At 45.0% G+C, this 115,343-nt stretch carries 108 protein-coding genes, 1 tRNA gene and 2 pseudogenes (2 of these 111 cut by a window edge); 94 read left to right on the top strand and 17 right to left on the bottom strand.

What is annotated here, in order from left to right; all coding sequences use genetic code 11:
* The 9 genes from ruvA to xerD form a co-directional block, all read left to right on the top strand.
* Nucleotides 1–154, top strand: the final stretch of a protein-coding gene (gene ruvA / locus WF803_RS01190; protein WP_489611311.1) for a Holliday junction branch migration protein RuvA. Its footprint begins 452 nt before the window's first position; only the last 154 of its 606 coding nucleotides appear in the window; the start codon falls outside the window, past its left edge; it ends in the stop codon at nt 152–154.
* A gap of 27 nt (nt 155–181) precedes the next feature.
* Nucleotides 182–1,198 carry a Holliday junction branch migration DNA helicase RuvB gene (ruvB, locus tag WF803_RS01185; protein WP_489611310.1) on the top strand — a complete coding sequence of 339 codons (1,017 nt, stop codon included), beginning with the start codon at nt 182–184 and terminating at the stop codon, nt 1,196–1,198.
* Nucleotide 1,199: 1 nt separating this feature from the next.
* Nucleotides 1,200–2,252, top strand: a complete 1,053-nt coding sequence (gene queA, locus WF803_RS01180) for a tRNA preQ1(34) S-adenosylmethionine ribosyltransferase-isomerase QueA (RefSeq protein WP_489611309.1) — start codon at nt 1,200–1,202, stop codon at nt 2,250–2,252.
* 41 nt (nt 2,253–2,293) lie between these two features.
* A complete protein-coding gene (locus tag WF803_RS01175) occupies nt 2,294–5,689 on the top strand; it encodes a DNA polymerase III subunit alpha (RefSeq protein ID WP_489611308.1) in 3,396 nt (1,131 codons plus the stop codon).
* Between the two features lie 68 nt (nt 5,690–5,757).
* On the top strand, nt 5,758–6,720 hold the full coding sequence (pfkA, locus tag WF803_RS01170) for a 6-phosphofructokinase (RefSeq protein ID WP_489611307.1): 963 nt from the start codon (nt 5,758–5,760) through the stop codon (nt 6,718–6,720).
* A gap of 10 nt (nt 6,721–6,730) precedes the next feature.
* The gene (gene pyk / locus WF803_RS01165; RefSeq protein WP_489611306.1) at nt 6,731–8,503 is read left to right on the top strand and encodes a pyruvate kinase; all 1,773 of its coding nucleotides are present in this window, start codon (nt 6,731–6,733) and stop codon (nt 8,501–8,503) included.
* Between the two features lie 31 nt (nt 8,504–8,534).
* Nucleotides 8,535–9,404, top strand: a complete 870-nt coding sequence (locus tag WF803_RS01160) for a CvfB family protein (protein WP_489611305.1) — start codon at nt 8,535–8,537, stop codon at nt 9,402–9,404.
* A gap of 19 nt (nt 9,405–9,423) precedes the next feature.
* Entirely contained in the window at nt 9,424–9,876 is a 453-nt protein-coding gene (locus WF803_RS01155; protein WP_489611304.1) for a Fur family transcriptional regulator, read from the top strand.
* 19 nt (nt 9,877–9,895) lie between these two features.
* Nucleotides 9,896–10,774 carry a site-specific tyrosine recombinase XerD gene (xerD, locus tag WF803_RS01150; RefSeq protein ID WP_489611938.1) on the top strand — a complete coding sequence of 293 codons (879 nt, stop codon included), beginning with the start codon at nt 9,896–9,898 and terminating at the stop codon, nt 10,772–10,774.
* Nucleotides 10,775–10,834: 60 nt separating this feature from the next.
* Here xerD and WF803_RS01145 read toward each other — a convergent pair whose 3' ends face one another.
* Entirely contained in the window at nt 10,835–11,626 is a 792-nt protein-coding gene (locus WF803_RS01145) for an FxLYD domain-containing protein (protein ID WP_489611303.1), read from the bottom strand.
* A 107-nt stretch (nt 11,627–11,733) separates the two neighbouring features.
* Between WF803_RS01145 and WF803_RS01140 the strand changes: the two genes are divergently transcribed.
* The 7 genes from WF803_RS01140 (at nt 11,734) to WF803_RS01110 (ending at nt 17,228) form a co-directional block, all read left to right on the top strand.
* A complete protein-coding gene (locus tag WF803_RS01140) occupies nt 11,734–12,471 on the top strand; it encodes an NAD-dependent protein deacylase (protein WP_489611302.1) in 738 nt (245 codons plus the stop codon).
* Nucleotides 12,472–12,476: 5 nt separating this feature from the next.
* Complete coding sequence (locus WF803_RS01135; RefSeq protein ID WP_489611301.1) at nt 12,477–14,126, top strand: hypothetical protein; 1,650 nt, start codon at nt 12,477–12,479, stop codon at nt 14,124–14,126.
* 70 nt (nt 14,127–14,196) lie between these two features.
* Nucleotides 14,197–14,595, top strand: coding sequence for a GNAT family N-acetyltransferase (locus WF803_RS01130; protein WP_489611300.1), 399 nt, complete (start codon nt 14,197–14,199; stop codon nt 14,593–14,595).
* Nucleotides 14,582–15,355 carry a segregation and condensation protein A gene (locus tag WF803_RS01125; RefSeq protein ID WP_489611299.1) on the top strand — a complete coding sequence of 258 codons (774 nt, stop codon included), beginning with the start codon at nt 14,582–14,584 and terminating at the stop codon, nt 15,353–15,355. Before WF803_RS01130 ends, WF803_RS01125 begins: the two co-directional genes overlap by 14 nt.
* Nucleotides 15,352–15,897, top strand: coding sequence for an SMC-Scp complex subunit ScpB (gene scpB / locus WF803_RS01120; RefSeq protein WP_489611298.1), 546 nt, complete (start codon nt 15,352–15,354; stop codon nt 15,895–15,897). The genes WF803_RS01125 and scpB overlap by 4 nt, the downstream gene beginning before the upstream one ends.
* 6 nt (nt 15,898–15,903) lie before the next feature.
* Nucleotides 15,904–16,635 carry a pseudouridine synthase gene (locus WF803_RS01115; RefSeq protein WP_489611297.1) on the top strand — a complete coding sequence of 244 codons (732 nt, stop codon included), beginning with the start codon at nt 15,904–15,906 and terminating at the stop codon, nt 16,633–16,635.
* The gene (locus tag WF803_RS01110; RefSeq protein ID WP_489611296.1) at nt 16,632–17,228 is read left to right on the top strand and encodes an ECF transporter S component; all 597 of its coding nucleotides are present in this window, start codon (nt 16,632–16,634) and stop codon (nt 17,226–17,228) included. Before WF803_RS01115 ends, WF803_RS01110 begins: the two co-directional genes overlap by 4 nt.
* Before the next feature lie 19 nt (nt 17,229–17,247).
* On the opposite strand, the gene WF803_RS01105 is transcribed toward WF803_RS01110, so the two are convergent.
* Entirely contained in the window at nt 17,248–17,472 is a 225-nt protein-coding gene (locus WF803_RS01105) for a ferredoxin (protein ID WP_489611295.1), read from the bottom strand.
* Between the two features lie 23 nt (nt 17,473–17,495).
* Between WF803_RS01105 and WF803_RS01100 the strand changes: the two genes are divergently transcribed.
* The 21 genes from WF803_RS01100 to WF803_RS01000 all read left to right on the top strand — a co-directional run bounded on the left by WF803_RS01100 (nt 17,496) and on the right by WF803_RS01000 (nt 38,433).
* The gene (locus WF803_RS01100) at nt 17,496–18,470 is read left to right on the top strand and encodes a helix-turn-helix domain-containing protein (RefSeq protein WP_489611294.1); all 975 of its coding nucleotides are present in this window, start codon (nt 17,496–17,498) and stop codon (nt 18,468–18,470) included.
* A gap of 4 nt (nt 18,471–18,474) precedes the next feature.
* Nucleotides 18,475–19,920 (top strand): RecQ family ATP-dependent DNA helicase, encoded by a 1,446-nt coding sequence (locus WF803_RS01095; RefSeq protein ID WP_489611293.1) that lies wholly within the window; start codon nt 18,475–18,477, stop codon nt 19,918–19,920.
* Between the two features lie 105 nt (nt 19,921–20,025).
* Nucleotides 20,026–20,814, top strand: coding sequence for a LysM peptidoglycan-binding domain-containing protein (locus tag WF803_RS01090; RefSeq protein WP_489611292.1), 789 nt, complete (start codon nt 20,026–20,028; stop codon nt 20,812–20,814).
* Between the two features lie 14 nt (nt 20,815–20,828).
* On the top strand, nt 20,829–21,506 hold the full coding sequence (gene cmk, locus WF803_RS01085) for a (d)CMP kinase (RefSeq protein WP_489611291.1): 678 nt from the start codon (nt 20,829–20,831) through the stop codon (nt 21,504–21,506).
* A 125-nt stretch (nt 21,507–21,631) separates the two neighbouring features.
* On the top strand, nt 21,632–22,915 hold the full coding sequence (rpsA, locus tag WF803_RS01080) for a 30S ribosomal protein S1 (RefSeq protein ID WP_489611290.1): 1,284 nt from the start codon (nt 21,632–21,634) through the stop codon (nt 22,913–22,915).
* Between the two features lie 99 nt (nt 22,916–23,014).
* Nucleotides 23,015–24,325: a ribosome biogenesis GTPase Der gene (der, locus tag WF803_RS01075; protein WP_489611289.1), complete on the top strand. Its 1,311-nt coding sequence runs from the start codon at nt 23,015–23,017 to the stop codon at nt 24,323–24,325.
* Nucleotides 24,326–24,455: 130 nt separating this feature from the next.
* The gene (locus tag WF803_RS01070) at nt 24,456–24,737 is read left to right on the top strand and encodes an HU family DNA-binding protein (protein ID WP_489611288.1); all 282 of its coding nucleotides are present in this window, start codon (nt 24,456–24,458) and stop codon (nt 24,735–24,737) included.
* A 57-nt stretch (nt 24,738–24,794) separates the two neighbouring features.
* The gene (locus WF803_RS01065) at nt 24,795–26,072 is read left to right on the top strand and encodes a tetratricopeptide repeat protein (RefSeq protein ID WP_489611287.1); all 1,278 of its coding nucleotides are present in this window, start codon (nt 24,795–24,797) and stop codon (nt 26,070–26,072) included.
* 15 nt (nt 26,073–26,087) lie between these two features.
* Complete coding sequence (locus tag WF803_RS01060; RefSeq protein WP_489611286.1) at nt 26,088–27,344, top strand: CCA tRNA nucleotidyltransferase; 1,257 nt, start codon at nt 26,088–26,090, stop codon at nt 27,342–27,344.
* 17 nt (nt 27,345–27,361) lie between these two features.
* Entirely contained in the window at nt 27,362–30,019 is a 2,658-nt protein-coding gene (locus WF803_RS01055) for an exonuclease domain-containing protein (RefSeq protein WP_489611285.1), read from the top strand.
* A gap of 47 nt (nt 30,020–30,066) precedes the next feature.
* Nucleotides 30,067–30,540, top strand: coding sequence for a cell wall elongation regulator TseB-like domain-containing protein (locus WF803_RS01050; protein ID WP_489611284.1), 474 nt, complete (start codon nt 30,067–30,069; stop codon nt 30,538–30,540).
* Nucleotides 30,541–30,559: 19 nt separating this feature from the next.
* The gene (locus WF803_RS01045) at nt 30,560–31,774 is read left to right on the top strand and encodes a pyridoxal phosphate-dependent aminotransferase (protein ID WP_489611283.1); all 1,215 of its coding nucleotides are present in this window, start codon (nt 30,560–30,562) and stop codon (nt 31,772–31,774) included.
* Nucleotides 31,774–32,424: a DnaD domain protein gene (locus tag WF803_RS01040; RefSeq protein WP_489611282.1), complete on the top strand. Its 651-nt coding sequence runs from the start codon at nt 31,774–31,776 to the stop codon at nt 32,422–32,424. The genes WF803_RS01045 and WF803_RS01040 overlap by 1 nt, the downstream gene beginning before the upstream one ends.
* Nucleotides 32,425–32,451: 27 nt before the next feature.
* Nucleotides 32,452–32,910 (top strand): MarR family winged helix-turn-helix transcriptional regulator, encoded by a 459-nt coding sequence (locus WF803_RS01035; protein WP_489611281.1) that lies wholly within the window; start codon nt 32,452–32,454, stop codon nt 32,908–32,910.
* 4 nt (nt 32,911–32,914) lie between these two features.
* Nucleotides 32,915–33,520: a YutD family protein gene (locus WF803_RS01030; protein ID WP_489611280.1), complete on the top strand. Its 606-nt coding sequence runs from the start codon at nt 32,915–32,917 to the stop codon at nt 33,518–33,520.
* Nucleotide 33,521: 1 nt separating this feature from the next.
* Complete coding sequence (locus tag WF803_RS01025) at nt 33,522–34,130, top strand: TIGR01906 family membrane protein (RefSeq protein WP_489611279.1); 609 nt, start codon at nt 33,522–33,524, stop codon at nt 34,128–34,130.
* 272 nt (nt 34,131–34,402) lie between these two features.
* Complete coding sequence (locus WF803_RS01020; protein ID WP_489611278.1) at nt 34,403–34,588, top strand: hypothetical protein; 186 nt, start codon at nt 34,403–34,405, stop codon at nt 34,586–34,588.
* A 45-nt stretch (nt 34,589–34,633) separates the two neighbouring features.
* Nucleotides 34,634–35,500, top strand: coding sequence for a DUF6895 family protein (locus WF803_RS01015; RefSeq protein WP_489611277.1), 867 nt, complete (start codon nt 34,634–34,636; stop codon nt 35,498–35,500).
* On the top strand, nt 35,464–36,033 hold the full coding sequence (locus WF803_RS01010; protein WP_489611276.1) for a hypothetical protein: 570 nt from the start codon (nt 35,464–35,466) through the stop codon (nt 36,031–36,033). Before WF803_RS01015 ends, WF803_RS01010 begins: the two co-directional genes overlap by 37 nt.
* A 25-nt stretch (nt 36,034–36,058) precedes the next feature.
* Nucleotides 36,059–36,751 (top strand): hypothetical protein, encoded by a 693-nt coding sequence (locus WF803_RS01005; RefSeq protein WP_489611275.1) that lies wholly within the window; start codon nt 36,059–36,061, stop codon nt 36,749–36,751.
* 17 nt (nt 36,752–36,768) lie between these two features.
* The gene (locus WF803_RS01000; protein WP_489611274.1) at nt 36,769–38,433 is read left to right on the top strand and encodes an ABC transporter ATP-binding protein; all 1,665 of its coding nucleotides are present in this window, start codon (nt 36,769–36,771) and stop codon (nt 38,431–38,433) included.
* 15 nt (nt 38,434–38,448) lie between these two features.
* Here WF803_RS01000 and WF803_RS00995 read toward each other — a convergent pair whose 3' ends face one another.
* Together WF803_RS00995 and WF803_RS00990 are read right to left on the bottom strand one after the other, a co-directional pair.
* A complete protein-coding gene (locus tag WF803_RS00995) occupies nt 38,449–38,868 on the bottom strand; it encodes a hypothetical protein (RefSeq protein ID WP_489611273.1) in 420 nt (139 codons plus the stop codon).
* Between the two features lie 19 nt (nt 38,869–38,887).
* Nucleotides 38,888–40,492, bottom strand: coding sequence for an ABC transporter transmembrane domain-containing protein (locus tag WF803_RS00990; RefSeq protein WP_489611272.1), 1,605 nt, complete (start codon nt 40,490–40,492; stop codon nt 38,888–38,890).
* 383 nt (nt 40,493–40,875) lie between these two features.
* Between WF803_RS00990 and WF803_RS00985 the strand changes: the two genes are divergently transcribed.
* Genes WF803_RS00985 through WF803_RS00965 form a run of 5 tightly spaced genes read left to right on the top strand, consistent with a single transcriptional unit; the run spans nt 40,876 to nt 45,141 of the window.
* Entirely contained in the window at nt 40,876–41,577 is a 702-nt protein-coding gene (locus tag WF803_RS00985) for a lantibiotic protection ABC transporter ATP-binding protein (RefSeq protein ID WP_489611271.1), read from the top strand.
* Nucleotides 41,578–41,579: 2 nt separating this feature from the next.
* Entirely contained in the window at nt 41,580–42,323 is a 744-nt protein-coding gene (locus WF803_RS00980) for a lantibiotic immunity ABC transporter MutE/EpiE family permease subunit (protein WP_489611270.1), read from the top strand.
* Nucleotides 42,320–43,069, top strand: coding sequence for a lantibiotic immunity ABC transporter MutG family permease subunit (locus WF803_RS00975; RefSeq protein WP_489611269.1), 750 nt, complete (start codon nt 42,320–42,322; stop codon nt 43,067–43,069). Before WF803_RS00980 ends, WF803_RS00975 begins: the two co-directional genes overlap by 4 nt.
* Nucleotides 43,070–43,117: 48 nt before the next feature.
* On the top strand, nt 43,118–43,777 hold the full coding sequence (locus tag WF803_RS00970; protein WP_489611937.1) for a response regulator transcription factor: 660 nt from the start codon (nt 43,118–43,120) through the stop codon (nt 43,775–43,777).
* On the top strand, nt 43,768–45,141 hold the full coding sequence (locus tag WF803_RS00965; RefSeq protein WP_489611268.1) for a sensor histidine kinase: 1,374 nt from the start codon (nt 43,768–43,770) through the stop codon (nt 45,139–45,141). Before WF803_RS00970 ends, WF803_RS00965 begins: the two co-directional genes overlap by 10 nt.
* Nucleotides 45,142–45,726: 585 nt before the next feature.
* On the opposite strand, the gene WF803_RS00960 is transcribed toward WF803_RS00965, so the two are convergent.
* From WF803_RS00960 to WF803_RS00945, 4 genes are all read right to left on the bottom strand, one after another.
* Nucleotides 45,727–46,869, bottom strand: coding sequence for an ArgE/DapE family deacylase (locus WF803_RS00960; RefSeq protein WP_489611267.1), 1,143 nt, complete (start codon nt 46,867–46,869; stop codon nt 45,727–45,729).
* A gap of 331 nt (nt 46,870–47,200) precedes the next feature.
* Nucleotides 47,201–47,479: an acyl-CoA thioester hydrolase/BAAT C-terminal domain-containing protein gene (locus WF803_RS00955; RefSeq protein WP_489611936.1), complete on the bottom strand. Its 279-nt coding sequence runs from the start codon at nt 47,477–47,479 to the stop codon at nt 47,201–47,203.
* 273 nt (nt 47,480–47,752) lie between these two features.
* A complete protein-coding gene (locus WF803_RS00950; RefSeq protein ID WP_489611266.1) occupies nt 47,753–47,896 on the bottom strand; it encodes a hypothetical protein in 144 nt (47 codons plus the stop codon).
* A 2-nt stretch (nt 47,897–47,898) separates the two neighbouring features.
* Nucleotides 47,899–48,153, bottom strand: a complete 255-nt coding sequence (locus WF803_RS00945; protein ID WP_489611265.1) for a hypothetical protein — start codon at nt 48,151–48,153, stop codon at nt 47,899–47,901.
* Between the two features lie 510 nt (nt 48,154–48,663).
* On the opposite strand from WF803_RS00945, the gene WF803_RS00940 reads away from it, so the two are divergent.
* The 6 genes and pseudogenes from WF803_RS00940 (at nt 48,664) to WF803_RS00915 (ending at nt 56,828) form a co-directional block, all read left to right on the top strand.
* On the top strand, nt 48,664–49,182 hold the full coding sequence (locus WF803_RS00940; protein ID WP_489611264.1) for a ClbS/DfsB family four-helix bundle protein: 519 nt from the start codon (nt 48,664–48,666) through the stop codon (nt 49,180–49,182).
* Between the two features lie 124 nt (nt 49,183–49,306).
* Nucleotides 49,307–50,254: a prolyl aminopeptidase gene (gene pip, locus WF803_RS00935; RefSeq protein ID WP_489611263.1), complete on the top strand. Its 948-nt coding sequence runs from the start codon at nt 49,307–49,309 to the stop codon at nt 50,252–50,254.
* 749 nt (nt 50,255–51,003) lie between these two features.
* Complete coding sequence (locus WF803_RS00930) at nt 51,004–52,620, top strand: ATP-binding cassette domain-containing protein (protein WP_489611262.1); 1,617 nt, start codon at nt 51,004–51,006, stop codon at nt 52,618–52,620.
* Nucleotides 52,621–52,947: 327 nt separating this feature from the next.
* Nucleotides 52,948–54,477, top strand: a complete 1,530-nt coding sequence (locus WF803_RS00925; protein ID WP_489611261.1) for an ATP-binding cassette domain-containing protein — start codon at nt 52,948–52,950, stop codon at nt 54,475–54,477.
* 792 nt (nt 54,478–55,269) lie between these two features.
* Nucleotides 55,270–55,863, top strand: a pseudogene (locus WF803_RS00920) (transposase); the annotation flags it as partial.
* 32 nt (nt 55,864–55,895) lie between these two features.
* Nucleotides 55,896–56,828 carry an IS3 family transposase gene (locus tag WF803_RS00915; protein WP_489611886.1) on the top strand — a complete coding sequence of 311 codons (933 nt, stop codon included), beginning with the start codon at nt 55,896–55,898 and terminating at the stop codon, nt 56,826–56,828.
* A gap of 105 nt (nt 56,829–56,933) precedes the next feature.
* Here the strand turns inward: WF803_RS00915 and WF803_RS00910 are convergent, their stop codons facing one another.
* Together WF803_RS00910 and WF803_RS00905 are read right to left on the bottom strand one after the other, a co-directional pair.
* Nucleotides 56,934–57,308 carry a phospholipase A2 family protein gene (locus WF803_RS00910; RefSeq protein WP_489611260.1) on the bottom strand — a complete coding sequence of 125 codons (375 nt, stop codon included), beginning with the start codon at nt 57,306–57,308 and terminating at the stop codon, nt 56,934–56,936.
* Between the two features lie 729 nt (nt 57,309–58,037).
* The gene (locus WF803_RS00905; protein WP_489611259.1) at nt 58,038–58,904 is read right to left on the bottom strand and encodes a helix-turn-helix domain-containing protein; all 867 of its coding nucleotides are present in this window, start codon (nt 58,902–58,904) and stop codon (nt 58,038–58,040) included.
* An 89-nt stretch (nt 58,905–58,993) separates the two neighbouring features.
* On the opposite strand from WF803_RS00905, the gene WF803_RS00900 reads away from it, so the two are divergent.
* Nucleotides 58,994–61,135: a class III lanthionine synthetase LanKC N-terminal domain-containing protein gene (locus tag WF803_RS00900; protein WP_489611258.1), complete on the top strand. Its 2,142-nt coding sequence runs from the start codon at nt 58,994–58,996 to the stop codon at nt 61,133–61,135.
* A 13-nt stretch (nt 61,136–61,148) separates the two neighbouring features.
* A complete protein-coding gene (locus WF803_RS00895; RefSeq protein ID WP_489611257.1) occupies nt 61,149–62,723 on the top strand; it encodes an ATP-binding cassette domain-containing protein in 1,575 nt (524 codons plus the stop codon).
* 234 nt (nt 62,724–62,957) lie between these two features.
* On the opposite strand, the gene WF803_RS00890 is transcribed toward WF803_RS00895, so the two are convergent.
* Complete coding sequence (locus tag WF803_RS00890; protein ID WP_489611256.1) at nt 62,958–63,944, bottom strand: NAD(P)/FAD-dependent oxidoreductase; 987 nt, start codon at nt 63,942–63,944, stop codon at nt 62,958–62,960.
* A 14-nt stretch (nt 63,945–63,958) separates the two neighbouring features.
* Nucleotides 63,959–64,459, bottom strand: coding sequence for a divergent PAP2 family protein (locus tag WF803_RS00885; RefSeq protein WP_489611255.1), 501 nt, complete (start codon nt 64,457–64,459; stop codon nt 63,959–63,961).
* A gap of 119 nt (nt 64,460–64,578) precedes the next feature.
* Between WF803_RS00885 and WF803_RS00880 the strand changes: the two genes are divergently transcribed.
* Genes WF803_RS00880 through WF803_RS00870 form a run of 3 tightly spaced genes read left to right on the top strand, consistent with a single transcriptional unit; the run spans nt 64,579 to nt 66,956 of the window.
* Nucleotides 64,579–65,178 carry a peptidylprolyl isomerase gene (locus tag WF803_RS00880; protein WP_489611254.1) on the top strand — a complete coding sequence of 200 codons (600 nt, stop codon included), beginning with the start codon at nt 64,579–64,581 and terminating at the stop codon, nt 65,176–65,178.
* Complete coding sequence (locus WF803_RS00875; RefSeq protein WP_489611253.1) at nt 65,171–65,581, top strand: CvfD/Ygs/GSP13 family RNA-binding post-transcriptional regulator; 411 nt, start codon at nt 65,171–65,173, stop codon at nt 65,579–65,581. Before WF803_RS00880 ends, WF803_RS00875 begins: the two co-directional genes overlap by 8 nt.
* Nucleotides 65,574–66,956 carry a glucose-6-phosphate isomerase gene (locus WF803_RS00870; RefSeq protein WP_489611252.1) on the top strand — a complete coding sequence of 461 codons (1,383 nt, stop codon included), beginning with the start codon at nt 65,574–65,576 and terminating at the stop codon, nt 66,954–66,956. Before WF803_RS00875 ends, WF803_RS00870 begins: the two co-directional genes overlap by 8 nt.
* Before the next feature lie 17 nt (nt 66,957–66,973).
* On the opposite strand, the gene WF803_RS00865 is transcribed toward WF803_RS00870, so the two are convergent.
* Nucleotides 66,974–67,046: transfer RNA gene (locus WF803_RS00865), tRNA-Val, on the bottom strand.
* A gap of 84 nt (nt 67,047–67,130) precedes the next feature.
* Between WF803_RS00865 and rsmD the strand changes: the two are divergent.
* The 6 genes and pseudogenes from rsmD to holA all read left to right on the top strand — a co-directional run.
* Nucleotides 67,131–67,715: pseudogene (gene rsmD, locus WF803_RS00860) on the top strand (16S rRNA (guanine(966)-N(2))-methyltransferase RsmD); the annotation flags it as partial.
* Nucleotides 67,705–69,018 carry a M18 family aminopeptidase gene (locus tag WF803_RS00855; protein ID WP_489611251.1) on the top strand — a complete coding sequence of 438 codons (1,314 nt, stop codon included), beginning with the start codon at nt 67,705–67,707 and terminating at the stop codon, nt 69,016–69,018. The pseudogene rsmD and the gene WF803_RS00855, both read left to right, overlap by 11 nt.
* A 51-nt stretch (nt 69,019–69,069) precedes the next feature.
* Complete coding sequence (locus WF803_RS00850; protein WP_489611250.1) at nt 69,070–69,783, top strand: helix-hairpin-helix domain-containing protein; 714 nt, start codon at nt 69,070–69,072, stop codon at nt 69,781–69,783.
* The gene (locus WF803_RS00845) at nt 69,780–71,408 is read left to right on the top strand and encodes a ComEC/Rec2 family competence protein (protein ID WP_489611249.1); all 1,629 of its coding nucleotides are present in this window, start codon (nt 69,780–69,782) and stop codon (nt 71,406–71,408) included. Before WF803_RS00850 ends, WF803_RS00845 begins: the two co-directional genes overlap by 4 nt.
* A gap of 24 nt (nt 71,409–71,432) precedes the next feature.
* Entirely contained in the window at nt 71,433–72,110 is a 678-nt protein-coding gene (locus tag WF803_RS00840; protein WP_489611935.1) for a ComEC/Rec2 family competence protein, read from the top strand.
* A 23-nt stretch (nt 72,111–72,133) separates the two neighbouring features.
* A complete protein-coding gene (gene holA / locus WF803_RS00835; protein ID WP_489611248.1) occupies nt 72,134–73,162 on the top strand; it encodes a DNA polymerase III subunit delta in 1,029 nt (342 codons plus the stop codon).
* A 49-nt stretch (nt 73,163–73,211) separates the two neighbouring features.
* On the opposite strand, the gene rpsT is transcribed toward holA, so the two are convergent.
* A complete protein-coding gene (gene rpsT, locus WF803_RS00830; protein WP_489611247.1) occupies nt 73,212–73,466 on the bottom strand; it encodes a 30S ribosomal protein S20 in 255 nt (84 codons plus the stop codon).
* A 219-nt stretch (nt 73,467–73,685) separates the two neighbouring features.
* Between rpsT and uvrB the strand changes: the two genes are divergently transcribed.
* Nucleotides 73,686–75,680 (top strand): excinuclease ABC subunit UvrB, encoded by a 1,995-nt coding sequence (gene uvrB, locus WF803_RS00825; RefSeq protein ID WP_489611934.1) that lies wholly within the window; start codon nt 73,686–73,688, stop codon nt 75,678–75,680.
* A gap of 32 nt (nt 75,681–75,712) precedes the next feature.
* Here uvrB and WF803_RS00820 read toward each other — a convergent pair whose 3' ends face one another.
* Nucleotides 75,713–76,336 carry a phosphatase PAP2 family protein gene (locus WF803_RS00820; RefSeq protein ID WP_489611246.1) on the bottom strand — a complete coding sequence of 208 codons (624 nt, stop codon included), beginning with the start codon at nt 76,334–76,336 and terminating at the stop codon, nt 75,713–75,715.
* A 132-nt stretch (nt 76,337–76,468) separates the two neighbouring features.
* Here WF803_RS00820 and WF803_RS00815 point away from each other — a divergent pair, with 132 nt between their 5' ends.
* From WF803_RS00815 to pnp, 3 genes are all read left to right on the top strand, one after another.
* A complete protein-coding gene (locus WF803_RS00815; protein ID WP_489611245.1) occupies nt 76,469–77,347 on the top strand; it encodes a DegV family protein in 879 nt (292 codons plus the stop codon).
* A 172-nt stretch (nt 77,348–77,519) separates the two neighbouring features.
* Entirely contained in the window at nt 77,520–77,789 is a 270-nt protein-coding gene (rpsO, locus tag WF803_RS00810; RefSeq protein ID WP_489611244.1) for a 30S ribosomal protein S15, read from the top strand.
* A gap of 172 nt (nt 77,790–77,961) precedes the next feature.
* Nucleotides 77,962–80,079, top strand: a complete 2,118-nt coding sequence (gene pnp / locus WF803_RS00805) for a polyribonucleotide nucleotidyltransferase (RefSeq protein ID WP_489611243.1) — start codon at nt 77,962–77,964, stop codon at nt 80,077–80,079.
* A gap of 77 nt (nt 80,080–80,156) precedes the next feature.
* Here pnp and mprF read toward each other — a convergent pair whose 3' ends face one another.
* Nucleotides 80,157–82,649, bottom strand: coding sequence for a bifunctional lysylphosphatidylglycerol flippase/synthetase MprF (mprF, locus tag WF803_RS00800; protein WP_489611242.1), 2,493 nt, complete (start codon nt 82,647–82,649; stop codon nt 80,157–80,159).
* Between the two features lie 403 nt (nt 82,650–83,052).
* On the opposite strand from mprF, the gene WF803_RS00795 reads away from it, so the two are divergent.
* The 30 genes from WF803_RS00795 (at nt 83,053) to WF803_RS00650 (ending at nt 114,154) form a co-directional block, all read left to right on the top strand.
* Nucleotides 83,053–84,753 (top strand): ribonuclease J, encoded by a 1,701-nt coding sequence (locus tag WF803_RS00795; RefSeq protein WP_489611241.1) that lies wholly within the window; start codon nt 83,053–83,055, stop codon nt 84,751–84,753.
* The gene (locus WF803_RS00790) at nt 84,750–85,349 is read left to right on the top strand and encodes an energy-coupled thiamine transporter ThiT (protein WP_489611240.1); all 600 of its coding nucleotides are present in this window, start codon (nt 84,750–84,752) and stop codon (nt 85,347–85,349) included. The genes WF803_RS00795 and WF803_RS00790 overlap by 4 nt, the downstream gene beginning before the upstream one ends.
* Before the next feature lie 73 nt (nt 85,350–85,422).
* Nucleotides 85,423–86,883 carry a cardiolipin synthase gene (cls, locus tag WF803_RS00785; RefSeq protein ID WP_489611239.1) on the top strand — a complete coding sequence of 487 codons (1,461 nt, stop codon included), beginning with the start codon at nt 85,423–85,425 and terminating at the stop codon, nt 86,881–86,883.
* A 100-nt stretch (nt 86,884–86,983) separates the two neighbouring features.
* Complete coding sequence (gene gmk, locus WF803_RS00780) at nt 86,984–87,622, top strand: guanylate kinase (RefSeq protein WP_489611933.1); 639 nt, start codon at nt 86,984–86,986, stop codon at nt 87,620–87,622.
* Nucleotides 87,622–87,828: a DNA-directed RNA polymerase subunit omega gene (rpoZ, locus tag WF803_RS00775; protein ID WP_489611932.1), complete on the top strand. Its 207-nt coding sequence runs from the start codon at nt 87,622–87,624 to the stop codon at nt 87,826–87,828. Before gmk ends, rpoZ begins: the two co-directional genes overlap by 1 nt.
* A 54-nt stretch (nt 87,829–87,882) precedes the next feature.
* Nucleotides 87,883–90,288, top strand: a complete 2,406-nt coding sequence (priA, locus tag WF803_RS00770) for a primosomal protein N' (protein ID WP_489611237.1) — start codon at nt 87,883–87,885, stop codon at nt 90,286–90,288.
* A 21-nt stretch (nt 90,289–90,309) separates the two neighbouring features.
* Complete coding sequence (fmt, locus tag WF803_RS00765) at nt 90,310–91,260, top strand: methionyl-tRNA formyltransferase (protein ID WP_489611931.1); 951 nt, start codon at nt 90,310–90,312, stop codon at nt 91,258–91,260.
* Nucleotides 91,253–92,626 carry a 16S rRNA (cytosine(967)-C(5))-methyltransferase RsmB gene (gene rsmB / locus WF803_RS00760; protein ID WP_489611236.1) on the top strand — a complete coding sequence of 458 codons (1,374 nt, stop codon included), beginning with the start codon at nt 91,253–91,255 and terminating at the stop codon, nt 92,624–92,626. Before fmt ends, rsmB begins: the two co-directional genes overlap by 8 nt.
* Before the next feature lie 18 nt (nt 92,627–92,644).
* Nucleotides 92,645–93,382: a Stp1/IreP family PP2C-type Ser/Thr phosphatase gene (locus WF803_RS00755; RefSeq protein WP_489611235.1), complete on the top strand. Its 738-nt coding sequence runs from the start codon at nt 92,645–92,647 to the stop codon at nt 93,380–93,382.
* A 1-nt stretch (nt 93,383) separates the two neighbouring features.
* Nucleotides 93,384–95,420 (top strand): Stk1 family PASTA domain-containing Ser/Thr kinase, encoded by a 2,037-nt coding sequence (gene pknB, locus WF803_RS00750; RefSeq protein ID WP_489611234.1) that lies wholly within the window; start codon nt 93,384–93,386, stop codon nt 95,418–95,420.
* A gap of 2 nt (nt 95,421–95,422) precedes the next feature.
* A complete protein-coding gene (rsgA, locus tag WF803_RS00745; RefSeq protein ID WP_489611233.1) occupies nt 95,423–96,301 on the top strand; it encodes a ribosome small subunit-dependent GTPase A in 879 nt (292 codons plus the stop codon).
* 18 nt (nt 96,302–96,319) lie between these two features.
* Nucleotides 96,320–96,976 (top strand): ribulose-phosphate 3-epimerase, encoded by a 657-nt coding sequence (gene rpe / locus WF803_RS00740; protein ID WP_489611232.1) that lies wholly within the window; start codon nt 96,320–96,322, stop codon nt 96,974–96,976.
* Nucleotides 96,969–97,625, top strand: coding sequence for a thiamine diphosphokinase (locus WF803_RS00735; protein WP_489611231.1), 657 nt, complete (start codon nt 96,969–96,971; stop codon nt 97,623–97,625). Before rpe ends, WF803_RS00735 begins: the two co-directional genes overlap by 8 nt.
* 79 nt (nt 97,626–97,704) lie before the next feature.
* Nucleotides 97,705–97,893 (top strand): 50S ribosomal protein L28, encoded by a 189-nt coding sequence (gene rpmB / locus WF803_RS00730; RefSeq protein WP_489611230.1) that lies wholly within the window; start codon nt 97,705–97,707, stop codon nt 97,891–97,893.
* 187 nt (nt 97,894–98,080) lie between these two features.
* Nucleotides 98,081–98,443, top strand: a complete 363-nt coding sequence (locus WF803_RS00725) for an Asp23/Gls24 family envelope stress response protein (protein ID WP_489611229.1) — start codon at nt 98,081–98,083, stop codon at nt 98,441–98,443.
* Between the two features lie 55 nt (nt 98,444–98,498).
* Nucleotides 98,499–100,124, top strand: a complete 1,626-nt coding sequence (locus WF803_RS00720; protein WP_489611930.1) for a DAK2 domain-containing protein — start codon at nt 98,499–98,501, stop codon at nt 100,122–100,124.
* A gap of 113 nt (nt 100,125–100,237) precedes the next feature.
* Nucleotides 100,238–101,251, top strand: a complete 1,014-nt coding sequence (locus WF803_RS00715) for an MsnO8 family LLM class oxidoreductase (RefSeq protein ID WP_489611228.1) — start codon at nt 100,238–100,240, stop codon at nt 101,249–101,251.
* Nucleotides 101,252–101,268: 17 nt separating this feature from the next.
* Nucleotides 101,269–103,317, top strand: a complete 2,049-nt coding sequence (recG, locus tag WF803_RS00710) for an ATP-dependent DNA helicase RecG (RefSeq protein WP_489611227.1) — start codon at nt 101,269–101,271, stop codon at nt 103,315–103,317.
* Nucleotides 103,298–104,335: a phosphate acyltransferase PlsX gene (gene plsX / locus WF803_RS00705; protein ID WP_489611226.1), complete on the top strand. Its 1,038-nt coding sequence runs from the start codon at nt 103,298–103,300 to the stop codon at nt 104,333–104,335. Before recG ends, plsX begins: the two co-directional genes overlap by 20 nt.
* Nucleotides 104,336–104,566: an acyl carrier protein gene (gene acpP / locus WF803_RS00700; RefSeq protein WP_489611225.1), complete on the top strand. Its 231-nt coding sequence runs from the start codon at nt 104,336–104,338 to the stop codon at nt 104,564–104,566. It begins immediately after the preceding gene.
* Nucleotides 104,567–104,635: 69 nt separating this feature from the next.
* Complete coding sequence (gene rnc / locus WF803_RS00695; protein WP_489611224.1) at nt 104,636–105,352, top strand: ribonuclease III; 717 nt, start codon at nt 104,636–104,638, stop codon at nt 105,350–105,352.
* A gap of 1 nt (nt 105,353) precedes the next feature.
* On the top strand, nt 105,354–108,920 hold the full coding sequence (gene smc / locus WF803_RS00690) for a chromosome segregation protein SMC (protein ID WP_489611223.1): 3,567 nt from the start codon (nt 105,354–105,356) through the stop codon (nt 108,918–108,920).
* A 50-nt stretch (nt 108,921–108,970) separates the two neighbouring features.
* The gene (gene ftsY / locus WF803_RS00685) at nt 108,971–109,993 is read left to right on the top strand and encodes a signal recognition particle-docking protein FtsY (protein ID WP_489611222.1); all 1,023 of its coding nucleotides are present in this window, start codon (nt 108,971–108,973) and stop codon (nt 109,991–109,993) included.
* Nucleotides 109,994–110,079: 86 nt separating this feature from the next.
* Nucleotides 110,080–110,412 (top strand): putative DNA-binding protein, encoded by a 333-nt coding sequence (locus tag WF803_RS00680; protein ID WP_489611221.1) that lies wholly within the window; start codon nt 110,080–110,082, stop codon nt 110,410–110,412.
* A gap of 16 nt (nt 110,413–110,428) precedes the next feature.
* On the top strand, nt 110,429–111,865 hold the full coding sequence (ffh, locus tag WF803_RS00675; protein WP_489611220.1) for a signal recognition particle protein: 1,437 nt from the start codon (nt 110,429–110,431) through the stop codon (nt 111,863–111,865).
* A gap of 94 nt (nt 111,866–111,959) precedes the next feature.
* Nucleotides 111,960–112,232: a 30S ribosomal protein S16 gene (rpsP, locus tag WF803_RS00670; RefSeq protein ID WP_489611219.1), complete on the top strand. Its 273-nt coding sequence runs from the start codon at nt 111,960–111,962 to the stop codon at nt 112,230–112,232.
* Between the two features lie 20 nt (nt 112,233–112,252).
* Nucleotides 112,253–112,504, top strand: coding sequence for a KH domain-containing protein (locus WF803_RS00665; protein WP_489611218.1), 252 nt, complete (start codon nt 112,253–112,255; stop codon nt 112,502–112,504).
* A 66-nt stretch (nt 112,505–112,570) separates the two neighbouring features.
* A complete protein-coding gene (rimM, locus tag WF803_RS00660) occupies nt 112,571–113,092 on the top strand; it encodes a ribosome maturation factor RimM (protein ID WP_489611217.1) in 522 nt (173 codons plus the stop codon).
* A complete protein-coding gene (gene trmD / locus WF803_RS00655) occupies nt 113,092–113,841 on the top strand; it encodes a tRNA (guanosine(37)-N1)-methyltransferase TrmD (protein WP_489611216.1) in 750 nt (249 codons plus the stop codon). The genes rimM and trmD overlap by 1 nt, the downstream gene beginning before the upstream one ends.
* Before the next feature lie 121 nt (nt 113,842–113,962).
* Entirely contained in the window at nt 113,963–114,154 is a 192-nt protein-coding gene (locus WF803_RS00650) for a PspC domain-containing protein (RefSeq protein WP_489611215.1), read from the top strand.
* A 59-nt stretch (nt 114,155–114,213) separates the two neighbouring features.
* Here the strand turns inward: WF803_RS00650 and tpiA are convergent, their stop codons facing one another.
* On the bottom strand, nt 114,214–114,969 hold the full coding sequence (gene tpiA / locus WF803_RS00645; protein WP_489611214.1) for a triose-phosphate isomerase: 756 nt from the start codon (nt 114,967–114,969) through the stop codon (nt 114,214–114,216).
* 249 nt (nt 114,970–115,218) lie between these two features.
* Here tpiA and rplS point away from each other — a divergent pair, with 249 nt between their 5' ends.
* Nucleotides 115,219–115,343 carry the start of a 50S ribosomal protein L19 gene (gene rplS, locus WF803_RS00640; RefSeq protein WP_489611213.1) on the top strand. 220 nt of this gene lie beyond the right edge of the window, so 125 of the gene's 345 nt are visible here — the first part of the coding sequence; the start codon lies at nt 115,219–115,221; its stop codon lies off the right edge, out of view.

Below are 115,343 nucleotides of genomic sequence, written 5' to 3'. Positions count from 1 at the left end.
TGAGCAAATGCTGGAGGAATTATCGCTGGCCCTGGAAACTTTGGGCTATTCTAAGCGAACCATTGACCGGGCCATTAAAGTTAGTGACCTCGATGAGGTGACCGATACAGCGGCTGCGATCCGTATCGCCCTAAAAGCTTTAACCAACCTGTAACCATAATTGGAAGAAAGGAGGGATAGTATGGCCAAGCCTAATGAAGAATCAGCTCTCGATCCCTTAGCGGCTGAGGAAGAAAAATATGAAGAGGAGAGCTTGCGCCCCCAACGTTTAGCGAGCTATATTGGCCAGGAAGCTATGAAGCAGGAGCTTTTAGTCTATATTACCGCCAGTCGGGCCCGGGATGAAGCTTTGGATCATGTTCTCCTCTACGGGCCACCAGGCTTAGGGAAAACGACCCTGGCCCATGTGCTCGCCAATGAGATGGGGGTGGGAGTACAAACCACGAGTGGTCCAGCCATTGAAAAAACGGGTGATTTACTCATTCTTTTGAATGAATTGGCACCAGGAGATGTTTTATTTATTGATGAAATCCATCGGCTGCCCCGGGTCGTGGAGGAGATGCTCTACGGGGCCATGGAAGACTTTCAGGTTGATATTGTGCTGGGGCAAAATGAGGAAGCCCGTCCCGTACAATTTACCTTGCCCCCTTTCACCTTAATTGGCGCAACCACGCGGGCGGGGGTTTTATCGGCCCCCCTGCGAGACCGTTTTGGCATTGTGAAAGCCCTCCGCTACTACGAGCATGATGAACTGCAAAAGATTGTCTGGCGGACTGCTAACGTGCTAAATACGAGAATCGAGTCTTCGGCAAGCTTAGAAATTGCCCGCCGCTCGCGGGGCACCCCTCGGATCGCCAATCGTCTCTTTAAACGGGTACGCGATTTCGCCCAAGTCTATGAGCCAGAAGGAGTCATTACTCTCGCCATCACCCAACGTGCCCTTAGCGTGTTGGGGGTGGATCATTTAGGTCTGGATGAATTGGACCGGAAGATTTTACGGACCATGATTGAGTTTTATGGCGGCGGACCTGTTGGCTTGGGGACTATTGCTGCGAATATTTCGGAAGACAAAACAACCATTGAAGATATGTATGAGCCCTATCTCATTCAACAAGGCTTATTGCAGCGAACACCGCGCGGGCGGGTCGTTAGCCAGCGGGCCTATGAGCATTTGGGCCTTAAAATGAAGGAGGACTGAAATGGCCTTAAAGACCAGTGACTATGATTATGCTTTACCCGAGGAGCTGATTGCTCAAACGCCGACGAAGGATCGCCTGGCTTGCCGGCTGCTGGCGCTTAATGCTAGGACGGGAGCCTACCAAGACGATATTTTTGCCCATTTGGATACTTATTTAGAGGCTGGGGATGTTCTCGTTCTAAACGATACTCGGGTTTTGCCGGCGCGCTTATACGGAGTGAAGGAGGAAACGGGCGGGCATTGTGAAGTTCTCCTCCTAAAGCCTGTGCCAGGTGCCGAAACGCGCTATGAAACACTGGTCAAGCCAGGCCGACGTATTCACGAAGGCCAACGTCTTTCCTTTGGGGAGGGGCGTTTAATTGGAACCGTGGAAAAGGAATTAGCACATGGTGGCCGTATTATTCGCTTCGACTATGATGGTATTTTTATGGAAATTTTAGAAGCATTGGGTGAGATGCCCTTGCCCCCTTATATTAAGGAAAAGCTAGCGGATTCCGAGCGCTATCAAACGGTCTATGCACGGGAAAATGGCTCTGCAGCTGCGCCCACTGCCGGCCTTCATTTTACCGATGAGTACTTAGAAAAATTACAGCAAAAGGGCATTAAAATTGCCATGCTCACCCTGCATGTCGGCTTGGGAACTTTTCGCCCGGTCTCCGCTGAGGATTTAACGGACCATCAAATGCATGCTGAGTATTATCATATTGAAGAAGAGGCCTGTCGCTTAATTAATGAAGCCAAGGCCAATGGCCACCGGGTCGTGGCTTGTGGCACCACGGTGGTCCGGACTTTGGAGACGATTGGCCAAAATATGACTGCAGCGGGGCAGGTGGAGCCCGAACGCGGCTGGACCGATATTTTTATCTATCCTGGTTTCACGTTTAAGGTGGTTGATGCGATAATTACTAACTTTCACTTACCCCAATCGACGCTAGTCATGTTGGTTTCAGCTTTTGCCGGCCGAGAAAATATTTTACGGGCCTACCAGCATGCGGTAGAAGAGCAGTATCGTTTCTTTAGCTTTGGTGATGCCATGTTCATGTATCGGGCTTAAAACGTATTTAACAGCTTAATTTTTTAGAGTGAGGCTTTGCTATGTTTCTTCCCCTACAAGTTCAATCAGCTTATTCTCTTTTGGAGACCCCCATGGCCCTACCTGCTTATGTGAAAAAGGCGAAATTATTGGGGTATACAGCGATCGGCTTGGCCGATGTCAATGTGCTGTACGGGGCTTTAGAGTTTCACCGGGCCTGCCGGGCAGAGGGCTTGCAGGCTTTTTTTGGCTTGACCTTGCGTTTACCGAGTTTGGTGGCCGGCCAGGCTTATGATGAATTGCTTCTCTATGCAAAAAATCAAGCCGGCTATAAGGCCTTACTGCTTCTGAGTTCGCTCGTGAAGCTTCAAGAGGAGGTGGACAGAGAAGAAATTTTAGAGACCCTGTTTGCAGAAGCTAGGAACTTGCTGGTCATTTTACCGATGGAGCGCGGCACACATATGGCTTACTTGAAGGAACGAAACGCTGAGGGAGCTCTCCATTGGCTGGCACACTTTAAGAAGCAGTTTGCTAAGCCCATATACCTCGGGGTAACTTCGGCCCCCTATTGGTCTTATTATTGGAAGGATATTGAGCGCTTAGGGAAAACCTTGGATCTCCCCCGTATTCCTCTACCAAGTATCCAATATTTAGAGCCGGGAGAAGCTTTTACCCAGCGTGTTCTAGAGGCTATTCAAACTCGGGAAATTTTAAGAGAACCAGCAACAGAAGCAAAATTGCCAGGCCAGGCTTATTTACGTTCCCCCGCTTATTATGAGGAAAGCTTTGCCGCTTTACCGGTGACTTTGACTTGGCCTTTTGAAAACTGGCAAAAGCAATATCAAGTCGTATTAAAGGAACACCAAGAATTGCTGCCCGGCTACCCAGTCCCTCATGAAGAGAGTGCCGCAGACTATCTAACAAATTTAGCTAAAGAAGGCTTAGCTGAAAGGGGCTTGGCCAATGAGAAAGCCTATAATGAACGATTGACCTATGAATTAAAGGTTATTATTCAAATGGGTTTTGCGGATTACTTCCTTTTGGTTTGGGACGTGATGCGTTATGCGCGTGAAGCAGGCATTATGACGGGTCCAGGCCGGGGTTCGGCAGCGGGGTCTTTAGTGGCTTATGCCTTGCAGATTACCCAGATCGATCCGGTTCACTATGGCCTGCTTTTCGAGCGTTTCTTAAATCCAGAGCGGCAAAATATGCCTGATATTGATCTGGATTTTCCTGATAATCGGCGTAATGATATTTTAAATTATGTCTATCAAAAATATGGGGCTCGCCATGTGGCCCAAATCGCAACCTTTGGAACTTTTGCGGCACGGATGGCCTTGCGTGATGTGGGGAGTGTCCTTGGCCAGACTCAACGCCAGCTTAAGGCTTGGTCAAATACAGTTGGTTTGAATCAGACACTGACTGAAGTTTGGGAAACCTCCGGCAAGCTTCAAAGCTATGTCCATGAAAATAAACTGGGCCGGCTTTGGTTAAAAACGGCTGAGGCAATTGAAGGTTTGCCCCGCCATGTTTCGACCCATGCGGCTGGCGTGATCATTGCTGATCAAGATTTGCTGCAATTTCTCCCCCTGCAAAAGAGTAGCCATGGGCCGATTCCTTTGTCGCAATTTACGATGGGGGATGTGGAGGCTCTAGGACTGTTGAAGGTCGACTTCCTAAGCTTAAGCAATTTAACCATTCTAGCCCGGGCGCAAGCAGCGGTTGATCACTTAGAAAAACGACATGTGTCCATCACTCGGGGGGACGCTGCTACTTTTAAAATTTTCCAAGCAGCGGATACTTTAGGGGTCTTTCAATTCGAATCAGCTGGCATTCGGCAAGTCCTTGAGCAGGTGGCGCCTAAAAATTTAGAAGAATTAGCGGCGGTTAATGCTTTGTACCGGCCGGGACCGATGAAGCAAATTCCGCATTATGTGAACCGTAAATTCCAGCGCGAGCCCATTACCTACCCCCATGCGGATTTGCAGCCCATCCTTGAAGAAACTTATGGCATTATGGTCTACCAAGAACAGGTCATGCGGGTGGCCCAACGCTTTGCTGGTTTTACCTTGGGCGAGGCCGATATTTTACGCCGGGCCATTAGTAAGAAACAGCAGGACCTGCTCCAGCGTATGCGCGAGAAATTTTACCAAGGGGCAAAGGACCGCGGCTATTCTAAAGCCAGTGCCGAGGAAATCTTCCGCTATATTGAAGCCTTTGCTGACTATGGCTTTAACAAATCGCACGCCTTTGCCTATGCAGCGCTAGCTTATGACCTTGCCTGGTATAAGGCCCATTATCCTGCTGCCTTTTACTTGGCTAACCTCAGGCAGGTGAAGCTCTACGATAAAAAGGGTCAAGAATTACTGAGTGAAGCGCGCCAGCGGCAGGTGGAAGTTTTGCCACCGGATATTAATACGTCCTACCAAAACATGCATTTGGTTGGGCCTCAGACGATTCGCCTGGGCTTAAGTGATATTAAGGGGCTGCCCCAATTTGTGTTTGCCGATATTTTACATGCCCGCGAGCAAATTGGGCGCTTTAAGGATATTTATGCCTTAATTCAACAGCTTGGTTCCAAAAGCCAACGCCAGGAAATTCTGGAAGCCCTGGCTTGGAGTGGTGCCTTAGATACCTTGGGAGAAACTCGGCGTACCTTGATTGAAGAAGCGATCCCTAAATATTTAGCCCATGTGTCTTTATTTGGCCAGGAGACCAATGCCCAAACAAAACTCGCCCTGTCTGGGCTCGACGAGCAGGCCGAGCTTTTTCAACCGGTGATTATAGAAAAGCCCGAATATGATGATCAAAAATTACTGGCTGGCGAAATGGAAACTTTGGGCCAGGGCCTAACGGTCACCCTCTATAAGGATTACCAGCCTTATTATGAGACGGGGCAACTGACACCCAGCACCGGCATTAAGGCCAAGAAAACTTATGCCCTCCTTGGAAAAATCATCGAAGTGAAGACGATTCTAACCAAGAGAAATCAAGACATGGCTTTTATTGTTTTGCAGGACCAATACGGCCAGCTGGATGTGACGGTTTTTCCCGAAATCTTTATTCGCTATAGCTATTTGCTTCGGGAAGGGGAGCAGGTCTTTGTCCGCGGGCAAAGCCAATGGCGGGATGGCCGCTGGCAATTGATCGCTAAGGTGATCGTGCCTTTAAATGAGCAGGTGCGGGAAAACTTAGAAAAAACAAGGTCCAAAAAAGCTACTAAGCCTCAGGCCATTTACATTCAAGTGAAAAATAAAAATTTTGCCGCCCAACAGTGGCCGGCCCTCAAAAAACTTTGCCAGCGAGCGCCTGGTTCAGTCCGTCTGTATTTTTCTTTTCGGGAAGAAGAGGCCTTAATGCCTCTACCTCAGGCTTATCAGCTCGCCTGGTCCGACCAGGTGGGGCAAAGCTTGCGGGAACTTTTTGGCGAAAAGAATGTCATCTACCAAAAAGACTAGGAAAGTAATAAATTTAGCATTCCTCGTTACGGGCATGTTAAAATAAGGAAAAGGACGGAGGAATAAACATGCAAAGGCTCGGCGTATTGACCAGTGGTGGTGATGCTCCTGGTATGAATGCCGCTATTCGTGCCATCGTGCGGAAGGCAATTTATGATCATTATGATATTTACGGCATTCGTTATGGCTTTAAAGGTCTAGCAGAAGGGGAACTTGGGCAGATGACTATTGATGATGTGGGGGATTTGCTGGCCAAAGGGGGCACGGTACTGGGGACCATGCGCTATCCAGAATTTAAAGATGTAGCCGGTCAGAAATTAGCCCTAGAAAATCTGCAAAGAAGTCAATTGGATGCCCTAATTGTGATTGGGGGCAATGGGTCCTTAAAAGGAGCTCACGCCTTAGCTGCCTGGGATTTTCCAACCGTTGCTATTCCAGCGACCATTGATAATGATGTGCCAGGGACGGATATTGCGATTGGCTTTGACACAGCGGTGAACACGGCGATAGCCGCCTTGGATAAGATTCGCGATACTGCTTCGAGCCACGAACGAACTTTCATTGTTGAAGTTATGGGACGGCATGCTGGAGACATTGCGCTTTGGACGGGGATTGGTTCAGGTGCAGAACAGGTGATTATTCCTGAGCAGGCTTTTAATATGGAAGAAGTGGTCCAAGAGATTCATTCGGGTCGCTCTCGTGGGAAGAAGCACATTATTATTATTTTAGCTGAAGGGGTAATGGCGGCTCATGAATTTAAAGCCCAATTAGAAGCCTATGGTAACTTCCATACCCGTGTTTCGGTTCTTGGCCACACGCAAAGGGGCGGTTCGCCTTCAGCCAGGGATCGGGTGTTGGCGAGTGTCTTTGGCTATAAGGCGGTGGAACTTTTGTCCCAGGGGAAGAGCAATGTCTGCCTGGGCCTTCGTCAAGGTGAAGTCGTCTACCAGCCTTTAACTGAAGCCTTAGCCCAAGCAGAGCGTGAACCTTGGATAAATTTGTACGACATTAATAACGAGATTTCCTTTTAGGGGGGAGAATATGGATAAGAAGACAAAAATCGTTTGTACGATTGGCCCAGCGTCTGAAGAAGTCAGTACTTTGGTGCAAATGGCGGAGGCCGGAATGAATATCGCCCGCTTGAATTTTTCCCATGGGACTCATGAGGAGCATCTCGAGCGTTTTAAACGCATTCGCCAAGCCGAAGAAAAAACAGGCCAGCGCCTAGGGATTTTGGCGGATACGAAAGGCCCAGAAATTCGGACGCATTACATGAAAGACCATCAGCCCGTCTACTTAGAGAAGGGGCAGACGGTAAGAATTTACATGGAAGAGCGGGCCGGCACTGCAGAAGGTTTTTCCGTCACCTACGCTAATCTCGTCCATGATGTGGAGATTGGCGGCCATATTCTCATTGACGATGGCTTAGTTGATTTAAAAGTCAAGGACATTAAGCCGAAAGCAGGTGAAATTATTACCGTTGCCGAAAATAGTGGCGTGATTGCTGACCAGAAGGGGATTAATGTCCCTGGCGTCATTATTAATCTCCCCTCGGTGACGGAACAAGATAAGAAAGATATCTGCTTTGCCCTAGAAAATGGCGTGGATTACATTGCAGCTTCCTTTGTCCGCAAGCCTGAAGATGTTTTGGCCATCCGGGAAATTTTGGAAGAAGCAGGGCATATGGATGTCCAAATTATTCCCAAAATTGAAAATCAAGAAGGTTTGGACAATCTCAAGGACATTATGGATGTTTCGGACGGCTTATTAGTGGCACGCGGCGATTTGGGGGTAGAGATCCCCACGGAAATGGTGCCCATTATGCAGAAGAAGATGATCCAGTGTTGCAATCAGTGCGGCAAGCCCGTGATCACAGCCACGCAAATGCTGGATTCCATGCAAAGGAACCCACGGCCAACGCGGGCGGAAGCTTCGGACGTGGCCAATGCTATTTATGATGGCACGGATGCCATTATGCTCTCCGGAGAAACGGCGGCTGGCCCTTATCCTGTTGAGGCCGTCCAAACCATGAATCGCTTAGCAGTAGCGACCGAAAAGCAAATTGCCCTCAGCCAAAACTCGCTGATCCCCGAGTACTTGAAACTGAATATGCGGCCGAGTGATATTTCGGAAGCCATTAGCCAATCCGTGGCCTATACGGCGCGCAATTTGCATATTCGCACGATTGTGGCCGTTACGGAATCAGGCTTTACGGCTCGTATGATTGCCAAATATCGGCCGAATGCCGTGATTTTAGCCCTTACCTTTTCCAAAAGTCAGGCGCGTAAAATTATGCTGTCGCGCGGCGTAGAACCCCAAGTGATTAAACGGCCCAAAACGACTGATGATCTCATGCTGGTGGCGGCTGATTTGACCCGGCGCTTGGGTTATAACACGCCTGGCGATAGAATTTTGGTGACCGCTGGGGTGCCGGTGGGGGAACGTGGCACCACTAATATGATGAAAATTCAGCAAATTGGTGAAACCTTAGCGCGCGGCCAAGGGATCGGCGTGGGCTTAGCGATTGGCCATGTGGTCAAGGCCCACTCGCCCGAGGAGGCCTTAGCGAAGGTTGACGAGCAAAGTATTCTTGTTTTAGAATATTCCGATGGCCGTTACACAGAAGCCATGGAGCAGGCCTTAGGCGTTATTGTGGCCGACGGAGGGATTACGAGCCATGCCGCAATTGTCGGGGTAAATAGCAGCCTGCCGGTCATTGTCGGTGCGGACCATATTATGGAAAAAGTGAATGATGGTGAGTTGATCACCTTAGATTGTGCGCGTGGAGCCGTGTATGAGGGCTCGAGCTTGTAGTGGATTCTGGAAGTAGAATTGAGGATAGGAAATGAAAGAAGCCCAAGATATTGGACATGTGATTAATGCTTTTGTGACGGAAAGCCATGAGCAGGGGACTTATGCCCAAAAAAATGGGGTAACTTATCGCCTCCTCCCCCAGCCCAAAGACCTCGTTTTGGGTGAGGTTGTACAGGGCTTTGCCTATGAAAATCGCCAGGGCCAACGCATTTTAGAAAGCCAATTACCGGCCGCACGCCTACACCGCTATGCTTTTTGTGAAGTGGTGGAAGTGCGCCGTGATTTAGGCGTTTTTGTTGATATTGGCCTAGCTGAAAAGGAAATTGCGGTGTCTTATGACGATTTACCGAGCGAAACCTCCTTATGGCCTAAGGTTGGTGACCGCCTGTTAGTTAAATTGATGAAGGATAATAAAGACCGCCTTTGGGCCAGTTTAGCTAGCGATGATATTTTCATGCAAATCGGTAAGACTTTGCCACCACATCGACGTTTATTCCAAAATCAAGAGAAGAAAGCTTTAGTTTATCGCCCTAAATTGGTGGGCTCTTATGTTTTGACAGAGGATTTCTATTTAGGTTTTATTCATCATGAGGAGTTTTCTATCGAGCCACGCCTTGGCGAAGAGGTGACTGGTCGGGTGATTGGTGTGGGTGAATTTGGGGCTTTAAACCTGTCCCTCTTGCCCATGGCTCATGAAGTTTTAGATGATGATGCGCGGATGATTCTAGAAATCTTAAAACGTGAGCCAGGACAGCGCTTGCCTTTCCATGACAAAAGCCCGGCGGAAGAGATTCGTCAATTCTTCGGCATTAGTAAGGCACAATTTAAGCGGGCGATCGGACGTTTATACAAAGCAAAGAAAATCGTCATCCAAGCCGATGGTATTGAGTTAGTTAAGTAAAGAATAAAGAGGGGTCAATGTGCAAGAAGAAGAGCTGCAAGCAAAAATAAAAGAGGCAGGTTTTAAGCTGACACCACAGCGACAAACCACGATTCAAGTTTTAGAAGCCCATCAAGGGGAGGCTTTAAGTGCCGAAGAGATTTATATTCTAGCCCGGAAAAAGAATGCTTCTATTGGGCTAGCGACGGTTTATCGCTTTTTAGAAATTCTCACCGAGCACCAGCTGCTAGTGAAAGGCCTGCATCCCTCGGGCATGGCCCAGTATCGCCTGCGTGATACGGCTAGCACCCGTCCGCCCGTGCGTTTTATTTGCCGCTCTTGCGGGAAGATTTTGACCTTCCCCGCTGAATACTTAGATAACACTTTGGCCATGGTCAGCCAGCAGAGCCAAGCCCAAGTGGAAGATTATGTGGCGGTTTTACACGGCCTCTGCCAGGAATGCCAGGAGAAGGGTGACTCAGACCTTGACTGAAGCTTGGTTCAAGGAAGCGATGGAAGAATTTTTGCTACGCCTGCGGCTTGAGCAAGGTTTAGCAGAGAATACGATAAAAAGTTATCGATTTGATTTGGAACGCTTGGGGCGTTTTTTAGAGGCCGAAAAAGTTGAGAGCCTGGCAGCTATTGACCAAGAACTCTTGTTGAAGCAGCGGGAGGCCTTAATTGCTAAGGGCTTAAAGCGTACAACCCTAGCGCGCTACCTGTCGACTTTGCGAAAATTTTTCGCAGACTTACATCAGGAGGGGAAAGTTGCCGTGAATCCAACTGATGCCATGCGTCTACCCAAGCAGGAGAAACGCTTACCGCGAGCGCTAACCTTAGAAGAGGTCGAAGCGCTGATCCAAACGCCTGATACGACTAAGCCGGCCGGTATACGGGACCGGGCCATGTTAGAAGTGCTCTATGCTTCGGGCATACGTATTAGTGAGCTCTTAGGCATGGCTTTAAATGATATTCATGCTGATTTGGGCTTTATGAAAATTTTTGGTAAGGGCCAAAAGGAGCGGATCATTCCCCTGGGAGACTATGCTTGGGAATGGCTGGAGCGTTATTTAGCAGAGGGGCGTCCCCATTTTACAGCGGGCAAAAAAGCGACCAGTCAAGTTTTCTTAAACCAACGCGGCCGGCCGTTAAGCCGCCAGGGGGCATGGAAAATTATTAAGCAATATGCCCAGTTAGCAGGCCTTAAAACCCCGATGAGCCCCCATACGTTACGGCATAGCTTTGCCACGCATATGCTGGAAAATGGAGCGGATTTGCGGGTTGTTCAGGAGCTTTTAGGCCACGCCGATATCAGCACCACGCAAATTTACACGCATGTTAATCGCCAGCATATCCGGAAGCTTTACCAAAAAACTTTCCCAAGGGCTTAACAGGGCAAAGAAAAACCTTCCGAGCAGTGCTTGTGATGACTGCTGGGAAGGTTTTTCAATTTATTCACCATTAATTTTAAGTTCATCGATATCAATTTTAGAAGCCACCGATTCAAAAACTTTGCTGGTTTTAAAGGTTAAGGTTTTTTCTTCATCGGGGGCAATTTTATCAATTTTAGCCGTGTCTTCATCTAATTTCTTTTCCTCAGCGTCTTGGAAGGTCAAGGTTAAGGCGAAATTTTCCAAGGTCGCTCCCGTGGTGTTTTTTAAGTCACCAGCAATGGTATACTGGCCATTATTAGCGTTTGAGGCTTGCTCGACCACCGTGAATTCTATCTTATTTAAATCCTCTTCAAATTTTTTCAGTATTTGCTGGCGTTCCTCCAGCTTTTTCTGGTCCTTTGCCAACTGTTTTTCATCGAGGGCCAAGTCATCCGTCGCACCTTCGGGTAAAACATAGCGCTCATCTTGGCTAAGTGCGTCCAGATGTTTCACTCTTGACTTATAATGCTTTAAATATTCATTCATATCGTCATAGGTGAGTTCTTTTTTGTCTAGGCTTTTAATCATGCCTTCTAAAGCATTTAAATAGCCATGAACTTCCTCGCCCAATTTTTTATCCTTAAAGGTTTTATCCTGATAAGCTTTCATATGGTCAAATTCCAATTGGGAAATTTCCTTAAAAGCTTTCGGAACATTTTTTTCGTCTTTTAATTTAACCATCTTGTCGCTGCGGTCTTGCCAGGTTTGGAAAAGGTCGGAGAAAAATTCATCGTCCACTTGCTTAGCCGAAGCACAACCGGTGGCGAATATCAAGAGCGTTGTCATTAAGATGAGTAGTTTTTTAAGCATGTTTCACCCTCCATTTAGGCGTATTATAGCATAAAGTTATAGGCAGCTGAAGGCTTTCATGTTCAAGTTCGTTAAGGTTTGGTAAACTAGGGGTGAGGAGGATGGTCATGAAGCAGATTGAAGCTTTAAAAAAAGCCCTAGAAAAAAGTCAACGTATTGTATTTTTTGGTGGTGCGGGTGTTTCAACAGAGAGTGGAATTCCTGATTTTCGTTCCGGTGAAGGCTTGTATGTCAAGGGCCGGCATGATGAAGTGCGGCCTGAGGAATGTATTTCCCACCATTTCTTCGTCGAGGAGCCGGCCTATTTCTTCAACTATTACTTCAAAAATTTGGTTTACCCCGATGCAGAACCAAATATCACCCACCGTTACTTGCATGAATTGGAAGAAGCGGGTAAAGATGTGACAGTTGTCACGCAAAATATTGACGGTCTCCATCAAAAAGCGGGGAGCTCCCAAGTTATTGAATTGCATGGGACCACGCTTGATTATTATTGTATTACTTGCGGGAAAAGGTATACTCTTGTGGACTTACAATTGGATGAGCAGGGGATTCCACGTTGTGAATATGATCAAGGTATCGTCCGTCCAGATATTGTTCTCTACGAAGAAGCCTTGGATTCTGAAGCCATTGCGGGAGCCATTCAAGCCATTGCCGCCGCCGACTTATTGATCGTGGCTGGCACCTCGCTAGTGGTCTATCCTGCAGCGGGCTTGGTGCAATACTTCCAAGGTGAGCAATTAGTGGTCATTAATAAAACGCCTTTAGCCCTACAGGCACCAGCGGGAAGTTTAATTTTTCAAGAAAGCTTAGGTCATGTTTTTAAAGCTTTAAAGGAGAAATAGAAATAATGAAAGATGTAACGAATTCAGCACGCCCCAAAAATAAGAAAAAATATCGGGTGGGGGGCTATGCCCTCCTGGCTTTCTTAGCTTTTCTTTACTATTATTTTATGCTGCCCCCGCTGCACTATGCCGCTTGGGAATTTTGGCTTTTCCTAGGCTTGCTTACTTTAGGTGTTTTAGTGGTTGAAGGTCTATCATTGGAAGCCAAGGAAAACTCAGACAATAAAGCTTTGCGCTTGTTTCCGAAGTTTTCTGTGAGCCGAAAGTTTCGGCTTTTGCTGGGCTTTTGGGCGCTCGTGGCAGTATTTTGGCTAGGGAGTTATGTGATCTTTTCTCCTGTCTTTATGGCGAAAAATTACAGTCAATTGCTGACGGTTGCCGAGAAGGATTTCAAAAAAGATTTTCCCGAAACCGATATTAAGCAAATTCCCCTCCTAGACCGTGATAGTGCCGAACGGCTAGGAAATCGCCATCTGGGGGCCTTGTCGGCTTTGGTTTCCCAGTTTGGCGTGGCTGCAGACTATACGCAAATTAATATTAAAAGTCATCCCTATCGGGTCAGTCCGCTCAACTATGCAGGCTTCTTCCGCTGGCTTAATCATTTTAAAACAGGCTTGCCTTATTACATGCAGGTAGACATGGTGACGGGTGATGCGGAATTAATCAAGCCTCAAGCCCCCATCAAATATAGCCGAGCCGATAAATTTTTCCGGCAAATTGATCGTTACTTGCGCTTCCGATATCCTTTTCGAATTTTTGGGGAGCCCACTTTTGAAGTGGATGACCAAGGCCAGCCTTACTACGTGGCCACCACTTACGAACGTTATTTTGTAACGCGCGAACCTAAACCCAGCCGGGTGATCTTAGTGAATGCCTCGACGGGGGAGTGCCAGGACTATGAGATGGACCAAGTACCTAGCTGGGTAGACCGTGTGCAGAGTTCGGACTTAATTTTGCACCAATTGACCTTAAACGGCCATTACCAAAATGGTTTTTGGAATTCTCTTTTTAGTAAAGTGGGTGTGACTGAGCCTACGGAAGGCTATAATTACTTGCCCATCGATGATGATATTTACCTCTATACGGGGCTGACTTCGGTGACTTCTGACGCTTCTAATATTGGCTTTGTTCTCGTGAATATGCGTACTCGGGAAGCTCGCCGCTATCCCTTAACTGCTGCTGCTGAATTTTCGGCGATGGAATCTGCGGAAGGGAGCGTGCAAGAGAAGGGCTATCATGCCACCTTCCCGCTCTTAATTAATGTTAAGGGCCGGCCTTTGTATATTTTATCCTTAAAAGATGGGGCAGGCTTGATTAAGCAATATGCCTTGGTGGATGTTTTAAATTACCAGCAAGTGATGACCAGCCCCAGTATTAAGCAATTAATGGCTGACTACTTAGCCAAGCAAGATCTTGAATTAGCAGAAGGAGAAGAGGACAGTCCGCTGGAAGAAATTAGCGGGCAAATTGACCAAATTAAAGCTACGGTCGTGGATGGCAATAGTGTTTTCTACTTGCGACTCGGGGGTAAAATTTACCGGGCTCCCTTGGCCATCAGTGATCAATTACCCTTCGTAGAAGCGGGTGACCGCGTTAAAATGGGGGTGCAAGCGAACGGCCAAGTCCGGGAATTCGCCCTTGAAGAACGTCCCTAGCTTGCTTGCGCCAGCTTGGCTAACATGGTAAGATGACTTAAAAATGCTTTAGAGAAATGAAGGGGGATTTATGCTCTCACCATATGTCGCTAATTTAGAAAAAGTCGCTATGGGCCTTTTGAGTTTTATTAAGGACTTTAAGGCTTTTCCAGAATTGGAAGCTGAAATGGCGCGAATTAAGGCCCAGGAGCGCTCCTTATATCTCTATCGGCCGGAAAATGAGGATAATTATATTGGTTTAATTGGTTTTGATCAAGATCAAGATAGAAAGACGCTCATCTTACGCTACATTGCGATTCAACCGTCCTACCGGGGGGAAGGTTTGACGGTCACGATGATTCAAGAATTAAGTGAGCAATTCCCCGCCTATAATCTATCCGGCTCCGTAGATATGGCTTGCTTCCTCAAAAAATGGGGGCAAACGAAGGATGCCAAACGCTGGAAAGCCATGAATAGTGAGGAATTATAAGGCGATGAAGGAAGCTATTAAAAAGCCGGAACAAGAGGAACTTACCATTGATCTAGCGGCCTTTTCGGGGCCGCTCGATTTATTACTGCACTTAATTAAAGATTTTAAAGTGGATATTTTTGATATTCCTGTTCAGTTGATTACCGAAAAATTTTTGCAAGTGCTGGAAGATTCGGCCGCTCGTGATTTGGAAATCTACAGTGATTACTTGGTCATGGCGGCTACCCTTATTGAAATGAAAACGAAATACCTGCTCCCCAAACCGCCTGCCCAGGAAAAGGCGGAAGACCCCAGAAAGCCCTTGGTCAATCGCTTATTTCTTTACGAACAATACCAAGCTTTAGGTGCGACTTTAGAAGAGAAGCACGAAAAGCGCCAGCGCTTTTACAGTAAACCGATGGCCAATCTAGAAAACTACCAGGAAGAAGTGCCTTTGCCGGCCGATGCCTTTGATATCAATGATTTATATCGGGCCTTTCGGCGGACTCTGAAGCGCTTCGCTGCTAGCCAGGCCCAGCCATTGAAAATAACTTATGACCCTTTTAGTGTTCAAGAGGCCACCCTAAGCCTTAGGCATTACTTGCAGCAGGCGCCGGGCCCCGCTTCTTTTTTGCATTTTTTACAAGCCCAGCCGCTTAATCGCGACCGTTTCGTGCTCTTGTTTTTTGCTATTTTAGAACTCGTGAGGGCGGGGGAATTGCGAATTCAGCAATTTGCGCGCGCAGACATTATTTTAGAATACCAGGGGGAAGCCAAATGAAGGCCTTGAGTCAATTAGAAAGCTTGCTTTTTGTGGCCGGAGAGCAGGGCTTGCGTTTAGAAGAAATCATGAGCTTACTGGGAGTTTATGAGAGTCGGGCCCAATACCTGCTAGCCTTATTGAAGGATAAATATGCGAGCGATGAGAATTCCGGCCTCTGCCTGGTGAAGCAGGGGGAACATTATTTGCTTTTAACGAAGGCAGAAAATGAATGCCTCGTGAGAGCTTACGCCCAGTCGCCCTTCTCCAGCCAACTCTCCAAGGCGGCTTTAGAAACCTTGGCGATTATTGCCTATGAACAGCCTATCACGCGGCTGAAAATTGAGGACATTCGGGGGGTGCAAACGCAAGGTTTATTGCAAAAACTACAACTCCATGATTTAATTGAAGAGGTGGGACGCGAGGAATCACCCGGACGCCCCATCCTATACGGGGTGACGGCTTATTTCTATAATTATTTTGGTCTCGCTTCCTTGGAAGAATTGCCAGAGATTAAGCGGGAGGAATTGGGCATAGACACCTCTCCCAAAGAGAAAAGGTGAGTGAACTTGGAAAGATTGCAAAAAGTGCTTGCCCACGCTGGAGTAGCTTCACGCCGGCAGGCAGAAAAAATGATAGCTGCTGGGCGAGTGCGCGTTAATGGGGAGTTGATCACGGAGCAGGGCGTTAAGGTCGGACCTAAGGATGCGGTGGAAGTCGATGGCCAGCCGATTTACAAGGAGGCCCCGCAGTACTTCTTATTCAATAAGCCGACGGGCGTCATCTCTGCGGTTCGCGATGACCGCAATCGACCGGTTGTTTGCGATTATTTTCCGGAAGTAGAAGAGAGAATTTACCCAGTGGGACGTCTCGACTATAACACGAGTGGTGCCTTAATCATGACGAATGATGGTGAATTTGCCCACTTGCTCATGCATCCCAAGTTTTCAATTCCTAAAACTTATATGGTGAAGGTTAATGGCTTAGTGTCTGACAGCGATATTAAAAAGCTGGCGCGGGGCGTGCCGGTTTTAGGCCAGAAAACGGCTCCAGCTAAGGCAAAATTAGTGAAGCAGGATGCCGGCAAAGGAATTTCGGTAGTGGCCCTGACCTTATTTGAAGGGCGCAATCGGCAAGTGCGGCGTATGATTGAAGCGATTGGGTATCAGGTTAATAAATTAAGACGGTGCCAGTATGGCCATTTGACCGTTGACAATATGCCCCTAGGAAGTTACCGGGTATTAACAAAAGGGGAAGTGAAGTGCTTAAAAGAGATGGCTTTGGAGGAGGATAAAAAATGAAGAAAGATGTAAAGAAATTTGTGCTTACCGCGATTATGGGCGCCTTGGCTTTTATTTTAATGTGGTTTGCCTTTCCCGTTATTATCGCCTTGCCCTTCTTAAAGGTTGACTTTTCGGATATTCCCTTATTATTTGCGACCTTTCTTTATGGGCCTTTGAGTGGCTTTGGTGCGATGGTGATTCGTTCCATTCTCCACTACATTCAAACGGGGGGAGACTTGGGCTATCCAATTGGGGATATTGCCAGTGTCTTGGCTTCTTCGGCTTGGATTTTACCAGTCTACTATCTCTCCAAACGCCATCTACCAACAGGGAGCCGGGGCCAAAAACGGAGCCGCCTCCGCTTCTGGTTTGCCCTCATTAATATTTATGGCCTTGGCATTATTTCCATGACCTTCGTCATGTCCGTTTTAAATTATTTTATTATCACGCCTTTTTATGTCAAAGTGATGAATTTTCCTATCGAAGATATGGGTGGCTATGTGCTTTTCGGTATCATTCCCTTCAACCTCATTAAAGGCTTGTTAATTAGTGTGGTTGCCCACTTCTTCCTGGCGCGTTTTCTTCCGGTCGCCCGGCGAGAATTGCAGTAAGATATTAAAATGGTGAATTTTATTCACCATTTTTTTCTTTCAGACGCTGAATGGCCCCTGTTGGGCAATGGGTCAGGGCCGCCTTAAAAGCGGGGAGGTCTTCTTCGCTAATGGTCATTTCCGTACTCTGTTGGTCATTTTTAAAATGAGCAATCCCCTCCTCGTCATAGGCAAATAACTCGGGCGCCTTAATTTGACAGAGGCCACAGGCAATACAACGTTCGCAAATAATTTTTCCTTTCATTTACTCACCTCGAAGGAGTCACCATGTTTTTTTCTTATTTTCTTGAAGCCACTAAGCATTTGCCTGCTTCCTCGACTTATCAAGTTTTAGTGGGCAAGCGGACAGCGACCACGCTATTTTTTTCCTTTCAACATGGTCTTGATCCTTTTTTTAACAGTTTACCAAACTTGAAAAAATCTGACTACCAGCGTGTGCGAGAAAATAGCCAAACGAGCGGTCCCCCCCAAGAAGCCCTGTGGACTTTGGCCAAAGGGCGGGTGGGCTACCTGCCTATTAAGCACCGGCAAGTGCGGGAAAATGCCTTATTATCTTGGCTGCAGGCCCTCTCTTATTTAGCTCATGGGCAACATCAAGTGGCCCCCTTGTACCAGCATGAGCCTAGCTTGCAGTGGGTGCGTTGGTTCCTGCAGGCTTACCGCTCAGAATTGTCCTATGCTTCGATTTACCAAGAGTGGCTCGGCTTGCTGGCCAGCTTACCTAAACCTCTAGATGCTTGGCTGATGGCCTTGTTTTTTGGCTATGAATTGCCGCCTATGCTTTTAGCTGATTGGCCACCAGGGGTTCATTGGCCAAGGGCAGAGCGGCAGTTTCTACGGGAGGCTGCTTTAGATTATTGCTATCAGTACTTTATCTGGGGAACTTCGGCTACGCTGACTGGCGAATTTTTAAGGGCGGTAGCGGAAGGAAATCCCGTCTGGAATGCTTCAGCGACAGTCACTTACCAGGGCATTTTAGCTGGCTTAACCTTGCCGGCTATTGCCCAGGCCCGCAAGCTCAAAGAAAGTACGATTGCGGATCATTTTATCGAAATTGCCTTGCGGGCACCGCGCTTATTCCTACCTATTTTTAAGGAAAGAATAAACGAAGCACCTAAACGAGCCCCTAAGGACTATGCCACCTTCACCGCTCACTATCCCGAAGAGCCTTACTGGTTATTTCGCTACTGGCATATTTTAAAAATTTACGAAGAGCGAGGTGAAGCTTTTGACTTGGAATAAAATCTTGGAAAAATTTCTAGGCGTGGCAACTTTTAAACCCGGCCAGAAAGAGGCCCTTCTCGCCCTGGAAAAGGGAGAGGATACCTTAGCTTTACTGCCCACGGGCGGGGGGAAATCTCTAATCTACCAGCTTTTCCAATACGGAAGGGCGGGCACCACGGTGATCGTTTCCCCTTTACTGGCTTTAATTGAAGACCAGCTTTACCAATTGCAGAAACTGGGCCTTAAACGGGTCCTAGCTTTAACCAGCCAATACCGACCGGCGGAGCGCGAGCCTTTTTTGGAGCATTTAGGCCAATATCAATTTATTCTCTTATCGCCCGAAATGTTGATGCAGCCAGAAGTCCTGCGTGCGCTTCAAAAAATTCCCCTCCGCTTATTCGTTGTCGATGAAGCCCATTGTATTTCCCAATGGGGCTTAAACTTTCGCCCAGAGTATTTAAGATTGCAGGAGGCTTTAGCCAATTTAAATTGGCCGCTTATCCTGGCTGTCAGTGCCACCGCTAATGAGCGCGTGATGGCTGATGTCAACCGGCATTTGTTTCCGCCTGGACGCAAGCGCACCGTCATTCAAGTTCCCCTGGATCGGCCCAAGCTCTTTTACGATCGAAAAATCGTCCCTGCAGCTGAGAAAGCGGCCTATCTGAAAGCTTATCTGGAGCATTTACCCAAGCCTGGTATTGTGTATGTCCACCAGAAGGAAGAATTGGCGGCCTTAGTGGCTTGGTTAAAAGCCGAAACCTCCCTAAGAGTGACAGGCTACCATGGGGATTTAAGCTCGGCAGAACGCCTCGCCGTTCAGGAGCAATTCCAAGCCGGATATTTAGATGTTATTCTAGCGACATCAGCTTTTGGCATGGGCATTAATCAAGGGAATGTTCGCTTTGTTTTGCACTACCATGCCCCAAAAACGCTAGCGGAATATAGTCAAGAAACGGGCCGGGCGGGCCGGGATGGGCAGTTCGCTTATTGCTTACTGCTATTAGATGAAGACGAGGAAGGGCGCTTATCCTACTTTAAGCACGCGAGTTTATTGACTTTGGCTGAGTTCACTTCCTATTTAGAGACCTTGGTGTCCTATCCACTCGGAAAACAGCAGCTATTTTTACAAGACTTGCCTGCTGACGTGAACCACACCCTTAGTTATTATTTAAAGGCCTATTCAACTAACACGGAGCGCCAGGCTGCCTACCAGCATTTCATAGCCCAAGAACAGGGGGCGATTGGCGAAATGCAAGCTTACTTACAGGACGAAAAATGCTTAAGAAAAACTTTACTTGCGCATTTTGGCCAAGAGCCTCCTGAGGAACGAGGACTTTGCTGTTGCTATTGCTCGCCTGATTTTTCTAAAAGCTCAACCTGGCAAAGCTACCTGACCCAGCCGAGTTTAAAGAGAAGCTGGCAAAATTCGGCTATCTATCGCTTGCAGCAGCTGCTCGGACAAAAATAGTTTTTAAGGACGGAAACGTTTTATAGTTGGAAAGACAAGTCATGACAAAAACCCTTTAACATGATACAATCAGCTTATATGCAATGAGAGGAAGGAAGCAAAGCCATGAATTTTCGGGATAAATTTAATGACGTTAAAAATCGCTTGCAAGGAAATGCTGACGACCGCCACCAAGACGAAGAGACTATTAAGGACCAGGGCGAGAAATATGATGAATATGAGGAAGCTTCGGCCTGGGAAGAAGTGGACGCCAAGGAACGAGAGCAGGAAGCGGAGGCTGAGGGAGAAGCTTATGGCGAGTATGAGAATCTCAATAATCGCAAGTACTCCCGCTCCTCGAGAAATCACCAGAGTGAGCCCGCCTCACCCATTACGAAAGCTCTCATTTTCCTTCTATTATTGATTATTATTATTCCTTTGGCTATAACGGTTTATAGCATGAGCCGGAATAAAGTACCGGAACCTGAATCAGCCGACCAAGTCATGGTATCGAAAACCCAAAATATCAGCGCTAAAAAGGCTGAGGAAGAGAGCCGGGAAAAGGAATTAGCCAAAAAAGAAAGTGAAGAAAGCAAGAAGGAAGCTGAAGAAAGTAAACGGGAAGCCTCGCGTGAAAGTGCCAAACGTGCTAGCGAGTCAGCAGCTGAGTCAGCTAAATTAGCCGACCAACGCCAGAAAGCCGCCGATCAAGCGGAACGCGAATCCCTGCAGCAAAATCAAGGTAATACCAGCCAGCCAGCTGAAGGCGCCCAAGGGACCTATACTGTTCAGGCGGGCGATAGCCTATACCGCATTGCCTTAAATCACGGCATGAGTTTGGATCAACTGCTCCAACTTAATGGCCTATCAGCAGGCTCTTACATTGCGCCTGGCATGGTCTTACGGGTGCAGTAAGCGAGGCGAGCAATTTGGCAAAACAATGGAAAATCGCTATTGATGGTCCGGCTTCCTCAGGAAAAAGCACGATCGCCCGCGAGCTCAGTGACCGCTTAAAAATAACCTACTTGGACACAGGTGCAATGTACCGGGCAGTGACTTGGCAATTATTGGCTGAGGGCGTTCCCTTAACTTCCACCCCAGTTTTAAAGCAGGCCCTGGAAAACTTAAGCCTCACACTGGAGTCCACCGCCAAAGGCCAGCGCATTGCGGTCAATGGCTTGGATGTGACCGATAAGATTCGCCAGCAGGCGGTGACGGAAAAGGTTTCCCAAGTGGCCAGCTTAAAAGAAGTGCGAACCTATTTGGTCCACTTGCAGCAAGCTTTTGCTAGGAAGGACCAAGGTATCGTGATGGATGGCCGAGATATTGGTACCGTAGTGATGCCGCATGCGGACTTAAAGATCTATTTGAGTGCGAGCGCAAAGGAGCGGGCCCGTCGCCGTTATGAAGAAGACCTTGAAAAGGGACGGCAGCCGAGTTCTTACGAGGAAGTACTCGCAGCCTTAAAAGCACGTGATCACTTTGATCAAACGCGCAAGGAATCACCTTTGAAACAAGCCGAGGATGCCTTTCTCATCGATAGTACGGGCCTCACAATTCCTGAGGTGGTCCAAGATATTATTGACTTACTCCCCAAGGAAAAATAATCGCCCCTTTATTTCAATTAAAACGCCGATAGGGCTTGTCAGAGTGGGGCTTGCATGGTAAAATAATTGATGTATCATTGACTCAATGTCGATGGCTAGCACAATAGGAGAGGATTTTGTAACATATGACCAATGAATTTGAAGACAAGCAACACGAAGAAGTAGAAGAAATGACATCAATGGAAGACATCCTAGATCAAACGATGGATGTTAAAATTGGTGACACTGTCAATGGTGAAGTTTTAACTATTGATGAAAACAATCAGCTCATTGTCGGCATTGAAGGTGCTGGCGTGGAAGGCGTTGTGCCATTTAGAGAAATCTCTTCTTCACCCATTGAAAACATTGAAGATGTTGTCAATGTTGGTGACGTACTTGAGTTAGTCGTCGTCAAAGAAATTAAAGAGAAAGAAAATGGTTCTTTCTTGCTTTCCCGTAAACGCGTTGAAGCGAAGAAAATCTGGGAAGAGCTTAAAGAAAAAGCCGAAAATGATGAGACCATCGTCGTGCCTGTTAAAAAAGTCGTTAAAGGCGGCTTAGTGGTTGATGCTGGCGTGCGCGGCTTTATTCCTGCTTCCATGGTGGAAGATCACTTCGTTAAAGACTTTAGCCCTTACAAGGGTAAAGAACTGGAAGTTCGTATTGTGGAAATTGTTCCAGAAGAAAATCGTTTGATTCTTTCCCACAAGGAAATTGCAGCAGAAAAAGCTGCTAAGGAACGTGCCGAAAAACTTGCCCAATTTGAAGAAGGGGAAGTTGTTACTGGTAAAGTTGCCCGCTTAACCAATTTCGGTGCCTTCATTGATCTTGGTGGTATTGATGGCCTTGTTCACATTTCTGAAATTGCTCACCACCACGTTAACCACCCATCGGATGAGTTAACACCCGGAGAAGAAATCGAAGTTAAGATTCTAAGCATTGATGAAGAACGCCACCGCATTTCTCTATCCATCAAGGACTTGCTTGAAGGCCCATGGGAAAATATCGAAGAAAAAGCTCCTAAAGGTGCTGTTCTTGAAGGTATTGTGCGTCGCTTAGTAGACTTTGGGGCCTTTGTTGAAGTGTTCCCTGGCGTTGAGGGCTTGGTACACATCTCTCAAATTTCCCACGAACATGTGAAAACACCTGCCGACAAATTAACGGAAGGCGAAACGGTAGAAGTTAAGGTTCTCGATGTTAATCCAGAAGCCAACCGTTTATCCTTAAGCATCAAAGCTTTAGAAGAAGCACCAGAACGTCCTGCTCGTGATGAAGACAATCACGGTGGCAAGGGCGGCGGCCGTAAGAGTGCTCCACGTCGTCAAAACCGTGGCAAAGCAAAACGCCAACATGAAGCGGAAGAAGATACCAGCTTCACATTTGGTGACTTGCTGGGTGAACAATTAAAGGATTTAGACTTAGATAATTAATCAGGCTGATTGTCAGGACTATTTGACTGCAGTTGAGGGATAGGCTAGGGCGTGCTCTAGCCTATTTTTTATGATTGATCGTGAGTGAGGAGGGTTAGTATGGCTGCTTTTACCGTGGCAATTGTGGGCCGGCCCAATGTAGGAAAGTCCACTATTTTTAATCGTTTAGCTGGCGAACGGATCAGTATCGTGGAGGACCAGCCGGGCGTTACCCGGGACCGGATTTATACGCAGATTTCTTGGCTCGGCAAGCAATTTAATTTAATAGATACCGGTGGGATCACATTTTCTGATGCCCCTTTTCAAGAGCAAATCCATATGCAAGCTGAAATTGCGATGGATGAAGCTGATGCCATTGTCATGCTTGTGAATGGCCAAGAAGGTGTGACGAAAATGGACCAGCAACTGGCTGGACTCTTGCATCACAGTAAGAAGCCGGTCGTTTTAGCCGTCAATAAAATTGATAATGTGGAACAGCGGGCAGAAATTTATGATTTCTATCGGCTGGGTTTGGGCGATCCCTTACCCCTTTCTGGGGCCCACAGTTTGGGCTTGGGGGAATTATTAGAAGCTATTTTTAAGGCCTTGCCAAAGGGTAATGAGGAGATGCCGGAGGAAGAAACGATATCCTTTGCCTTTATCGGCCGGCCCAATACGGGTAAATCTTCCCTAGTGAATGCCTTGCTAAATGAGGAGCGAGCGATTGTGAGTGACGTGGCGGGCACGACGCGGGATGCCACTCATACCGAGTTTACGGTGGGGGAGCAAAAATTCCGCATGGTTGATACGGCCGGCTTGCGCCGTAAAGGCCGTATTAAGGAAACAACTGAAAAATACAGTGCCATGCGCGCCCTCTCGGCCATTGACCAAGCCGATATCTGTGTCTTAGTTTTGGATGCCGTGGCGGGTATCAGTGACCAAGATAAAAATGTGGCGGGCTATGCGGTAGAAGCCGGCAAGGCGCTTGTCATTCTCGTCAATAAATGGGATTTGGTGGAGAAAGACCAGCACATGCTCAAACGCTATGAGGAAAGCGTGCGGGCCCATTTCCAATTTGCCACTTATGCACCTATTCTCTTCGTATCCGCCAAAACAAAGTTACGTCTCAGCCAATTACCAGGCTTGCTCATTCAGGTTCAAGAGAATTACCATCGCCGGGTACAGTCTTCAATCCTCAACCAAGTTTTAGCCGATGCCATGGCCATTAACCCCACACCGAGTGATAAAGGCCGTCGCCTGCGGGTTTACTACTTGACGCAAGTGAGTACAGCACCGCCCACTTTTGTGGCTTTTGTGAATGATTTGAAGCTGATGCATTTTACTTACCAGCGCTTTTTGAAAAACCAAATTCGCGAAGCTTTTGAATTCTCTGGGACGCCGATCCATTTGCTGATCCGCGAAAGACATTAGAGAAACTAAAGAATTAAATGCCAAAAAACATTGTCGTGGCGCGCACTATGTGGTATCCTTAAGAAGGATTATCGAAGAGATAACTCCGCCTAATTGAATAGGCTGAGACTTTCCTTTAGGAGGTGAGACTATGGCAAATAAAGCAGACTTAGTCCAAAGCGTAGCAAACTCAGTAGGTAGCTCGAAGAAAAGCGTTGCTCCTGTTGTGGATGCCGTTTTCGAAGCAATTCGTGATTATTTATCTGAAGAAGAAAAAGTTCAAATCATTGGCTTTGGGAATTTCGAAGTACGTGAGCGTAAAGCACGCAAAGGTCGTAACCCACAAACGGGTGAAGAAATTCAAATTGCAGCAAGCAAAGTACCTGCTTTCAAACCAGGTAAGGGCTTGAAGGACGCAGTTAAAAAACAATAATAAATGAAAAAGCCAGCCTCCGTGTTGGCTTTTTCTATTCATTGGGCTGGAGGTTTTATGGAACAAGCTTTAGACCATTTGTGCCAAGTCATTCGGCAAAATGAGACGAAAAAAATAGAGGAAGCCTTACAGGTTTTACAGGAAAACTTAGCTGAGACCGGCCAGGATGCGGATTGGTTGGAGGCCATTTGGACCTTGCGCCAATTGGGAGCTTTAGACCAAGCGATTACTCTGCTGAAGGAGAAAGTCAAACTGACGAATGATGATGTTTGGCTTTATTACCTGGTAGAACTGTACCTGGAAAATGGCCAAGCAAAAGCAGCCCTAGATACGGCTAAAGAGCGGCCCCAAAGCGTGCAAACGGCGGAATGGCTACTGTTGGAGATGGAAATTTACCAGCAACTTGGCTTATATGAAGTGAGTTTGGAGAAAGTTAAGGAGGCCCGCGCCTTAGCTCCAGATGAACCCGTTCTGCAATTAGCCGAAGGTGAAGTCTACTTTATTTTGGGTGCTTATCAAGAGGCCCTAGAAGCTTACCAACGCCTACGTCTTAACGAGCTTGATAGCGATACCGTTGCTTTAGTAAAAGAACGACGGACAGCTTGCTATGGCGCACTCGGGCATTGGGAAGAAGCGATCACACAGCTTGAAGAAGAGCCTGTTGAGAAGCGAACTCGTGAGGAAGACATCCAGTTGGCGAAGCATTACTTAGAGCTCCGGCAGAGCCAACGTGCCCAGCAAATTCTAAAACCTTATTATGAAGCTGGCGAGCTAGCCCCCAGTGCCTTGGTGGAGTATGCCAATGCTTGCCTTTTAGAGCGAGCTTATGATTCAGCTTTGCTGGCCCTTCAGGAAGCTTGTCAAAAAGACCCCTACGAAGCGTCTTATCCGCTAGCTTTAGGGCAATTACAGGAAATGCTTGGACAGGAGGAAGCGGCGGAGGAGGCTTTTCGGGAAACTTTAGAGCGCGAGCCGGAGCAAATTGAGGCGCGCGTACGGCTGGTCCACCTGTACCTAAAAGCCGAAGCCTATGACGAAGCCGCGGACGTTTTAATTGACTTAAAAAATCAAGAATCACCCCAAGTGGAGTGGCTGCGTGCCCGCGTGGCGAATGGTTTAGAAGACTTTGCAACGGCCCGGCAGGCTTACCAAAAGGCTTATCCTGACCTTAAGCATGATGAGGCTTTTTTACTATCCTACCTGCAATTTATGCATGAGGATGGCCAGCGAGAGGCAATTCGCCGGGTTTTTGAAGAATTTCCCCGCTTGAAACATGCAGCTAGTTTCCTACCTTATGTTGAAGACCAAACCGATGATGATTTCTTTTATGATTAGAGAGGGTTGTAGCACGTGAACGATGCATTTAAAAAAGCACGTCCGATTTTAGAAAGATTAGAAGCCGCCGGCCATGAAGCTTATTTCGTGGGGGGCAGTATCCGCGATGAAGTTTTGGGCTTGCCCCTTCATGATGTGGACATTGCGACTTCCGCCTATCCTGAAGAAGTTCAAAAGCTTTTTCCCAAGCATTTTGATGTGGGCTTAGAGCATGGAACGGTGATGGTTTGGTATGCAGGGGAAACTTATGAAATTACGACCTTCCGCAGTGAGGACACTTATACGGACTACCGCCGGCCCTCTCATGTGACTTTTATTTCGTCCCTTAAAGAAGATCTTAAGCGGCGGGACTTCACCATGAATGCCTTGGCTATGGACAAAAATGGCAAGTTGATCGATTATTTTAACGGCGTGGATGATATTTACAATGCCTGCATTCGTGCCGTCGGGCTGGCTGATGAACGCTTTGAAGAAGATGCCTTAAGGATGATGCGGGCGGTGCGTTTTAGTGGGCAGCTCAGCTTTGACATTGAGCCGGCAACTTTTGCTGCCCTTAAAAAACACGCCCCTTTGCTGGAAAAAATTGCCATTGAACGGGTGACTCAGGAATTTAATAAGCTATGGCAAGGTTTTCGCTGGCAAAAAGGCCTCTATTATTTATTGAAAGGGGAGCTGGCCCTACATATTCCCCTGCCTTTTGAAATTTTTCAAGGCTTTCCTAAAATGCTGACAGCCATGGGAACCACTTCATTGCCTAAGCCAGATTTTGCTTGGGCGCTAGCAGCTTTCCTAGGGACGGAAAAGCAAGAGGAAGAGTCCATGTTGGCCGCCCTTAAAGCCCTCAACCGCGATTTTAAAATGTCAAAGGCATCTGGCCAAGAGCAAGCCGCTTATGCGACTTGCCTACTCGCCGCGAAAAGGGAAGAGGCTGCTTGGCGGACTCTGCTGTTTACTTACGGCTTTGAGACGGTGCAAACTGTGGTCAATTTTATTGAAAGAGAGGCTAGGGAAGAGGCACCTTGGGCCTTGGCTTCCCCCGCCCTTTCCACGGAAAAACTTCAAGCTCTTAACCAAAGCTTGCCGATTCACAGCCGCCAAGATTTAGCCATTAATGGGCATGACATCATGGCCTATTTTCCGGACTTACCGAAGCAGATGATTGGCCAATACCTTGACCGGGCCCTTGACCGTGTTTTGTACGAGCGGGTCGAAAATGAACGTCAGGCCATTTTAACGTCTCTAGCTGATGGGGAGGAGGCAGGACCATTTTAAGAGATAAATTTGCCGTGGTGGATATCGAAGCGACGGGACCTAAATATCAAGAGGGTGATGCCATGATTCAAATTGGCATTGTTTTAATTGACGGGGATCGTATTACGAAAACGTATGCGACCGATATTCATCCTAGGCAAGCCATCCCCAAGCGAATTGAAGACTTAACGGGCATTACTGATGAGCAAGTCGCCCAAGCCCCACCATTTTCTGAAGTGGCTCTGGAAATTTTAAAACTGCTAAAGGGCCGGACTTTTGTAGCACATAATATCAATTTTGATTATCGGATCTTAAGCTATCATTTACAAAAGCATGGTTTTCCGGCCCTTAACCAGCCAGGTTTGGATACGTTAGAGCTCTTTCGGCTGGCCTTTCCCCAGGCCAAAAGTTATCAACTTAGCCAGCTTGCTGCTCGGGAAGGGGTGACCCTAGACCGGGCCCACCAGGCGTTTGATGACGCTAAGGCTACGGCTGAATTGCTGCTCAGGGCCAAGGCCAAGCTGGAGCAGCTACCGCGGGAATTAAAAACCTTGATGACACCTCTCGCGCCATGCTTACTGCGTGAAACGGGGGCTTACATTTTAGAGTGGGTCGGGAAAAAACCTCAAACTGATGACTACTGCGTCAAGGAAGGCTTTGCCTTACCGAAAAATTTGAGTGTCCAAACTAGCCTGTCCATTTTTAAGCCGGAAGCGGGGGAAAACCTGAAGCTTTGGCCCCAGCAAGTACGAATGCAGGAGCATTGCTATCAATATTTCAATAGTCAGGCGACGACACCGGCCTTCCTAGAAGCGGCCTATGGTTCAGGTAAAACCCTAGCGGCGCTTTCAGCGAGTTTGAAGGTAAAACCGGCCCAGCAATGTTGGCTGGCAACGTCGACGCTTTTATTGCAGCAGCAAGTCTACCAAACCACTGGCCAGCAGCTAGCCAATCTCAGGCAAAGTCCTCTTAGGGTTAGCCTCTTGAAGGGGAAGGAGCATTACCTGTCCTTGAGTGCTTTGCGGGCTTTCTATGACGAAATTAAAAGCCAGCAGGACCTGAAAAAACGCGATGCTTTGCGTTTGCTCGCTATTCTCTGCTGGCTGGCCGAAACGCGAACGGGAGATCTGGCTGAATTAAATCGCTCCCTGCGTGTCAAAACGCTCTTGGCTAAAATTTCAGGCGGGGCCTATTTTACGGCCCAACACCAAAAACGCTGGGGCGCCTATTCCTATTATCATTTGGCCTTACAGCGGACGCAAAAGGCTGATGTGGTGCTCACGAATCATGCCTATTTACTTAAGCATCATGAAGCGATTAGCCGTGAGCCTCGGGTGGAAGCAGGGGCACATTTACTGCTGGACGAGAGCCAGCAGTTTTATCCCATGAGTCGGCTGGCACAAACAAAAAAAACTGATTTCTACCAATTAGAAAATATTTTGGAGCATTTACAAAGGCTACTGAAGGAGCTACCGGAGTGGGTGGGTCAAAAATCTGCCCCTGCCTTCGATTATTTTGCTCTGGTGAGTAGCTTGCAGGAAGCCTGGGAGGCTTATGACCGGACCATTTTCGCCTGGCGGCAGGAATTTCAGCAATTAGCCTACTATAAGAGCTTAGAACCGGATGCTTCTTTGCCCATCAAGACGTGGCCCTTGCCAAGTGTGGTAACGCCCGGGCGAAAACTCTGCCAGGGGCTTGGGCATTTGGAGAGTCGTTTAAGGGAGCTTGTGGCTTTTCAGAACGGGTCCAAGAACACACAGCTAGCTTTATATACGGAAAAAATAAAGCGCTGGGGCCGGACTTTTCAGGCTATGCTAGCTCCCGAAGATGGGCAGTATTATAGCTTTGAACCGGCTTGGGAGCGGGGAGATTTTTATGGTACGCTCTACCAGCAGCCCCTTTTTGCCGGTGAAGAAGCTAACTATTGCCTAAAAAATTGGCCGGGGAAAGTTCTCTTAATGAGTGCTAGTGCACCCGGCCAATGGCTGAAAACTGAACAAGCTGGGCCTAAGATGTGGCTGACTTGGCAGGAATTACCTGCTGAAGCCTTGCCCACGTCGGCCTTACCTAAGGTTTACCAATTGAATGCGGGGACGAGCCTGCATCAATTAAGTGACCTTGAAGCAGGCGCCCGAGCGGCCCAGATTTTAGCAGAAATTTGGCAGAAAAAGCCTGGAAAAATTATGTGCTACGCACCTTCCTATGCTTTACTTAAGGCTTGTGAGGCACGATTGAAGGAAATCTGGGCGAAGGACTTTTGGGCGCGCATCTATAGCCAAAGTCGCTACCAGAATGCCTACCAACTCTATGAGCGTTTTGAAGAGGCCAAGGATGGCTTATTACTGGTGACCGGCCCCTTTGCTGAGGGCCTGCATTTTAAAACTAGGCTTGATTTACTGGTCTTACTGCGTCTGCCTTTTCAGGCTTTGGATCAGCCGCTAGAAATGGCCCGCCAGCAGTATGCCAAAAGCCATCAGGAAAATTACTTCGCTCGTTTTGCCTTGCCAGCCATGCTGACGCGGTTAGGCCAATTAACGGGACGTGCCATGACTTATGGGAAAAAACCTGCTCCAATCCTTTCCTTAGATCGGCGGGTCCTCGAGAGTTCTTATACGGCTGAGATTCGCCGCGTCTTACCGGGCGAACAAGCCGCTTGTCCTGTCAGTATGGCGGAATTACTGCGCTTAATAGAGTAAAATGCTATAATATATAGAAGATTGATGAACGACAGAAAGGAGCTTTTATGAGAGGACGTTGGGCACGGCTCCTATTGCTACTCTTAATTGGCTATGTTTGCTTTACTTCTTTTACTTATTTAAGTTCGCAAGTACCCTTAGTCAAAGCAGAAAATCAAGTGGTAAAAGTAGCCCGCAAAGAAAATTTAAAGCATATCAAAGATTTTTATCTCTTTACTAAAGACGAAACTTGGCTTACCGTCAGGGCGGAGAATGCGGAGGGCCGGGAGGTTTACTTCACTTACCAGCCTGATAAAAAAATCAGCCACCAAGGTTTTGTCGATGAAATGGTGACGGAAGAAAATGCCTTGGCCCTAACACGTTATGAAAAACCAAAAGTTCAGGTGAAGGAAGCCCGTTTAGGCTATGAGGATAAGTATTTTGTCTGGGAAGTCAGCTTCATTGATGAAGATGGCCAGCTAGGTTATCATTATATTAACGCCTATAATGCGGTTTGGTATGAAACCATTGAGCGCTTATAGGGCCGGATAGGGGTGTCATATGATTTCTCAAAGAATTCAAAACTTACAAGAATCAAAAACATTAGCAGCAGCGGCTCGGGCACGGGCCTTAAAAGCCGAAGGAAAGGATATTATTTCCTTAACGCTTGGGGAACCTGATTTTAATACCCCTGAGGCTATTATTGCCTATATGAATGAAGAATTAAAAAAAGGCAAGGGCCAGCACTATGCCCCCGCAGCTGGTGAGATAGAATTACGCCAAGCGATTGCCAAATATTACACGGACTGCCATGGGGTTAAGGCAGCAGCGGATGAAGTTTTCACGGCCAATGGTGTCAAAATGGTCCTCTACTATCTTTTCCAAACCCTATTGGATCCAGGGGATGAGGTTTTAATTCCTAGCCCTTATTGGGTTAGCTATGTCGATCAAGTGAAATTGGCGGGTGGGAAGCCCGTTATTGTGGACACATACCAAACCGCCTCTGGCGAGCTTGACGCTAAAGCTTTGGAAGAAAAGCGGACAGAGAAAACAAAAATACTGGTTTTAAACAGTCCGGCCAATCCGGATGGCCATGTTTTATCCGCCGACCGATTATTAGAGATTGGTCATTTTGCCCAGAAGCATGGCTTACTGATCATCACTGATGAAATTTATAACCGCCTACTTTACCAGGGAGCAAGCTGCCCATCTTTGGCCAGCTTGGATGAGCGTTTCAAAGCTTTTACCATTACAGTTAATGGCGTCTCTAAGGCCTATGCCATGACCGGCTGGCGGCTGGGTTATTGCCTGGCTCCCAAAGAAATTATCCAAGCCCTGACCAAATTAGCGAGTCAAGGCAGTGGTAGTCCATCTGGCCCCGCCCAGTATGCTACAATTGGTGCCTTGACAGGCTCCCAAGCTTGTGTGGAAGCCATGCGCCAGCAATTTGAAGAGCGCCTAAAAAAAGCCCATGCCAAACTCCAAGACCTCCCTGGTTTTTCCTGCGGAGAGTTACCAAAAGGGGCATTCTATCTTTTTCCCCATTGCCAAAAAGCGGCGGAGCTTTTGAAGTATCCGGATGTTGACGCCCTAGCTCAAGCCATTCTTGAAGAGGCGGGGGTTGCCACAGTGGCAGGCAGTTCTTTTGGGCAACCGGAATATTTACGCTTCAGCTGTGCAACAGCCAGCGAAACTTTTGCAGCAGGTATTGAACGCATTCGTCGCTTTATGTCCGCCCGCCGGCAGCAATTAGAGGAAAGTAGCTTGGAAGGTTAATGGAACAATATACTGTTTTACGTAACGATATCTTAAAGAACTACCATCAATTGAGCATCACCAATGATGAGATGCTCTTTTTTATCCATCTGCTGAGCTTCTTACAAAAGGGTGAGGCTTTTCCGTCCTTTGATGATTTGCGTGAGCGCTTGGCCTGTAGCCAGCAGGACCTCTATAATTTGGTTAATGGCTTGGTGGAAAGAAAGCTATTGGCGATTGATCAAGTGGATTTACCTAATGGTAAACTAGGCGAGCAATATAGTTTGGCGCCACTTTTTGCTCAGTTTGAAGCTTTTGAGCAACAAGAACGGGCAGCTGCTAAAAAGGAAAATGAGGCTAGTGAGACCAGGAAACTCTTCCGTATCCTAGAAGAGGAATTTGGACGGGGCCTGTCTCCGATTGAATTTGAAATCATTGGCGATTGGCTCTCTCGCGATCATTATTCCATGACGATGATTCTGGAAGCCTTAAAGGTAGCGGTCATGAATGATGCCAGGAATTTACGTTACATGGATAAAATATTACTCAATTGGCAGCAGCAACCTCAAAATAATGTTGAGCGCCGCGGAAAATTTAAAAACCAAACCCCCAAAAATATTCCTCCAGTTCCCATGGAGAAACTCTTTGGGCATGAAAACGAAAAAGCTTAGGGTTAATATTAGAAATGTAGGAGATTTATGACGGACTATGAAGATCAGTCAGCGGTGCTGCATACGCTTCGTGTCTTATTGAAGAGCCATCAGGCTATTTTAAATGCCTTGAAGCAAGATATGCGCACCTATGGCTTAAGTGAAAATGAGTTTATGGTATTAGAATTTCTCTACCACCGGGGTCCCAAAGCCATTCAATTAATTAAAGGGCATTTGGGTATTCCTGATAGCAGCCTCACTTATGTCATTGATGGCTTAAGTGAAAAGGCCCTTGTCAAAAGAAAACGTTGTGATAAAGACCGCCGGAAGATTTACATTAATCTAGAGTCAGCTGGCAGGCAGTTAATGGATGAAATTTTCCCCAAACACAAGGCCTTTGTTGAAAATTTATTTTCGGTTTTATCGAAAAAAGAATTAATACAAATAGACCAACTCAATAAAAGTTTGGGCTTTCATGCGGAAGCCTTACTGAGAGAAGAGAGGTGATTTCATGGTCAGTCTCGAACGCAAACGCCAGTGGCAAGCAGAGCGTGAGCGCCACAATTACCCCGAAGTCGATATTAAGGAAATCAGTAGCCAAGAATTAATGATTGAGGGGGCCTCTTTCACCCTTTTGGAGGAGAGGGGCGAGGCTTTGGATGTGGAGTCCTTAGCGGCTCGATATTCCCCGGTATTGGAGTCCTATGACTATATTTTAGGCGATTGGAGCCACGAACAATTACGTTTGACTGGTTTCTATGCCGATGAGGTGCCGGGAGTTTTCTTCGATAAGAAAATTAATATGCTAGAAGATTTCCTAGCGGAATATTGCAGTTTCGGTTGTAGGTATTTTCTGCTGGCCCGTGCGCGGACACTGGAAGAAATAGAAAACCGCAATCAAGCGCTCGAGGAAGAGAGCCAAGAGAAGCGGCAAAAACGCCGGCAAAACAAAAAACGGCAGCGTAAAAATCGGCGACTGCGAAAAAAATTTAAACCGAGAGAATTGGCGGGGATTGTGGATACCGTTCCACCGGCTAACGCCAAAGGTAAGCGTCGGACGATTACCAGTGGTCTGAAGGCTCATAAAGATCACTTTAATATTAGAAGGAAGAAGTAAAATGCTCGCTATCTTAACCCTTTTGGTGGTCAGTATAACCTTATTGAGTGGGGCCATTAATATCATTGCTCTCTGCCTACCTTTATACTATGCTTTTGCTTATGGCCTACATCTCCCTGCGGCGGTGAATTTGAGTTTTGGCCAGATGTTAGCGAATTACCATGCAGTTTGGCGCTATGTTTTATTTCCTTGGGAAAAGCACCTAGTCATGCCTAATTTTCCGAGTAGTGCCCAAGGGCTCTTTCACTTTGCTGAAGTTAAGACCTTATTTCATGGCAACCAGCTTTTCTTCTTGCTGGGCTTACTGCTCTCTTATTATCTTTTGAAAAAAAGTCGTCAGCAAGGGCTCTCTTGGCAACTAAGTCGTTATTTTAAAGGGTTAATTCCTCTATCGCTTGCTTTAATTTTCGCCTTACTTTTGTTTTTCGCCCCCATTTTTACTGCTTTTCACGAACTTGTTTTCCGAAATGATGCTTGGCTATTCCGTTTGGATCAAGATCCAGTGATTCAAATCCTACCAGAAAGCTACTTCATGGCTTGCTTTATTGGTGTTTTCATTGTCTTTATTTTAGGGCTTTGGCTACTTTCCTATCAGTTAAAAAGATCATAAAAGCAACTCATTGCTTGAGGAACTTTATATTTTCATTGGCGAGCTTCTGCTCGCTTTTTCTTTTGCTACTTATTAAAAAACTATAAGATGATATCGATGAATCAAAAAAGCTATATTTAGTCAACTCTATTTATAAAAACTTAATAAAAATAATAATTAAAGCCTTGCTTTTTTTTTATTATAGGAGTACCATTAAATTATGAAATTGCTTACGCGATTTCAGTAAAGGGTATGCTAGGGGGATAGCAACAATAGCGATAGGAGGAAAAAGGATGTTAAAGTGTCTAAAGAAAAAGAAAGATTTTCTTATTCATTTTGAAATTAAATTAGGGCGAATGGAACCCATGAGTGGCCATTGCTTGGCTTGGTCAGGCTATGCTTTAGTTTATAAAACGGTTGATGCTGATTCCGATTTGAAGGAACGGCTTAAAAAGGTTAGCTTACTAAGTTACGCTTAGTTTGTTGATATCTTCCTGGTATATTTTAGAGGATGGTGAATAATTTTGGAGGCGGTTAAACATGCCCTATCTTATTTGACGCAACAACGGGATTTTTTCTCGGTTGAAGTTGGCCTGTTTAAGGATGAGCCTTTTAAGCCTTTTATTGAGCTGCTTTTTCTCTGGCATTTACTACCACAGCGTTTTAAGAAAAATAATAAGGCTTTAGAAGAATTAAAAGCTTTTATTGATCAAGAACTCTCTCAACTGGATCTTACACCAATAGCTACTATGCCGGCTGCTCTCTCAGCGCTAGCGATTATCGAGCAATACTATCAAGACCATGGGGAAAGCCATCTCAAGCCACAGCTTTCGTGCTTAGCTCAGAAGCATTACCCTTTGCTTGTGGAAGAGCGAGTTGCATACCGCTTGCTGGATGTCGCTTATTCCTTAGAAGCAGTGGGGGTGACTCACCATTTTGGAAGTTTGACCTCACTATATGAAGAGACGGTTTTGTCTAAAGGCCTGCCTATATTTTACTTTTCCCCTGCTGCCATGTACAGCGTGACCCATACCCTATTTTACTTAACAGATATGGGAAGGAAGCCTAAACTACCCCAGAGTATCCCAGATCTTTGCTTTTTACTCAGAAGCCTGCTTGGCGATCGTTTGCTTGAAAAGGATTTTGATATTTTAAGTGAACTCATCTTGGATATTTACTTTCTGGGTTTGGAGGACAACTTTACAGCTCTATTCGATTTAGCTTTTGCAGAAATGGTTAAATTTCAACAAGAAGACGGCTCTTTTCCTCCACCCTTGCCCTCTAAGGCAAGAGATCCTAAAGGAAGATTTAGAGATCACTATCATACGACACTGGTTTGCTTAGGAGCGTTAGTATGGAAACAAGAATTAAACTTAGAAAACGGATCATAAAGCTCTTGCAGGGCGAGTATTTGGATGAGACCTTGTATCTCGCCATGACGAGTCTGTTTGAAATTCGAAATACTTGCCTCCATGCACTCCACTCACCCCTAGGCCTAGAAAGTCGAACTCTTATCAGTGTTTTGGGGCAATATTTGAACGATGAATTAGTTTTCGAGGATTTATTGCATATCTATCCTCTGCACATTAAGCATCATCTTCACTATGCCTTACTATTCCCTGGAGATTATCGAAAGCGCTGCCTGATTCAAGAGCTTAGTGAACAGCCGCTGATCACTTGCCAAGAATGGCCGCAGGGGGAGTGGGAGATCATTACCGGTTTGTTGGCCTATTTACTCGGTCAAACGGCAACCTATCCAGGTCAGCGGGCTAGTGACCGACTCGAGAATGGGAGCCAAGCAGAGAGGGTGAAAACTTACCTGAAAGATCAGGAAGAGAGTTTGTTAGGAACTTATTCCTATCCTTTTATGGAAGCTATGTTTCGGTTAATGCGAGAGGAGGCGGAGGATGTATCGCCCAGATAAATGGCTAACCTGGCTTGAGAGGCAAATGGCAGAGGAAGTTAATGCTAAATTAATCTTGCAGGCTTTAGAGGGAAACGACTCATTACTTGTAGAGCCGCATGAGGTAGACCAAATTCACCCGAGCATTTTGCTAGGTCTTCTGAAATATTGGTTGCCGGATAAGCTCCTGAGTGAGATCTTGAGGGATGAATTAAGGCAGTTGCCAAAAATAGAAAAGCAAGAGCCTATTTTTATGTATTTTCGTTATTGCCTTGGACTGCTAAAGCCAGCAGAAATTAACGCAGAGCGGACGCACCTACAGAAGATGAGCAGGCAAAGCTTACTTTTGAGGAAAAACGATGAGGACAAATTGTATACTGTCAAACTCTGGTTAGAATTATTGGTGGCAGATAAAGAAATAATTCAGGATACCCTGCCTGCCTTGCTTGTCAATCATCTTAGGCACTATCGTTTGCTGGAGGCTTGCCTCCTCATCGAATCTATGGATCAGTATCGTCGCTGTCTTCCAGATACATTTTGGCAAGAAATTTTAACTTTTTTGAAAAATCAGCAAACTGAAGCTGGTTATTTTGGTTATATGGAGCCCTTCTATATCGAGAAACGTGGGCTGAGGGAATTTTGCTTACTGGGTTTTTATTGCTATCTAGTGATTGAATTGCTTGAGAAACAGTGGAAGCTTAATAATATAGCAGCCGATCAACGAAATTCTTGTAAGTAATACAAAGGAGGAAGCAAATGAAGAAGCAATTTTACTTAATTGTGGGAGCTGTTAGCCTGGTGCTATCAAGCTTGGTGGGGATTATGATACCACTTCAATTGAAACAGATGATTGATGGTTCTGAAAATATGCTGCGTTGGGGAACATTAGGCGTGATCTGTGCCTTGTTTTTGGGACAGGCCGTGCTGATGGCTTTTGGTCAATATTGCATTGCTGTTTATGGGGAGAATCAAGTGAGAGAGCAGCGTATTGCCTTGCATCAGCACTTGCTCGCCTTACCACTTCGTTTCTTTCATGATCAAACGAGTGGTGAATTAGCCTCGCGCCTAGTGAGCGATACATTGAGTATTCGTGAATTTATTGCAGATTCTTTGCCAATGTTGATTAGTGGCGGTGTGACGATTGTGGGTTCTTTTGTCGCCTTAATCTACTTGGACTGGAAATTGACCGTTACACTTTTCGGTGCTTTACCCATTTTGGCGGTGATTTTAGCGCCTATTTCTAATTTTGCCGAAAAATTTTCCAAACGGATGCAAGAGAGTATTAGCCATTTGACGAGCTACTTGACCGAAACCTTTCGCAATGTAGCTTACATTAAGGCAACAGCTACAGAAGAGGAGATGAATCAGCGGACACAAACAGTGGTTGGCGATGCTTTCCATGTGGCCAAAAAAATTAGTCTGGTGGATGCTATCGTATACCCAGTCGGTTTAATGTTTTTATTTGGTGCAGTGGCCGTGGTCTTCGGCTACGGAGGTGCTCGGGTAGCAGCAGGAACTTTGAGTATTGGGACTTTGATGTCTTTTTTAATTTTTCTCTTGCAGCTTTTAAATCCTTTTGGTGCCTTATCGAGTATTTTTGCTAATCTTGGCCGAATGAAAGGAGCGCAAGCCAAACTCAAGGAACTAGAAGCCTTACCTGTGGAAAAAGATACGGGTGGCAAAGCCATTCATGCGGGTGACCTCGCTTTTCATCATGTGAGCTTCGCTTATGATGAGAAACCAATCTTAGAGGATCTCTCAATGGAGTTGCCACGCGGTCAACGCATCGCTATTGTTGGCCCTTCTGGATCAGGAAAAACTACACTCATCAATTTACTGCTTCGCCTCTATCCGGTAACTGATGGGGAGATTTGCTTAGATGGCGTGTCGATTGAGCAATTCAATTTGCGCAAATGGCGGCAGGCTATTGCCTATGTCTCTCAGTCAGCATATTTCTTAGATGGCAGCATCTATGACAATCTCACTTTTGGGCTGACACACACACCAACAGAAGAAGAGGTTACAGCCGCTATCCGAGAGGCAAGTTTGGAGCAGGATTTGGCCGATTTCCCCTCCGGATTGAATACCTCTGTGGGCGAGGGCGGAGGCTTGCTTTCCGGCGGGCAGAAGCAACGCCTACAAATCGCCCGTGCTTACCTGCAAAAGGCTGATCTGTTTATCTTTGATGAGGCTACCGCTAATTTAGATGCGGATGCGGAATTTCGCTTCACCCAATACTTAGGGCATCACCTGAATGAAAAGACAGTGTTAATGATTGCCCACCGTCTCTCAACGATTGTGGCGGCAGATTGCATCTACTTCCTCGACCAGGGTCGAGTGACAGGTAAAGGAACCCACCAGGAATTGATGGCCTCCCATCCCGATTACAAACGCTATGTGGAAGAACAGATGCTATCCTAAATTTATTTTCTTGCATTAGCATGTGAGTTGAGTGAGAGGTAGTATTGCGATCGTTTGCTGAATAATATTCACGGCTGTAAAATTTAGAAAAAAAAGCTTCAACTGGCCTGCTTCCCTTTCATCAACGGAAGTAGGCCAGTTTTTGCTATCTTCTTTATGAGAAGATATAGTTTGGTTGTGCTTTTGCTGGTCTAGAAAGATCATTTTTGAAATTCTCCTGGAGAAGAAATCATTTAGCAGATAGCGCTGCTCTGGTGAGGGCCGCCCCTTAATATTAAAATTTGAAACCTTTTTATGAATTGGCAAAGCAAGGGAGGAGCCGTCGCCATCATTAAATACCCTGGACGAAAACAAGCCAAAGGATGAAGGGAAAAACATTGAAATCATTTTTTCTGACCATGACAAGAAAAAAGCTTGATGGGTCCAGATGCCCAATCAAGCTTTTTGCCTTGCTTTAAGCAGGGGTGCTATTGGTTAAAAAGTAAGAATTGGCTAAAAAATCATCTAAATTATCGTAGCAATAGAGGCGTTGTTGGTCAATAACCCAATAGGAATCGAACTGCTCCAGATGCTCCGATAGCAACTGGTGGCTAGCAATGATAAGAGGCTGTTCTCGATTCAGTAAATATTCTTCAATAATTTGTTCTAAGGACCGGTTGAGTCCCTGGTAAGGTTCATCAAAAAGCAAGAGTTGCTTAGGCAAAAGAGTGACCGCTCGGCCTAAGGCTAAGCGCTTTAATTGCCCGCCAGATAGATTCCCTCCGCCGCTTTCAATTTGTGTGGGAAATTGACGAGTGATCTGGAAATTTTTCTTCACATCGGTAAGATCCTTGACGTCGTCAAAAGCGAGGTTAAAATCAAGACCTGCTTCAAAGGCAAAAGCATCTTGAGCAATATAAGCAGCAGTTTTGAGCTTTTTACTGGTGGTCGGATCCAGCCAAGGTGTTAGCAAACCAGAAGCAAGAGCTTTTAGAAGGATGGATTTGCCCGCACCACTTTCACCAACCAGTAGAATTTTGTCCCGGGAGTGAATTTTAAGCTGAGTTTCTCCTAAATTGGTGATTAAAGCGTGCTCATTAACCTTGAGTTGGTTGCCTTCAACAATGATGGTGCGTTGTTTTAATTCTTGGTCAACTAGATCCTCTTCCAGAAAGTCATGAATCTTATTCAGTAGCGGACGTGCTGATAACATAAGGTTATAAGTGCTGACTACAACTTTGAGTGGGGAAATAATACGATCGGAAGACATGAAGACAGCAATTAACAGTGCTAAAGTCGAGTAACCTTTGAAAACCAGAATACTACCAAAAAACAAAGGCAGGATAAAGCAAGCAATCGAAACAGAGCTCAGGAGAAGGTGGGCGAGCGCTTGCAAGTTGTTCATCGCATATAACGAGTCCTCAGTCTCTCTCGTTTCTTGCTGATTATGAGTTAGAAAAAGTTTATTTTTTTTGAATGTTTGGATAATCCCTAGACCAGCGACGATTTCATGAATATGGCTTGTATAATTTTGGACATGCTGGGTCCAAATTTCGGATGATTCTTTGATTCGCCGACGCAAAATCCAAGGTACCGCCATCGGGATGACAGAGAAAAAGGTGAAAATCAGGGAGAGACGGTAGTCTAGATAGAGACTGTAGATGAGAGAGGTTAGTGCAAAGAAAATATAAAAAAATAGGTCAAAAAACACCTTGCTATATGTTGTTTCAACTTGCTTCAAATCATTGAGAAGAAAGGAAACAACTTTTTCGCCATATCGATCTCTGAAGAGGGTAGGAGCCGTAAAATAATGAGCAACAATCTCAGTTTTATAATAATAGTTGAAACTGCGGACAAAGTCGTTTTTTAAACGGTTAAAGAGATAGTAGAAAAGAATAAGGACGGCATACAGTCCCAGGACAATCAGTATCGTTGTCTTCAGTTCTTGCAATTGGTGGTCGTGTAACGCTTCAATGACTACCTTAAATAAATAAGCAAAAATCACTCCTTCACAAGAAGCTAAAAAGGCAACTAGTATTGTCAGGGCAATTTTTCCTTTTGGCCAGACTTTAGATAACATGAGAACCACACACCTTACTTTTAAAATTTAAAAACTATGATTTACTTCAGGTTCTCTTACGCTAACCATGCTGACACCTTCTTTAATGTAATGGCTTACAATAAATTATGTATATATTGTACTGCTTTTATTAATCACTGTCAATATATTTTACCCATTATTTTCTGAGGAATTAAATACCTAAATTGCAATATCAAATTGAACAGTTTCTCCAACTTCATCATATAGACACAGGCTATTTGACAATGGGAACCAACCAGCCTAAGACTATAATTTCTGAATGCTCTTGTAAAAAGTTTTGGTGAAGAATTGCTAAGGTCGTCTTGATAGAATCCTTAAACTTCTCCCTTATACTTGAATTAAAATAGAACAGGAGGAGTCCAATGAGCGATTACATTTTAGAAACTAAGCAGCTATCGAAGCATTTTAAAAAGCAGCAAGTGATTAAGGATGTGTCCTTACGAGTGCAGAGAAATTCAGTTTATGGCTTACTCGGACCTAATGGAGCGGGGAAATCAACGACTTTGAAACTGATAGCGGGTATGCTTCATCCCACGGCAGGGCAAATTCAATTTGCTGGCCACCCCTGGAGTCGAGCTGATTTAAACGAGATTGGTGCTTTAATTGAACGGCCACCTCTCTACGATAATTTAACCGCACGCGAAAATATCCAGGTGAGAACGCTGCTACTTGGTCTTCCAACGACGCGTATTGATGAAGTGTTGGAGTTGGTTGATCTCAAAAATACTGGTAAGAAGAAAAGTGGACAATTTTCTTTAGGAATGAGGCAAAGGTTAGGTATTGCCATTGCCTTATTAAATAAGCCGAAATTGTTGATTCTCGATGAACCCACAAATGGCTTAGATCCCATAGGAATTCAGGAATTACGCCACTTAATTCAAAGTTTTCCCAAGCAGGGAACCACGGTCATTTTATCCAGCCATACTTTGGCTGAGGTGGAACAAGTGGCAGACCATATTGGGATTATCACTGCTGGTGAACTCAGATATCAAAACGCTATTAAACACGAGGACAATTTAGAAGGAATTTTTATGAAAGTCATTCAAGAAGGAAGGGAGCGGTAGAGATGTTGGCTTGTATTCAAGCAGAGCTCATGAAGTACCGGCGGTTGTTTTTGAAAAAACTGCTATGGCTAAATCCTTTGGTTGCCATTGTCTTAGCCTTTATATTAACGCCGATGTATTTTACGATTGATGCTTATAACTGGTGGTATATGCTACTGCAACCGGTGATTTTTGCTCTAATCCCTGCCCTCATGCATCGGCAGGAGGAGGGCAAATTGCATTATCTGGCTATTTTCTCTCTTCCGGTCCGGCTGGATAAGCTTTGGCTGGCTAAGATTTGTACGGCTATTCTATTTCTGATACAAACCAGCTTCTTGCATTTGTTAGGAGTGTTTGGCTTACAGACGCTGATGAATTCACAGGCTACAGCCTCCTATAGCTTCCTACGTTTATTGGGAGCCAGTGTTTTATTATTGCTTTTGAATCTATGGCAGGTTCCGCTTTGCCTATTCTTGGCCAAAAAATTTGGTTTTCTTGTTAGCGTAGTCGCCAATAGTGGACTGAACTTCGTTTTCAGTACTATGCTGGCTACCACCTCTTATTGGCTGTTCTGTCCCTACGCTTGGGGGCCAAGATTAATGCTTGCTGTTCTCCATATTCAACCGAATGGCTTACCTGTTTTGGCCGCTGATCCCTTGCTTAACCAAACGTCCCTGCTTTGGCCTAGCGTGTTTTCAATTCTTTTATTTTCCTGCCTAACCGTTCTAACGGCCCAATGGTTTTCTGCTTTGGAGGTAAAGGCATGATTAGAATTATTAAAGCAGAGTTCTATAGAATAAAGCATACTTGGCTCCCTTACCTTCATGGGCTACTTCCTATCCTTTATGCGGGGATGTTTTATCTAGCGGCAACCACGACCAGTTTAAAAAACTACGATGTGTTGGCCATTAGTGAAATCTACTTAGTTCTTTTAGGGGCTGCCCTGCCAATCGTTTTTGGGGCTATAACCGCGAAGGTTGCAGATATGGAAGCTAATGCGGGAGGCTTTCAAGTCCTTTTGGGCACTCCCCTATCCAGAATCAAAGTTTATAGTGGTAAGTTGCTAGTTTTATTTTTAGGAGCATTTTTTTCCATCAGTCTGGCTGTTCTCTGTTTTGGTTTACTTTTTGGTCAGCAGAGCCTTTATGCTTGGTGGCTAGAAGGCTTTCTCCTCTGGTTAGGTTCTTTATTGACTTACATGCTGCATTTATGGCTTGCCTTGTCTTTTGGGGCAGGGGCGACTTTGGGGCTAGGTTTTGCCGAAAGCCTGCTAGCCTTGCTGGCCATGACTAATTTGGGGGATGGTATTTGGCAATTTCTTCCCGCCACTTGGCCAGCTCGTCTACCAGCTACAGATTTATTAGTAGGGCATATGGCTGATCCAAGTCACCACCTTCACTTATCCCAGGATTTTGAGCGTTGGTTTTATATTGCCCTCCCGTTGACAGTGGTTATTTTTATTGCTTCTTTGCTTTGGTTCAAATGCTGGGAAGGTCAAAGTCGTACGGAATAGGTGAGTATTTAGTGAAGTGATATAATGAAGTTATAAGAGGTGATTTTTGTGGCTAAGATTTTGGCTGTGGATGATGAGTATGATATGCTTCTTCTCGTAAAAAATATTCTCAAAAAGAAAAATTACCAAGTGGATATTACGACAAGTCCACTAACGATTGAGGAGAGTAGGCTTGCCCAATATGATTTAATTTTACTTGATGTGATGATGCCTGACGTGGACGGAGTAGTGTATTGCCAACAGATCCGTAATAAAGTGGATTGTCCTATTCTCTTTTTAACGGCGAAAACAATGGAAGCGGATATAGTGGATGGCTTAGTGAGTGGCGGTGATGATTATATCACCAAACCCTTTGGCGTACAGGAATTACAAGCTCGAGTGGAAGCGCATCTTAGGCGGGAGCAAAGAGAAAAACATACGAGTTTAAATTTAGGGAATATTCGCTTTGATTTATCAGCTCAGGAGCTATTAATTAACGAGGAGAAAATTAATTTAACAAAATCTGAGTACCAAATTGCTGAGTTACTCGCCAGAAGGAAAGGGCAAGTTTTTTCTCGCGAGCAAATTTATGATTTGGTTTTCGGCTATGCGGGGCTAGGCGGCCCCTCAGCCATTTCTGAGCACATTAAAAATATTCGTACCAAATTTAGAAAGGTTGGCGTTATGCCAATTGTAACTGTTTGGGGGTTAGGCTATAAGTGGGAGTAAAGCGAAAGGAACGGTCTCTTAAAAATATCTTTTTTAACTATTTAGTGAGTGTGGGCTTGGGCTTATTATTAGCCATGGCTTTTGTCGCCCTTCTCTTTACGATCTTTTACCGCGGGGGCTTTATAATGCCTGCCAATGAGACAGAAAAGCAAATTTTTGCCCAGCAAGAGAAAATTGCCCAAGCCGAAGAATTTTCCCCAGCACTGATTCCCAAGCCTGCCCGCTATTTGTATTTATCCAGCGGGGGAAGATTGTTGGCTTCGGATATGGATGAGAGCTTGCGTGGGAAGGCTGTGAATTTCCATCAGGAAAAAGTCTCCTCGACTCCAAGAGCAGCATTTATTGAAATTACTCGGCGCGATGGTTACGTAATCATTTATTATTCGTTAGTTCCCCGTTTTACCAATGCTTGGCTGGCAAATGTTTTGCCGAACCCTGATATTTTACTGCTGCTTTTGCTACTTATTTTTAGTTTTCTAAGTACTTTTCTTATCACTATTTTATGGGCCAAACGCCTTACTGAGCAATTAGCTCCGGTGCTGGCTGCCGCGGGTAAAATTACTCAACAGGAGCTAGTGTTTGATATCGGTCACTCTGATATCAAAGAATTTAATGAGGTGTTAATGGGCCTTGATAAAATGAAAACTTCTTTGACGCAAGCCTTGCGAGAGAATTGGCAGCAAGAAGAAAGAAAAAAAGAGGAGCTATCAGCTCTAACCCATGATCTTAAAACCCCTATTGCTATTGTGAGAGGAAATGCAGAACTTTTAGAAGCCACAAAACTTTCGACTGAACAAGGAGAGTATGTTGCTTATATCTTGAAAAATATTAACCGACTGTCAACTTATGCCAGAGCCTTAATGGCGATGAATCTGTCCAACGATGTCGGGGCTTTTGTTTTTGAGAGTCTACCTGCCAGTCAGCTGGTTGAAAAAATAAGGGAGCTCGTGCAGGCGATCGCCGCAGCTAATCAGCTTAACTTAGCCGAAAATATTCATGTCAATCAGGCCCGAATTTTGGTTGACTTAACTCTATTTGAAAGGGCTATCCAAAATATCTTAAGCAATGCTGTTCAATATGCACCGAAAAAGTCAACGCTTGGCGTTGACTTCATCATGACGGGCGAAACGTTAGATATTATTATTTCTGATCAGGGGCTAGGCTTTTCTGTCGAGGCTTTAGAGCATGGGACGGACCAATTTTACCAAAGCGACAAGAGTAGGCACTCCACTAGTCATTTTGGGATTGGCCTTTACTCGGCTAAACAAATTATTTTAGGTCACCAAGGGAAGCTTTCTCTAGGCAATCGGAAAAACGGCAGTGGAGCAGTGGTTAGCATACAATTACCGCTCCTAAAGGCTTAGCTAGCTAGATGCTTGTTGCTTGTATCTTTCTTGACGATAAGTGTTAAGCCAGCTTATTGTTTTTGCTTGTTTATTTTAGTCTGAGAGCAAATCGATTAAAATGCTAGCGAGAGTATTGAAGAAGCAAAGTTCTACCTGCTTCTATGATTCCGTCGGTTTTCCTACTTAGCTCTCTTTTTACCTCTAGGGGGGCGCTTAGGCTAATCAGATTCTTATCTCTTATTTGACTTCATAACGTCAGGTGGTCGCAATCGCCGGCGGCTTTTTTCTAGCTGGTAAATTCTGTAGGGTAAGATGTGTTTTTATTTGTTGAAAATTTTTAAATGCTACAAGGAAGTAAAGGCTTGACTGACAAGGTTAAAATTAGCGGGTCACGATACGGGTAGACCTATTAATAAGGGTGTAGGTGCCGAGCCACTTCAAAGAAATGAAAAGAGCCCACCAGTCCGGTATTAGGCTTGCGGGCACTAGGGTGAGCGGCAAAGGATAAGTATTAATAAGATGCGCTCACTAAAATCAATGGCTGTCTGACCTTGTCTAGAGGCGACAGATTACGAGTAAAGATCTGGAAGCGGTGGTTGGAGATCAAGCTTCCTCGGTGACGAGATCGATAAGGAGCTTTGGAAAGGCAAGATATTTATCTTTCTCACAATATTCATCAATTTGATGGGCAAGGCTGACTTCTCCACAGCCGAAGACCGCAAAGGGGAAAGTTTCGTCCTTATTCCTTAGAAGGTTAGCGGCGTCTGTCACACCAGAAGCCCCTTGAGGCTCAATATCTTGGCCATAGTATTTCTTTCCTAAGCGACTTAACTGCCTGAGTAGTTCGGCTTTCCCATTGGTGAAGACGGCAGGCAAGGAGGTCTCTACCTCGAGCGTTAGCTTTGCACCAGCGTCGTTCTCTTTGGTGACTAAGTCTCTTAAGACCTTCGTCATTTTTTCATTATCGAGTTCAGGGATGGTTCGGCCATTGCATTCTGCCTCTGCATATTCGGGTAAGGAATTAATCTGGTTGCCCCCGGAAATGAGAGTGAAATTCAGTAAAGGCTTGCCCAGAAGTTCGTTTTCAAGGCTGGTCTGGTCGAAGTAGTCACGTGCCCGATCAATAACACGGACGAGGGGGTTAATCGCATTAAAACCTAGATCAGGCATGGAGGAATGAGCCGCTTTTCCTTGTGAGGAAATTTTTATATTTAGGGAACCCTTATGTGCGTAGACAATACCCGTATTAAAAGGCTCGGGAATCAATAAGGAGTCCACATCCTCCATGTAGCCAGCCTCATACATCGCTTGAGAGCCCGCCTGACCATTTTCCTCGCCTGTGGTCAACATCAAGCGGATGCTTCCTTGTTTTAAAAGTTGGTTCGCTTTGATTTCAACCATGGCGATTAGCATGGCCGCCACGCCGGACTTCATATCAGTGATTCCCCGACCGTAGAGCTTTCCCGCCTTTTCGGTGAGTTCAAAGGGAGGAACAGACCATTGCTTTTCATTGCCAGCATCAACGACATCCATATGCCCTGACCAGCCATAAACTGGCTTTCCATTCCCAATTTCCGCAACTAAATTGCTTCTTCCATCGGCAACTGGCAGAATTTTAGCTTCAATATCATATTTTTTAAGGAAATCTCTAATATATTCTGCCACTTCTGTTTCATTGCCATTGACAGAGCGAATGGCAACAAGATCGGCCAAGAGTTGTATTTGTTCTTTTTCAGTCATTTTCATAGGATCACTCCTCCAGAATAAAAACCAATAATTTTGGATTCACTACCGTACGATAGTTTGAAGCTTCATCAAATAAGGAAAAAGCTTTTTCAAGCTAAAGTCGGGTGATTTTTATTCTAACGCAGGCTTTTAAAAAAATAAAATAATTCCCCTTGCGAGCAGATAAGGGAGTCGACTGATAGGAAGCTGTTTAAATGAGGTTATAACTTCCACCAGCTGAACGGCCCCCCTAATCTGGCAGGCCTTCGTACTTGACTGCTGTTGTATGGGTTGCTGGCGCCAGCGCTAGGTTCTAAGCAAGGGAAGGAAGCCTGTTAGGAGCCCTGGTGGCTCATTGGTGGTGTCGAGCAAGAAAGCTGAGGATAACGGTGTGGCTCTTCTTGCCCGCCGCTTGGTTGGTGATGGTTTCGCCGCCCGTACTCATGCGCATGTTTTTGAGATTCAAAAAGCCGTCGCCAGCAAAGATATGGCCAGCATGTGGGTAGATATGCAACTCTGACTTCTGGGGCACCTGCTGGTGGAGCAGCTTGGCCATCGTGGCCCTATCCCAGACCTGATCATCTTCTCCTGCCAGCAGGCAGATATGGGCTTGGGAATTTTCAATCGGAATGCGTTTTTTTCCGCTTGCTCGTCCATCTCAACCGCTGTTTTATAAGTATTCCGGTAAGAAACGATATTTTTCGTTAGGCTTGGCCAAATGATACCTTTGAGGAAGGCGTCAAAAAAACTTTTGGTAATATCAATATAGGGGAGCGCTTGCCGCTGCCATGTCCACGAGGAACCACGTTTTTCAAAATCAAGTCCCGCAAAGGTATAGGCGGAAGGGGCCAGGGCAACCACATGGGTGACTTTGGGGTATTTAGTGGCCCAATGGAGTACATATTCAGCGCCCTTGGAAAGCACCTAAGAGGGTCAGAGGCTCCTCCATTTTGGGATCAATATGCAGGTAGTCCAGCATATTCTGGAATTGCTCTAGGGGAATATTCACGAGGGTTTTCGGCTGGTTGGGCAGGCCAAACATAAACACCGCTAAGGTTTATAACCTTGCTCTGCCAAGCTTTTGGCGGTATCAAAATTTGGGCCGCCTTCAGAACCGCCGTAGCAAATAATGACACCGGAATGGTGCTTTCTATCGGGCAGGAAGTGGAGGCCTTGCATGCTTTTCTGATGCACTTCCTTGACAGTAACGTGGGGCATACTTTTGGGATAGAGCTTGAGGTTGGTGGGCTGGCTGTAGTAGGTGGGAGAATTATTAGCGACTTGGCCATATTTTTTGCCATTCAAAAAGCGCAGCAAAAAATATTTCCCGCTGCCAGCAGTAGGAGGACGAGTAGGCTAAAAAAATACGTTTGACAAGTTTCATGGTAACCTCCAGTCAGGTCGCAAGGGGTGAAGATAAGTTTATTTTACGGATGCCAATCAATATCTGTCAGTGAAGAGCTATCATTTTGCCTTTGATGAAGGTTAAAGGCATGGGAAGGTCGAATTATTCACATGCTTTAAGACGGCTGCCTGTCCTCTTATTTATCGTCAAACTTGTGCTTGAACAGACCTTTAGGAGCTTATCTTATCGTAATGATTAGCGGACTAATTGATCGTTCCCCTGAGACTGGGTTTTGTCCTAGCCTCACTGGCGTCTGCCAAGTGGCTCTTTGTTCTCATAGCGACCGAAAAGGAGCGAGTGGCATCTTCTTCCTAGGACTTTAAAATTTGATAAGCTTTTTTGACTTGTCCTTTTCTTCTCCAATCTTATTGGGGTATAATAACGCTATAAAAATCATCGAGGAGGCACCCATGAGAAGCTATCAGAACAAGGAAGAGCTCAAAGCAGAAATCCAGAAAACGTTTAACAAATATATTGGCGAGTTTTTAGCTGTTCCTGAAAAATTGAAGGATTTGAGGGTTGAGGAGGTTGATCGGACGCCAGCAGAAAACCTCGCCTATCAAGTCGGCTGGACCAGCTTACTTTTGCAATGGGAGGCTGACGAGCGGCAGGGGAGATCTGTCAAAACTCCGTCAGCAGATTTTAAGTGGAACGAACTCGGTGAGTTGTACCAGTGGTTTTATCAGGAGTATGCTTCCCAGTCCCTCGCCGCTCTTAAGGAACAGTTACAACATAATGTGAGTGATATCCTGGTGATGATTGATCACTTGAGTGAGGAAGAATGCTTCCAACCCCACCAACGACAATGGGCGGACGAAGCAACCAAGACCGCCTTATGGCCGGTCTATCAATTTATTCATGTGAATACGGTGGCTCCTTTTGGTACATTTCGCACGAAGATCAGGAAATGGAAAAAGCTAGCCCTCTAAATAAGGGATTTATTGGAGGTTCACCGAACGGGCCTGATTGTTATGAGGACTGACTAGGCGACTTAAATTGTAGACAATATTTTTTTCAAAAGCCATCGTATTTCATTAAGGAAAGGATGATCGTATGCGTGGTTATGTGTATACCCCAGTGCGTTCTAAGACGATGCTGCCAGTGGGAGATGGGCATCAGTTACACGTGGAGGAGTGCGGCAATCCCAATGGCCTGCCGATTGTTTTCTTGCACGGAGGACCAGGCGGGGCGGTGACTGAAAAATCTCGTCGTTTTTTTAATCCAGAAAAGTATCGGATTATTTTATTTGACCAACGGGGGTGTGGTCAGAGTCAGCCACTGCGTTCCTTGAAATCGAACACAACCTTCGCTTCGGTGGCTGATATGGAAATTATTCGGGAATATTTTGGCCTATCAGAATGGTTGATTTTTGGTGGTAGTTATGGGTCAACCCTTGCTTTGACGTATGCGATTATGCATCCTGAAAGGGTAGGACATTTATTTTTACGGGGGGTATTTCTCGGACGCCAGAGTGATATTGATTGGATGATTGAACGTGGCGGGGCGAGCGAATTTTTCCCAGCTGAACATGAAAGCTTTGCCGCCTGGGTGCAAGATAGCCGGAAAAGCTCCTTAGTAGCGGCTTATTATCAGCGCATGTGCCAGGGTAGCTCTGAGGAACGTGCAGAGGCCGCCAAGCGCTGGGCAGAGTGGGAAGGCGGACAGACAACAATTCAACCAGATTTTTCAGGTGAGGCAGAGGTGCAGGATTGGCAAAAAACGATTGGTCTCTTGGAAGCTCATTATTTTGCACAGGGTTTCTTTCCTAAAGAAAGTGATCAATTTATTCTTAATCATCCCGATAAGTTAGCGGCTTTGTCAATGGATATTGTTCATGGTCGCTTCGACACTATTTGCCGCTTAAGTGGCGCCTATGAATTAGCCCGAGTTTGCCCTAAGGCACGCCTCCATATTATGGAAGAGAGCAGTCACTCCCCCTATGAAGCCCACATGTTCCAAAAGTTAGTCGAGTTACTCGATGACTGGGAGCCTGAAAACTAGTGGCTTGTTAAAGCGCTTTTCCGCTCTTGTCTAATTGTCTCACTAAGGTATTGTGTTGTGAAAACAAAAGTAAAAAACCCTAGAACAAGGGAATTGCTTTGTTAACTCAATGTGTTGCCAGGCTGACCTCAGACGATTAAGGTACTTGCCCTATAAGTTTATTCGACTTCTAGGGCTTTTACTTTGCTTATCTATTCACATAGAAAGTTTTACTTTCCTCTGGGAGAATCAATGAATTAATTAAAGAAACCAATGCTTTCATAAGACTTGATTAATTCAGAGATACAGTCTACCCTGACCCTTACTCACTATCAGCCAATAACTAAAACTCAGATTTGAAGTATATGTTTGTTTGCAGGAAGAAGGAAGATGAGTCTTGTGAACATCTCTGCTTTGCAAAAAAATGCCAATCTATGGGGGAAATTGGCAGAACGCTGTCAGGTCTGATCATCGGAATACCGATACGTCAAAACAGAAAATTATTTAACAATGTTTAAAATGGTAAATAATATATTAAGTATTATATATATATTAAATGTTTATGATATATTATGTTTATACAGTTATGAAAGGGGTTTATATCGTTTTGAGTTTCTAATAAATTTAGTGGTAGCTACTAAATCTTCTGATTTGTATCAGTATTGTGAGATCTTCAAGGCTATTGTTTGTTCTACAGGCTTTCCTAGATTACAAAAGTTTTCAAAATTTTTGGCAAAAGTTGTTGCTAGCAGTTCAGAAGGAGGACGATCATGCTTCATCCGTTATTTAAGCAATTACTCAGGAAATATAAAGGTTTCCTCGTTCTGAGTATTGTTGTTGTTTTACTTTCCGCTGCCTTAAATGCAGGAGCGGGTTATAGTTTGTCGTATTTTTTCGATGTTTTTGAGGTTGGCAAGGGAGAGCAAATGCATCGCCTTTGGCAAATTGGGGGGTTCAGTTTGTTGATTTGGTCACTCAACCTCCTATTTTTATACCTGAGTAGCATTACAGAGGCAAAATTTCAACAATTACTCAAGAATGCTTTCCGCCAGCAGGTGATTGAACACATTAGTCAGAAAACATATGAAGAGTTTTCCCAAGAAAACAGTGGGACATATCTTTCTTGGCTAACTAATGACGCTAAAGAAATTAATGAGCGCAGCTTTGTTCCCTTTTTGTCGTTGTTTAGTACCATCTTCGCTGTTCTAGCTAGCTTTGTGGCGTTGTATCTGTTAGACGTTTGGATTAGTATAGTAGCTATTGGCTTCTTTGTTTTGAATATGCTTGTGCCGCAACTTGTTACTCCCTTAGTGGAGCGGGATGCTCAAGCATTAACGATTGCCCAGGACAAAACCACTGGGCAGATGAAGGATACGCTCATGGGCTTTGGCGTTTTTTATACAACAAATCGCTTATTGCGGATGATTCCCCTCATTACTAAGGCGTCTACCCATCTTGAAGAACGTCAGTTTACCTATAATAAAACCCAAGCTTTGGCTCAAACCCTTACTGTTCTTGTCAGCTTGTTAGCTCAGGTCGGCCTGTTAGCCTTTGCCGTCCTTCGTGCGGTACAGGGATCAGCACCTATGGGGGCTGCTTTGGCTGTGGCAAATTTAGCAGGAGGTTTCTACAATAACATTGGCGGTATGATTAAATCCTGGATCACGTTAAAAGCTTCCAAACCAATTTGGAATAAGTATGCAGAAGCTGAGCAGACTTCGACAGATTTGCCCAAGAAAGAAATACCACAAGTGAAAAATATTCGAGTGGCGGACGTGCATTTCAGCTATCCAGATAGCGATAAGGTCTTCTCCTTTGATCATATAGATTTTACTTTTCCCAAAAACTATGCCATTTCAGGAGCAAGTGGCTCAGGAAAAAGCACTCTGATGAAACTCATTTCTGGCCTGTATCGTCAGTTTGACGGTCATATCTATTTGAATCAAGTCGATATTAAAAATCTGAAGCAAAGTTCGGTGGCTAAGGATGTTGTTTACATGGATCAGCAGGCTTATATTTTTAGCGGCAGTCTGCGGGATAATATCAGTCTTTATGATAACAAGGTTTCTGATGAAGCTATTATCGATGTTTTAAAAACTGCTGGCTTAGAGAATTTCCTGCAGGAGTTACCTCAGGGCTTAGATACGAAAATGAAAGAAAATGGAAAAAATATCTCCGGAGGCCAGCGCCAGCGTTTGGCCTTGGCAAGGACGCTCTTGCTGAAGCCACATTTTATTATTATCGATGAGGGAACCTCGCAATTGGATGAAAAGACGGCCAAGGGGATTGAAGAAATCCTATTGAGCCTAGAAGACGTTAGTGTTATCGTGGTTAGCCATCATTTTAATCTGGAAACGAGTGCTTATGACCAAGTGGTGCGTATCTAAATCTAAGAACTCATATTTCTAAAAAGGATGCTGAATCAGATATATTGTTGCCCCTCAAGGTTAGAGTATAAGGTTAACCTTGAGGGGCCTTTAATGTTCCAATCTGCAACTTGGCCGAATAAATATCCTTGGTAAGCGCCTCACATTTGCTGGCCTTTCGTAGAGTACTATGGTAAAATGAGAGCAAAGTAAGAAAGTGAGGTTGCGATACAGCCATGGCAAACATCGCCTAGCATGTGAAAGAAAGAAATCTGCTTTTAGCAGGCTTTCTTTGGCATGCTTTTTTGTATGGTTAAAGTTTGTTGACCGATGCAAGGAGGCGATAGGATGCTAGCTATCCAATGTCAAAATTTAGAACAAGCATATGATGGACGTTGCATTTTTTCAAACATCAATGTCACGGTCAGCTGGGGTGAAAAGATTGGGCTCGTCGGCTTAAATGGCAGTGGAAAATCTACGCTGTTAAAAGCTCTAGCCCAGGGTTATGGGACAGCAGGAGATATTGATAGGTATGGGAAGGTCGCTGTATTACCCCAAGTGGAGGTAGATGAAGGGCAGTCAGCGGGTGAGGCAGTCAGAAATCGACTTCGACTTTTGTTGGCGGGGCCAGCGGATATTTTGCTTCTTGATGAGCCGAGTGCGAATTTAGACTTTAAACAGCAAGAGTGGCTTCTGTCCTATCTAAAGCATACAAGGAAGACATTGATTATTGCCAGCCATGATGAAGTCTTGCTGGATGCAATACCAACGAGTATTTGGGCACTTGATGAAGGGCGTTTAACAGTTTATCCGGGAAACTATGCTGCGTACAAAAAAGCCTTAGCCGTTAAATGCCTGCAGCAAGAAAAAGCCTATTGCAATTACCAAGAGGAAAGGCAAGCCCTAAAGGAAGCCATTCAGAAAAAGAAAGCCCAGGCAGAAGGGCTAACGACCATGCCGAAGAATGGTAATCGTTCAGAGTGGAAAGTCAATAGCTTTATGGGGTCGTATGATGGCCAGGAGCGGCGTTTAGCTAAATCAGCGAAGGACATGGCAAAAAGACTCGAACGTTTAAAGGAAGTTCAGCGTCCTGCTGTAGCAAAAACCTTGCATTTTAGAAGCGTGGGACGGGTTTTAGCAGATCAGCGGACCCTAATCCATCTTGCCGACGGTTTTCGAGTGCGTCGTGCTAGCACAGAACTATTTACGGGGCAAAGTTTTCATTGGCGAGCGGGTGAGTGCATTGCCTTGCAAGGCGGAAATGGTACGGGCAAGACGACCTTTCTTCGCGCTTTGGCTGAGGAGCAACTGCCAGGCTACTATGCGCCCAACTTGCGCTGGGGAATTTTTGACCAAAATCTACGGCAGTTAAGGCCGGAAAAAAGCCTCATGTCACAGCTGGAGGATGAGAGTTTACAACCACCACAAGTTATCCAACAACTCTTAATGCTTCTTGCCCTATCCCCTGACAAGTGGCAGCGCCCCTTTGCTCATTTGAGTGGTGGGGAGCAGATGAAGGGGCAAATGGCAGCCTTGCTCTTAGGGGATTATGATGCTTTGTTGTTGGATGAACCTACCAATTATCTGGATCAAATTGCCTTAGAGGCCCTAACCCGCTTTATAAAGGCCTATCCGGGGAGCATTTTGCTGGTCTCGCATGCGGAGAGCTTCCTTAAGGAACTAAATTTGCCCACTTATCGGATTAAAAATCATCAGTTGCTATCTCCTGACGTGGTAATTGAGGCGCAAACACAGCGTGAGAAGGAGTTGCAGCTTCTCGCCTTTAGGCGTGATAAGTTGCTGCAAGACCCTAGTGTCTCTTTGACTCAACTTGCAGATTTAGAGCTGAAAATTCAAAACTTGCGCCAGAAACCCTGAATAGATCACAAACAAGCTTTGAGTCTTTTAATGAATGCTTAAATTTTATTAATTCTCTTTTTCTGCCCAGTCGTCCTAAATGGGTCATGAATAATAGTCACCGCAGATAGCGTTTACTAATATCAGCTTTTTTGCTGTAACACTCGCTATTAATTAAGGATTGATGTATTTGGTTTAGATGATATAAATCGGACTAGGTAAGAAGGGGTCAGTCATTGCTCTAAACAATTATTTTTTATCATAGAATCAACAAAATTGCTTTTGGTAAGCAATGTACCTTTGTTAGCCAATAGGCGTGAACTGCTTTTCACTGACTGCATAAGAAAATTAAAAAATGCCCCCCAAATGTTAGGTAGTTACGCTAACAATTGGGGGGTAAAATCAAGTTATCCTCTATTTCTCTAGTAGATATTTAGTTGGTGCTAAATGAAAAATATCTGTCTTTATTTTACTAATGTGTGGTCGGCGTTAATTGGGGAAAAGGTTGAAGCTAAGGACAGTGATGGCCCAGTAAGCAGAAGCAAAAAAGTTAAGCAGAATGAGCGCACACAGTATCCATTTGCTTAGGCTAGCTTTCTGTGGGCGTATTTTTTTGATGAATAGGATGTGGCCGCCAAGAAACAAAATGACCAGCACGCCATAAACCAAAACTGCAAGGGCTTGTGAAGAGCCATTGAAAATGGGTCGGCAAAGTAACATGATAGGAATAAAAAGTAAAAGTAATAGTGATAAGTGATATGCTCCCCCTAAAGTAGACACTTAAAAAAGTAAAACTACTTAGGGGGAATTTTTATGCGTTCAAATTGTAAACACTCGGTTGAGGAGCTCGAACGATATATTGATAAGTACCTTAAAAAAGGGATAAGCTATCAAAAATTGTGTCAGTATCATGGTTTAAGATTGTCTCATTCTGTTTTTTATGACAAGGTCTTAAAATATCAAATCCATGGTCGCCAAGGCATCCAATCCCATGTCAAGAATAATAACTATAGTAAGGACTTTAAACTGGCTGTTGTGAATGAGCACCTTGTTGAAGGCGTTCCAATTAAACAATTAGCTCGAAGATATAATATCCCATCACATTCCACTGTTAGAAATTGGTTGATGAAGTATACTAGAGGGGAAGCAGTCAAAAGTTATTCTCCTAACCCCGAGGTGTATACGATGAAAAGCAGAAAAACGACTCATGCAGAAAAAATTAAAATTGTTAAAGACTGTCTGGCCAACGGCCTATCTTATAAAGAAACAGCTGAGAAATATCAAGTCTCCTACCATAATGTTTACTCCTGGGTCCAAAAATATCAACAACATGGGCCAGACGGCTTGTTTGATGGCCGAGGTCGTGGAAAACCTGCGGCGATCCAAACAGAAACTGAAAAAATACGCGCAAAATATGCAGCCTTGAAAGCTCGCAATGAATACTTAGAAACAGAGAATGCAGCCTTAAAAAAGTTAAAAGAAGTGGAAAGAGAGTTGATGTTACGCGAACACAGTATGAAGCAGATTTTCAAACGGTCCAAAAACTCCAGCAAGAAGGATACCGAGTAACTCACTTATGTGAGGCTCTAGGCCTTAGTCGTTCAAGCTACTATAAATGGCGAAACCGAAAGCCAACAGCTTCTGAAAAGCGTCTGAGGCAACTGATCAAATGGATTATTTCTGTTTATAAAGAACATCAGGGGGTTTATGGCTATCGTCGCATTACGATCTATTTAAATCATTTTCTTAACGCCAAAGTCAATCACAAATGCGTGCAACGCTTGATGCAACTGTTAGACTTAAAAGCGGTGATCCGTCGTAAACGTTACCGTTATAAGCCACATCTTCCCTCCCATGAGGCCGAAAATATTTTGAATAGAGAATTTCAAAAGGAATATCCGCCCATGGAAGTCTTATTAACAGATGTTACCGAGTTTAAATATGGCTTTGGCGCAAAAGCTTACCTCAGTGCGATTCTCGACTATGGGGCTAAGAAAATTGTGGCATTCCAACTTTCTAAGCATAATAATAACGAATTAGTCCGGCAGACCATCGGTCAAATTAAGGCTCGTATGAAACCCAAGCAAACTCTTATTCATAGTGATCGTGGCTTTCAATATACCTCACACTTCTTCAAAAATTTTGTGGACAAGCATCAGGTGATTCAGAGTATGTCGAGAGCTGGAAAATGTATTGACAATGGCCCTATGGAAGCCTTCTTTGGGACTATTAAGGAAGAAATGTATCGCTTAAAGGCTTATCAAACCTTTGAGGAGTTAGCGTCTGATATTAACCAATATATTGACTTCTACAATACCAAGCGCGTCACACTGCGAATGGGCTTAAGGATCCCATCAAAAAACCATGTATGATAAAATATCATACATGGCAAAAACAAATATTTTATTTATTTACCTGTCTACTTGACAGGGGTCAGTTCAAAGCCATAAATATTTTTATTTTTCATGACAATCTCCCTATCCAAAGGCAAGAATGGCAGCCTCAGCTACTACTCTTTTATAGCCTGTCCATTTGTGTTTGTTCGCTTTTAGACGATTAACAAAAGCTTGGTCACAGGATTTATTTCCCCAACCGTTTTTGTCATAGCATTGATCATGGGATAGACAGAATTTATCTAAATCATCGATGGGCTTTTTACCATTATTTCCCTTACCGCAGTAATTACCATAAACTTTGATGTATAGATAGGGTTCATAAGAATTTAGCTCATGGTTATTTTTCGCTTCGATAAACTCATTGACCATGTAACCAAAATCTAGCACCTCCTCAGCTTCGTGATTACTTTCTGCTTTGTCGATATCAAAGTAACGGTTATTTTCCTGCTTAACCATATAAATTTGCTCTAAACGATAGAAATCGCTATCATTTAATTCTGCAGCTTTGACGCTGTCATGGCCAACTAAAACAATGCGATGATAGAAATCACCGTGATTATTAATTTGCCTAAATTTTTCATTTTTATGCCTCCATCATTAGCACGCCCATGAAATAAAATATCTACTAAATTAATGCTAGTTTAGCATATTATTCATAAATTAAGAATATCAACAATTAAAAATAATTAATAAAAAACATAAATAATAATTTATATATAAACAAATTATAGTAAAGTTATTAATCATATCTGATTGCTGCCTATGGATTTTTTACACCCAATAATGGCTTCGAGGCTAGTCTCTATTTCTCAGGAAATAAGCCTAGAGGGGCTACTAGTTTGACGAAATCATACATTAAATAAGCGGGTCAAGGGCAGCATATTTTCTTCTGGTATTTTTGGGCAAGCTGGCACTGAAAGAAATGCAAAGAATTAAATGAAAGAAAATCAGGCAAAAGGCCTCGTCAGCTCATCGCACGAGGCCTTTTATTGAGTTGAGAATCTATGAGACTCTTGTCCAATTGTAGTTTTATTTGACTTCACAGCGCCAAGTAATGGCAATCGTTTGTGGCTTTTCCTTGGCCGGCAATGCTTGCAAGGCTAACACTTGTTTCATCTCCTTACCTCCTCTCTTTCTTTACCGCCATCCTACCGTAAAATCTCATTTTCTGTCGTTTCGTTTCCTTTATGAATCAAGCAGGTCTTGGCTACTTTGGGAGAAAATTTCATAGAGACGGTTTGCTTTGAGGCTATGAAAGATATTCAAGCTAGTCAGAATTTGCTGGTTACCTTGCTCTTCATTAAGTTTAAATTTAGTGAGGAAAACTCCCTCATAGAGGTTTAATAAAGTGAACTCAAAAAGCATCGTTTCTGGAAGATTGAGTGCTTTTAAACTCGCTAAAAAATAGCGGGCAGCTTGAACTTCTTCATTCTTCATGCAAAGGATAAAAGAATTAAGGATCACATTAAAGGAAGTAGCGAGCAGTTGATTATCTTCCTTATAAAGCATTATTTTTGTCGGAATTTCCTTCGAAAAAGAAATAACAGTAGCAGCAGGAAAGGCCTGCAAGGAATTACCATAAAGCACCAGCTCATATTGCCCCCAATTTTCGCAGGTGAATAGGTAGTCAATTAAGGTATCCAGATCTTCTTGGTTGAGAGTAGCGGTGGGATCAAGGCTCTTTAGAACACAGGCTAGCATGATCGCGTTGAGTTGATGAAAAGGGTCGCCTGATTTTTGGAAACGATCGTTTTCTTCTTCAAAAAGTTGCCTGAGCTGCTTGTTATTCCCTTCGATGACATATTTTTGCATATCCAGAAGTAAACGACTAATATTCGTTGATTCGAAGCGGCGATGAACAAAGAAAAACTCGGTGAGGGTGACATTAATTTTGTTCAATAAATGAAAAAAACGATTGGCACTAATATCCGAGGTATTACGTTCAAATTTAGAAAGCATCCCCTTTGAAATAAATTCATCAGCGATAGCGGACAGGCTCATATTTTTACCCTGGCGCAAGAAGCGAAAAGTAGCCCCTAATTGTTCTTCCATCGTGATCCTCCTGACGGTTTCATATAGGAAATATTAAAAGTATTATAGCAAAACTCAGCTATGATAGCCATAAGAAAGGGGGAGAAAAGATGTTGACTAATATTCCCAAGGGGATCTTGAGTGAAGGAGAAGATCATTTGTACTGGGATCCTTTTCCACGTTTTCTTCCAGCTCATGGATGGAAAATACATGTTTCTTGTTTCCATCATAATGCGGATAGAATCCTTGCGAGGGTCTCTGAATACTGCTGGGCGAAGGAAATTTCCTTTAAAGTGGTTAAAAGTCGAAATAAACTCAAGTATCTTTTATCGAAAAATGCGTCTCGTTGTGAAGCAGGAAAATTTATCACGCTCTATCCTCTACATGAGGAAGAATTTATAGATATATTGAGAGGGCTATATCCTTACTTAAAAGGGGAGGAGGGGCCATATATTTTGAGTGATCGTCGTTATCTGACTTGTCGAGTTTTGTATTATCGTTATGGCGTTATTCAAGGAAAGTCCGAGCGAATGATTTTTAGGGATGGAACGGTGTCTTGGGATAAGAGACTACCCTATTTTGACAAACCAGCGCAAGTTAAGGATCCCTTTCCTGATGGGGAAATAGTTGCTGAGGCGCCTAGCCCTCTCGCTGCTTATTCTTCTTTGGAGGCTATTCAGTTTAATGGTGGTGGGGGAGTTTATCTTGGCGTTCGTGCAGGGAAAAAATGTGTACTAAAAGAAGCTAGGCCGTATATCGGTATCCATTTAAAGAATACCAGCATTCTTTGCCGCCAAAGGGAAGCAAAGTGGTATCAGAAGTTTACTGAGAGTCCGTACACTCCTAATTTACTGCGTGAATTTCAAGCCTGGGAACATTATTATATCGAGGTGGAATTTGTACCTGGCGAGAGTATGCGCCAATATGCCAAGACACAGGCTTTATGCTTATTTAATGAGGAGGATAAAAAGAATCAGCAACGTCTTTGCCAGGTAAGATTTCTAATGAAGAAACTTCTATTAGCGATGGAGAGCTTCCATGCCAAGGGACTAGTGGTCAATGATATTTCCTTAGATAATATTATTATTACCCCAGAAGGGCAGCCTGTTTTTATTGATTTGGAAGATATGTATGCGGTAAAAAATGATGAAAAGTTTTGTTTTAAATTACGTAACCCTAGGCTTTCGGATGACAGGTGGGAGAACCTAACGGCCGAGCAACAAGATATCCATCAATTAGGTTACCTGTTTATGGCACTTCTTAGCAATGCCCCTACCTTACTGGCGCAGGATCCTTCCGGTGAAAAGAGCCAGCGCCAGTTTTTTGAATTTTGCGCGGCTTATCAAGTCCCAAGGGGTATTTATTTAACTATTATAAGGATGCTGAGCGGGAAATATGCTAGCGTCGCTGAATTAAACCGAGAACTTGCTGTTGATGGGAACCTAAGTGAGCAGAAAAACCCACAGCCAGAGCGCCATATCTCAGTACAAGTGGAGGAGATGAGACCGATCACTTTTCCATTTGGCCTGCTCCTAAAGTTATCGTCCTCTTTTAAGAGGGAGGTGAAATTTAAGAATGGACAACTTCAAAGGTTACAAAGCCTGGTGAAGAAAGAGAAGCTTAAGGCACTCAATCGTTTTCTTATTGAGGAAATTTCTTTATCGGCTGAGTCCTCCTTAATGTACGGTCAATTACTGCCTCTTTTAATCTATTTTTACCTCTATCAGGAATTAGGGATTAAGAGCTACTTAGAGCTTTTCACCCAAGGTCTAAAACACTATCGGAAATGCTATGTGAATAAAGAGGGAATGATAATCGAGAACCATGAGAAAGCTGTTCCTTATATGACTCATACTGGAAGCCTGGTTAAATTACAACTCCACTACTATGCAATAACGAAAAGCATTGCCCTACGCAAGCACCTTGTTGCTTTGCTGAAACAACTTGATCGCAATTTCCCACCACAAATGGGTTATGCGAATGGCCTTCTTGGCTTAGCAGATTTATTCTTCGATGCATACTTGCTGTTAGGAAATTCATCTTATTTTCAAACAGCATGCAAAAAGCTAGATTTAGCTCGAGCCTACCTCGATCCCAATGTTAAGAGTTTTGAATATGGGGTGGGGGCGCTACCTTACTTACAGGAGAAGTTGCTTTATTGTGAGGAGCTTATGGCAAGGCAAGCCAAAAGAAAACAAGAATATGCTAAAGTTTTAAGGCAAAAATGGCCACTGACACGGACTATACTTTAGGAGGGAGATCGCCATGTTTAAACGTTTTATGAAAATGCATCGCAAGGAAAACATGATCATTTTATTTTTTACGCTTTGCCAAGTCATCATCCAGGTGATGACGTCACTGATGTTGTCTTGGGCAACGAATGAGCTGCTCGCTGGTCGTTTGAAAGGCTTCCTACTGTGGAATTCTTTTAATTTCTTTTGGTGGGGTATCCTTTTTATCATTAATTACTATCTCGGTGCTTACGAGGAAAAGGTGGTGCAAAGAATTAGTATGGATATGCGCGCCTATATAACCAATAAATTAGAAGTGACGACGTACCAAAATGTGAAGAGTAAAGCTCAGGGAACTTTTGTTTCTTGGCTTAATAATGATATCGAGAAAATACAAGAGCAGGGTGTTCGCCAATACTATACTTATTGGGGGCAAATTTTCTCGATTGTTCTGTCAAGCTTAGCCTTACTTAGTTTTCATTACTCCTTACTCCTGCTCACTTTAGTCTTGGTTTTCCTGCTGACTCACTTGCCTAAAGCCTTTGAAGGGCGAATGAATCAGGCCACGCAAAAATTATCCTTAGCTCAAGAGGCTTTCGTGGCTAAGATTCAAGACACCTTAGCTGGCTTCGATATTTTCTATGGCTTCAACCGTCTGCCTAAACTTAGAGAACGGGTAACTGAGGCCGGAGTGTCTTTGCTTGATGAGCAAGTCTCCTACACAAAGGATATGAAAATAGCAGAAGGATCCATTGGTTACATCAACGTGTTTTGTCAAGTAGCGGTCGTTACCTTCACAGGCGTACTGGCTTTCTTCCGCTTTTTCAAACTGGGGGCAATGAGCTCGACAGGGAACTTATCTGCTAGTATTTTTAATGGTGTTTCTCAATTGAGTCAAAGCCGCATGCTGATGAAGGCAACGGATGCTTACTTTGAAAAATATGAAGCTTTTGAAGCTGCTGAAGAAGAGGAGCGTACTCCTATTCCAATTAAAGAAAGTATCGAAATTCGCGATTTGACTTATAAAATTGCTGGTAAAACTATTTTCTCCCATCTAAATCTTAAATTTGAGAAAGGGAAAAAATATGCCATTATTGGTGAAAGTGGCTCGGGAAAATCAACGCTACTTAATATACTCTCCGGCCGCCTAGAGCCAAATGAGGGCGAAGTCTTAGTCGATGGTCAAGTGGTCCAGCAACCTAAATTTTTACGGGATAGTTTAACTTATATCCCCCAAGTATCCTACATTTTTAGTGACACGATTCTTCATAATATGACGCTTTGGGAGGAGCAGCCCGCAACCAATGTATCAGCGGCTTATGAAGCAACGGGGCTGAATAGCTTCACTACTTTAGCTGAGCAAGTGGAAGAAGGGGGTAAAAATATGTCAGGCGGTCAGCGCCAGCGCCTGTCTTTTTCCCGTGCTTTACTCAATAACAAGGACATTTACTTCTTAGATGAGAGCACGGCTAATTTGGATCGGCCAACTGCGATTAAATTAGAGCGCCTACTTTTAGAACAAGAAGAGGCCACTGTTCTCCTTGTCACCCACCACCTTTACCCAGAAAATGAAGGATTATTTGATGAAGTGATTCACTTGAATGGCTAATACCTCTGGTGTTTTTAAAGCTTTCTACTGCAATTTTCACTACTTCTGAAAGGGAAGTTATAAAAAATTGCTTGCTCCCACCGATACTATAAGGAGATCATGGAGAAAAATACTCACTAGCTTACTCAAAAAACTGGTTTATTGGTGACATTGCGTTAGGCATCACCTAAGATAGTGAAAATCCCCCAAAGTTGGTCGTGCTAACTTTGGGGGATTTTTGTTTCGTTTACTGATTTAAATGTCTAGGTCCGTGCTGTGCAAGGGTGAGAGATGTTTTTCGGGGTAAATGTATTGAAAAGCTGCGTTAACAGCAGTAGGCGCTTCTCCAAAGCCACTGACAATGAGTTGGACCTTGCCAGGATAGCTGACTAAATCTCCGAGGGCAAAAATGCCCGGCCGATTGGTTCTTAGTTTCTCATCAACTTTGATGCGATTACGTTCAATCTCAAAGCCCCAGTCCTTGATGGGCCCAAGATTAGTCGTAAAACCGTAAGCCATAATCACCGCATCGCAGTTTAGGTCCTTGGTCTCCTCACTGCGTGCCTTATTTAAGCGGAGTGTTCTTAAGCTTTGGTTTTCACCAAGCAGGGCCTGGGGGGTATAAGGGGTGAGGAAGTGGATATTTTCCTTCGCTTCCGCTAGGGCGACAGAGTGCTCTTGGGCACGAAAACGTGGGCGCCGGTGGACGATGTATACTTCTTCAGCATAAGCACTTAAGGCCAAAGCATGGTCAAAGGCGCTATCGCCGCCCCCGCAGATGGCCACTTTTTTTCCTAAGTAGGCACTGTAATTGGAGACGTGGTAGTGGATTTGTCGATATTCATAGTCGGCGAGATTTTGAATATCTGCCCGCCGCGGTGAAAAAGAACCGTTCCCACAAGCTAGTAAAATAGCCTTCGCTTCATAGGTGTTTTTATTAGTAAGCACCCGAAAGCCGCTCTCACTTTCTTCAATTTCCGTTGCTGTTTCCCCGAGGTGGAAGCGCGTGTCGGGATGCGTTAGGGTCAGCTGGGTAGACAATTGTTCGATCAGGTCTTTGCCACTGATTTTAGGGAAGGCGGGAATATCCAAAATTGTTTTTTCCGGATACAAGGCTTTGGGTTGGCCGCCAACTTCGGGTAGGGAATCAATAATTTGCGTGCTGAGATTGCGCAAGCCCGCATAAAAGGCGGTAAATAAACCGACTGGGCCTGCGCCAATAATAATAATATCGCTTTGCATATAGCCTCCTTATTTTAAGACCATTGAATGATGAGATAGTTGACTAAGAGGGCGACCAAAAAGCCCGTGGTCATCCCTCCTAAAACTTCACTGGGCTTGTGGCCGAGATAGTCATCGATGATATAACGCTTATCCTTAAAAGCTTCTAAAACACGTAGTAATTCATCATCGTGCTTTTTTTTGGCTTCCTTTTCGACGAGGTTGAGCAAGGCCTTAAAAGCCCGCCCCTGCTCTCCGCTTTGCCGGCGGACGCCCATGGCGTCAAACATGACAATGAGGCCAAAGCAAACAGCAATCGCCACGCTCGGATCTTGGAAGCCGTATTGTAAAATCAGGGCCGTGATTAAAGCCGTCGCGGCTGCCGAGTGGGAGCTGGGCATGCCCCCAGTCGCATGGACTATGGAAATTTTTGCCGATGGACGATTAAAAATAAGGGCAATTGGGTATTTAATTAATTGAGCGATCGCAATCGCCGCTAGGGTTGCCATTAAAGGCAAATTTAAAAAAATCTCCATGGTCCTTCCTTTCTTAGGTATGCTTGCGCCTTCTATTTTAACATGTTTTTAGCTGGTGTAAACTATACAAGGGCCTAACATATTGCTACAATAACATTGAAGAAAGAAGTGTGATAGAAATGTTTCCACAATTAGATCAAGAAAACAATCAGCCTCAAGTGACGATTGTGACCTCCTTGGGGGAGCTAAGTTTAGTTCTCTATCCCGACTTAGCACCTAAAACCTGTCAGAATTTTGTTGAACTCGCCCAAAAAGGCTACTATGAGGGCGTTCTATTCCATCGTGTGATTAAAGACTTTATGATTCAAGGGGGCGATCCTACTGGCACCGGCCGGGGTGGCGAGAGTATTTATGGGGCGCCTTTTGAAGACGAATTTTCCAAGGCCTTATACAATTTGCACGGGGCCTTGTCCATGGCCAATTCGGGTCCCAATACTAATGGCTCGCAATTTTTTATTGTCACTGCTAAAGAAGTACCGGAAAATATGCTTGCGCAATTAGCTCCCGGCGGCTGGCCAGAAGAAATTATTACCGCCTACCGAGAACAGGGTGGCACCCCTTGGCTGGACCAACGGCATACGGTTTTTGGCCAATTATTAGACGGTGAAGAAGTGTTATCGGCAATCGAAGACCAAAAGACGGATGCCATGGATAAGCCTTTGGAAGATATTAAAATTGAAAAGATTAAAATCGAAGGCTGGCCCGATAGCGATGAGTAAATACCGGATTGGGCAGGTGGTACGGGGGACCGTTACGGGCATTCAAAATTATGGGGTTTTTGTCAAATTATCCGAGACGGACCAGGGTTTGATTCATATTTCTGAGATTAACCATGGTTTTGTTCGTGACTTGGCAGACGGTTTTTACTTAGGCCAGGAATTGCAGGTCAAAATTATTGACATTGATCCTTATACGGAGCAATTGAGCCTATCTTTGCGCGCCTTATTGCCCCTAGCCCTGCCTCACTATCCCGCCCGTACGCGTATCACGCAATATGTACCCGAGGAAACTGACGGCTTTAAGCATTTGGCCGCGGCCATGCCGACCATGATAGCCCAAGCTAAAGCCGATATTAAAGCCGGCAAAGTCAAAGATTTTAGGCAGGTGGACTACTATGACTAAAGCTCACTTAAAACTTGACCAAACGTACCTTAAAGGTTTTCTAGCCGACCATGAGCTAGCACAGATGGAAGCTTATGCAGACCTGGCCAGAAAAATACTATTAAAGAAGACAGGGGCTGGCCATGATTTTTTAGGCTGGCTCAATCTTCCCCGAGAAACGACTGACGCTGAGCTGGAAAAAATAGAGGCTTTGGCGAAGGACTGCCAAGAACAAGCAGAGGTGTTGGTTGTTTTAGGGATTGGGGGGTCTTTTTTGGGGGCCAAAGCTTGCTATGAGGCTCTTAAGGCGGAAAGAGTTTCTCAAGGGCTGGAACTAATCTTTTTAGGCCAGGAATTATCGCCTAATGAATTGGCCTATCAACTTCAGGCTTTGGCCAAACGCGATTTTTGCGTCAATGTGATCAGTAAATCTGGCGAAACCTTGGAAACAGCGCTAGCCTTTCGCTTGGTCAAGGCCACTCTGGTGGAAAAATACGGGACAGCTGAAGCTGCCCAGCGCATTATCGTGACGACCGACCCAAAAAAGGGCGCCTTGCGAGAGCAAAGTGAGGCTTATGGCTACCAGAGCCTTGCGATCCCCCAAAATATTGGTGGGCGTTTTAGCGTTTTCACGCCCGTTGGCCTCTTTCCGCTCGCAGCGGCCGGCCTTCCGGTGACCGACCTTCTTAAAGGGGCAGCAGCAGCAGAAGCCCACTATACTGATACCCCTTTTCAAGAAAACGAAGCCCTGCAATATGCGACGCTCCGGCAATTACTCGCTAAAAAAGGCTACGGTCTCGAGATTTTAGCTTTTTATGATGCCTGGCTGGAGGCGATTGGTGCTTGGTGGCAGCAGCTCTTTGCGGAATCAGAGGGCAAGGACGGGCAAGGTATTTTTCCCACGACGGCCCAGTTTACCCGTGACTTACATAGTGTGGGGCAATTTATTCAAGATGGGCAGCGCTCGCTCTTTGAGACGGTTTTAAGCATTAAAAAACCGGCCAGTAGCTTATTGATTCCTCGTGATGATAAGAATTGGGATGGCTTAAACTACCTAGCTGACCAGACTTTAGAATGGGCGAATGAAAAAGCCCAGCAAGGCACTCTCTTGGCCCACTATGAAGGGGGCGTGCCTAACTTAGTTTTGAAGCTAGAGCAATTAGATGCTTGGCACTTGGGCTACTTACTTTATTTTTTTGAATATTCTGTGGCCATCAGTGGTTACTTGCAAGGTGTCAACCCCTTCGATCAACCGGCTGTGGAAGCTTACAAAAAGAATATGTTTGCCTTGCTCGGTCGACCTGGCTATGAGGAACAAGCAAAAAAGCTTAAAGCTCTCAGCTCACGTTTGACTTCTTTTGGGGAAGGTAACGCGGTGAATAGCCCTAAGCCCTAAAAACGGGTATTAAAAAATGGCCCCTACTGGTCTCGAACCAGCGACCTCTAGCATGTCAAGCTAACGCTCTCCCAACTGAGCTAAGGGACCCAACGCTTATTACTATAGCGAATTTATTCAGGAAATGCAAGAGGAATTTAGAAGTTAAAAAGGAAAAAGCCAAAAAGGAGGGAAGCCATGCGAATTATTGCGGGAAAATTTCGGGGCATTCCGCTGGTTAGTGCTGGTGGACAGCATACCAGGCCAACCACTGATAAAGTCAAAGAGAGTGTCTTTAATTTATTGGGCCAATTCTTTTCAGGGGGTTGGGCTTTAGATATGTATGCGGGTTCAGGGGCACTGGGCCTAGAGGCTTTATCACGTGGCGTGGACCATGTGGTGGCTTTAGAGAATAATCGCCAGGCCTTTAAAGCGATTCAAGCGAATGTCAAAAAATGCCAGGCTGAAGAAGCCTTAACCTGCCACTTTGGCCATAATGAACGTATCCTAACCCAATTAAAAAGCCAAGAGCCTGGGCTCAAATTTGACTATGTCTTCTTGGATCCGCCTTATGCCAAAGAGCATTTGGTCTTTGATATGACATTTCTGGCGGAGAAACAGCTCCTGGCACCGCGGGCTTTGATCACCTGTGAATGTGATGTGGCGAGTGAGCTGCCGGAGAAATTTGCCGATTTTACCTGCCTCAAACAAGCCACTTACGGGCAAACGTTAATCAGTATTTATACCTATTTACCAAAGGAGGAGCCTAATGACCACTAGTGTCGAAAATTTATTGCAATTTATTCAAGCCTCACCGACTGCCTTCCAAGCCACCCAAAATTTGCGGGCGCGTTGCCAGGAGGCAGGCTATACCTTATTGGAAGAAGACCAGTCTTGGGACTTAGAATTGGGCGGCAAATATGTAGTGTGCCGCAATCAGTCCAGTGTGATCGCCTTTCATTTATCGCCTGATCTACTCGAGCATTACCACTACCAGCTGGTCGCTTCCCACAGTGATTCCCCTAATTTCAAGGTGAAGGAAAATGGGGAATTGCTGGTGCGTGATCGCTATCTCAAACTAAATACGGAAGGCTATGGTGGGATGATTCTCCATACGTGGTTAGACCGGCCCCTTTCCTTAGCCGGCCGTGTTTTAGTTCGCAAAGCGGATCACATTGAAGAGCGTTTGCTCCATATGGATGAAGACTTGCTACTGATTCCTAATGTGGCCATCCACCTCTTGCGGGATACGAATACGGGTTATGCTTTTAACAAGCAGATTGACCTGCTGCCTTTATTTGCCCAGCAAGGGGAAAAGGGCGCCCTGAAAGCCAAAGTTGCTGATGAATTAAGGGTTTCCCCTGAAGAAATCCTGGCTATGGACCTCTCGCTCTATAATCGCATGCCAGGTAGTATTTGGGGTGCCAACCAAGAATTTTACTCTAGTCCGCAAATTGATAATCTCGCCTCCGCCTATACAACTTTAGAAGGTTTTTTAGCAGCGGATCATGCGTCTGGCGTGGCCATGTATGCTTGCTTTGATAACGAAGAGGTGGGGAGCGGCACGAAGCAAGGCGCCTTATCGACTTTCCTTCGGGATGTGATTGAGCGGATTCATGCGCAATTACCACTTCAAGCGGATGACCTTTACCAGGCCTTAGCGCGCAGCTATATGATTAGCGCCGATAATGCCCACGCGGTTCATCCCAATCATCCTGAGTTGACAGATGACAATAATTGCAGTTATTTGAATGAAGGCGTCGTTGTTAAAGCCCATGCTGGTCAGCAATACACGACTGATGCAGTTAGTTTGGCGATTTTGAAGGAACTCGCCCAGGAAGTCGACGTTCCACTACAGTATTTTGCTAATCGGTCGGATAAGCGTGGGGGCTCGACCTTGGGGAATCTGGCCCTGCGTCAAGTGAGCTTAAATTCGATTGACATTGGCTTACCGCAATTAGCCATGCATTCAAGTTATGAAACTGCGGGGGTTCATGATGTGGATCAGATGATTCATTTAATTCAGAGCTTCTTCAGCCATGAAGTGACCAAAAAGCATGATGGTCGTTACCTTATCAAATAATTTCTCTTAAAAAAATGAAAAAGCGACGAAGTTGGTGTACTTCCTCTTGAGGTGATCAAATTGGAAGAAAATCTGAGCTTCGTTGAAAAAGTAAAAGATAAAAGTTTAGCCTGGTTGAAGGAAAAAGGCTGGTGGCTGCTGGTTGCTTTTCTCTTAGGGGGTGGTTTGACGCTGGCCTACCAGCAATTTTTCCAAGCCAGTGCTCCCGATCAGACACCACTCTTTGCGGAGGAACTGACGGAGAGTATAGCTAAAGAATCTGATACTGAGCCCTTGAGTGATGCTTCATTTGAAAAGCAGACGGAAAAGGCTCAAGAGGAAGAAGAGTGGTCGGTGGATGTAAAGGGGGCGGTTAAGAAGCCCGGGGTCTATCCTGTGACGGCGGGTGAGCGGGTGTTTGATGTGGTCGATCGTGCTGGTGGTTTAAGTGAGGAAGCGGACGAGACGGCCTTAAATTTAGCCCTAAAAGTCACGGACCAGATGGTGATCTATGTGCCCCGTCCAGGTGAAGAGCAGCCGGCTGAAAGTCCCGTTTTAGCTCCCCAAGCATCAGAGAACGTACATGGTTCTGGAGCGGTCAACCTCAATACGGCGACGGTGGAAGAATTACAAACGCTTAGTGGTATCGGCGAAAAGAAGGCTGCGGATATTATTTCCTACCGAGAGGCCCATGGTCCGTTTAAGCAAGTGGATGATTTGCTGCAAATTAGTGGCATCGGGGAAAAGACGCTGGATAAATTCCGAGAGCAGGTTACGGTGTCATGACGGCGATTTATTTGAGCTTATTGTGGGGGCTTTGGACGCTACTTCTTGTCATCATGGTCTGGTCTCCGCACCTGGTGGTGGTCTTGCTCTTGCTGCTTTTTGCGGGGCGTTTGTTGGCTTTGAAGAGGTCTCGGTTTTTATGCGTTCTCTTGGCTTGGAGTGTGGGGCTTTTGCTCTTAACGGGCCTGCAACGCTACCAGCATCACAGCCGTTTGACGGGCCAGGAAAACAGCTTCATTGTGACTGTTTCCCCTAACGCCAAGCAAATTAATGGAGATTACTTGCAGTTGACGGGTCGTATTGTGACTGGACCCGCCCGCGGTGAAAAACTGCATCTCCATTACACCTTGAAAACTCCAGAAGAACAAGCAGCCTGGGCTAAGCAAAAACAAATGCTCCGCTTAAAAATTCAAGGCCAATTGGAAAAACCGAAAAGTCAACGAAATCCCGGCAGCTTTAATTATCGAGCCTACCTTTGGCAGCAAAAAATCTATTGGCAACTTGCCGTGAGTGACTATAAAACCTTAGGTACGGCAACGGGGGCTCGGGCAAACTGGGCAGCTATCCTTGCTGCTATCAAAGGCTGGGCTCAGGATATTCCTTCCCCACCGGTGCGGGCTTATTTTCTGGCTGTCTTATTTAATGACCGCAAGGAGATGGAAGCAGATACCTTATCCGCTTATCAAAAGCTGGGCTTAATTCATTTGTTTAGCTTAAGTGGCTTTCATGTGACTTACTTAATGACGCTCATTAAAAAGTTATGTTATCGAGCGGGCTTACTCGTTGAATATACGGATATTTTGCTGGTCATTTTACTCCTCAGTTATACGGTGATTCTAGGGGCTCCTTATGGGATGGTCCGCGCCGTTATCAGCACTTTAGCACAAATGGCAGGGCGGTATTTGAAAAGGCCGGTGAGCCCGCTGATGGGCAATACCTTAGCCTTGGTATTTATTCTTATGCTTGCGCCGGTCAGCATCTATTCCTTGGGCTTTCAATTAAGTTTTGCTTTGAGCTATACCGTGATGATCGGGCCGGGCTTAGTGCAGGGGCTCTGGGGTGGACGTTTGGGTCAAGAATTGGCTCAAGGCTTTTGGTGTACTCTAGTGAGCATACCTTTTCTTCTGGTCCAACAATTTGAAGTGCCTTGGTTAGGCTTATTTGTGAATTACTTTTTCTCTTTATTTTTCACTTTAGTATTGCTACCTACCCTATTACTTGTTTTTCTTTTGCGAATTTTTGGTCTGCTACCGTATTTTTCACTTTTTTTACGTCTCTTGGGCTTATTGCTTGATAAAGTCGGGCAAATCAGTCAGACTTTAGCCCAACAGCCTGGCTTGCTTTGGCGGACAGGGCAGGTTCCGGGGATATTAATGCTTGCTTTTTCTGGTATTCTCCTCTTCTATATGAATGCTAAACTTCAGGACAGGCATTTAAAACGCTGGCGCGGTGCCTTGCTACTTGCGCTGATTATCTTAAATTTTACCCCTTACTATCGGCCCATGGGGCGGCTGATGATGATTGATATGGGCCAAGGGGATTGCTTGTATTTGGAATTGCCCCATCACCGAGGGCAGTACCTGATTGATGTGGGTGGGCGTTTTAATTTTCCCAAGGAGGGCTGACGGCAGGGTGAGGGCAATTATTCGATTGCCCGCCAGGAGATTTTACCAGCCTTGCGGGCTGCTGGGGTTCGTTCTTTGGACGGTATTTTTATTACTCATAGTGACTATGATCACTATGGCTCGCTCGCTGAAGTGGCGCAGGAATTACCCGTAAAAAATTTATACCTACCGATTGGTGTGCAAGGGGACAAGAAATTCCTGCATTATTTGAGCAACGTTTTTGCGGGAAAGCAAACCACCGTCCAATGGTTAGCAAAGGGTCAGGTGGTTACCCTAAACCCTCGCTATCAGTTGACCGTTTTACATCCCGATAAAGTGGCCCAAGGAGAGAATGAGAGCTCCCTGGTTCTCTATGGTCAGCTTGGCCAGGCCCACGTTTTACTAACGGGGGATTTAGAAGGTTGGGGCGAGGAGGCTGTGCTTAAAATTTTTAAAGAGCGAGAACTTCCCGTTGATATTCTAAAAGTCGCCCACCACGGCTCGCCCAACTCCACCGGTACCGAGGTCTTAGACATCTTGGCGCCCGCTTATGCTTGGCTTTCTGTTGGGAAGAATACTTACGGCCATCCCAGTCCTGAATTACTTGATAACTTGAGGAAGCGAAAAATACCTTACTACCGCACCGATGAAGAAGGAGCGATTACTTATGAATTTAGTCAGACCAATTCGCGGTTTAGAAAGCACCGGAGTGAGGTTGAATAACGCGTTAAAGATAGGAGGCGACCATGCTAAGCTTTGAACAGGTTAAGAAAAACTTGCAGAAGGGGCAAATAAAGTCATTTTATGTTTTACACGGGGAAAATGCTTATTTAGAGGAGAATTTTCAGCAGAGCCTCCAGCAGGCTTTTATCGGTGAGGACGTTCAAGATGGCCAGCTCTTGCGTTTTACTTTGGATGAAACGGCGCTCAGTGATGTCATTATTGAAGCTAATACGCTCTCTTTTTTCTCAGCACGAAAAATTTTGTGGCTCCAAAAGCCTGAAATGCTGGCGGCGGGTAAAAAACTGCCAAAAGCCACCGCTCAAGCTTTCCTGGATTACTTAGCCGCACCCAATCCGGATGTTATCATGGTTTTTGTTTTTCATGAGAAAAAACCGGATAAAAGAAAAAAAGCAGTCAAGACGCTATTAAAGGCCGCTGAAGAGGTTGAGTTAGCCATTAAAAATAAACAAGCAGCCTGCGCTTTACTGCAGAAACAAGCCGAAGCTTGGGGCAGCCGACTGACTAGTTCGGGCGCCCAAGCCCTCTACGAACGGACGAAGGCTGATATTTCTGAAGCCATGGCGGCTTTGGAAAAACTTTGCCTGCTGGCGATGGGAGAAACGGAAATTACCGCGCAAATGGTGACAACTCTCGTCCCCCCCAGCTTAGATGATAATATTTTTAACCTACTCACTTACTTACTGAATAATCAAGGGGAGGAAGCTTTACAGCTGTTTCGCCATTTACTGGCACAAAAGCAAGCCCCTTTGGCCATTTTAGCCTTATTGCAAAGCAATTTTCGTCTCTTTATCCAATTGCTGAGTTTAAGACGGGCGGGTATTGAACCCCAGGGCATGGCGCGTTTATTAAAAGCCCATCCTTATCGGGTTAAAATGTCCTGGCAAGAAGCCCAACATTTTTCCCTACAAGAGCTCATTGCTCGCTATTTGTCCTTGGTTGAATTGGATTACCAAATTAAAACTGGGCAAATCGATCAGGAATTGGGCTTGGAGTGGTTTATGTTGGATTGCTTAAAGGAAGCCCAGCCCTAAAAGAAAAAACTACCGTAAAACCAGGTGAGACTGGTTACGGTAGTCTTTTTTAGTCTTCAAGTTTACTAGCGAGGCGAGATTTTTCCCGGTTCGCTTTATTTTTGTGGATGATTTTCTTTTGTGCGGCTTTATCAAGTTGGCGAGTGGCCTCTTGTAAGAGTTCAGGCGCCTTTTCCTCATTATTTTCCACAGCGTTCTCAAATTTTTTCATTGCTGTGCGCATGCGGTGTAAGAATTGCTTGTTTTGAGCCGTACGTGTTTCTTCTTGACGTACGCGTTTGATCGCAGATTTAATTTGTGGCATTGGTGCACCTCTTTCTATTAAAAATAAAAGTGACTGGGTCACTAACGAATTCATTATACCGAAGTATGAGGGATTTCACAAGGTCCCAGTAGGCAATTTTTTAAAAAGTTACCGTATCACCAAGCGTATGGCCTATGAGTGGTAAGCAGTCGGCGACCGTGGTAAACTAGATTCTGATTGGAGTGAGGAATCGTGACAACGTTGAGTACGGATCATGAATTGACTGGGAAATTTGACTTAAAAGCCCCTTATGAACCTAACGGTGACCAACCCGAGGCGATCGAAGCTTTAATGAAAGGCATAGAAGAGGGAGAAAATAACCAAGTTCTTTTAGGGGGAACGGGAACAGGGAAAACTTTTACGATGGCCAATGTCATTGCTAAAAGCAATCGTCCCACCTTAGTCTTAGCCCATAATAAGACCCTGGCTGGGCAATTATATGGGGAATTAAAGGAATTCTTCCCCAATAATGCGGTCGAATATTTTGTTTCATACTACGATTATTACCAGCCTGAAGCTTATGTGCCAAGCAGTGATAGCTATATTGAGAAAAGTGCTTCAGTAAACGATGAAATTGATAAGCTGCGGCATTCAGCGACCAGTGCCTTGCTGGAGCGTCGTGACGTGATTATTGTCGCTTCCGTGTCTTGTATTTATGGTTTGGTTAACCCGAAGGAGTACCGAGACCATGTGCTCTCTATTCGCGAGGGCCAGGAGCTAGATCGCAATGATTTTATGCGCCAGCTTATTGATATGCAGTTTGAGCGTAATGATTTTGAATTCCAACGGGGGACTTTCCGCGTGCGCGGCGATGTGGTGGAGGTCTTCTTAGCATCGCGTGATAATTTAGCCATTCGGGTGGAATTTTTTGGCGATGAAATTGATCGCATCCGCGAAGTTGATGTGCTCACCGGTGAAGTTCTTAATAGTGTGAAGCATTATCCTATTTTCCCTGCCACGCACTTCGTCGCTAATAAAGAGACGATTAATCGAGCCGTTAAATCCATCGAGGCAGAACTCGAAGAGCGCTTGAAAGTTTTAAATGATGAGAATAAATTACTGGAAGCCCAGCGCTTGGAACAGCGGACCCGCTATGATATTGAAATGCTGTTGGAGATGGGCTATTGTAACGGCATCGAGAACTATTCGCGGCATATGGATGGGCGGAAGCCGGGTGAGCCACCGTATACTTTACTCGATTTCTTCCCTGATGATTGGCTGCTGATGGTGGATGAATCCCATATGACCATGCCTCAAGTGCGCGGCATGTACAACGGGGATAAGGCGCGCAAAGAGCGGCTCATTGAATATGGTTTCCGCTTGCCGAGTGCTTTGGATAACCGGCCCTTACAATTGCAGGAATTTGAAGCTCATTTGAATCAAACCGTCTATGTGTCGGCCACACCAGGCGATTATGAATTGGAATTAGCCCACGGAAAAGTAATTGAGCAAATTATTCGGCCTACCGGACTATTGGATCCCGTGGTCGAAGTTCGTCCGATCAAAGGGCAAATTGATGACCTGCTTAGTGAAATTAATGAAAGAATTGAGCGCAAAGAACGGGTCTTTATTACCACGCTGACCAAGCAAATGTCTGAGGATTTAACGGATTACTTGGAAGAAGCTGGGATTCGCGTGCAATATTTGCACAGTGATATTCGCACCCTAGAACGGACGGAAATTATTCGTGATCTACGCTTAGGCGTGTTTGATGTATTAGTGGGGATCAACCTGCTGCGGGAGGGTTTGGATGTGCCTGAGGTTTCCTTGGTGGCCATTCTTGATGCGGATAAGGAAGGTTTCTTGCGGAATATTCGCTCCCTGATTCAGACCATGGGGCGGGCTGCGCGCAATGCCCACGGCGAAGTCATTATGTATGCCGACCATGTGACGCAATCCATGGAAAAAGCCATGGCTGAAACCGCCCGGCGTCGCCACATTCAACAAGAATACAATAAAAAATATGGTATTGTGCCAAAAACGATTAAGAAAGAAATCCAAGAATCGATTCGAATTACGATTGATGCTGAAGATAACCAAGGGCTTGCTTCGATTACTGAAGCCATGCGCTCCTTAAAACGTGATGAGAAAGAAAAAGCCCTTGCCAATTTAGAAAAAGAAATGAAGCAAGCGGCTGAGGACTTGGCTTTTGAGCGCGCCGCTGAACTCCGGGATGTTTTAATGGAATTAAAGGCCGAATACCACATCAAATAAAAACGCCCACGCACAGGCGTAGGCCGATGAACTTATTTTGGCTGAGGATAATACTGGCAAAGCGTATAGAGCCACAAACTTCCGATTGAAAAGCCAGCCAAAATATCCGTATAATAGTGAACCCCTAGAAACAGGCGGCTCCAACCGACTAAAACGCAAAGCAAGACCCCCAGCACAATGAGCGTGCGGGCCAGCGCTTTGGGCGGTTTCTCTTCGGTAAGAATGAGGAAGATGATGCTGCCATAGAAAATGATGGCGCTAAGCGCATGGCCGCTAGGGAAGGAAAAGCCACTTGCATGAGCGAGGTGGGGTAACACACTGGGCCTTGGCCGGTGGAAAAGTAATTTCCCGAGCAAGATTAAGGCAATCATGCCAATGGCATTGGTGCCGAAAAACCATAAGGCCAGGCGCTGGCGCTTTCGCCAAAAGAGAAAGGCTGCGAAAAGAAAAGCCAAGACGAGTTCAATTTTACTATTACCGAGTTGGGTCACCACCCGGACCACGCTAGGTGCAAGGGCTTGGGGGCGGTCATAAAAGAAACGGTTGAGAAATTGGTCCATCGTCAACATGAAAGAATTATTCGTCATGACCCCGATAATTAAAAGTAAAATCAGCAGGGCTAAGCAACCGGGTAAGAGGTGTTTTTTAAATTTCATTACATCGCATCCTTCTATTCGCACTTTTCATTGCGTCACGTATTCCTATCTTACCTGATATGGCAGAGAAAATAAATCTAAAATTTACTGACGGTAAAAGTCAGTCGTATTATTAATTAATAAGGAGGGGCTATGAAAACAGCTTTTATTCTTGATAGCAGTGCGGGCTGCCGGCCAGACCTTCAAGCCCGCCCCGATGTTTATATTATCCATTTAACCGTTAATTTTTCCGATGGCACGAGTTTAGAGGACTCTTCCGAACCTCAATTAGCCGCTAAATTTTACGAAGAGCTCCCCCAATTGCCTGATATACCTCAAACCTCCCAGCCCAGTTACGGCTCCTATCTTAAACTGGTCGATCAAATTATTGCGGATGGCTTTGAGCAAGTCATCGCCATCCATCTGTCGGGGCAAATTAGTGGCACCTTGCAAACAGCCCAAATGGTCATGAAAAAACGCTCCGACCAGATTCAAGGCTATGTGATTGATTCCCGGGGAACTTCCTATCAAATGGAGCATTTAATGCTGGAAGGCATGCAAATGCTAGAAGCGGAGTTGCCAATGGGAGACGTTATTGAAGAATTAAATTGGCTAGCCCAAGAATCGCGCATTTATGTTTGCATTAAAGATTTAAATAATTTGCTTAAGGGCGGACGCATTACGAGCTTATCGAAAAACTTGGGCCAGTTACTGCGTATCTATCCCATTCTTAAATTTGAAGCAACCGGAGAACTGAGTCTCTATGATAAAATTCGAACCTTTAAGAAAGTGGAAAAGACCTACATGCGCTTAATTGCTGAAGCCTTAGAGAAGTACCCCAGTGGTTTGACGCTAGCCTTCGCTCATGGGGGCGCCACGGCCACGGTGGAGCAATTAAGTGAGAGAGTCAAGGAATTATACCCTGAATTAAAAATTCGTGCGGGCTACCTGACCCCTGTTTTAGGTGCGCATGGGGGCCAGGACTGTGTGGGCATGGGCCTGCTGGTCAAAAATCGCTTGCTTAATGATTAAGGTCAGCTCCAAAATAACAGAAATAAGACCGACCGATCAGTCATAAAGTCTTGCAAAAACATAAGGTACAAGGTACAATAAGGCCAAGACTTTGTCATACCTGTACGGGGTCTAGCGAATCACCAACGCTAGACGCGGTACTGGTGAATAATTTGTAGAGAGGTGAAAGATTATGGCAATTTCTAAAGAAAGAAAAAATGATATCATTAAGGAATATGCGATTCATGAAGGGGATACAGGGAGCCCAGAAGTTCAAATTGCAGTGCTCACTGAAGAAATTAATACCCTTAACGAACACATTAAAGTTCACAAACATGACTTCCATTCCTACCGTGGTCTGATGAAGAAAATTGGTCACCGTCGTAACCTATTGACCTATTTACGTCACAAAGACGTGCCACGTTACCGTGAATTGATCAAGAAATTAGGCCTACGTCGTTAATTTTTAATTAAAAGCGAGATTCCTTATGAATCTCGCTTTTTACCAATTTTACGTATGAAGCCAGTTTGATAACCGTCTACTAACCAAAATCAAGCGCTTCAACTGGGAGCGTTTGCCTTTGCTTAGTAGTCGAATCGACTGGCAATGATGCAGAAAGGATATCGAAGACGAGATGACAACTGAGAAAAAAGTTTATGAAATGAATTGGGCGGGGCGGCCGCTCTCTGTTGAAGTGGGTCAAATGGCTAAGCAAGCAAGCGCTGCTGTTTTAGTACGCTACGGAGAGACAGTAGTTTTGACGGCTGTTGTGGGCGCCAAAGAACCCAAAGAAGGCCAAGATTTCTTCCCCTTACAAGTTCTCTATGAAGAGCGTATGTATGCTTCAGGGAAGATTCCTGGTGGCTATATTAAACGGGAGGGGCGGCCGAGTGAACATGCGACGTTAACCGCTCGCCTGATTGACCGACCCCTGCGCCCACTGTTTCCAGAGGGGTATATGAATGACGTCCAAGTAATCAATACGATTTTATCGGCCGATCCAGCTTGCTCACCCGAAATGGCGGCCATGCTCGGCTCGTCCTTGGCCTTATGCTTGTCAGATATTCCCTTTGCGGGACCCATTGCGGGTGTGAACATCGGACGTTTGGCCGGCAATTTACTCATTAATCCAACGACCGAACAAAGTAAGGAATCGGCTTTGGACTTAACCGTGGCTGGGACCAGTGAAGCCATTAATATGGTAGAAAGCCAAGCTTTCGAACTCCAAGAAGATGAGATGCTCGAAGCTTTAATGTTTGGCCAAGCCAATATTAAGGAACTCTGCTATTTCCAAGAAAAAATTATTGCAGAATGTGGCCAAGAAAAAATGCCTTATGAAGCCCCTGCTATTGATGAAGCCCTGCAAGCAGAAATTACTGAGCAGTATGGGCAAGCTATGCATGAAGCAATTTTAACTTTTGATAAGTTGGAACGCGAAGAAAATATGCAGGTCCTGAAGGAAGAAATTATTGCTCTTTATGATGAAAAGTTTCTTGAAGACGAAGACTTCCTTGAAAAACATGAACAAGTGGTTCGCTTAGCTAACGATCTTGAGGCCAGTGAAGTCAGACGCTTGATCACCGAAGATAAGAAGCGCCCGGATGGCCGTAAGGTGGATGAGATTCGGCCCCTCGATTCGGAAGTTGGCCTTCTGCCTCGTGCCCATGGGTCAGGCTTATTCACTCGCGGACAAACGCAAGTCTTGTCGGCTTGCACGCTAGCTCCACTATCGGAAGCGCAAAATATTGATAATTTAGGTGAAGAACATGAGATGACCTTCATTCACCATTACAATTTCCCACAATTTTGTGTGGGGGCCAATGGGCGCTACGGAGCACCTGGTCGGCGGGAAATTGGGCATGGCGCTCTTGGCCATCGGGCGTTAGGGCCGATGATTCCTTCGACAGAAGACTTCCCTTATACCATCCGTTTGGTGGGGGATGTGTTAGAATCGAATGGTTCGTCTTCCCAGGCTGCTATTTGTGCGGGTACTTTGGCCTTAATGGACGCCGGTGTGCCCATTAAAGCCCCCGTGGCTGGCATAGCAATGGGTTTAATGATGAATCCAAAAAATCAAGAGGAATACACTATCTTGACCGATATTCAAGGCCTAGAAGATCATTTAGGAGATATGGACTTTAAGGTAGCAGGAACTGAAGCAGGCATTACGGCTTTGCAAATGGATATTAAGATTGCTGGTATTATCGAAGATATTCTTAGAGAAGCACTCGCTCAAGCTCGAAAAGCACGCTTACATATCCTAAATCACTTAACGAATACCCTGGCAGCACCACGGCCTGAATTGAGTCCCTATGCGCCTAAGATTGGTAAGATGATGATCGAAGAGGAGCAAATTAAGGTCGTTATCGGTAAAGGTGGCGAAACTATCAATAAGATTATTGATGAAACGGGCGTTAAAATTGATATTACTGATGATGGTCTGGTTACGGTCTATTCCGACGATCAAGCAGCTATCGACAAGGCTTTGCATATTATCGAGCAATTGACCTTGAAGGTGGAGGTTGGTCAGGTTTATGAGGGGGTTGTTTCTCGTATCGAGAAATTTGGTGCTTTCGTGGATATTGCTCCAGGTAAAAAAGGCTTGGTTCACATCTCTCAACTTCAACACCAACACACTCATCAAGTGACTGATGTCGTTCAATTAGGTGATACGGTCAAAGTCAAAGTCATTGAAATTGACCAAAGAGGTCGGATCAACCTTTCCATGAAAGCCTTACAGGAAAAGGAATAAAAATAATAATGAGTATATAAAAGCTCCCCTTAAAGTTGTCGGTAGCGTCAGCTTTAAGGGGTTTTCTTTTTTATGTGCTAATCTGGGTCTTTAGCACTGCGGTTGGTAGCTTCTAATAAAGCTAATAAAATTTGCGGCAGGGCTGTACCATCGGGATAAATGATATAGCGATTTTCCCATTGCGGTCTAAATTTTTCCTTATAAGCGCGTAAGCCCTTGAAACCGTAGATCCGATTGCCGTATTCATAAACGAGCCGAACAAGCTGATCACGAGAACGGGAGAAAGTTTGATTGCCAACATTAGTCAGTGGCGCCATCCCAAGGTCAAAAGCCGTATAGCCTTCCTCTTTCGCCCATTGGAAAAGCTGAAGGAAAAGCATCTGCATAGCATTGTCAGGTGCATTTTTTCGATGGCGCATCATGTCAATGGAAATCATGTCTTTATCGATCGGCAAAATATTAGCAAAAGCGACGATATGCTCATTCTTCTTTAAAACAGCAATCGGCGCTGTTGCTAAGTAAGAAGTTTTAAAGGCACCTAAGGAATAAGCCATTTCGTGACGCTTGCCTAGCCAATCATCTGATACTCTTCTAAGTTCTTCATAGAAGGTTTCTGCATGAGGAGGCGGACAGATTTCAAAAGTTAATCCTTCATTTTCCATAGCATTACGAATTTTTCGGAAGTTTCGATTTGCTTTACCCTCAAAACTAAAAGCCTCTAGAGGAACATGGGCCGATTCGCCTATTTTAATTGTCAAATACCCCATATTGCAAAATTCATCGAGGTATTTTGGGGTCACTTGGTAGTAAGCTACCGTCATTTTATACTGATGGGCATACTCTGCAAAGGCAATCAGCATGTCACTAATTAAGTCTGGCCTGCCAATGGGATCGCCAAGGACGAGCATATTTCGTCCCACTGCTCGAAATAAAAGAGCAGCTTTTTCTTTATAGAGGAAGATTTGTTTATCATGCATGTGTACCAAGGAACTATATTCGCTGCCACCATAAGTTTGTCTAATGTGTTCAAATTGCTCGAGTTCAGCAGAAGAAGGTGGACTAAAGCGAACTCGGGAAGACTGGCTAAAAAGGACCAGTAGCATGAGCCCTGTGACTAAAAATAAAATGACAAGCATACGGAGGATGCTTAGTGTAATCACTATTTCGCCTTGCTTTTGTAAAATACGCCAGCTTACGAAAAGGGTTGTCCCCCCTAAAACCAATAAAGATAAGCAAGTTGCGAGGAAAATATTTTTGGCTGTAAGCGGAACATTGCTGCGGAAAAATTGCTTTCGGTTAGCAAAAAGCAATAGCCAGACAAAGCCAAGCCAAAGGGCTTCCTTATAAGAAAAGCCGTGTAGAATGCAAAGTATGGCACCAATGGGCAGGAGAAGCATGGCAATTTGGTAGACGCGGTGCACCTGAGCACGAATGCCCAAAGATAAAAGTACCGTAATGATCCCAATGAGTAAGGTGACAAAAGCTGAAAGTTTATTGAATAGATGGGGGATCAAGTGCTTGAGAAAATGCACACGATCAAACCACTCAGGTATGAGCACTGTTAAGATTAGCAAAGTTCCTGCTGTAAATAAAACTAAGGTAACAAGATTAAGACTTAACGTGGAAAAATAGGTGTGGTGGAAATGTTTGGTTTTATTTTTAAACCAATTCAAGGTGACGTAGCCACTCGCTAGTAGCCAAGGAATTAAGTAATAACACACTCTAAGAACCACCAGGGCTGCTAGCACGTGGGAAGTTTCATAACCTAAGGCCTCAAAAACGAGTAGAACTGTCACATCAAAGGCGCCAACACCGCCAGGTAAAAAACTGAAAATGCCAATTACAATTGCAAAGGTATAAACGACTAAGCCATGTGTAAGATTAAAATGAGGAACAAACATTTTACAAACCAGCAGGAAATAGCTGAGGGCGGCTAGCCAATCTCCAATGGAAACAAGTATATAGGATAGCTTTTTACGGGGGGTCAAAAGTGGTAAATTGTTTTTTTCCAAATACTTGCGTAACCAAGGTAGCCGTTCTCCAAAGAGAAATAATGGTAAGTATAAAATAAAAACAGTTGGTAAAACAGCTTGCCAAGTCCAGCCCATTTGAAAAGCGAAAGGAAGGGCTAAAATAATCAGGAAGACAAGGCCTAAAAAACTGGCAAACCAATTCATTAAGGAAAGTTGGACGGCATTTTTGGTTTCTAAGCCATAGTCCCGGTAAAATTTGATGCGTAAGGTGCCACCTGTTAAGCCAGCGATATCAATAAATTCATTAAAGGCTTGTGAAATCCATCCAATTTTTAAGATTTGCCAGCGATTAACTGGAAGTGGGAGATCTTGCGTAGCGACAACATCATAGAAGCCATTGACAGAAAAACCCAGAAGGGCCGTTGTAACCAGCAGTATAATGCTTGGCCAACTTTGCTGGCTAATGGCCCTTTGAAAAAGGAGCCAATCAATATCTTGCAATTGCTGGCGAATAAAAAAAGCCAAAACAATAAATAAAAGGATATAGAAACAGCCCTTTAGCCATTGTTGGTGTTGTTTAACAAATTTGATTATCATTTTCCACCTCTCTAGGCCCAATGTTTAGCCGGGAATTTATGCTGGCTTAAGTCATATCAATTCTATTGTACCCGAATATCTTTAAAAAGGCTCAGACTTTTGGCCGATATCGTTAAGCTTTGGATTTTTTAATTTTTTAAAAATGAATTGCTTTCGTGTATCCGTATGATTTTTAAATATTATGTGGCTAATGTGCATTAATATCATTCTCTATTTATTGCAACAACGGCTTACTCTATCTAGGATGGGTATTGTTGATAGGCAAAATTAACAAAGTAAGGCCATTACTCTGCCAATTTCTGTAGCATTGAAAGATAATGATTCAATTGCTTATTTAACCTAAACAGACATGCTAGCACGCCTAAAACAGAATGTGCTATAATGAGTAAAAAAGGAGGCTTTTATGAGTGATATCAATATCATAAGTCTAGGAGGGGTGCGCGAGAACGGTAAAGATATGTACCTCGCAGAAATTGATGAGGCTATTTATATCTTAGACTGTGGCTTAGTTTACCCTCCCGATGAAATGTTAGGAATCGATGTGATGATTCCTGAATTCGACTATTTACTTAAAAATAAGGATCGGCTGGCTGGTGTTTTCCTTACCCATGGGCACCCTGATGCAGCGGGAGCCTTACCTTATCTCTTGCAAGAAGTCGACCTGCCAGTTTTTGGTTCAGAAATGACGTTGGAATTAGTAAAATTACAAGCTCAAGATATGGGGGTCAAATTAAACACCCGAGATTTCCATAAAGTGACGGACGAGCATAAAATTGAATTTTCTGATGTGACGGTTAGTTTCTTTAATACCACGCACTCGGTGCCCGGTTCGATGGGGATTGTTTTAAAAACAGACCAAGGAAACATTGTCTATACGGGTGATTTTAAATTTGATGCGACCGTTTCTGAAGCTTATCGGACGAATTATGAAGAGCTGATGAATGTGGCTAGTGAAGGAGTTTTAGCTTTACTGAGTGAATCAAATAAGGCAGAGAGTATTGTCGATAATGCTAGTGAGGCAACGATCGAAGCGGCCTTGTTTCACGAAGTCCGACAGGCGAAAGGGCGGGTGGTTCTTTCTGCTGTCAGCAGTAATATTATGCGCCTGCAGCAAATTGTTAATGTGGCCCATCAGACGAGGCGTCATATTTTTGTAGCGGATAATTTTGCGAGTGCCGTGATCGATCTAGCGGTTGGTCTTAACCAATTGCATATTCCCAGTCGGCGACTCTTCCAAGACTTGAAAAAACTGGCCAAATACCCAAATGATGAAGTTATTATTTTGGAAACGGGTCGTTCTGGTGATAGTCTAAGATCTCTAGAAAACATGGCTCGCGGTCGCCGCCATCCTGTCCATATTGAGGAGGGTGATGTGGTGATCTTGGCTACCACTCCAAACGCTGATATGGAAAAGGCAGTCGCTGAAACTAAGGACGCCATCTACCGGGCAGGAGGATCGACAATTGAAATTTCCTCTAAATACCATTCTAGCGGCCATGCTTCACCCAAAGACTTACAATTTATTCTGTCTTTATTGAAACCAAAATATTTTATTCCTGTTTCAGGTGAGTATCGACTGATGCATGAGCACAAGAAATTAGCGCTCGAGTTAGGCATGGCTCCCCAGAATATTTTTCTTTTGGATAAGGGAGATGTTTTAACCTTTGGGGAGAAGAAGGCTTATATCGGTCGTCAAGTCGAAGCGGATAATGTTTTGATTGATGGCTCAGGAATTGGGGATATAGGCAATATTGTTATGCGCGACCGGCAAATGCTTTCCGAAGATGGTGTTTTTGTGGTTGTGCTCACGATTTCACGCCGTGAAAAACGGATAATGGCCGGGCCTGAGGTAATTTCTCGTGGCTTTGTCTTTATGAAGGAAAGCCGTGATCTTTTAAACGAAAGCAAGGATGTGGCGATTCAAGTCGTCAATGAACATCTCCAAAGCAATAACTTCCAATGGTCAGCCCTTAAGGCGGGCCTGCGCGAGCATATCGGTAAGTTCTTATTCAAGGCGACGAAACGACGTCCAATGATTTTACCGGTGGTGATGGAAGCATCAAATTACCTGAAGCACAAAAATAGACAAGGAAGAGTGAAATGAAAGCATCACGTCAATTGAGCGCCTTTCTAGAAGGCTTACTTCTTCTGATTCTAGCTGTATTATTGCAAGGAATATTTGTGAAGTCTTTGGCTGAGGCAGGCTTTTCTTTGGATATTGGCCTCGTCTTAATTCTTTTGTATAGTTTTCGTCGCGGTTTCAAAGCAGGGCTGGTACAAGGCTTATTTTATGGCTTAGCCTTGGCTTATGGCTTAGGCTTTTTCGCCGGCCAACCGGTTGGGGTCCTCGCTTTTGCGGTGGTTGGCGCTAGCTTGGGCCTTGCTGGTCTCTTTGCCAGGAACTTGCAGCGTACCCTTTATAATCGCCGGCTGTCTTCGGTTTACTTAAATTTGGTGACAGGCACTTTGCTGGCTTTATTAGCTTTTTACTTGTTAGGATTTTTGAGTCTAGCCTTTTTCCAGGGGCAAGTGGAACTGAATATCCTCGGCATGAAGGTATTAGGACTTCGCTTTTTACTGAATTTGGGTCTTAGCCTAGTGCTGCTTATTCTGATGCTCAATGTTTCCACACGCTTTTTCATTCCGCGGCAGAGTCCCTTTATTAGCCGGCGGGAACGATCACATTTATTGAATGATTAGTAACAATTTTGAGTGAGAAGATGGGGAGGTCGGATGCACGAATACCTTCCCTTTCTTGTTTGAGGAGACAAGCATGCAAGCGATCATTTATGATATTATTATAGCTTTTCTAACGATTAATACGCTTTTAGCTGTCATTACCGTTTTTCGTCAAAAACGGGAGGTAGCTGCTATTTGGGCTTGGCTCATGGTGCTCCTTATGCTTCCAGGCATTGGCTTTATTTTGTATTTTTTCCTCGGTCGGAAAATTAGTGATGAAGAAATTTTCAAATTAAGTGAGCAAGAAGCTCTAGGAATGACGAGTTTAGTGAATAAATACGTGGACGAGGACGGTCAGCTCACCACCCTAGATCCCTATGACAAGCGAACAAAACGCACCATTCATATGTTGTATCGGTCTAATATGTCAGTTTTGACGCAACACAATACAGCAGATATTTATACTGATGGGAATGACAAAATTGCCCAATTACTTAAAGATATTAAAACAGCTCAGCACCATATTCATATGCAATACTATATTTTCACTTCTGACCATGTCGGTCAACAGATTCTTGAAGCCTTGCTTGAACGAGCTCGTGCTGGGGTAAAAGTCCGTTTTCTCTATGACCCTTTGGGGAGTCGTAAATTGGATAAAAAATACTTACGTGCCTTGCAGGAGGCTGGTGCGGAGGTCAATTCTTTCTTTGGCCGAACGTATTTCTTCATTAATATGCGTCTGAATTTTAGAAACCACCGGAAGCTAGTTATTATTGATGGGCGAGTCGGTTATATTGGCGGCTTTAATATTGCAAAGGAATATGTGAACGAGGGGCCACTCGGCCATTGGCGGGATACGCACTTACGCTTAGAAGGAGAAGTTGTTCAAGCCTTACAGACCCGCTTTGTGCAAGATTGGTGTGCTACGTTTGATATGACCTATCACGATTGGATTGCTGGCGGGGCGTTGGAGGAGCATTACTTTCCAAATATTGAAAAAGATAATGACTTGCCGATTCAAATTGTTTCCAGTGGTCCTGAGGATGATATTGATCAGATAAAAATTGGCTATATTCGTTTAATTAATATGGCTAAGGAATGTGTCTATATTCAAACGCCTTACTTTATCCCAGACGAGAGTGTTTTAGATGCCCTAAAAATTGCTATTTTATCTGGCGTGGAAGTGCATTTAATGATTCCTTGTAAGCCAGATCATCCTTTTGTTTACCGAGCAACTGAATATTATGCTCGTACAATTTTAGAAATGGGCGCTCATATTCATCGCTATGACAATGGCTTTTTGCACTCCAAAGTGGTTATCGTGGATCGGCATTTAGCCAGCGTTGGGACGGCTAATTTTGATATTCGCAGTTTCAGTTTAAATTTTGAAGTCAATGCTTTCATCTATGAACCGAAGCTGATTCAAAAATTAATTGAATATTACTATGAAGATATGAGCAAGAGTACCGATCTCGACTTGGCTTACTTTAAGAACCAAAGTCGTTGGCGTAAATTTAAGCAAAATTTCTCCCGCCTCCTCTCGCCTATTCTCTAGAAGAAGAGCGCTTCTGTAGGATTTGGCGATAAGCTGTTATTCTTGGTAAGAGTGTGCTAAAATGAAAAGAAGATGTGGGAATGGTGGTGAAGAAAATAGGATGAAAGCAAAAGGCTTACTCGTTATTTTATCAGGGCCTTCTGGGGTTGGAAAAGGAACCGTAAGAAAAGCTTTATTCGAGTCAGATCAAAATCGTGATCAGTTTTTTTACTCGGTCTCAGCTACAACCCGTGAACCTCGTCAGGGTGAGGTCAATGGTTCGGATTATTTTTTCGTTAGTCATTCAAAATTTGAGCAGATGATTGAAGACGAAGAGCTTTTAGAATATGCCGAATATGTGGGGAATTACTACGGGACGCCCCTGGCTTACATTAATGATATGACCGAACAGGGTAAGGATGTTTTTCTTGAAATTGAGGTGCAAGGCGCTTTGCAGGTGAAGCGGCGCGTTCCTGATGGTGTTTTTGTATTTTTAGCTCCGCCAGATTTAGGAGAATTGGAGCTCAGGATTACGAATCGTGGTACAGACTCACCAGAAAAAATTAAACAACGGATGGAAAAAGCCCGCCAAGAACTCCAGTTAATGACCCAATATGATTATGTGGTGGTCAATGATGATGTGGATCAGGCAGTGGCAAGAATTCAAACTATTATTGAAGCAGAGCACTTGAAAGTTGACCGTTTCATGGACGATATCGTGGAACAATATCTCGGTGAAAATGAAAAGGAGAGTGAATGATGATAATTTATCCTTCCATTGATCGCTTGTTAGAAAGTGTCCCTTCCAAGTACTCCTTATGCACTATTTCAGCGAAGCGAGCCAATGAATTGCAAGAAGAAAACAATCCAATGCTAACCAAATATGAATCACCTAAATATGTTGGCCAAGCCTTGGAGGAAATTGTATCTCGTGATCTGGTGATTGATCCAGATTCACTACGCTAATTAAAGAGTTGTTTATACAGCTCTTTTTTCTTTCAGGCAGAAAGGGGGGATGCCATGTTTGCGGAAGTGATTGTCGATGTGCCTACACGAGCAACGGACCGACCATTTACTTATCAAATACCGGAAGCACTAGTTTCTGAGGTTAAGTTAGGCATGCGTGTTGCGGTCCCCTTTGGCGTGCGGCAGTTGGAGGGCTTTGTCATTAATATTCGCCGAGAAACTGATTTTTCAGGAGAAATTAAGCCACTTGCGGATCTTCTCGATGATGAGCCTGTCTTACTGGCGGAGCATTTAGCCTTGGGCCGCTGGCTATCTGAGCATTACTATTCTTTTTTGATTAATGCTTACCACACCATGCTGCCACGCTTACTCAAGGCCCAATATCAAAAATACTTTGTTCCCAACATGACGATCCGCGTCTTAAATCAGCAAATCTATTTTAAGGATGCGGAGGCTATCCCTTGGGAGAAGGCGGAAGAAGCTGGGCAGTTAAGTGACCTGCTAGCATTAAAGCGTCAGGGCGAGGTCAGTATTCACTATGAAGTAGCTGATCGTGGCCAGCCAAAAACGGAGCGTTGGATCAAGCCGGTATTGCCTCCGGAAAGCCTGCTAGTAGCGAGGGAGGCTCTACCTAAAACCGCCCATAAACTGCGTCTTTTGACTGAAGTCCTCATGGAATTAGAAGGCCAAGCAGCTTCTGCTCAGGCTCTTAAACAGGAATTTAACCTTCATTTGCCGACGCTTAGGCGAGCTGAAGGGAAAGAGTGGTTAAAGATCTACCAAAGGCCCGTTCGTCGCAATCCTTTTGCAACGTTAGAAGTTGAAGCAACGGAACCTCTAACACTTTTACCGGAGCAAGCACAGGCCTACGAATCCGTTGCCGCTGCCATGGAAGAGCAGGAAGATACGGTCTTCCTGCTGGAGGGGGTCACGGGTAGTGGGAAGACAGAGGTTTACCTGCAACTCATTGAAAAAGCCTTAAAAGCGGGCCGAACCGCGCTGCTCCTTCTTCCTGAGATTAGTTTAACTCCCCAAATGCTCGCTCATTTACGAGGGCGTTTTGGGGATGAGGTTGCTGCCTTACATAGCCAACTCTCCGCAGGGGAGCAATTTGATGAATGGCAGCGTTTAAGAAAGGGTGAAGCCCACATCGTGGTGGGAGCCCGATCTTCCGTTTTTGCGCCGATTGAGGATATCGGTATCATTATTATGGACGAGGAGCATGAGACAACTTATAAGCAAGAAAATGATCCTCGCTATCACGCCCGGGAGGTGGCAAAATGGCGAGCCCATTACCATCAATGCCCCCTCCTGTTGGGAAGTGCCACGCCTTCCTTAGAATCGCGGGCGCGGGCCCAGAATGGCGTTTACCATTATTTGCAAATGACCAAGCGAGCAAATCAAAAGCCCCTCCCTACCTCAACAGTGATTGACATGCGTGAGGAGTTTAAGCAGAAAAACTACCATCACTTTTCTAATGCCCTCTACCAAGCCATGCAAGCTACCCTAAAGCGGAATGAACAAGTGGCCTTGCTCTTGAACCGGCGTGGCTATGCCCACTACGTCATGTGTCGGTCGTGCGGCCTGGTTTTAAAATGCCCTAATTGTGACGTCAGTTTGACTTATCATTATGAAGAGCGGGCTTTAAAATGCCATTATTGCGGCTTTCAAGCCCCCCTTAAATCGCGTTGTCCCCAGTGCCATGGTCCTTATCTCCGTGAGTTTGGTTCGGGGGTTGAGCGCGTGGAGCAGGAATTATTGAAATTATTCCCCCAAGAGCGGGTGATTCGCCTAGATAATGATAGTACCCGCCGTAAGGGCAGTTTGGAGAAATTACTGGCACAAGTAAAAAATCGCGAGGCCAATATCTTACTAGGCACGCAAATGATTGCCAAAGGCTTAGATTTTGAACATATCACCTTAGTCGGTATTCTAAATGCAGACACGTCTCTTTATTTACCCGACTTTCGGGCGGCTGAAAGGACCTTCCAGCTCCTTACGCAGGTGAGTGGCCGGGCTGGACGGGGCGCCTTGGCTGGGCAAGTATTCATCCAGACTTTTAATCCGGATCACTACGCCATTCAATGTGCCCAAGAGCAAAACTATACCAAATTTTACCAGCAAGAGATGACATACCGCCACCTTAACGCCTATTCGCCGTATTACTATACCATTCGCCTCACCAGTTCCCACGAAGAGGAAAATGAAGCTTTGAGGCTGGTGATGGCGATCAAAAAACAGTTGGTCGAAGATCTGGATACGAAGAAAACTATTCTTACGGGTCCCAGTAAAAGTGCCATCTCACGTGTCAATAATCGCTACTATTTCCAAATGCTTTGCCGCTATCGAGATGTTCAGGAAGTTCGCACAGCGATGAAGCAGCTTCAAGAACGCCTGCCGGATTATGAAGAAACAGGAGGTAGAGTGGCGATTGATGTTGAACCTTTGAGTTTTATGTAAGGAAGTGATTTTTTGAAGAACGTGATTTTCATGGGAACGCCATCTTTTGCGGTGGCGAGCTTAGAGGCCTTGGTGGAAGACTCTAAAGTTAAAGTACTTGGCGTCGTCACCCAGCCAGACCGGCCCCAAGGTCGCAAGCGTAAGTTAACACCTTCACCCGTCAAAATCTTTGCTTTGGAACACGACTTGCCGCTTTACCAGCCGGAAAATATTGCGGAGGATGAAGCTTTAGAAGAACTAGTCTTTAAGAAGACGACTGATATGATCATCACCGCCGCCTATGGGCAAAAAATTCCAGCGGCTTGGCTGACGGCGCCTCGCTATGGGTCATTAAACGTTCATGCCAGCTTACTCCCCCGCCACCGCGGCGGTGCACCAGTTCATTATGCTATCTGGTGTGGAGATGATGAGGCGGGCGTCACGATTATGCAGATGAATGAAACCTTAGATGGGGGAGCAATCATCAGCCAGGAAGCCTTGCCGATCAGCGAGCAGACCATTACCAAAGAGCTCTATGCTGACTTAGCCCAGGTCGGGGCCCAATTACTGATTCGCACGCTACCAGCTTGGTTTGCTCGTGAGCTCACCCCCAAAGCTCAAGAGGAAAAGCAGGTGACCTATGCTCCCGTCATAAAAAAACAAGATGAACAAATCAATTGGTCCAAGGAAGCAAAGGCTATTTCCAGAAAAATTCGTGCCTTCAATGATTGGCCCGGCACCTATACGCGCTATCAAGGGCAACGGTGGAAAATTTGGCGGGCAGAGGCCTTGCCTGAGGAAAAAACGAGCGCTGCGCCGGGGGAAATCATTAAAATCGCTCCGAAAACGGAGGACTTCTGGCTAGCTTGTGGTCAGGGGACGGTATTAAAAATTACGGAAATTCAGCCCAATGGCAAGAAAGCCATGCCAATTAATAGCTTCCTTCAAGGAGCAGGCCGCCAGATGGCAGAAGGAGAACGTTTCGATGGCTAGACATCAAGCTTGGACGCATTCAGCGCGAGGCCTCGCTGTGGAAATCTTATTGACGACCGTCCGCGGAGAACATTTTCTCAATGAGGCCCTTGATCGAACTCTTATGGCCAGTGATTTAGACGAGCGTGATCGGGCCCTTTGCACGCAATTAGCTTATGGAACGATGCAAAGGCATGTGACGTTAGAAGCATTCTTGGCCCATTTAGTGCCCAAACCAAACGGCTTGAAACGTTGGCATCGAGAACTTTTATACCTGAGTTTCTATCAGTATTTTTACCTGGACCATATTCCGGACCACGCTATTGTTAATGAAGCGGTAAAATTGACCAAGGAACGAGGGCATCGTTCCCAAGCGCGTTTAACTAATGGTGTTTTAAGGCGGGCCTTTCGGGAATATGCTAGTGCGAGTGAATTTGTGGCGGCAATCGCCACGGCGCCCGAAATCCAACAAGCTTTAACCTATAGTTTACCCTTGGCCTGGCTCAAATATTTTAAGCAGTATTGGTCAGCAAAAGACCTGGAAGCCTTATTAGCGAGTACTTTGACCCCGAGTGTGCCCTGCATTCGTATTCCCGAACGCCATGAAGATCGGCTTGCACAAATTAAGCAGGAATTTCTGGACAAAGGCTGGCAGTTAGAAAAAAGCGATTTGGCTGAGCATGTTTACCGGGTTCGCGGTGGAAACCCAGCCCATACGCAGGCTTTTCAAGCGGGTTGGCTCACCATCCAAGACGAGGCTGCAGTGCTTCCCGCTCGTTTATTGGCTCCCCAAGCTGGCTCACGGGTATTGGATGCTTGTGCCGCTCCAGGCGGAAAAACGGTCCAACTTGCGGAAAAAGTGGGTCCTAGCGGTGAGGTGTGGGCTAATGATTTTTATGAGCATAAGCTAAAACTTATTGAGGAAAATACCAGTCGGATGGGAGTAGCTTTCCAAGTGCATCCCCAAGCTCATGATGCCCGCGACTTAAGTCGAGTTTTTAAACCCGCAAGTTTCCAACACATCTTGGTTGATGCGCCTTGTTCGGGGCTAGGCCTTTTACGGCGCAAGCCCGATATTAAATTCCACCGATCGCCGCGTGATTTAAAGGAGTTTCAGGAGAAGCAATTGGAGATTCTTCGGGGTGTCTTGCCTTTGTTGCAAGAAGGGGGCAGCTTCGTATATAGTACATGTACGATTACGCCGGAAGAAAATCAAAATGTGGTTGAAAAAATATTAACCGAACAGCCAGAATTACGCCTTGTGAATGCTGCAGCAGCCTTACACCTTCCTGAAGACTTGCAGCAGGCAGGTCCTTATTTAGACATTGCTCCCCAGCAATTTCAAAGTGATGGCTTTTTTATGGCGAAATTCGTGCGCGAGAAGTAAACATGCAGGGGGAATAGTATGAAAATAGTTAAGCAAACAGATACCGGTTTGAAGCGAGAGCAAAATGAAGATCAGCTCGGTGTGTTTTATAATACAGCCGACCAAGTTTTGCTCTTGCTTTGCGATGGGATGGGCGGGCAAAATGCTGGTGATGTCGCCAGTCAGATGGCCCTCACTGAAGTAGGTGAACGCTGGCGAAGCACTGAGGAAATGGCCAGTGAAGAAGCCACCACTTGGTTGACACAAACGTTGGAATTAACTAATCAGCGTATCCTGGAAAAGTCCAATCAGTTTGACGATTTACTCGGCATGGGGACAACGATCGTTGCCTTAGCTGATTTTGGGGCTGAGGTGGTCGTTGCCCATGTAGGGGATAGTCGGGCTTATCATTTACGGCAAGGCTCTCTCGCCCAAGTGACAAAGGATCACTCCTATGTCCAAGAGCTAGTTGACCAAGAGATTATCTCGCCCGAAGAAGCCAAGCATCATCCCCAAAAAAATATCATCACCCAGTCGATGGGGATTAATCCCTCCATCAATGTGGATTTGATCCAAATTTCCGTTGAAGTAGGTGATATCTTCCTACTTTGTTCGGATGGGCTGACGGACATGATTGAAGACCAGGATATTTTAGCAGTACTCCTCGCTAAACCTAATATTGAAGAAGCTGTTGAGCAATTGATTTGGGAAGCCAACAATGCAGGGGGGCGGGATAATATTTCTATTATTCTTGCCCAGGTACAGGAGGGAGAATAATATGCGGAGAGGTCAGATTATTTCTGAACGCTACCAAATTATTCGCCTGCTCGGTTCGGGAGGCATGGCCAATGTTTATCTTGCCGAAGATTTAATTTTGAATCGAGAAGTTGCCATTAAATTTCTGCGCCTCGATCTTGATGATCAAACAGATGCTGCCAAACGTTTTGAGCGGGAGGCAAAATCGGTAAGTGAACTGAATCATCCTAATATCGTTAGCATTTATGATGTGGGAACAGGCTCTAGTGGTGATTTTATTGTTATGGAGTACGTGCGGGGGATTGACCTTAAGCAGTATATTCGGCAGAATCAACCGATGCCCTTAGAAACCTTCCAGAGCTTGTTTTTACAAATGTTAGCGGGGGTACAATGTGCCCATGAGCACCACATTACCCATCGCGATTTAAAACCGCAAAATATTATGATCACCGAAAATGGGCAGGTTAAAATCATGGATTTTGGCATTGCCATCGTGAGCACCCAAACCTCCCTGACGCAAACGAGTGCTATCATTGGCTCGGTGCACTACCTTTCCCCTGAGCAAGCCCGTGGTAGCTTTGCAACGCCACGCTCCGACATTTACTCCTTAGGTATTGTGGCTTTTGAAATGCTGACGGGGCAGGTGCCTTTTGATGGAGAATCCCCGGTCGGAGTAGCGGTAAAACATTTCCAAAAACCTTTGCCCGATCTGGCAGATTTCCGCTCCGATATCCCGCCCACGATTCAAAATATGATTTATAAGGCCACCGCCAAAGACCGTGAGGCTCGCTATATGTCTTGTGAGGCCATGGCTTATGATTTAGAATCGGCCTTGGATCAAAATCGCTTGGCCGAAACCATTGTCAGAACGCCTTTATCCAGCAAAGAAACAATGGTGATTAATAAGCCCTTAACTGCCGAGCACCAGTGGACCTTTGACGACGTTGCCGAGGAAAATAAGCACTTAGCCCAGAATGGGCCACAAGAAGAAGTTCCCAGGCATCGCAAATTGCTGCCGCGTAAACGTTGGTTATTCGGCATTGCGGGTGGCAGCATCGGTATTCTTCTTCTCATTTTCTTCCTATTGTTTCGCTTCACCCAATTAGGGGGGATTCGTATTCCCGATGTTTCGGGCGCGACCCAGGACGAGGCGATTGCCGAGTTGCAGCAGGCTAATTTAAAAATCGGTGAAATTAATAAGGAACCGAGTGACACGATCAAACCGGACTTGATCGTGAGAACTGTTCCGGGTCGGCATACGCGAGTGAAGAAGAACAGTAAAGTGGACTTATTTACCAGTACGGGACCTAAATCACGGCGTATTCCTGATGTGACAGGGAAAAGCTTTAAAGAAGCCAAGAAAATATTCTCGCAATTAGGTTTTGAAGTGGTTAAAAAAGACCAATTTAGTGCAGAAATGGATAAAGACCACGTGCTGGCGCAGAGCTTAAAAGCAGGCGAAAATCGAAAACCCAAGCCTGGCGAAAAAGTCACTTTGACGGTCAGCAAAGGGCCAGAAACCTTCACGATGGAAGATCTCACGGGCCGTAGTCGCCAAGAAGTTCTTGACTATGCTAAAAAGGTCAGAATTCAAGTTAATTTCCATGAGCAATATGCTGAAAATCAAGATCCCGATCAGGTCCTCAGTCAAAGTATTGCCCCTGGAGAAAAATTTGAAGAAGGCCAGCAAATGGATGTGACTCTCTCCAAAGGCCAAGAGACGGAGCGGTTCTCTTATACCGTGAGCTTAACCTATCAAGGAACGGGAGAAGAGACGGAGGGTAATGAAGAAGATCCTATTGAACGCTTGCGGGAGTTGTTGGGTTGGTTAGGTTGGCGTAGTCAACCGGTGTATGCAGAAAGTCAAGCAGGAGACCAAATTGAAGTTTATATTGAGGATTTGAACCATGCTTACGATCAAGTGGCTGACCAATTTACGATCCAAGCTGATCGCGACTACACGATGCATTTTGAAACGCGTGTGGGTGAGGAGGCCAGATTTAAAATTGTTCAAAACGGAAAAATAGTCATGGAAAATCGGGTCAAGGCAGGTGATTAAGGATGTTTGGTCAAATTATAAATGCTAAGGCTGGCTTCTACTATATCAAAACGCGTGAAAGTCATATTTTTCAAACGCGGGCCCAGGGGCATTTTCGCTTAAAAAATATTTCACCCCTGGTCGGCGACTGGGTGGAATTTACCAGTGAAAATGAGCATGAGGGTATTATTACCGCTATTGAGCCCCGCAAAAATATGCTTAACCGTCCCCAAGTTGCTAATGTTGATGCCGCCCTACTGGTGGCTTCAGTGGTCCAGCCGAAAATTTCGGCCAAGCTTTTTGATCGCTTCCTTGCCTACCTCGAGTTTCAGGGTCTGGAGCCGATACTCTATTTCAGTAAAATGGACTTGCTCGCTCCTAAGGAGGAAGAGAAAACCGGCCGCTTTATGCAAATTTATGAAAACATCGGTTATTCGATATGGGATAATTTGTCATTAAGTGACCAATGGGATGCTTTTTTAGCCTCCCTAAAAGGAAAAACAGTGGTGACCGTTGGGCAATCGGGTGCGGGGAAGAGCACCTTGCTCAATGAATTATTAGATGAGGAAGTCATTGAAACCCAACCAATTTCTAAAGCCCTTGGGCGGGGACGGCATACGACACGCGACGTTAGCTTATATGATAAAGCAGGGGTTAGTTTTGTGGATACGCCGGGCTTTTCGAGTCTGACTTTCCAAGATATTCTTCCCCAAGCTTTGGGGGCATGTTTTGTTGAATTTCGCTCCTACCAAGAGGCTTGCCAATTTCGAACGTGTACACATACGCATGAACCACGGTGTGCGGTCAAGGCAGCGGTGGGAGCTGGACAAATTGCGAAAAGTCGCTATGACAGCTATCTCAATTTATATGAAGAAATTAAAGAACAAAAGAAAAGCTACTAAGTCAAGGAGGAAAAAGATATGTTAATTGCCCCATCCATTTTAAGTGCTGATTTTGGTCAGTTTACCCAAGAGGTGAAACGCATTGAAGAGGCCGGTGCCGATTGGGTTCATATTGATATGATGGACGGCCATTATGTGCCTAATCTGACGTTTGGTGCTCAAGTCGTGTCGGCCTTGCGTCCGCAAACTAAACTATTTCTTGATTGTCATTTGATGGTCGAAAAGCCTGAGCAATACATTAAGCCTTTAGCCCAGGCAGGAGCCGATATGATGACGATTCACCTTAATGCGACACCCCATATCCATGGGGTTTTGCAAAAAATTAAAGCCGCAGGCATGAAAGCTGGTGTAGCCATTAATCCTGGTGAAACGGCAGAAAGCTTACACCCGGTCTTGCCCCTCGTGGATATGGTTTTAGTCATGACCGTTAACCCAGGCTTTGGCGGCCAAGCTTTTATCCCCGAAGCAGCGCAAAAGGTCGAAACTTTAGCGAAGTGGCGAGAAGAAGAAGCTTACGACTACCTCCTGCAGGTGGATGGGGGCATTCAGCCTGACACGGCAAAAACTTGCCTAGGCTATGGCGCTGATGTTTTTGTCGCTGGTTCTTACATTTTTGGCTCTGATAATGTTAAAAGGGCGATTGAAGCATTAAAAGCCCCCACCTACCATGCTTAAGCAAATTGTTCTCTTAGGCGGTGGGAAAGAGTCTTTTGACGCAGGACGTGATCAATACTCATTTGAGGAGACTTACTTTATTGGGATTGACCGCGGGGCTTGGCGCCTATTACGCTTAGGCCTGCCCCTACATTTGGCTGTGGGCGATTTCGATTCTCTGAAAAAGGACGAAAGAATGCAAGTAGAAACGGCAGCTGAAGAAGTTTTAAGCCTTCCCCAAGAAAAAGATGATACGGACACAGAAGCTGCTTTGAATATTGTGGCAGAGCGCTGGCCTCATTTGCCCATTCATGCTTATGGGCTTTTAGGCGGCCGCCTCGACCATATGCTTAGTAATTTGTATCTCGTTTTGGAAGAGCGTTACCAAGTTTTAACAGGCTCCTGGTTTTTCTATCATCCAGACTACCAAGTTGAAGTTTTACGGCCTGGTGAACATGACATCCAGGCAGAGTGTCGTTATTCCTACCTCTCTTTTGCTTGCCTGACGCCCGTTTCTGGCCTTACATTAGAAAATGTCAAATATCCCTTGGTGGATAAAAATGTTTCACACGCCTACACCTATGTGTCGAATGAGTTTTTACCCGGCCAGCCCAGCATGCGGTGTTCTTTTAGGGAGGGTTACGTCCTCGCCATTCAAGCTCGTGATTAAATTTTAAGCACAAGCTTGCGGAAGTGGCTTGGCTATGGTACTATGATAAAGCATTTGTAGATTGGAAGGGGGAATTTCAATGGCTAAACAATGTTATTACACAGGTCGTAAAGTGCAAACGGGCAATAACCGTTCACATGCCTTGAATGCTAATAAACGCAAATTTAAAGCAAACTTACAAAAAGCACGGATTTTAGTTAATGGTAAGCCAAAACGTGTTTGGGTTTCCGCACGGGCATTAAAATCTGGGCTTGTTGATCGAGTATAAGATTTTAAAAGAGGCAAACGCGCCTCTTTTTTATTTTACATAAAATAAATAATACAGCTCAAGTGACCGCTAAGAAGACAAAAGAAAAAGAATTCGGTTACATTTTTACTTAGTTGCTTATTTATAGTAAAATGATCAGAGTAGCCATGATAAAACTCACTTTCTTTTCGGACAAGGAGGAAATAATATGGCCGTTAAGATGCAAACTAAATATGGAGAAATCGACATTAATGATGCAGCCATTGCCACGGTTGTCGGCAAAGCCACGACTCAAAATTATGGGGTTGTCGGCATGGCCAGTAAAAATCAATTACGCGACGGAATTCAAGAAATTCTTAACCGTGAAAATTATGCACGGGGTGTCGTTGTTTTTAATGAAGATGATGTGATTGTGATCAATGTGTATATTATGGTCAATTATGGCACTAAAATTTCTGAAATCTGCCGTAATGTGCAAAGTTCGGTCAAATTTGAATTGGAGCATGTCTTAGGCCTTACCGCTAATATTGTTAATGTGTACGTCCAAGGCATTCGTATGATCGAAGACTAACCGTTTAATGAGGAGGTAAGCTGTGAAAGCTATAGACGCAAAGGAACTAACTAATATGATTCGGGTGGGGGAAAAACGCTTAAAAGAACACGCGGAATTTATCAACTCATTAAATGTTTTCCCTGTCCCAGACGGTGATACCGGCACGAATATGAGCCTATCTTTTACTTCAGGTCTCTCTTATGTTGAAGAACAAGCGCAGGAAGAAACGGGCCAAGTTGCCGAGCATCTCGCCAAAGGCTTATTGATGGGCGCTCGAGGGAATTCAGGAGTCATTCTCTCCCAACTCTTCCGAGGCTTTGCCAAAGGCCTAGAGGGAAGCCAGGAAGCTAGTGCCTTAGACTTGGCGAACGCCTTTCAACATGGTGTGGAAACGGCCTATAAGGCGGTTATGAAACCGGTAGAAGGCACGATCCTTACCGTCGCCAGAGAAGCTGCCCAAGCCGGCTTGGAAAAAGCTAAAACTACGGATGATGTGCTTGCCGTGATGACTGCCGTTCATCAGATGGCCGATGAAGCCTTAAAGAAAACTCCCGAGCAATTACCTGTCTTAAAGGAAGTCGGTGTGGTGGATAGTGGCGGCCAAGGGCTCTTTACAATTTATACAGGCTTCTTGGAGGCCTTAAAGGGTGAGCATGTTCCCATTGAACAAACCTTGTCGGTGGAGAGCACGGATGTGACCCAATTGGCCCACCATGAAAATCATGCCAGCCATGCTAACGTGCGGCCTGAAGATATTAAATATGGCTATTGTACAGAAATTATGGTCCGCTTAGGTGAAGGGCGTACCGTAGAAGAGGAGTTTTCCTATGAAGATTTCCGTGAGTATTTAAATCAATTAGGGGATTCCTTACTCGTCGTTAATGATGATGAAATTGTTAAAGTGCATGTCCATACCGAACAACCTGGCGAAGTGATGAATTACGGCCAACGTTTTGGCTCCCTCATTAAAATTAAGGTTGATAATATGCGGGAGCAAAATCAAGCTCTCCATCGTGGGGAAGCTAGCGAAGCCAAAGAACGTGTGGCTCATGGTATTTTAACCGTTGTTGCTGGTCAGGGCTTAGCGGAAATGTTTACGAATCTAGGCGCCAGTAAAATTATCAATGGTGGCCAGACCATGAATCCGTCCACCGAAGATATTGCACAAGCGATTGAACAAGTCAATGCGGAAGATGTTATTATTTTGCCTAATAACAAAAATATTTTCATGGCAGCCCAACAAGCCGCTGATCTTGCCGATAAGCCGGTTGTGGTTATTCCCACTAAAACAGTCTCCCAAGGCTTAAGTGCGATGTTAGGTTTCAATCAATTGGATAGTTTAGAAGCGAATGAAGAGCAAATGACAGCCGAATTAGCGAATGTGACGAGTGGTCAAATTACCCAAGCCACTCGGAAAACTTCGATCGAAGGTCTAGCCATTGAAAAGGATGACTACATGGGACTTGTCGAAGGTGATATCGTGACCTCATGTGCTGATTTGGAAGAGAGCTGCTTAACGACCGTGGAAAAAATGCTGGCAGAAGACTCGGAGATAATCACTTTGATTTATGGTGCTGATATTAGCCGCAAGGCAGCGGAAGAATTAGCGGCAAAATTGGAAGAGAAATACACGGATTTAGACCTTGAGGTGTATGACGGTGGTCAACCGGTCTATTCCTATTTCATTTCTGTGGAATAATATTTTCCCGTACCAATCTGCTTGCAGATTGGTATTTTTTAAGTAAGAAGCGACCATCAGGTGAGCCCATGCTTTGGGCATGTTATAATAATACAAATGAAGGAGGTGTATCCATGATGACAGGAAAAATTGGTATCCTCGATTTCATACCGAGAGACAGTAACGCTAACGCCCAAGAAGCTTTTCAAAATTCCCTTAATTTAGTGCGGGTGGCCGACCAAATGGGGCTCAAGCGTTATTGGTTTGCTGAACACCACAGTACGCCGGCCATTTTTGGCAGTACACCGATGATTTCTGCGGCCCGGGCGCTGAGTTCAACAGAACAGATTCGGGTGGGAACGGGTTCCATTTTGGTGAATAATCATCCTAGCTACCTCGTGGCCGAACAATTAGCGACCTTAGAGAATATGTTCCCGAAGCGCCTTGATATTGGTTTAGGCTATAGTTTGCCTCAGGAAGATGTCACTTCGCTTTTTTCCTTGGAGCAAGTTTCTAAGTCGATTCCTTATGAAGAGCACCTCGCTTTGTTGTTGGGCTTGTTAGAACATTCCTTGCCAGCAGAACATCCTTACCGGAGACTCAGCGTCAATCCCCCGCAAGAAGAGCATGGAGCACCCGTTTATATTACGGCAGCGAGTGAGCGGCATATTTATTTTATTGCTGAACAAGGCTTGGGTTTGTGCTATGGCTTATTTTTGAATCCTTGCCCTGAAACTTGCCGCCAAGCCATTGCTTCTTACCGGAAGCATTTCAAACCGGGCCCTTATTTTAAAAAACCTCATGTGATTTTATCACTCTATGCCATTAGCGCTTATGACTATGCGCTGTTGCCTGCCTTGGAAACAGCCATTAATCATTGGATTTTGACGTTCCGGCAGGATAAACGCTCGGTTTACCAGTTATTGGATCTGATGCATGCCAGTGATTATCCATTCGATGCGGAGGAAGAAGCCATACTCGCCCAATACCAGGCGGCTAAGGTAGTCGGCACGCCCAAGGAACTGGCTAAGCAATTAAAACATTTAAAAACCACCTATCAGGTGGATGAATTTCTTATTCTCAATCAACTCGCCAGTCAAGCACAAAGGCGGGAACTCGTTGAAATTTTAGGGCAAATTGAACTATAAATTGAGGAGGGGGAAAAATGGCCAACTGGCATGATCCGGTCACCTGCCTTAAGGGGATTGGACAGAAAAAAGCAGAACAACTGGCGCGCTTAGATATTCACACCGTCAAGGATTTGCTATATCATTTTCCCTTCCGCTACCAGGATATTTCTGTTAAGCATGTTAGTGAACTTGAGGACGGGCAGATGGCTTCCCTCATGGGCTTAGTCATGAGCCCACCAGTGGTTCACTATTTCCGCTCAGGCAAGGGGAGCCGCTTAACTTTTACGATTAAGTTAGAGCAGGCCATGCTAAGGATCAATTTTTTCAATCAGCCTTACTTCAAAAAGCAAATTCATTTGGGGGAACCGGTTATTGTTTATGGTCGCTATGACGCGAGCCGCCAGCAATTAGCGGCGCAAAGATTGATTAAGATGGATGCTTCTGGCGAGGTGGATCAAACAGAAGGCGTTTATCGCACGACGCAGGGCCTGAGTCAAAAGGATTTTAAACGTTGGATGAAGCTGGCCTGGGAAAAATACCACTCCTGTATCGAAGAGGTTCTTCCACCTGCTTTAGTCGACTATTACCACTTACCAAGCCACCATGAAGCCCTCTATGCCATGCATTTCCCCAAAGACATCGAAGCGAGTCAGAAGGCCCGCTGGCAAATCAAATACCAGGAATTTTTCCTCTACCAGTGGCAACTTATCCAGCTTAAAAGGACACGTTACCAGCAGGTGGCTGGTTTAGCAGTTCCTTATCCCAATCATGCCTTACAGGCTTTTATTAAAACTTTGCCTTATGAATTGACGCCCGGGCAAAAAGAAGTTACGAATTTAATTTGCCGCGATCTGCGCGCCCCTTATCCTATGCGACGGCTTTTGCAAGGGGATGTGGGGAGTGGGAAAACGATAGTGGCTTTACTTGCTTGCTTAGCGGTGGCTTTAACGGGCCAGCAAAGTGTGTTCATGGCGCCTACAGAAATTTTGGCCGAGCAGCATTACCTAGAAGCCCAAGAGCGTTTGGGTCAGCAGCTATCCCTAGCGCTTTTAACGGGGGGCTTACCCGCTAAAAAAAGACGGGAACTTTTAAAAAAAATAGCAGCAGGTGAAATCGACCTCTTGCTAGGAACACATGCCTTATTGGAAGAGGATGTTCAGTTTAAGGCCCTGGCACTAGCGATTATTGATGAACAGCATCGTTTTGGGGTTAAGCAGCGGCAAGCTTTAGAAGAAAAAAATAAGGCAGCTAAGATTAATGTGCTGGCGATGAGTGCCACTCCGATTCCAAGAACCTTAGAATTGACACTCTATGGAGACATGGATATTGCCCGCCTGCGCGATATGCCGCGGGGTCGTAAGCCCATTATTACGGAATGGGTGCGACCGCTTCAAGAGGAGCAGGTGAACCAAAAGCTTGAGGCCGAATTAGCCCTTGGCCATCAAGCCTATATTATTTGCCCTTTGATTGAAAATTCAGAGACCGAGGCAGCTGAAAATGCGGAGGAAATTTACTTGGCCTACCAAAAACGCCTAGTCCCTCGCTATCGGGTGGGGCTTTTGCATGGGCAATTAAAAGCTGAGGAGAAAGAGGCAGTCATGGCTGCCTTTAAAGAGCGCCAAATTGATGTCTTAGTGGCCACCACCGTGATTGAAGTCGGTGTTGATGTGCCGAATGCGAATCTAATGATTATCTTAAGTGCAGAACGCTTTGGCCTGGCCCAACTTCATCAGCTACGTGGTCGAGTGGGGCGTGGGCAAACGCAAGCTTATTGCTTACTCGTCGCTGAACCGAGAACGGAAGTTGGCGAGGAACGCCTGCGGATTATGACCGAGTCAGCGGATGGTTTTTACCTCAGTGAGGCTGACTTAGCCTTGCGGGGGAGCGGTGACTTATTAGGAACGAAGCAAAGCGGCTTGCCCGAATTTCATGCCGCTGATCCCATTGCGGATCGAGATATTTTGCAAGCGGCCCATCGTGATGCTACTTATGTGGCTTGGCAATTTGCAGCTAAGCCAGAACGTTTTCCCCGCTTACAAGCTTTAGAAAAGCGAAGGAGGATTTATGACAAAAATAGCGATTGATGCCATGGGAGGCGACCATGCCCCAAAAGTTCCCGTACTTGGAGCTTATCAAGCGGCCCAGGCTTATCCCAAACATGAGTTTTTCTTATACGGCCAAGAAGAGCAGATGCGAAACATATTGCCAGGAGACAAGCCTAGTAATTTAACCTATGTTCATTGTGAAGATGTGATCACCAACGAGGATTCCCCCACTTTTGCCGTGCGCCGCAAGCGCCAAGCTTCGATGATGCAAGCTTTAAAGGCTGTTCGCCAAGGGCGGTGTGACGCTTGCATCTCAGCAGGAAATTCGGGAGCCTTGATGGTTGGGGGCCTCACCCAAGTCAAAACCCTGCGCGGGGTCGAACGGCCTGCCTTTCTGGTTCAAGTGCCCGCCTTACTAGCGATGGAGCGGCCTTTGGTGTTTTTGGACGCCGGTGCTAATGTGGACAGCAAGGTCAAGCATTTATGGCAAAATGCTGTGATTGGCGGGGCGTATACTGAGGCTGTTTTTAAGATTAAAAAACCTAGAATTGGCCTTCTGAATAATGGCCGGGAAGCGAAAAAAGGAAATCAATTAGCGCGTGAAGCTTATGAAGTTTTACAGGCTGATTCCCAATTAAACTTTATAGGTAATGTGGAGCCGCATGAATTATTTAAAAATCGCTGTGATGTTTTGGTAGCCGATGGTTTTCAAGCGAACATGGTGTTAAAGTCGATGGAGGGCACGGCCAGTACGATTATTCAATTACTGAAAAAAACAATTCAAGAAGGCAGTCTAGCCGGAAAACTGGGTGGTTTACTTTTAAAAGCAGACCTCAAAAAATTAGCCGGAGTTCTGGACGCTAATGAAGCCGGTGCTGGCTTAGTGTTCGGCCTCCGTGCGCCCGTTTTAAAATGCCATGGGGACGCTAACGAACAAGCCTTTAAGCAAGCTTGCCAGCAGGCCCTTCAATTATTATCGAGTGATTTGTATGGCCAGTTAGCGGATATTTTTAAAGCCCATCCGCTGCCCGAAAGCCTAGAGAAAGAGGAAGAATAAGTGGAAAAAACTTATGACATTGTCTTTCAAATTATTGTTGACCGCTTTGGTGTGGAAGCTGAAAAGGTGAATGAAAATTTATCCTTTTGCGAAGACTTAGGGGCAGATTCCCTAGATATTGTGGAAATGGTGATGGAAATTGAAGATACCTTCCAAATCCAAATCCCTGACCAAGAGGTTGAGAAAATAAAAACAGTGCAGGATATCGTCAAAGCGATCCAAGAAAAATAAAGAAAGAGAATACAATGGAATGTGTTCATCGTCGAGCACATTCCATTGTGGTTTCATGAAGGAGAAATTATGTGGACAGAGATTCAAAACTTATTCCAAGCGGAATTTGACATTAAACCTGAAAAGGAAGCTTACTACCAGGAAGCTTTTACCCACTCAAGTTTTGTTTACGAACAGCACGGTGGAAAAACGGAGCCAGACAATGAACGTATTGAATTTCTCGGGGATGCTGTGATTGATCTGATCGTTTCCGATTATTTGTATGAGCACTACACTGCCGAGCGTGAAGGGCAATTATCGCGCTTGCGGGCCGCGATTGTTTGTGAAGAGAGCCTGGCTTTGCGCTGTCAGGAGTGTGGTTTTCATCGTTTTGTTCGCTTAGGTTTTGGTGAAGAAAAAAATGGTGGCCGGACGCGTCCGGGGCTTTTATGTGATTTATTTGAAGCGGTTTGTGGTGCCCTTTACCTGGATTTGGGCTTAGTAGGGGTTCAGAAATTTCTAGAGCAAAGCCTCTTACCGCTCATAGCCCAAGGCGTTTTTCATGCTCACCCGGATCCCAAAACACATTTACAAGAAGTCTTACAGGAGCAATATGGCCCAGCTAAAATCACTTATGAAGTTTTGGAGCAAACCGGTCCTTCCCATTGCCGAAATTTTGTGATTGCTGTTTTCTTTAATGGCAAGCAATTAGGGGCCGGCCAGGGTCGCTCTAAAAAAATCGCCGAAAAGCATGCTGCCCAAGCGGCCCTCGCTAAATTAGAACCGGGCCTAGGAACCGAAGAATAAAATGTACCTAGAAGCTATATCAATTAAAGGTTTTAAAAGTTTTGCAGGGAAGACCGTTTTAAAACTGGCTGATGATTTTACAGCTATTGTAGGGCCTAATGGCAGTGGTAAATCGAATATTGCGGAGGCTATTCGCTGGGTTCTCGGCGAGCAATCCATCAAAAGCCTGCGTGGGGAGCGGATGGAAGACATTATTTTCCAAGGCACCGCCAGCCAAGCAGCGGCCCCTTATGCAGAAGTTCAATTAAAATTTAACAATGCTGATCGCAGTCTCCGCCTGGAGCAAGATGAGGTCACGATTTCACGCCGCTATACCCGGCAAGGAGATAGCCGTTATACGTTAAATGGGAAAACTTGCCGCCTCAAGGATATTACACAATTATTATGGGATACAGGTATTGGTCGCGATTCGTATTCCATGATCTCCCAGGGTCAAGTGGAACGTGTTTTAACCCAGCGCCCGGAACAACGCCGGCAGATTTTTGAGGAGATAGCTGGCGTCATGGTCTATAAAAATCGCAAAAAAGAAGCGGAATTAAAACTTCAGCAAGCTGAGGCTAACTTACTGCGTTTGGAGGATATTTTAAGCGAAGTGAGTCAGCAAGTTAAAACGCTGAAGGTGCAGCATGACGAGGCTTTACTTTACCAAGAATCCAAAAATGAACTCGAACGCTTAGATAAAGCCCTCACCACCGTGCAAATTGAGACCGCAAAGGAACAGTGGAAGCTAGTTCACAAGCAGGTTCGTGGCCAAGAAGAAGCCCTAACACATATTACCGCAGAGAGGCAAGCCCTGGATGAAGTACTTTCGACGGGTAAAAGGGACCTCAAAGCCATCAACGCTACCTTAGCTGACCAGCAAGAACGCTATTTAAGCATGAATCAAGCGCGACAGCATTTAGAAGGCGATTACCGCGTAGCTTCCGAGAAACGGCATCATATGCGTTTAGAGCAAAAGCAATTAGCAAAAGCAAAAGAGGCCTTGGAAGAAAAAGCAGCCCAAGTCCATAGCGCCCAACTTGAATGGCAAAAAAATTTGGAGCAATTGCTTGATAAGCTTGCTGAATTAAGCCAGCAGGAAAAAGAATTACAAGAAAAGCGCACACGTTTAAGCTCAAATCAAAGTCTTGATGTTGAAAGCTTGCGCGATCATTATATTGAAGAATTACAGCAATTAAGTCAAATAAAAAATGATCGTCAGGCTTGCCGACAAGAGCAAAAGCATTTAGAGGCAATCATAGCGCGTTATAGCCAGCAGCAGGATGATTTGCAGGCTAAATTGACAGCGGCCAAGAAAACCCTCCAAGATGATCAAGAGCAAATGAAGCATGATGAGGGCGAAATAAAAAACTTAAAAAGGCAACAAAAGCGTCTAGCAAGGCAATACGAGGCGGAGCAGCTTAAAGGGCGGCAAGTGGCTGAAAAAGAACAAGAGAAGCAAAAATTGCTTTTCCAGCAAGAGGCAGAACTTAAAAGTTTGAAAAAAGCTGAAGAGCAAGGCCAAGGCCTCTATTATGGGGTCAGGCAAATTCTTAAGGTCAAGGCACAATTTCCTGGCATTCATGGCCTCGTGGCGGACATTATATCCGTGCAGCCAGAACATGCTTTGGCAGTAGAAACCGCTCTGGGCTCTCGCCAGCAACACCTTGTGGTCGATTCGGACCGCTTAGCACAAAGCTTGATTACCTATTTGAAACGGGAAAAGGCTGGCCGGGCGACGTTTTTACCCTTGAATGTCATCAAAGGCCGCTCCCTGCCGCCAAATACTTTAAAGATGGCTGCCCAATGCCCTGGTTATCTTGGTGTTTTAGCAAATTTAGTGACCTATGAGCCCCTTTATGAAGACATCGTTAAATCCCTATTGAATACGACCCTTTTAGTTCAAGACTTAACGAGTGGCCGCGCTATTGCCCGGCAATTAGGGCACCGTCAGAAATTGGTCACCTTAGCTGGCGATGTTTTTAATCCGGGGGGCGCCATGACTGGTGGAGGGAAAAACCGTCATGATTCGGCGCTTCTCCAGCGGCAGCAAAATTTCCGCCAGTTAAAGCAGGCTTATGAGAAAACTTTAGGTAGGGCGCAGGAGCTGAAGGAAAAATGCTTGCAGCATGAGAAGCATTGTGAAGACCTTAAGCAGCAAGGGGAGAATGTTCAGGCTGCTCTCCTAAAGCATCAGCAAAGCTTGGAAAAAGGCCAGGAACACCTCGCGGCTCTCACGGAGAGGCTAGAGGACTTAGAACGCGAAAGTAAACTTCTTCAGTTAGACCAAAAAGAAGCTCAAGCCGATTGGCAAACGAAGCAAGATCAAGCATCCCTTTTGGCTAAAGAAGAAAATGGCCAAGTCAAAAAGGTTGAAGAGATCAAAGGGCAAATTGCTTCCTTTAATGAAGAAGCCAAAAAACATGCCCAAGTCTCCAAGGAAGTTGAAGAAGCTTACCAGGCCTGCCGGCAGGAATTAGCGATTTTAAGCGAACGCCGTGAACACAGCCAAGAGCAAAACGAGCAATTGACTAAAGAAAAAGCTGAAATTATGGCGTCTTTAAAAGAAAATAAGACGAAAGCAGAAACGAAAAGTCAGCAGTTGCATGAGCTGCAAGCGGAATTAGAAAATTTCCAACAGGAGCTGCAGGCCAAAACGAGTCAATTAAAAACTCTTGAAGAAAAGCAGACCCAGCTATTAGAAAAAGAAAATGCTCAAAACGAAACCTTGCAAGCCCAAGAGCGCAAGCGTGAGGAATTAGCTCATCAGGCCCAAGAAATTCGTGATCGCAAAAATCAATTGGCCCAGCAATTAACTCGTTATGAAGTGGTGATGGATAATTTACTGGCGTATTTAAATGAAACCTATGAGCTCACGTTTGAACGGGCCCAAGACAAGCATCCGCTAGAATTATCGGTGCCAGCTGCCCGCGATAAAATTAAACGTCTGAAAGGTCAATTGGAACGGGTGGGTGCCATTAATTTAGCCGCGATTGAGGAATACGAAACGTTAAAAGCACGCGAAGATTTCCTAGAAACTCAGAGGGCAGATGCCAAGACGGCTAAGGCGAATGTTTTAAAAACCATGGCCGATTTGGATCAGGAAGTGGCAGAACGTTTCACCCAAACCTTTAAACAAGTCCGAACCGCTTTTCAAGACGTTTTCCCTGCCTTATTTGGCGGTGGGGAAGCGGATCTTAAGTTAACGGATGAAGAGGAACCCCTCACGACCGGAGTGGCAATCATTGCCCGCCCACCGGGTAAGAAAAAACAATTACTGAGCCTTTTATCAGGCGGAGAAAAAGCTCTTACTGCCATCGCCTTGCTTTTTGCGATCCTCAAAGTAAAGCCCGTACCATTCGTGGTATTAGATGAGGTGGAGGCAGCTTTAGATGAAGCTAATGTATACCGCTATGGGGAATACTTAAAAAATTACCGGGACAAGGCACAATTTATTGTCATTACCCACCGTAAGGGCACGATGGTGGCTGCCAGTGTTTTATACGGGGTCACGATGCAAGAAGCCGGAGTTTCCACCATTGTTTCGGTGCATTTAGAGGACTTTGAGGCCTTGTTTACAGAAGAATAAAATTGCTAGACTATGCTAAAATGATAGTAAAGAGGAAAGGGGAATTGGCCATGTCTTTATTTGATCGTATTAAAAAAGCTTTTACGGGAGAAGACCCAGTTGTTAAAAAACAAAAAGAAGAGCAAGAAGAAAAAATTGTTCTAGAAAAATATGATAAGGGAATCGAAAAAACTCGGCGCACCTTTGCGGAACGCTTGAACGCCTTATTTGCTGGCTTTCGTGAAGTGGATGAAGATTTCTTTGAGGACCTCGAGGAAACCTTGATTGCAAGTGATGTCGGCTTTGATATGACTTTGGCGATTTCTGATGCTGTCCGCGAAGAGATCCAGCTAAATAATGCTAAAAGTGGTGAAGAAGTTAAGAACACGGTGCTGCAGACGATGGTTCAAATTTATGAAAAAAATGGCCGAGCTGACACGCACTTAGAAACCAACCCCAATGGACCGACCGTATTTTTGTTTGTGGGCGTGAATGGTGTCGGTAAAACGACGGCAATTGGGAAGCTTGCCTATCGCTTAAAGCAAGCCGGAAAGTCCGTGTTACTCGCTGCTGGGGACACTTTTAGAGCAGGTGCGGTGGAGCAATTAGAAGAGTGGGCCAAACGTGTGGACGTTCCTATTGTCATGGGGCGGGCCCAAGGCGATCCGGCTTCAGTTGTTTTTGATGCCGTTAAGAAAGCGAAGGAAGAGAATGTTGATTACTTGCTCGTGGACACCGCCGGTCGCTTGCAGAATAAGGCACACTTGATGAAGGAATTAGATAAGATGAATCGAGTGATTCAGCGAGAAATTCCTGCTGGCCCCCAAGAAACCTTTCTCGTTCTTGATGCGACCACTGGGCAAAACGCCCTGCTGCAAGCGAAGGAATTTGCACGAACGGTCGATATCTCTGGCATTATTTTGACCAAAATGGATGGGACCGGTAAAGGGGGCGTCATCTTTGCCATTCGCTATGAAATGGACGTTCCGGTTAAATTTATCACGGTGGGTGAGCAGCTCGATGATATTGAGGAATTTGATCCCGAACAATTTATCTACCAAATGGTCCGTGGTGTTTTAGAGGTTTCAAAGTAGGCCTAAGGTCACTGATTGACAAGGTCTGCCCACTCGGGTATCCTTAAACACTGTAAAGGCTTATACCTTGACACAAAGAGGAAAATATGGAATTAGTTAAAACCAACCGGATTAATCGCCTCTATGATTTCTATGGCGCCTTGCTAACGAAGAAGCAGCAACAGTATTTGGATGCTTATTACCGGCAGGATTTCTCTTTAGGGGAGATCGCCGAGCATTTTCAAGTGAGCCGGCAAGCCGTCTATGATAATTTGCAGCGTTCAGAGGAAGCTTTAATCCTCTATGAGGAAAAGTTACATCTTGTCGAACAATACCGAGCGCGCAGGCAGGCCTTAGCAGCCTTGGAGGCGTATATCCAAAAAGAATATGCCGACGAAGAGTTGGAGCAACGGCTCAGGCAATTGAAGCTATTAGACTAAATAATGGAGTGATTTCATGGCATTTGAAAATTTATCGGATCGCTTACAGCACGCTATTGAAGGTGTCAGTAAAAAAGGAAAGATTAAAGAAGCTGACCTCAAAGAGATGATGCGTGAAGTTCGCCTTGCCTTGTTGGAGGCGGATGTTAACTTCAAAGTGGTCAAAGACTTTGTTAAACGGGTGAATGAACGCGCCCTAAATAGTGATGTTCTTGCCTCCTTATCCCCTGCCCAGCAGATTTTAAAAATTGTCAATGAAGAGCTAACAGAGCTTTTAGGCGGCGAGCAAGTCGATGTTAAGTTAGGTGATAAAACGCCTAATATTATCATGATGGTCGGCTTGCAGGGGGCAGGGAAAACAACCACCGCTGGTAAGCTAGCCCATTTTCTGGAAAAAGAAGAAAAGCGCAAGCCCCTGTTAGTCGGGGCAGACGTTTACCGGCCTGCTGCCATCCAGCAGCTACAAACTATTGGGGAACAGCTTTCCTTGCCGGTTTTTGAGCTGGGTACCGAAGCTGATCCGGTGGACATTGCACAAAAATCCGTGCTCTATGCCGAAGAAAAAGGCTACGATACAATTTTTATTGATACGGCCGGCCGTCTACAGATTGATGAGCATCTGATGAATGAGCTTAAAAATATTAAGCAAGCCATCGATGTCGATGAAATTCTTTTGACGGTTGATGCCATGACGGGCCAGGAAGCTGCCAATGTTGCTAAGACTTTTAACGAAGCTCTTAACATTACTGGCGTTGTTCTTACTAAGCTGGATGGGGATTCTCGCGGTGGGGCGGCGCTCTCCATTGCTAGCATTACCCACAAGCCGATTAAATTTGCGGGCTTAGGGGAGAAATTAACTGATCTGGAAATTTTCTATCCTGATCGGATGGCTAATCGGATTCTTGGGATGGGGGATATGATGACCCTCATTGAAAAAGCCGAGAAGGAATTTGATGAGGCCGAAGCCATGGCGATGGCGGAAAAGATGCGGGAAAATACTTTTGATTTCAATGACTTCCTTAAGCAAATGGACTCGATGAATAAATTAGGTTCCATGGAGGATATCATCAAAATGATTCCCGGCTTAAATAAAATGCTAGATACCAGTAAGCTTAATATTGATCCGAAAGAACAAGTTAAAACCAAGGCCATTATTCAATCCATGACGGCTTATGAACGGGAAAACCCGGATGAAATTTCACAAAGTCGGCGGCGGCGAATTGCTAAAGGCTCAGCCACGCAGCTTGCGGAAGTTAATCGCTTGATTAAGCAGTTTAATCAGACGCGGAGTATGATGAGTGGGGTTTCCAAGGGGAATTTCTCTGGGCTAGATCGCCTCTTCGGTGGCTTTGGCGGGGGCGGTGGTGCCGCTAAAGGCCGTGATAAGCGCGATATCCTTGAAGCCAAGAAAATGCGTCGCCGCTTAAATAAAAAATTAGGACGGCGCCGGTAAAAAATTGAAGTGTAAAGGAAAACTCCTTTACAGGCCTACTTAAACATGCTATAGTATAAAACTGTAAACAAGATATTAATAGGAGGAACAATCAATGGCAGTTAAATTAAGAATGAAACGTATGGGTGCAAAACGTAATCCCTTTTACCGTATTGTCGCAGCAGACTCTCGCTCTCCACGTGATGGACGCATTATTGAGCAAGTAGGAACTTATAATCCCACTACAGAACCTGAAGAAGTGAAATTAGACGAAGAATTAATTATGAAATGGCTAGGCAATGGCGCTCAACCTTCCGATACCGTTCGTAATATTCTTTCGCGCGCCGGAATTATGAAAAAATTCCACGAAAGCAAACTTAAAAAATAAGAATAGAATAGGATGATTCCATGCCAGATATTGAAAAATTATTGTTAACCATTGTAGAGCCTCTGGTCGAACATCCTGAGGACATTGAGCTTAATACTGTCGATGGTGAGGAGTTTTTAGAATACCATCTTGGCCTACATGCCGATGATGTGGGCCGGGTGATTGGTCGGAATGGCCGTGTTGCCAATTCTATTCGAACGATTCTATATAGCGTTCGTATGGAAAATCGCCGTCGCATTCGGTTAATCATTAAACGTAACGATGAAGAATAATATGCAGTATACCTGCAGAAGTAACTAGGATCAGCTTGATCCTAGTTTTTTATCAGGGAGGTTAAGATGCCAGCCTATTATCAAGTGGGAACTATTGTCAATACTCAAGGCCTGAAAGGTGATGTTCGGGTGCTTTCGATTACCGATTTTAAGGAAAAACGTTATACTCCCGGAGAAAAACTTCTTATTTTAAGGGCAAATGCTTCCCCCCTCGAAGTTAAAATCACCAGCCACCGAACGCATAAGCAATTTGAAATTCTGCATTTTGCTGGCTATGACACCCTTGAGGCCGTCTTACCCTTTAAGGATGCAGAATTAGGGATCCCGGCCTCCCAACGTGAGGATGAGCTGGCGGCTGATACCTATTACTATGATGATATTATTGGCTTATCCGTTTATGATGAAGAAAAAAATCTTTTGGGAACGATTATTGAGATCGAAAATTATCCTGCCCACGATATTTGGGTGATGGAAAAATTAAATACAAAAGAACGTGTTTTACTCCCCGTGGTCACTGATGTTGTCAAAGAAATTCATTTAGAAGCTGGCCAAGTCGTGATTTATTTGCTGGAAGGGCTGATGCCATAATGGATATTGATATTCTGACGCTTTTTCCAGAAATGTTTACCGGTCCGATGGAGCATTCCATTGTGGGCAAGGCTCAGGAGCGCGGCTTAGTCCATATTGCCCCTTATAATTTTAGGCAGCATGCCATGAATAAGCATGGCCATGTGGATGATTATCCTTTTGGGGGTGGGGCAGGCATGCTCTTACAAGTCCCACCAATTCATCGGGCCCTACAAGCCCTAGATATAAAGCCAGCCGATCCTAAAACTCGGGTTATTTTAATGGATCCAGCCGGGGAAACTTTTTCGCAAGCAAAAGCTGTGGCATTAGCTCAAGCAGAGCATTTGGTGTTTATTTGTGGCCATTATGAAGGTTACGATGAGCGAATTCGCCATTATGTGACGGATGAGATATCGCTTGGTGATTATATCCTCACAGGTGGTGAATTAGGGGCGATGGTGGTGATTGATGCAACGGTGCGCTTGCTGGATGAGGCAGTTGGAAACAGGGAATCCTTGCAGAGTGAATCTTTTTCAGAGCGGCGTTTGGAATACCCTCAATATACACGCCCACGGGAGTATGAAGGGCAGTCCGTTCCGGAAGTCCTTTTAAGTGGTGACCATGCGCGTATTCAAAAATGGAAGGATAAGGAAGCCTTGCGGCGAACCTTCCTTAGACGTCCTGATTTACTGGTTGGGGAAACAATGACCGCCGAAGAAGAAGCGTGGTTAGAAGAATTTCAAAAAGCAGTAGATGAGGACTTGCCCTAGAACTCATTAATACTGCCCTTGGGACTTCTTTCAGGCTTAAGACAGATTTTTTCCAACAGCTTTTCTTTCCTTTTCTTGCCGCCTTTAATACTTTATAATGAAGGTAAAGGTGGTGAGGAACATGGCTCAGAAAAAATTATACCGTTCCCGTGATAACCGTATTTTCTTCGGTGTTTGCGGAGGCTTGGGCGAATACTTAAATATCGACGCTAATCTGCTAAGAATTATCTTCGTCGTGCTAGGCTTTGCTGGGATGTTTGGCATACTTGCCTATCTCATTTGTGCGGCGCTTTTGCCTGTGCGGCCAGAATAGCATCATATAAAAAAGTGCAACCACCACTAGCGGTTGCACTTTTTATATGGGCTTTTTAACTACTTAACGGCTTCGGCGATTGCTTTAAAGCTATCGACTTCAAGACTTGCTCCCCCGACGAGAACCCCGTTAATGTTAGCTTGGGAAAGAATTTCCTTGGCATTATCGGGCTTAACAGAGCCGCCGTAGAGAATGCTGGTGGCCTCAGCAATATCACTGCCAGCTAATTCATACATGGCTTCGCGGGCTACCTGGCAGATGGCTTCGGCTTCTTCTGCGGAAGCTGTTTTTCCCGTTCCAATCGCCCAGATAGGTTCATAAGCTAACACCACTTGGGTTAATTCGTGCTCAGAAAGGCCGGTGAGGGCAGCTTTAATCTGTTCCGTAATGAAATTTTCCGCTTGGCCAGCTTCACGCTGTTCCAAGGTTTCTCCTACGCAAAGGATGGGGATGAGTTGATTATCGAGAGCTTTTTTGACTTTGGCCTGGCAATTATCATCCGTTTCCTTATAGATTTGCCGGCGCTCAGAGTGACCCACCAGGACATATTGCACACCTAATGTTTTTAAGGCTTGCGGGCTGATTTCTCCCGTGAAGGCTCCACTATCTTCTTCCGCAGAATTTTGGGCTCCTACGGCAATAGCAGTATCCGCGAATTCTTCACAAGCTTTCCAGAGGAAGAGAGCAGGTGGAATAACGAGCAGAGTGGCCGGAAGATCGGCAGGGAATTTTTTTTTGGCTGCAGTGAAAAAAGCCTCTGCTTCCTGATGGTTTTTGTTCATTTTCCAATTTCCAGCGATAATTGTTTTTGGCATAATGCTGCCTCCCTTTCTATCAATCTTCTTTATTTTACCATGCTTTCTATGCTAGGGCTAATGAAAGCGTTAGACATCGGAAATACGCTTACATATGCAAGGGAAAGGAAGAAATAGTCACGCTAGGGCCTTTACAGGCACAGCCTTATTTGCTATGATAGAGCATGTGGCTTTGAGCCTAGCTCAATATTCCGCTGTTTTTAGGATATGAATATTGACTACTGTTATTTCATGAGAGGAGTTATCAACATGAGCCAATTAATTGATAAGATTACGGCTGAACAATTCCGCGATGATATTCCAGAGTTTCGCGCTGGGGATACCATTCGTGTTCATGCCAAAGTCGTTGAAGGCAGTCGTGAACGGATCCAGAT

It is taken from the genome of Aerococcus sp. BD502, from assembly GCF_057919555.1.
This window is presented reverse-complemented; position numbering and strand designations above follow the sequence as displayed.

What these genes read in the sequence shown, in the direction of transcription:
- ruvB (WP_489611310.1), top strand. Translation starts at nt 182, where the DNA reads ATGGCCAAGCCTAATGAAGAATCAGCTCTCGATCCCTTAGCGGCTGAG.
- queA (WP_489611309.1), top strand. Translation starts at nt 1,200, where the DNA reads ATGGCCTTAAAGACCAGTGACTATGATTATGCTTTACCCGAGGAGCTG.
- WF803_RS01175 (WP_489611308.1), top strand. Translation starts at nt 2,294, where the DNA reads ATGTTTCTTCCCCTACAAGTTCAATCAGCTTATTCTCTTTTGGAGACC.
- pfkA (WP_489611307.1), top strand. Translation starts at nt 5,758, where the DNA reads ATGCAAAGGCTCGGCGTATTGACCAGTGGTGGTGATGCTCCTGGTATG.
- pyk (WP_489611306.1), top strand. Translation starts at nt 6,731, where the DNA reads ATGGATAAGAAGACAAAAATCGTTTGTACGATTGGCCCAGCGTCTGAA.
- WF803_RS01160 (WP_489611305.1), top strand. Translation starts at nt 8,535, where the DNA reads ATGAAAGAAGCCCAAGATATTGGACATGTGATTAATGCTTTTGTGACG.
- xerD (WP_489611938.1), top strand. Translation starts at nt 9,896, where the DNA reads ATGGAAGAATTTTTGCTACGCCTGCGGCTTGAGCAAGGTTTAGCAGAG.
- WF803_RS01145 (WP_489611303.1), bottom strand. Translation starts at nt 11,626, where the DNA reads ATGCTTAAAAAACTACTCATCTTAATGACAACGCTCTTGATATTCGCC.
- WF803_RS01140 (WP_489611302.1), top strand. Translation starts at nt 11,734, where the DNA reads ATGAAGCAGATTGAAGCTTTAAAAAAAGCCCTAGAAAAAAGTCAACGT.
- WF803_RS01135 (WP_489611301.1), top strand. Translation starts at nt 12,477, where the DNA reads ATGAAAGATGTAACGAATTCAGCACGCCCCAAAAATAAGAAAAAATAT.
- WF803_RS01130 (WP_489611300.1), top strand. Translation starts at nt 14,197, where the DNA reads ATGCTCTCACCATATGTCGCTAATTTAGAAAAAGTCGCTATGGGCCTT.
- scpB (WP_489611298.1), top strand. Translation starts at nt 15,352, where the DNA reads ATGAAGGCCTTGAGTCAATTAGAAAGCTTGCTTTTTGTGGCCGGAGAG.
- WF803_RS01110 (WP_489611296.1), top strand. Translation starts at nt 16,632, where the DNA reads ATGAAGAAAGATGTAAAGAAATTTGTGCTTACCGCGATTATGGGCGCC.
- WF803_RS01105 (WP_489611295.1), bottom strand. Translation starts at nt 17,472, where the DNA reads ATGAAAGGAAAAATTATTTGCGAACGTTGTATTGCCTGTGGCCTCTGT.
- WF803_RS01100 (WP_489611294.1), top strand. Translation starts at nt 17,496, where the DNA reads ATGTTTTTTTCTTATTTTCTTGAAGCCACTAAGCATTTGCCTGCTTCC.
- WF803_RS01090 (WP_489611292.1), top strand. Translation starts at nt 20,026, where the DNA reads ATGAATTTTCGGGATAAATTTAATGACGTTAAAAATCGCTTGCAAGGA.
- rpsA (WP_489611290.1), top strand. Translation starts at nt 21,632, where the DNA reads ATGACCAATGAATTTGAAGACAAGCAACACGAAGAAGTAGAAGAAATG.
- der (WP_489611289.1), top strand. Translation starts at nt 23,015, where the DNA reads ATGGCTGCTTTTACCGTGGCAATTGTGGGCCGGCCCAATGTAGGAAAG.
- WF803_RS01070 (WP_489611288.1), top strand. Translation starts at nt 24,456, where the DNA reads ATGGCAAATAAAGCAGACTTAGTCCAAAGCGTAGCAAACTCAGTAGGT.
- WF803_RS01065 (WP_489611287.1), top strand. Translation starts at nt 24,795, where the DNA reads ATGGAACAAGCTTTAGACCATTTGTGCCAAGTCATTCGGCAAAATGAG.
- WF803_RS01050 (WP_489611284.1), top strand. Translation starts at nt 30,067, where the DNA reads ATGAGAGGACGTTGGGCACGGCTCCTATTGCTACTCTTAATTGGCTAT.
- WF803_RS01045 (WP_489611283.1), top strand. Translation starts at nt 30,560, where the DNA reads ATGATTTCTCAAAGAATTCAAAACTTACAAGAATCAAAAACATTAGCA.
- WF803_RS01040 (WP_489611282.1), top strand. Translation starts at nt 31,774, where the DNA reads ATGGAACAATATACTGTTTTACGTAACGATATCTTAAAGAACTACCAT.
- WF803_RS01035 (WP_489611281.1), top strand. Translation starts at nt 32,452, where the DNA reads ATGACGGACTATGAAGATCAGTCAGCGGTGCTGCATACGCTTCGTGTC.
- WF803_RS01030 (WP_489611280.1), top strand. Translation starts at nt 32,915, where the DNA reads ATGGTCAGTCTCGAACGCAAACGCCAGTGGCAAGCAGAGCGTGAGCGC.
- WF803_RS01025 (WP_489611279.1), top strand. Translation starts at nt 33,522, where the DNA reads ATGCTCGCTATCTTAACCCTTTTGGTGGTCAGTATAACCTTATTGAGT.
- WF803_RS01020 (WP_489611278.1), top strand. Translation starts at nt 34,403, where the DNA reads ATGTTAAAGTGTCTAAAGAAAAAGAAAGATTTTCTTATTCATTTTGAA.
- WF803_RS01010 (WP_489611276.1), top strand. Translation starts at nt 35,464, where the DNA reads ATGGAAACAAGAATTAAACTTAGAAAACGGATCATAAAGCTCTTGCAG.
- WF803_RS01005 (WP_489611275.1), top strand. Translation starts at nt 36,059, where the DNA reads ATGGCAGAGGAAGTTAATGCTAAATTAATCTTGCAGGCTTTAGAGGGA.
- WF803_RS01000 (WP_489611274.1), top strand. Translation starts at nt 36,769, where the DNA reads ATGAAGAAGCAATTTTACTTAATTGTGGGAGCTGTTAGCCTGGTGCTA.
- WF803_RS00990 (WP_489611272.1), bottom strand. Translation starts at nt 40,492, where the DNA reads ATGTTATCTAAAGTCTGGCCAAAAGGAAAAATTGCCCTGACAATACTA.
- WF803_RS00985 (WP_489611271.1), top strand. Translation starts at nt 40,876, where the DNA reads ATGAGCGATTACATTTTAGAAACTAAGCAGCTATCGAAGCATTTTAAA.
- WF803_RS00980 (WP_489611270.1), top strand. Translation starts at nt 41,580, where the DNA reads ATGTTGGCTTGTATTCAAGCAGAGCTCATGAAGTACCGGCGGTTGTTT.
- WF803_RS00975 (WP_489611269.1), top strand. Translation starts at nt 42,320, where the DNA reads ATGATTAGAATTATTAAAGCAGAGTTCTATAGAATAAAGCATACTTGG.
- WF803_RS00960 (WP_489611267.1), bottom strand. Translation starts at nt 46,869, where the DNA reads ATGAAAATGACTGAAAAAGAACAAATACAACTCTTGGCCGATCTTGTT.
- WF803_RS00940 (WP_489611264.1), top strand. Translation starts at nt 48,664, where the DNA reads ATGAGAAGCTATCAGAACAAGGAAGAGCTCAAAGCAGAAATCCAGAAA.
- pip (WP_489611263.1), top strand. Translation starts at nt 49,307, where the DNA reads ATGCGTGGTTATGTGTATACCCCAGTGCGTTCTAAGACGATGCTGCCA.
- WF803_RS00930 (WP_489611262.1), top strand. Translation starts at nt 51,004, where the DNA reads ATGCTTCATCCGTTATTTAAGCAATTACTCAGGAAATATAAAGGTTTC.
- WF803_RS00925 (WP_489611261.1), top strand. Translation starts at nt 52,948, where the DNA reads ATGCTAGCTATCCAATGTCAAAATTTAGAACAAGCATATGATGGACGT.
- WF803_RS00910 (WP_489611260.1), bottom strand. Translation starts at nt 57,308, where the DNA reads ATGGTTAAGCAGGAAAATAACCGTTACTTTGATATCGACAAAGCAGAA.
- WF803_RS00905 (WP_489611259.1), bottom strand. Translation starts at nt 58,904, where the DNA reads ATGGAAGAACAATTAGGGGCTACTTTTCGCTTCTTGCGCCAGGGTAAA.
- WF803_RS00900 (WP_489611258.1), top strand. Translation starts at nt 58,994, where the DNA reads ATGTTGACTAATATTCCCAAGGGGATCTTGAGTGAAGGAGAAGATCAT.
- WF803_RS00895 (WP_489611257.1), top strand. Translation starts at nt 61,149, where the DNA reads ATGTTTAAACGTTTTATGAAAATGCATCGCAAGGAAAACATGATCATT.
- WF803_RS00890 (WP_489611256.1), bottom strand. Translation starts at nt 63,944, where the DNA reads ATGCAAAGCGATATTATTATTATTGGCGCAGGCCCAGTCGGTTTATTT.
- WF803_RS00885 (WP_489611255.1), bottom strand. Translation starts at nt 64,459, where the DNA reads ATGGAGATTTTTTTAAATTTGCCTTTAATGGCAACCCTAGCGGCGATT.
- WF803_RS00880 (WP_489611254.1), top strand. Translation starts at nt 64,579, where the DNA reads ATGTTTCCACAATTAGATCAAGAAAACAATCAGCCTCAAGTGACGATT.
- WF803_RS00875 (WP_489611253.1), top strand. Translation starts at nt 65,171, where the DNA reads ATGAGTAAATACCGGATTGGGCAGGTGGTACGGGGGACCGTTACGGGC.
- WF803_RS00870 (WP_489611252.1), top strand. Translation starts at nt 65,574, where the DNA reads ATGACTAAAGCTCACTTAAAACTTGACCAAACGTACCTTAAAGGTTTT.
- WF803_RS00855 (WP_489611251.1), top strand. Translation starts at nt 67,705, where the DNA reads ATGACCACTAGTGTCGAAAATTTATTGCAATTTATTCAAGCCTCACCG.
- WF803_RS00845 (WP_489611249.1), top strand. Translation starts at nt 69,780, where the DNA reads ATGACGGCGATTTATTTGAGCTTATTGTGGGGGCTTTGGACGCTACTT.
- holA (WP_489611248.1), top strand. Translation starts at nt 72,134, where the DNA reads ATGCTAAGCTTTGAACAGGTTAAGAAAAACTTGCAGAAGGGGCAAATA.
- rpsT (WP_489611247.1), bottom strand. Translation starts at nt 73,466, where the DNA reads ATGCCACAAATTAAATCTGCGATCAAACGCGTACGTCAAGAAGAAACA.
- WF803_RS00820 (WP_489611246.1), bottom strand. Translation starts at nt 76,336, where the DNA reads ATGAAATTTAAAAAACACCTCTTACCCGGTTGCTTAGCCCTGCTGATT.
- WF803_RS00815 (WP_489611245.1), top strand. Translation starts at nt 76,469, where the DNA reads ATGAAAACAGCTTTTATTCTTGATAGCAGTGCGGGCTGCCGGCCAGAC.
- rpsO (WP_489611244.1), top strand. Translation starts at nt 77,520, where the DNA reads ATGGCAATTTCTAAAGAAAGAAAAAATGATATCATTAAGGAATATGCG.
- pnp (WP_489611243.1), top strand. Translation starts at nt 77,962, where the DNA reads ATGACAACTGAGAAAAAAGTTTATGAAATGAATTGGGCGGGGCGGCCG.
- mprF (WP_489611242.1), bottom strand. Translation starts at nt 82,649, where the DNA reads ATGATAATCAAATTTGTTAAACAACACCAACAATGGCTAAAGGGCTGT.
- WF803_RS00795 (WP_489611241.1), top strand. Translation starts at nt 83,053, where the DNA reads ATGAGTGATATCAATATCATAAGTCTAGGAGGGGTGCGCGAGAACGGT.
- WF803_RS00790 (WP_489611240.1), top strand. Translation starts at nt 84,750, where the DNA reads ATGAAAGCATCACGTCAATTGAGCGCCTTTCTAGAAGGCTTACTTCTT.
- cls (WP_489611239.1), top strand. Translation starts at nt 85,423, where the DNA reads ATGCAAGCGATCATTTATGATATTATTATAGCTTTTCTAACGATTAAT.
- gmk (WP_489611933.1), top strand. Translation starts at nt 86,984, where the DNA reads ATGAAAGCAAAAGGCTTACTCGTTATTTTATCAGGGCCTTCTGGGGTT.
- rpoZ (WP_489611932.1), top strand. Translation starts at nt 87,622, where the DNA reads ATGATAATTTATCCTTCCATTGATCGCTTGTTAGAAAGTGTCCCTTCC.
- priA (WP_489611237.1), top strand. Translation starts at nt 87,883, where the DNA reads ATGTTTGCGGAAGTGATTGTCGATGTGCCTACACGAGCAACGGACCGA.
- rsmB (WP_489611236.1), top strand. Translation starts at nt 91,253, where the DNA reads ATGGCTAGACATCAAGCTTGGACGCATTCAGCGCGAGGCCTCGCTGTG.
- WF803_RS00755 (WP_489611235.1), top strand. Translation starts at nt 92,645, where the DNA reads ATGAAAATAGTTAAGCAAACAGATACCGGTTTGAAGCGAGAGCAAAAT.
- pknB (WP_489611234.1), top strand. Translation starts at nt 93,384, where the DNA reads ATGCGGAGAGGTCAGATTATTTCTGAACGCTACCAAATTATTCGCCTG.
- rsgA (WP_489611233.1), top strand. Translation starts at nt 95,423, where the DNA reads ATGTTTGGTCAAATTATAAATGCTAAGGCTGGCTTCTACTATATCAAA.
- rpe (WP_489611232.1), top strand. Translation starts at nt 96,320, where the DNA reads ATGTTAATTGCCCCATCCATTTTAAGTGCTGATTTTGGTCAGTTTACC.
- WF803_RS00735 (WP_489611231.1), top strand. Translation starts at nt 96,969, where the DNA reads ATGCTTAAGCAAATTGTTCTCTTAGGCGGTGGGAAAGAGTCTTTTGAC.
- rpmB (WP_489611230.1), top strand. Translation starts at nt 97,705, where the DNA reads ATGGCTAAACAATGTTATTACACAGGTCGTAAAGTGCAAACGGGCAAT.
- WF803_RS00725 (WP_489611229.1), top strand. Translation starts at nt 98,081, where the DNA reads ATGGCCGTTAAGATGCAAACTAAATATGGAGAAATCGACATTAATGAT.
- WF803_RS00720 (WP_489611930.1), top strand. Translation starts at nt 98,499, where the DNA reads ATGATTCGGGTGGGGGAAAAACGCTTAAAAGAACACGCGGAATTTATC.
- WF803_RS00715 (WP_489611228.1), top strand. Translation starts at nt 100,238, where the DNA reads ATGATGACAGGAAAAATTGGTATCCTCGATTTCATACCGAGAGACAGT.
- recG (WP_489611227.1), top strand. Translation starts at nt 101,269, where the DNA reads ATGGCCAACTGGCATGATCCGGTCACCTGCCTTAAGGGGATTGGACAG.
- plsX (WP_489611226.1), top strand. Translation starts at nt 103,298, where the DNA reads ATGACAAAAATAGCGATTGATGCCATGGGAGGCGACCATGCCCCAAAA.
- rnc (WP_489611224.1), top strand. Translation starts at nt 104,636, where the DNA reads ATGTGGACAGAGATTCAAAACTTATTCCAAGCGGAATTTGACATTAAA.
- smc (WP_489611223.1), top strand. Translation starts at nt 105,354, where the DNA reads ATGTACCTAGAAGCTATATCAATTAAAGGTTTTAAAAGTTTTGCAGGG.
- ftsY (WP_489611222.1), top strand. Translation starts at nt 108,971, where the DNA reads ATGTCTTTATTTGATCGTATTAAAAAAGCTTTTACGGGAGAAGACCCA.
- WF803_RS00680 (WP_489611221.1), top strand. Translation starts at nt 110,080, where the DNA reads ATGGAATTAGTTAAAACCAACCGGATTAATCGCCTCTATGATTTCTAT.
- ffh (WP_489611220.1), top strand. Translation starts at nt 110,429, where the DNA reads ATGGCATTTGAAAATTTATCGGATCGCTTACAGCACGCTATTGAAGGT.
- rpsP (WP_489611219.1), top strand. Translation starts at nt 111,960, where the DNA reads ATGGCAGTTAAATTAAGAATGAAACGTATGGGTGCAAAACGTAATCCC.
- WF803_RS00665 (WP_489611218.1), top strand. Translation starts at nt 112,253, where the DNA reads ATGCCAGATATTGAAAAATTATTGTTAACCATTGTAGAGCCTCTGGTC.
- rimM (WP_489611217.1), top strand. Translation starts at nt 112,571, where the DNA reads ATGCCAGCCTATTATCAAGTGGGAACTATTGTCAATACTCAAGGCCTG.
- trmD (WP_489611216.1), top strand. Translation starts at nt 113,092, where the DNA reads ATGGATATTGATATTCTGACGCTTTTTCCAGAAATGTTTACCGGTCCG.
- WF803_RS00650 (WP_489611215.1), top strand. Translation starts at nt 113,963, where the DNA reads ATGGCTCAGAAAAAATTATACCGTTCCCGTGATAACCGTATTTTCTTC.
- tpiA (WP_489611214.1), bottom strand. Translation starts at nt 114,969, where the DNA reads ATGCCAAAAACAATTATCGCTGGAAATTGGAAAATGAACAAAAACCAT.